This is a genomic window from Paenibacillus sp. J5 (assembly GCF_054955055.1).
The window spans coordinates 57672-173014 of the sequence record NZ_JBUEDD010000011.1 but is presented as its reverse complement, the minus strand read 5'-3'; the positions used below and the strand labels follow the sequence as shown (position 1 = coordinate 173014).

At 54.1% G+C, this 115343-nt stretch carries 77 protein-coding genes and 2 riboswitches (2 of these 79 cut by a window edge); of the genes, 39 read left to right on the top strand and 38 right to left on the bottom strand.

Annotated features, from left to right (window positions below; translation table 11 throughout):
• The 3 genes in view from ACY1JZ_RS19960 to ACY1JZ_RS19950 are tightly spaced (at most 28 nt apart) and all read left to right on the top strand, a layout consistent with a single transcriptional unit that may run on beyond the window.
• Positions 1-192 carry the 3' portion of an ABC transporter permease gene (locus tag ACY1JZ_RS19960; RefSeq protein WP_462630736.1) on the top strand. 693 nt of this gene lie to the left of the window's left edge, so only the last 192 of its 885 coding nucleotides appear in the window; its start codon lies off the left edge, out of view; the stop codon is at positions 190-192.
• Positions 193-207: 15 nt separating this feature from the next.
• A complete protein-coding gene (locus ACY1JZ_RS19955) occupies positions 208-1077 on the top strand; it encodes a carbohydrate ABC transporter permease (protein ID WP_270167238.1) in 870 nt (289 codons plus the stop codon).
• 28 nt (positions 1078-1105) lie between these two features.
• Positions 1106-2779 carry a type 2 periplasmic-binding domain-containing protein gene (locus tag ACY1JZ_RS19950; RefSeq protein ID WP_462630669.1) on the top strand — a complete coding sequence of 558 codons (1674 nt, stop codon included), beginning with the start codon at positions 1106-1108 and terminating at the stop codon, positions 2777-2779.
• A gap of 160 nt (positions 2780-2939) precedes the next feature.
• Here ACY1JZ_RS19950 and ACY1JZ_RS19945 read toward each other — a convergent pair whose 3' ends face one another.
• Both ACY1JZ_RS19945 and ACY1JZ_RS19940 read right to left on the bottom strand, forming a co-directional pair.
• Entirely contained in the window at positions 2940-5033 is a 2094-nt protein-coding gene (locus ACY1JZ_RS19945) for a WG repeat-containing protein (protein WP_462630668.1), read from the bottom strand.
• Between the two features lie 11 nt (positions 5034-5044).
• Positions 5045-7048, bottom strand: coding sequence for a WG repeat-containing protein (locus ACY1JZ_RS19940; RefSeq protein ID WP_462630667.1), 2004 nt, complete (start codon positions 7046-7048; stop codon positions 5045-5047).
• A gap of 360 nt (positions 7049-7408) precedes the next feature.
• On the opposite strand from ACY1JZ_RS19940, the gene ACY1JZ_RS19935 reads away from it, so the two are divergent.
• Entirely contained in the window at positions 7409-9157 is a 1749-nt protein-coding gene (locus ACY1JZ_RS19935) for a sensor histidine kinase (RefSeq protein ID WP_462630666.1), read from the top strand.
• Positions 9154-10479 carry an ABC transporter substrate-binding protein gene (locus ACY1JZ_RS19930; protein ID WP_462630665.1) on the top strand — a complete coding sequence of 442 codons (1326 nt, stop codon included), beginning with the start codon at positions 9154-9156 and terminating at the stop codon, positions 10477-10479. The genes ACY1JZ_RS19935 and ACY1JZ_RS19930 overlap by 4 nt, the downstream gene beginning before the upstream one ends.
• A gap of 299 nt (positions 10480-10778) precedes the next feature.
• Here ACY1JZ_RS19930 and ACY1JZ_RS19925 read toward each other — a convergent pair whose 3' ends face one another.
• Both ACY1JZ_RS19925 and ACY1JZ_RS19920 read right to left on the bottom strand, forming a co-directional pair.
• Complete coding sequence (locus tag ACY1JZ_RS19925) at positions 10779-15800, bottom strand: DUF4132 domain-containing protein (RefSeq protein WP_462630664.1); 5022 nt, start codon at positions 15798-15800, stop codon at positions 10779-10781.
• Between the two features lie 21 nt (positions 15801-15821).
• Positions 15822-16241: a hypothetical protein gene (locus ACY1JZ_RS19920; protein WP_462630663.1), complete on the bottom strand. Its 420-nt coding sequence runs from the start codon at positions 16239-16241 to the stop codon at positions 15822-15824.
• 404 nt (positions 16242-16645) lie between these two features.
• Between ACY1JZ_RS19920 and ACY1JZ_RS19915 the strand changes: the two genes are divergently transcribed.
• The 8 genes from ACY1JZ_RS19915 (at position 16646) to ACY1JZ_RS19880 (ending at position 32810) form a co-directional block, all read left to right on the top strand.
• Positions 16646-20194, top strand: a complete 3549-nt coding sequence (locus tag ACY1JZ_RS19915; RefSeq protein ID WP_462630662.1) for a glycosyl hydrolase — start codon at positions 16646-16648, stop codon at positions 20192-20194.
• A gap of 467 nt (positions 20195-20661) precedes the next feature.
• On the top strand, positions 20662-21645 hold the full coding sequence (locus ACY1JZ_RS19910) for an ABC transporter permease (RefSeq protein WP_270167255.1): 984 nt from the start codon (positions 20662-20664) through the stop codon (positions 21643-21645).
• A 279-nt stretch (positions 21646-21924) separates the two neighbouring features.
• On the top strand, positions 21925-22791 hold the full coding sequence (locus ACY1JZ_RS19905; RefSeq protein ID WP_270167256.1) for a carbohydrate ABC transporter permease: 867 nt from the start codon (positions 21925-21927) through the stop codon (positions 22789-22791).
• Between the two features lie 48 nt (positions 22792-22839).
• Complete coding sequence (locus ACY1JZ_RS19900) at positions 22840-24387, top strand: extracellular solute-binding protein (protein ID WP_270167257.1); 1548 nt, start codon at positions 22840-22842, stop codon at positions 24385-24387.
• A gap of 233 nt (positions 24388-24620) precedes the next feature.
• On the top strand, positions 24621-27086 hold the full coding sequence (locus tag ACY1JZ_RS19895) for a helix-turn-helix domain-containing protein (protein WP_270167258.1): 2466 nt from the start codon (positions 24621-24623) through the stop codon (positions 27084-27086).
• A gap of 180 nt (positions 27087-27266) precedes the next feature.
• Positions 27267-29555, top strand: a complete 2289-nt coding sequence (locus ACY1JZ_RS19890) for a glycoside hydrolase family 88/105 protein (RefSeq protein WP_462630661.1) — start codon at positions 27267-27269, stop codon at positions 29553-29555.
• Positions 29556-29900: 345 nt separating this feature from the next.
• A complete protein-coding gene (locus ACY1JZ_RS19885; RefSeq protein ID WP_462630660.1) occupies positions 29901-30803 on the top strand; it encodes an aldo/keto reductase in 903 nt (300 codons plus the stop codon).
• A gap of 33 nt (positions 30804-30836) precedes the next feature.
• The gene (locus ACY1JZ_RS19880) at positions 30837-32810 is read left to right on the top strand and encodes an AraC family transcriptional regulator (protein WP_462630659.1); all 1974 of its coding nucleotides are present in this window, start codon (positions 30837-30839) and stop codon (positions 32808-32810) included.
• 318 nt (positions 32811-33128) lie between these two features.
• Here the strand turns inward: ACY1JZ_RS19880 and ACY1JZ_RS19875 are convergent, their stop codons facing one another.
• The 4 genes from ACY1JZ_RS19875 to ACY1JZ_RS19860 form a co-directional block, all read right to left on the bottom strand.
• The gene (locus tag ACY1JZ_RS19875) at positions 33129-34868 is read right to left on the bottom strand and encodes a cellulase family glycosylhydrolase (protein WP_462630658.1); all 1740 of its coding nucleotides are present in this window, start codon (positions 34866-34868) and stop codon (positions 33129-33131) included.
• A gap of 379 nt (positions 34869-35247) precedes the next feature.
• Positions 35248-36525: a LysM peptidoglycan-binding domain-containing protein gene (locus ACY1JZ_RS19870; protein WP_270167264.1), complete on the bottom strand. Its 1278-nt coding sequence runs from the start codon at positions 36523-36525 to the stop codon at positions 35248-35250.
• Positions 36526-37074: 549 nt separating this feature from the next.
• Entirely contained in the window at positions 37075-41562 is a 4488-nt protein-coding gene (locus ACY1JZ_RS19865) for an S-layer homology domain-containing protein (RefSeq protein WP_462630657.1), read from the bottom strand.
• A 436-nt stretch (positions 41563-41998) separates the two neighbouring features.
• Positions 41999-42841 carry a sugar phosphate isomerase/epimerase family protein gene (locus tag ACY1JZ_RS19860; protein WP_270167266.1) on the bottom strand — a complete coding sequence of 281 codons (843 nt, stop codon included), beginning with the start codon at positions 42839-42841 and terminating at the stop codon, positions 41999-42001.
• A gap of 241 nt (positions 42842-43082) precedes the next feature.
• Here ACY1JZ_RS19860 and ACY1JZ_RS19855 point away from each other — a divergent pair, with 241 nt between their 5' ends.
• A complete protein-coding gene (locus tag ACY1JZ_RS19855; RefSeq protein ID WP_462630656.1) occupies positions 43083-43592 on the top strand; it encodes a DUF4241 domain-containing protein in 510 nt (169 codons plus the stop codon).
• Between the two features lie 79 nt (positions 43593-43671).
• Here the strand turns inward: ACY1JZ_RS19855 and ACY1JZ_RS19850 are convergent, their stop codons facing one another.
• Positions 43672-44268 (bottom strand): TetR/AcrR family transcriptional regulator, encoded by a 597-nt coding sequence (locus tag ACY1JZ_RS19850; protein ID WP_462630655.1) that lies wholly within the window; start codon positions 44266-44268, stop codon positions 43672-43674.
• Between the two features lie 84 nt (positions 44269-44352).
• Between ACY1JZ_RS19850 and ACY1JZ_RS19845 the strand changes: the two genes are divergently transcribed.
• Entirely contained in the window at positions 44353-44907 is a 555-nt protein-coding gene (locus ACY1JZ_RS19845; RefSeq protein ID WP_462630654.1) for a hypothetical protein, read from the top strand.
• Here the strand turns inward: ACY1JZ_RS19845 and ACY1JZ_RS19840 are convergent.
• Complete coding sequence (locus tag ACY1JZ_RS19840; RefSeq protein ID WP_462630653.1) at positions 44904-47162, bottom strand: AraC family transcriptional regulator; 2259 nt, start codon at positions 47160-47162, stop codon at positions 44904-44906. The two genes, ACY1JZ_RS19845 and ACY1JZ_RS19840, sit on opposite strands and share 4 nt — an antisense overlap.
• A gap of 524 nt (positions 47163-47686) precedes the next feature.
• Between ACY1JZ_RS19840 and ACY1JZ_RS19835 the strand changes: the two genes are divergently transcribed.
• The 8 genes from ACY1JZ_RS19835 (at position 47687) to ACY1JZ_RS19800 (ending at position 58690) form a co-directional block, all read left to right on the top strand.
• On the top strand, positions 47687-48610 hold the full coding sequence (locus ACY1JZ_RS19835) for an ABC transporter permease (protein WP_270167274.1): 924 nt from the start codon (positions 47687-47689) through the stop codon (positions 48608-48610).
• Between the two features lie 29 nt (positions 48611-48639).
• Positions 48640-49533: a carbohydrate ABC transporter permease gene (locus ACY1JZ_RS19830; protein ID WP_462630652.1), complete on the top strand. Its 894-nt coding sequence runs from the start codon at positions 48640-48642 to the stop codon at positions 49531-49533.
• A 77-nt stretch (positions 49534-49610) separates the two neighbouring features.
• The gene (locus ACY1JZ_RS19825) at positions 49611-51215 is read left to right on the top strand and encodes an extracellular solute-binding protein (RefSeq protein WP_270167276.1); all 1605 of its coding nucleotides are present in this window, start codon (positions 49611-49613) and stop codon (positions 51213-51215) included.
• A gap of 247 nt (positions 51216-51462) precedes the next feature.
• Entirely contained in the window at positions 51463-53736 is a 2274-nt protein-coding gene (locus ACY1JZ_RS19820) for a helix-turn-helix domain-containing protein (protein ID WP_462630651.1), read from the top strand.
• 284 nt (positions 53737-54020) lie between these two features.
• A complete protein-coding gene (locus ACY1JZ_RS19815; RefSeq protein ID WP_462630650.1) occupies positions 54021-55649 on the top strand; it encodes an extracellular solute-binding protein in 1629 nt (542 codons plus the stop codon).
• Between the two features lie 43 nt (positions 55650-55692).
• Positions 55693-56589 (top strand): ABC transporter permease, encoded by an 897-nt coding sequence (locus tag ACY1JZ_RS19810; RefSeq protein WP_462630649.1) that lies wholly within the window; start codon positions 55693-55695, stop codon positions 56587-56589.
• A 99-nt stretch (positions 56590-56688) separates the two neighbouring features.
• Complete coding sequence (locus ACY1JZ_RS19805; RefSeq protein WP_462630648.1) at positions 56689-57561, top strand: carbohydrate ABC transporter permease; 873 nt, start codon at positions 56689-56691, stop codon at positions 57559-57561.
• A gap of 841 nt (positions 57562-58402) precedes the next feature.
• On the top strand, positions 58403-58690 hold the full coding sequence (locus ACY1JZ_RS19800) for a hypothetical protein (RefSeq protein WP_462630647.1): 288 nt from the start codon (positions 58403-58405) through the stop codon (positions 58688-58690).
• A gap of 77 nt (positions 58691-58767) precedes the next feature.
• Here ACY1JZ_RS19800 and ACY1JZ_RS19795 read toward each other — a convergent pair whose 3' ends face one another.
• From ACY1JZ_RS19795 to ACY1JZ_RS19770, 6 genes are all read right to left on the bottom strand, one after another.
• Entirely contained in the window at positions 58768-59559 is a 792-nt protein-coding gene (locus ACY1JZ_RS19795) for a response regulator transcription factor (protein ID WP_462630646.1), read from the bottom strand.
• Positions 59537-61252 (bottom strand): cache domain-containing sensor histidine kinase, encoded by a 1716-nt coding sequence (locus tag ACY1JZ_RS19790; protein ID WP_462630645.1) that lies wholly within the window; start codon positions 61250-61252, stop codon positions 59537-59539. Before ACY1JZ_RS19790 ends, ACY1JZ_RS19795 begins: the two co-directional genes overlap by 23 nt.
• Before the next feature lie 161 nt (positions 61253-61413).
• Positions 61414-62178: an inositol monophosphatase family protein gene (locus ACY1JZ_RS19785; protein ID WP_462630644.1), complete on the bottom strand. Its 765-nt coding sequence runs from the start codon at positions 62176-62178 to the stop codon at positions 61414-61416.
• Between the two features lie 24 nt (positions 62179-62202).
• Positions 62203-63897, bottom strand: a complete 1695-nt coding sequence (locus tag ACY1JZ_RS19780; protein ID WP_462630643.1) for an ABC transporter permease — start codon at positions 63895-63897, stop codon at positions 62203-62205.
• Entirely contained in the window at positions 63894-64976 is a 1083-nt protein-coding gene (locus ACY1JZ_RS19775) for an ABC transporter ATP-binding protein (RefSeq protein WP_462630642.1), read from the bottom strand. Before ACY1JZ_RS19775 ends, ACY1JZ_RS19780 begins: the two co-directional genes overlap by 4 nt.
• 226 nt (positions 64977-65202) lie before the next feature.
• Entirely contained in the window at positions 65203-66225 is a 1023-nt protein-coding gene (locus ACY1JZ_RS19770) for an ABC transporter substrate-binding protein (RefSeq protein ID WP_462630641.1), read from the bottom strand.
• 348 nt (positions 66226-66573) lie between these two features.
• Between ACY1JZ_RS19770 and ACY1JZ_RS19765 the strand changes: the two genes are divergently transcribed.
• The 5 genes from ACY1JZ_RS19765 to ACY1JZ_RS19745 all read left to right on the top strand — a co-directional run bounded on the left by ACY1JZ_RS19765 (position 66574) and on the right by ACY1JZ_RS19745 (position 73761).
• The gene (locus ACY1JZ_RS19765) at positions 66574-68139 is read left to right on the top strand and encodes a response regulator transcription factor (protein ID WP_462630640.1); all 1566 of its coding nucleotides are present in this window, start codon (positions 66574-66576) and stop codon (positions 68137-68139) included.
• A 14-nt stretch (positions 68140-68153) separates the two neighbouring features.
• Positions 68154-69938 (top strand): sensor histidine kinase, encoded by a 1785-nt coding sequence (locus tag ACY1JZ_RS19760; RefSeq protein ID WP_462630639.1) that lies wholly within the window; start codon positions 68154-68156, stop codon positions 69936-69938.
• Positions 69939-70039: 101 nt separating this feature from the next.
• Positions 70040-71758, top strand: a complete 1719-nt coding sequence (locus ACY1JZ_RS19755; protein WP_462630638.1) for a type 2 periplasmic-binding domain-containing protein — start codon at positions 70040-70042, stop codon at positions 71756-71758.
• Between the two features lie 90 nt (positions 71759-71848).
• Positions 71849-72823, top strand: a complete 975-nt coding sequence (locus ACY1JZ_RS19750) for an ABC transporter permease (RefSeq protein ID WP_462630637.1) — start codon at positions 71849-71851, stop codon at positions 72821-72823.
• Between the two features lie 17 nt (positions 72824-72840).
• Positions 72841-73761 carry a carbohydrate ABC transporter permease gene (locus tag ACY1JZ_RS19745; protein WP_270167308.1) on the top strand — a complete coding sequence of 307 codons (921 nt, stop codon included), beginning with the start codon at positions 72841-72843 and terminating at the stop codon, positions 73759-73761.
• A 78-nt stretch (positions 73762-73839) separates the two neighbouring features.
• On the opposite strand, the gene ACY1JZ_RS19740 is transcribed toward ACY1JZ_RS19745, so the two are convergent.
• Complete coding sequence (locus ACY1JZ_RS19740; protein ID WP_462630636.1) at positions 73840-74613, bottom strand: exodeoxyribonuclease III; 774 nt, start codon at positions 74611-74613, stop codon at positions 73840-73842.
• Between the two features lie 259 nt (positions 74614-74872).
• Between ACY1JZ_RS19740 and ACY1JZ_RS19735 the strand changes: the two genes are divergently transcribed.
• The 6 genes from ACY1JZ_RS19735 to bglB all read left to right on the top strand — a co-directional run bounded on the left by ACY1JZ_RS19735 (position 74873) and on the right by bglB (position 82601).
• On the top strand, positions 74873-75736 hold the full coding sequence (locus tag ACY1JZ_RS19735; protein ID WP_462630635.1) for an AraC family transcriptional regulator: 864 nt from the start codon (positions 74873-74875) through the stop codon (positions 75734-75736).
• Between the two features lie 27 nt (positions 75737-75763).
• Positions 75764-77062 carry an ABC transporter substrate-binding protein gene (locus ACY1JZ_RS19730; RefSeq protein ID WP_462630634.1) on the top strand — a complete coding sequence of 433 codons (1299 nt, stop codon included), beginning with the start codon at positions 75764-75766 and terminating at the stop codon, positions 77060-77062.
• A gap of 186 nt (positions 77063-77248) precedes the next feature.
• Positions 77249-78124, top strand: coding sequence for a carbohydrate ABC transporter permease (locus ACY1JZ_RS19725; protein WP_462630735.1), 876 nt, complete (start codon positions 77249-77251; stop codon positions 78122-78124).
• The gene (locus tag ACY1JZ_RS19720) at positions 78121-78936 is read left to right on the top strand and encodes a carbohydrate ABC transporter permease (protein WP_462630633.1); all 816 of its coding nucleotides are present in this window, start codon (positions 78121-78123) and stop codon (positions 78934-78936) included. Before ACY1JZ_RS19725 ends, ACY1JZ_RS19720 begins: the two co-directional genes overlap by 4 nt.
• 8 nt (positions 78937-78944) lie before the next feature.
• Positions 78945-81491: a hypothetical protein gene (locus ACY1JZ_RS19715; RefSeq protein ID WP_462630632.1), complete on the top strand. Its 2547-nt coding sequence runs from the start codon at positions 78945-78947 to the stop codon at positions 81489-81491.
• Between the two features lie 30 nt (positions 81492-81521).
• Positions 81522-82601: a beta-galactosidase BglB gene (bglB, locus tag ACY1JZ_RS19710; RefSeq protein WP_462630734.1), complete on the top strand. Its 1080-nt coding sequence runs from the start codon at positions 81522-81524 to the stop codon at positions 82599-82601.
• A 174-nt stretch (positions 82602-82775) separates the two neighbouring features.
• Here the strand turns inward: bglB and ACY1JZ_RS19705 are convergent, their stop codons facing one another.
• From ACY1JZ_RS19705 to ACY1JZ_RS19695, 3 genes are all read right to left on the bottom strand, one after another.
• Complete coding sequence (locus tag ACY1JZ_RS19705) at positions 82776-83378, bottom strand: hypothetical protein (protein ID WP_462630631.1); 603 nt, start codon at positions 83376-83378, stop codon at positions 82776-82778.
• Positions 83379-83543: 165 nt separating this feature from the next.
• Complete coding sequence (locus ACY1JZ_RS19700) at positions 83544-83978, bottom strand: hypothetical protein (RefSeq protein ID WP_462630630.1); 435 nt, start codon at positions 83976-83978, stop codon at positions 83544-83546.
• A gap of 107 nt (positions 83979-84085) precedes the next feature.
• Positions 84086-84553 carry a hypothetical protein gene (locus tag ACY1JZ_RS19695; RefSeq protein ID WP_462630629.1) on the bottom strand — a complete coding sequence of 156 codons (468 nt, stop codon included), beginning with the start codon at positions 84551-84553 and terminating at the stop codon, positions 84086-84088.
• Positions 84554-85110: 557 nt separating this feature from the next.
• On the opposite strand from ACY1JZ_RS19695, the gene ACY1JZ_RS19690 reads away from it, so the two are divergent.
• Positions 85111-85497, top strand: coding sequence for a hypothetical protein (locus tag ACY1JZ_RS19690; protein ID WP_270167325.1), 387 nt, complete (start codon positions 85111-85113; stop codon positions 85495-85497).
• A 128-nt stretch (positions 85498-85625) separates the two neighbouring features.
• Positions 85626-89234: an S-layer homology domain-containing protein gene (locus ACY1JZ_RS19685; RefSeq protein ID WP_462630628.1), complete on the top strand. Its 3609-nt coding sequence runs from the start codon at positions 85626-85628 to the stop codon at positions 89232-89234.
• A 447-nt stretch (positions 89235-89681) separates the two neighbouring features.
• Here the strand turns inward: ACY1JZ_RS19685 and ACY1JZ_RS19680 are convergent, their stop codons facing one another.
• The 4 genes from ACY1JZ_RS19680 to ACY1JZ_RS19665 form a co-directional block, all read right to left on the bottom strand.
• A complete protein-coding gene (locus tag ACY1JZ_RS19680; RefSeq protein WP_270167327.1) occupies positions 89682-90233 on the bottom strand; it encodes a DoxX family membrane protein in 552 nt (183 codons plus the stop codon).
• 237 nt (positions 90234-90470) lie between these two features.
• Positions 90471-91847 carry an NADP-specific glutamate dehydrogenase gene (gene gdhA, locus ACY1JZ_RS19675; protein ID WP_270167328.1) on the bottom strand — a complete coding sequence of 459 codons (1377 nt, stop codon included), beginning with the start codon at positions 91845-91847 and terminating at the stop codon, positions 90471-90473.
• A gap of 683 nt (positions 91848-92530) precedes the next feature.
• Positions 92531-94141: an alkaline phosphatase gene (locus ACY1JZ_RS19670; RefSeq protein ID WP_442954938.1), complete on the bottom strand. Its 1611-nt coding sequence runs from the start codon at positions 94139-94141 to the stop codon at positions 92531-92533.
• A 212-nt stretch (positions 94142-94353) separates the two neighbouring features.
• Positions 94354-95337 carry a diaminopimelate dehydrogenase gene (locus tag ACY1JZ_RS19665; protein WP_270167331.1) on the bottom strand — a complete coding sequence of 328 codons (984 nt, stop codon included), beginning with the start codon at positions 95335-95337 and terminating at the stop codon, positions 94354-94356.
• Positions 95338-95651: 314 nt separating this feature from the next.
• Here ACY1JZ_RS19665 and ACY1JZ_RS19660 point away from each other — a divergent pair, with 314 nt between their 5' ends.
• The 3 genes from ACY1JZ_RS19660 (at position 95652) to ACY1JZ_RS19650 (ending at position 98523) form a co-directional block, all read left to right on the top strand.
• Positions 95652-96689 carry an ABC transporter substrate-binding protein gene (locus ACY1JZ_RS19660; protein ID WP_270167333.1) on the top strand — a complete coding sequence of 346 codons (1038 nt, stop codon included), beginning with the start codon at positions 95652-95654 and terminating at the stop codon, positions 96687-96689.
• 125 nt (positions 96690-96814) lie between these two features.
• Entirely contained in the window at positions 96815-97729 is a 915-nt protein-coding gene (locus tag ACY1JZ_RS19655) for an ABC transporter permease (protein ID WP_462630627.1), read from the top strand.
• A complete protein-coding gene (locus tag ACY1JZ_RS19650) occupies positions 97729-98523 on the top strand; it encodes an ABC transporter ATP-binding protein (protein ID WP_462630626.1) in 795 nt (264 codons plus the stop codon). Before ACY1JZ_RS19655 ends, ACY1JZ_RS19650 begins: the two co-directional genes overlap by 1 nt.
• Before the next feature lie 156 nt (positions 98524-98679).
• Here the strand turns inward: ACY1JZ_RS19650 and ACY1JZ_RS19645 are convergent, their stop codons facing one another.
• The 14 genes from ACY1JZ_RS19645 to ACY1JZ_RS19580 form a co-directional block, all read right to left on the bottom strand.
• A complete protein-coding gene (locus ACY1JZ_RS19645) occupies positions 98680-99504 on the bottom strand; it encodes a stalk domain-containing protein (RefSeq protein WP_462630625.1) in 825 nt (274 codons plus the stop codon).
• Positions 99505-99606: 102 nt separating this feature from the next.
• Entirely contained in the window at positions 99607-100695 is a 1089-nt protein-coding gene (locus tag ACY1JZ_RS19640; protein ID WP_462630624.1) for a VanZ family protein, read from the bottom strand.
• 340 nt (positions 100696-101035) lie between these two features.
• Positions 101036-102106, bottom strand: coding sequence for a PdaC/SigV domain-containing protein (locus tag ACY1JZ_RS19635; RefSeq protein ID WP_462630623.1), 1071 nt, complete (start codon positions 102104-102106; stop codon positions 101036-101038).
• Between the two features lie 325 nt (positions 102107-102431).
• The gene (locus ACY1JZ_RS19630) at positions 102432-102830 is read right to left on the bottom strand and encodes a hypothetical protein (protein WP_270167345.1); all 399 of its coding nucleotides are present in this window, start codon (positions 102828-102830) and stop codon (positions 102432-102434) included.
• A 270-nt stretch (positions 102831-103100) separates the two neighbouring features.
• Positions 103101-104750 carry an alpha/beta hydrolase family protein gene (locus tag ACY1JZ_RS19625; RefSeq protein WP_462630622.1) on the bottom strand — a complete coding sequence of 550 codons (1650 nt, stop codon included), beginning with the start codon at positions 104748-104750 and terminating at the stop codon, positions 103101-103103.
• A 71-nt stretch (positions 104751-104821) separates the two neighbouring features.
• A complete protein-coding gene (locus ACY1JZ_RS19620) occupies positions 104822-106606 on the bottom strand; it encodes a methyl-accepting chemotaxis protein (RefSeq protein WP_462630621.1) in 1785 nt (594 codons plus the stop codon).
• 87 nt (positions 106607-106693) lie between these two features.
• Positions 106694-106779, bottom strand: a riboswitch (cyclic di-GMP riboswitch).
• A 295-nt stretch (positions 106780-107074) separates the two neighbouring features.
• Positions 107075-108622, bottom strand: coding sequence for an FAD-dependent oxidoreductase (locus tag ACY1JZ_RS19615; RefSeq protein WP_462630620.1), 1548 nt, complete (start codon positions 108620-108622; stop codon positions 107075-107077).
• Positions 108623-108846: 224 nt separating this feature from the next.
• Positions 108847-110007 carry a hypothetical protein gene (locus ACY1JZ_RS19610; RefSeq protein WP_462630619.1) on the bottom strand — a complete coding sequence of 387 codons (1161 nt, stop codon included), beginning with the start codon at positions 110005-110007 and terminating at the stop codon, positions 108847-108849.
• Positions 110008-110080: 73 nt separating this feature from the next.
• Positions 110081-110647 carry an RNA polymerase sigma factor gene (locus ACY1JZ_RS19605; protein ID WP_270167350.1) on the bottom strand — a complete coding sequence of 189 codons (567 nt, stop codon included), beginning with the start codon at positions 110645-110647 and terminating at the stop codon, positions 110081-110083.
• Between the two features lie 172 nt (positions 110648-110819).
• A complete protein-coding gene (locus ACY1JZ_RS19600; RefSeq protein ID WP_462630618.1) occupies positions 110820-112181 on the bottom strand; it encodes a cryptochrome/photolyase family protein in 1362 nt (453 codons plus the stop codon).
• Between the two features lie 160 nt (positions 112182-112341).
• Positions 112342-112845: a C40 family peptidase gene (locus ACY1JZ_RS19595; protein WP_270167352.1), complete on the bottom strand. Its 504-nt coding sequence runs from the start codon at positions 112843-112845 to the stop codon at positions 112342-112344.
• Positions 112846-112850: 5 nt separating this feature from the next.
• Positions 112851-113017: riboswitch (cyclic di-AMP (ydaO/yuaA leader) on the bottom strand.
• A complete protein-coding gene (locus ACY1JZ_RS19590; RefSeq protein ID WP_462630616.1) occupies positions 112994-113146 on the bottom strand; it encodes a hypothetical protein in 153 nt (50 codons plus the stop codon). Its footprint overlaps the riboswitch before it by 24 nt.
• 253 nt (positions 113147-113399) lie before the next feature.
• Positions 113400-114221, bottom strand: coding sequence for a hypothetical protein (locus ACY1JZ_RS19585; protein ID WP_462630614.1), 822 nt, complete (start codon positions 114219-114221; stop codon positions 113400-113402).
• A 10-nt stretch (positions 114222-114231) separates the two neighbouring features.
• A protein-coding gene (locus ACY1JZ_RS19580; protein WP_462630612.1) for a M1 family metallopeptidase crosses the window boundary here: on the bottom strand, positions 114232-115343 show its 3' portion. The gene runs 964 nt beyond the window's last position; 1112 of the gene's 2076 nt are visible here — the last part of the coding sequence; its start codon lies off the right edge, out of view — the gene reads right to left on this strand; the stop codon is at positions 114232-114234.

Genomic DNA, 115343 nt, shown 5'->3' with positions numbered 1-115343 from the left:
TTGCTGATGCAGACCGCGCCAACCTATGAAACCTCTGATGTCATCTCGACCTTCGTCTATCGTTCGGGGATTTTGGAGGGCAACTACACGTATTCGACAGCGATCGGGCTGTTTAATGCGATTATCAATTTCTCGCTGCTGCTCATTGCCAACGGCATCAGCAGGCGTCTCAACTCAACGAGTCTATGGTAATGAGGGGGTGAAGCGGTGAGACGCACCGCAGGTGAACATCTATTTGACGCATTTAATACCGTGTTGCTCTGTCTTGTGATGATGATTTCATTCTACCCGATGCTCTATGTGCTCCATTCCTCGATCAGCGACCCCGATCAGATGCTGCGTTCCCGCTCGCTGATGCTGCTGCCTGAGGGCTTTCAACTGGAGGCCTACAAGTATGTATTCCGTAATCCGAAGATTTACTCGGGCTACATGAACACGCTGTTCTATGTGGCCGTGGGCACTGCGGTCAACCTGCTCATGACGTCGCTAGCGGCCTATGCGCTGTCGCGCATGGATCTGCTCGGACGGAAGACGCTGATGAAGCTCATTACGTTCACGATGTTCTTCGGCGGGGGGATGATTCCGACCTTCCTGCTCATTCAAAATCTGGGGATGGTGGATACGCGGCTGGCGATGATCATTCCCGGCGCCATCAGCACCTTTTATTTCCTCATTATGAAGACCAGCTTCGAGGGCATTCCGATCAGTCTGATCGAGTCCGCCAAGCTGGATGGGGCACATGATTTCCTGATTCTGTTCCGCATCGTGCTGCCGCTGTCCAAGTCCATATTGGCGGTGATGATGCTCTATTATGCTGTGGATCATTGGAATGATTATGTCGGCCCGATGCTGTATCTGCGGAGCCAGGAGCTGTATCCGATTCAGATAGTCATGCGCGACATCCTGATCAGCAGCAGCACAGAATCGATGGGGGCGGGTGTTGATACCGGCTTTGCGATTGGAGAGAACATCAAGTACGCCACGATCATCATCTCGACACTGCCGATTATGCTGGTCTACCCGTTCATTCAGCGTTATTTTGTCCAGGGCGCTCTCATCGGCGCTGTGAAACAATAATATCATCTAACGATGGAGGCGATGTTTGTTGAACAAGAAACTGGGGTCTATCTTACTGTCTTCGGCAATGCTGATGAGCTTGCTGGCGGCCTGCTCACAGGGTAATAATGCGCCTGCAACCACTTCTCCAAGCAACACATCAACCACGACCGGAGAGACGCCCGCTCCTGAGGCCGCGGCGCTAAGCGAGATTCCATTGCCGATAACCACCGAGCGCTTCACGATTAACTATTGGCGGGCCAATGATGCCAAGCTGACCGCTTCGCTAGATAATTTCGGCGATATGGCTGCCTATAAGAAGAAGGCGGAGCTGACAGGGATCGATGTCAAATTTACGCACCCGCCGCTCGGGCAGCAGCGGGATCAGTTCAACCTGCTGATCTCGACCAACGAGCTGCCCGATGTTATCTATTACAACTGGGCCGATGCAGTCGGCGGGCCGGAGAAGATGATCGAGGATGGACGAATCATTCGGCTGAATGAGCTGATCGACCAGTATGCGCCTAATCTCAAGAAGATTATCGCCTCCGACCCCGATGTCAAAAAGCAGATCGCACTCGATGACGGCACCATCTACATGTTCCCGCTGCTCAAGCTGGATGCGCTCAAGCTCAATGCCACCTCCGGCTTGATCATTCGCAAGGACTGGCTGGATAATCTGGGGCTGCAGACGCCGACAACGATCGATGAATGGTACACCGTGCTGAAGGCATTCAAGGAGAAGGACCCGAACGGCAATGGCAAGCCGGATGAGCTGCCGTTCACGGGCAACTGGGGGCCGGGCAATCTGACGAAGCTGCATGATTTTGCACCGGCCTTCGGGGTGATCGGCGGCTTCCAGATGAACGGAGATAAGGTAGAGTTCGGGCCGATCCAGCCGGGCTACCGTGATTTCCTGGAGACGATGGCTACATGGTATAAGGAAGGGCTGATCGACCCCGAGATTATGACCAATGACGGCAAGGCATTCGACTACAAGATCACCAATAATCTGGCTGGAGCTTACCAAGGCGGCGTGTTCAGCGGCATGGGCAAATATTTCAACCTGATGCGTGATACCGATCCGAACTTCAATGTTACGGGAGCACCATGGCCGGTATCCCCGGATGGCACCGCCTACGCGACATTCAACATGGAGAATAAGGTGCTGCCGTTCGGTGAAGCCATTACATCCTCGGCGGACAAGGACAAATTAAAATATATCGTACAGTGGATGGACTTCAACTATAGCCCGGAGGGCAGCGATCTGTTCAACTTCGGTATTGAGCATGAAAGCTATGTCAAGGACGGGAACGGCGTCAAATTTACAGACACGATCGTGAACAATCCGAACGGGTTGACCTATGATCAGGCGCTTGCCACCTATGCGCTGTCGATTATGGATGGGCCGATTAATCAGGATACGCGCTATCTAGATGCGCTGCTGTTCGATGATGGGCAGCGGGCGGCCAATGCGGAGTGGATGAAGGCGAGCTCGGCGCTTACGCTGCCGACGATTCGGATGACGACTGATGAAGCCAGTGCGAGCACCTCGATTATGAGTCAGGTGAATACGTATCTGAATGAGACGATGACAGCGATCATTAGCGGGCAGAAGCCGATCAGCGAATTCGACAAGATGGCAGAGACGATCAAGAGCATGGGCATCGATCAGGCGATAGCGATCCATCAGGCGGCTTACGACCGTTATAAGGCCAAATAAATTAGGTACGGCTTGCAAATGCCGACGCCCCCTGGAGAGTCATGGGGCGTCGGTAATCCATGAGCGTCCATTAGCCCCCGCCTATTGGCAGACCGGCATGCCAACAGACGCTGCACATAACTGCGCTAGCGTCTGTTGCCCGATTCACACTACCAATGCTTTAATTCGGCAGTACAATCCGGGACTGAGCCTTGTCCTTGTAGTATCCTGTTGGAACCGCGGGGTATTTTGCCTCATTCCACTTCCGTTGCCCCTCGGTTCTCATATGCTCATCCGATGTAAGCAAAAAGCGGTTTGGGCGAAGATTGTCGTCGTTCCAGGTGGTATCCACATGATAATATTTGCCGTTAATCTGCACCAGGTTCCAGGTATGCAGCTCCCAGCCCTCGCGATCGCTGCCGACAGAGCCGGTAATCTTTTTATTTTCTACTCCGGCCATATCCAGCAAAAGCTTGGTCGCAACGGTATAGCCTTGGCAAACAGCGATTCCTAATCCGAAAACGCCGTATTCGCTGTAAGAAGTATAGGGAACCTGGTCAACAAGCTTGCTGTAATTTTCATCATCGTACTCCGTTTGCTCGATGATATATTCATTAATGGCAAGCAGCTTGTCCAAATCGCTCATGTCTGGCTTGATTATGCGTCGAATGACAAGCTGTGCTTCTTTCTTCACGAGATCGTATTGTTCACGGGTCATCGAGGTGCCCTCGACAAAGTCCAAGGTAGTCGGCGGTACTTGATACGTGCCGTCCAGCTTTAAAATTCCGAATGAGTCCCATGATCCTTCCGGCTTTACGGCAGCCAAGCCATTGCTGAACGATTCGGCATGTATGAACCGCGGATTGCTCATCCAGGTGCCATCCTTCTTCAGATACCCGTATCGGATCGTTTTGTCCAGTAAAGATTCGTCTTCTTTCAAGCCGACAAGTGCAACGCCTTCATTGAAGTCTTCCCCTCGATGAAACGCTTGAGCGATAATCGGCTCCAACCGATCGTTATAGTACACTTGCCACTCTCTGCCGTTTTTTTGTATTGTCGCTCTACTGATGCCTTCAGCGAAGTTAATGCGTACTATCGGATACGAGCGACCGCCCTCTTCGTATGCGGTAACCAGCTTGCCTGTTGCAAAATGATAAAGACCGAAATGTGGAGACTTCGAATCGGATTGGATGGTGACCTGAGCCACATCGCCTTCCAGCATTTTTATTCCGGTAAAGGTCAGGTTATATTTGCGGTACTGCTGATCCAGTAAATAATAACTTAGATTGCCCTTGATCATTTCCTGCAAGTACGGTCTGCCATTAGCTTGCTGCACCATCTGATAAGATGCGGGATACGTTTGGAGTACTTTACCTTGTCGGTCAATCAACGCCAGCTTCAAATTATCCGACAACTGATGTGCCAGTGCTTTGCCACCCTGAAAGTTGGAACTAAGACCGAATTGAGTTGCAAAGGCAGGCTTGCCGTTTGTCGTAATGTATCCCCGATAGGTACCGTCTTCCAGCACAACATAAGCGAGTCCCTCGCTGAAGGGTTGCGCGGCGCTATAACGGGGCTGGATGATCCAGGCATTATGGCTGTCTGCATAACCGTATAAACCGGATTCGACGTCATAACGCAGCTTTGGTGAACTGTTTAGCTTGTTTGGGATGGCTCCATCAGCAAGCAGCTTGTCTTGCAAAGTTATCGTCTGCCCCTTCAGGCGAGCATCCAATGCCAGTCGGGATATACGCACCATATTTCCGCGAAGGAAGCCGCTCTGTGCAATCTTGGTTTCCTCCGCAGCATCGATCAGACCCAGCTCGTTTCCTTTGCGAATCGCTGCAGACCAGGTGAAATCTCCTTTGGTATCGTCATAACCCAGAGAACGTAACGCAAAGGTAGTATAGCTGTTTGCATCCAGTTGATCGTTGGCCCCGAACAAGGTTGGAGAGACGCCTTGTGTCAATCCGTGTTTGTACATGTAACCGATATGAGGAGAGGCCCAGTCTGGAACATCTGTAAAGGGATGGGCATACGAATGACGCTGCGCTTGCTTCTCCTGTCCCAGTAAGCGAACCAGCATGACGGCACCCATCACGCGAGTGGGCACGGCACCGAGATCATAGCCCTTATCCGTACCTTGCAAGAGTCCAATGGAATGCAGGTCATCGGCATATGCGTTGTAGTCTGTTTGCGCTTGGGCAACAGGCAACTGCAAGAGTCCAGAACCAAGCAGAGCTGTGCACAGCAAAAGTGAAACCAAACGTTTCATTCCTGTTCCTCCTATTTCCAGATGATCTTGCCTTCCGGCGTAATCTCAGCTTCCTTGTCGTCCAGCAAGTAGCCGTACTTATCGCCGCCGTAGGACACAATCATATCAAACTGCGGCTTGACCAACCATGTACCATCGCGCTTCAATACACCGTATAAATAACGGTTCTTATCCGGCACAAGAACCTGAGCCGGGGCAATTCCGTTGCTGAAAGCAAAGCCGCGCGGCATCTTCATGTCTTCACCAAGTACAGGCTGGCCATCATGATCAATATACGAGCCGAAGGTACCCTGGCTGACGAATGCGACACCGTCTCCATAGGAGCTGGCGGTTTTGTATTCCGGACTCACCTTTTTTCCGCTCGTATCAATAAAATAGTACTTCCCGTGCTCCTTGGCAACGAGCGCCTTGCCTTCGTTGAATGCTTCGGCGTAGACGTAGGAATCGGAATTGAGATAGGTGTTGTCCGCTGTGCGATAGCGATAGCTGTTGTTGATCTGCCCTACGGCAATACGGTCGCCCACATTCGGCGGAGAATCAAATGCCGGTGCAAATTCAGTGCCGTCCAAGAGAACCATGCCCCATTTCGTACCGTTTTTTATCGTGAAATAGGAGGATGCCTTACCGTCATGATCCGACAAATAGGCGCTGTCATAGATTGGTCTAACAATATAGGCGTAATGGGTATCCACATACCCGACCTTTCCGTTCTTTTCCACACGCGCAATACCATTCTCAAACGGACCTATCGTGTCAAAGTCGCCGAGTGCGCTGGAGCCTCCTGGGGTATACGGCTTGAAATTCATTTGGTAAAATTCGTCGCGACCGTCGCGATGCGCCCTAATCAACGGTGTGCCGTCTGCGGCTTGATCGTTGAAATTAATGTAATCGTATCGCGGCGGGAATATTTCCTTGCCGGTACGATCAATGAGGCCTTGTTTTCCAGCAAGAGTAACAATCGCCACGCCGTCTGCACTAAAATTATAAAAGTTATCGTATCGTGGCGTTATGAGGTAGCGGCCGTCTTGCTGCAGCAATCCCACCTTGCCGTTGGACTTCACAAGCAGCAGATGCCGCCAGTTGTAAGCGGATACGGAATCATATTGGTCGCGAATAAGCAGCGTCCCGTTGGTTTTATAAATCGACCATTTGCCATTCAATTCTGCTAGCAGGAAGTCGCCTTCTACGGGTTTAATCTTTGTGAACACAAATTCCAGCTTAGTATGACCTTGCATATCCCACATACCGAGCTTGCCATCCATCGTGCCGATCAATCCCACATAGCGAAGGGTAAAGGCAACCCCGTCTGCATCATAGGTACTCTCTGAGATCAGATCGACTGTTCCCTCTATAGGGAACATTTCTTTACCACTGGAGATAAAATAGAGACCCTGCTGTTGCCCTCGAGTAAATGTGACGAAATCCAGGTTGCGATTCAAGGGTTGATCGTATTCGGCCTCAAACAACTTATTGCCCTCCGGTACATAGAGGCCATGTTTGCCGTCGCGTTGCAGGCTAATAGCCACCTTCGAGGTGTCTTTATCGGTATAGATGGAAACCGCATCGTAAACAGGAGGCAGTATTTCCTTTCCGTTGCGATCAAGGAGTCCTTGCCGTGCCTGGGAAGCGCTTCCGATCCCAACAACAGCATACCCGCTTTCAAAGTCGCTCGCGGAAGTATAACGAATGGAGGTCAGCGATGTGCCGTCCTTCCGAATATACCCGTAGGTCATGGGTGATTTGTAATCCGTCCGAGTCCCTACTACAGCTAGCCCGTCATGGAAGGAGCCGGCATAATTCCATTGCGGATCGATCATCCATTTTCCAGTCTGATCGACATAACCGTAAGTCCACTCCTTATTCCAGACGCCTGCGACAAAATATCCTTCGCTGAATCCATGCATTCTCTCGATGAAACGTTGCTCTCTATCCGCTTGCGCAGATGCTGAGATGCTTGTCGACAGGACCAGAGCGGCAATCAGCACAACACCAAGCCGCTGCTTCCAGTTGCTCATTTGAACACTCCATTCCTAGTTCTTCATTCCTATCAGTCTACCTGATTTATAGAATAGGTGCAATAATGTCCAATAATCTCTGAATTTAGAAGTTTCCTATCGTTGCAGGTGGGTCTTTCAGCCTGTATGTCTTGATGGATAGCTGGTTCACGCATGCGCCGCTCATTTGAGGGATTCGATAGCACAAGCTGCATGGGAGCGGTATGATGAGTCGATTCCGGTAACACAGCTCCGGGTATGAAGGACTTGCCTATAAGGACAGGTGAAATGAATATGACACTTGCGAATGGAGAGCGTGGCGAGTCTCTTAAAATGTGGTATACAAGAGGTATTACACCAGGACAAAGGAGCGCTCTTGTCATGACAGCCTACCGCAAATTAAGCATTAAGATGAAGATGTTCCTCATGATTATGCTCATGATGGGCCTGGTCATCACCCTCGCGTTCAGTTCTCTCTACTACACCTATTCGATCTATGACAAGCAGTTGTATGACCAATCCTCCCGACTGCTCAACCTCTCCTCGACAACCGTAGATATGGAATTGAAGCGGCTGGAGGCCGTGTCGCTCAACATTCTGTCAGACTTCGAGATCCAGCAGAGCCTCAAGGCGCTGCTGCGGGATGACACGGAGTACTCCGATTACATCGCACGCAAAAAAATTACCGATCGGCTATGGGAGCATATTAGCGGCGCGGCACGGTATGTTCAGTCCGTCCATCTGGTCGATTCACAGGGGAGAGTGAGTAAATACGGGGAGGCGCTGTCCTTCTCCGAGGAGAAATATGCGCGTATGATCCGCGCCGCAGTCGAGGGTAAAGGGGCTGTGCAATGGCTGTACCCGGACGATAGCGACCCGATGCTCATTATGGTGCGGGAGGTGCGTGTCTACGAGCCGCTGACGCTGGAGCCGATCGGTATTCTGTTCCTGCGGATCAATATCGAGCGTCTCGTGGAGGAATATGGAGGAATCGTCAGCCAGAGCAGTGACATTGTGCTGAAGGCGGGGAGCGAGGTCGTCTACCCGTATCGCCAACTGTCCAAGGGGGTGGCGGATGAGCTTCAGCCGCTGCCGGGAGGCTTTGGCTATGAGATTCTTCAGATGGACGGCGGGGCGGTCTTCCTGTCGCAGAGGCAGTCTGCCTATACGGGCTGGGTGTACTACAATATGGCGTCCTATCATGAGATATTCGAGCGTATTGTGTGGCTGAAGAACTTGCTTATTGCTGTCTACCTGGTCGCGATCGTCATCGTATTGGCGCTGGGCATGGCCTTTGCCCGCAGCCTGACACGTCCGATTCGCCAACTGATCGGACAGATGAAGGAGGTGCAGTATGGCGATCTCGACAGTATGGATGCCAGCTTGGCTGTGCCCATCAAGCAGCATATGGACGAGGTTGGGCTGCTGCAACGCACCTATCGGATGATGATTATGCGGATTAATACGCTGATCAAGGAGAATTATGCCAACCAGCTCATCATTAAGGAGACGGAATTCAAGGCGTTGCAGGCGCAGATCAATCCGCATTTTCTGTACAATGCACTGGATTCGGTCCACTGGCTAGCTAAGAAAAATCAGCAGGAGCAGATCTCCAGCATGGTTGTCTCGCTCGGCTATCTGCTGCGCGCCTCGATCAGTCTCAAGCAGAATGTCATTGCGATGGCGGAGGAGCTGGAGATTGTGAAGCATTACATTACGATTCAGACCTATCGCTTCCGGCATCGGCTCGATTTCCATCTCGATGTGCCGGAGATGTATTACAGCGCTCGTATTCCGAAGCTGACCTTGCAGCCATTGCTCGAAAATGCGATTCAGTATGGGCTGGAGCCGCAGGTGGAGCCATGTCTGATTCGCATCTATGCGACGCCGCTAGAGGGCAAACTTGCGGTAGTTGTGGAGGATCACGGTCAAGGGATGGAGGAGGAGACGGTGCGCCGGGTGCTGAGCGGAGAGGTGAAGACACGAGGAACGGGCATCGGACTGCTCAATATCCGTGATCGGATCAGGCTGGCCTTTGGCGAGGAGTACGGGGTACGGCTGGAGAGCAAGGCAGGGAGCGGGACGAAGGTCACTGTGCTGCTGCCGCTGCCGCAGGAGGGCGAACGATGAGGAGGAAGCAGTGGATGTTCGGCAGACGATATAGACGATATATGGGTCTCTTCCTGACTCTTGTGTGGATGATCCCCTTGCTTGGCTGTGCTGCGAGGCTAGCTGACGGGGTAGATAAAGCTGCGGTGGAGCCGATTACGCTTCGTATCGCCTGGTGGGGCGGGGACTTCCGCAATAATGCGACGATCGCTGTAATCGATCGGTATGAACGCTTATATCCCCATGTGCGTATCGAATTCGAATATAGCAGCTTCTACGAATATTGGAAGCGGCTTGCGCCTTATGCTGCGGGCAATGCACTGCCTGATATTATCCAGATGGACATCTCCTATCTATCGCAGTACAGCTCGCTGGAGCTGTTGGAGGATCTGACCCCGTATATGGAGAGCGGGGCGATCGATGTCACGGACATTAGCCGCCAGCAGTTGGATGGGGGGCGGATCGGCGACGGCATCTATGGTCTCAGTCTGGGAACCAATGCGCTGCTGACGATGTATGACCCGCAGATATTGAAGGCACATGGCATACAGCCGCCCACTCCATCCTGGACGTGGGAGGATTTCGATCAGATGGGGGAGCAGCTTCTGGACAAGGGGGTTTACCTCGGCACCTCGTTCACCCCGGAGCAGTTCTTTGCTTACTATCTGAGGCAGCACGGCGCAGCATTGTATGCTGCTGATGGTGCGGGGCTTGGCTACAAGGATGACCAACTGTTCATCGACTATTTTGGCCGAATGCAGCGGCTGGCTCGCGACAAGCTCATCTTCGCGCCGGACATCTGGACCTCGGACATTGGCAAGGCGGATGCTGATCCGTTCTATACGGGAGACGCTTTGTTCAGTGTAGGGTATTCGAATCAGTTCATCAGCACGGTGCAGCGCTATGGCAAGCCGCTGGCGATTGCCCCGATGCCGGGGCCTGGCAGCAAGGCCGGATTATTCATGAAGCCGGGCATGTTCTTCTCGATTGCGGGCAATTCCAAGCATAAGGAGGAGGCGGCGAGATTTATCAGCTTCTTCGTGAACGACCTGGAGGCCAATGTGCTGCTCAAGGGCGAGCGGGGCGTGCCGGTATCCTCCCGGATCAAGGAGGAGATGATGCCGTATATCGAGCCAGAGCTGGCTCAAGTGTTCGACTACATGAACTGGGTGGAGCGCAACAGCAGCCCGATGGACCCGCCAGACCCGGTAGGCGCATCAGAGGCGGCAGCCGTGCTTCGCGATCTGTACGATCTGCTGCTGTTCGGCAGGATGACGCCGCAGGAGGCAGCGAAGCAGTTCCGGGAGCAAGCGGAGCAGATTCTGGCGCGTAATGCACGCTGAACATTCAAAAGCCCCCGGTGCAGCCGGGGCTATGCAGCTCAGAATTCAAGCTCCCATACCATAAGGATCATCGCAGCTATAGGGGTCAATGTTGCCAGCACGCCATATACATTCCACGCGCGGGATGCGCGCATTTACAAGCACAATTTTAGCGAGGGTCAGATGAGCTGTGAGGACATAGCTGGCGGAATTGAAAAACGACTTGACAGAGACATGTCACCACGCCTCCGCCAAGTCGGTCACTCATCTTTCGGGATAGTCCTGCAAGTCCGGGGGGCTTTCCAGCCGCCTTATGTTGTCTACGCCAACTGAGCGGCAATCTGCGGGTCCTTGATCTTATGATCCTCTGCCAGCAGCGTCACCTTGGACATAATCTCGGCTGTGCGCGGGTCTTCATCAAGGAACGGCAGCAGGATGCGCCCGCGGTGCTGGCTATGAACCGGCACGATATGCAGCGCCCCGGCGGCTTGCTTGAAGGCATTGCCGCTGCCCAGGTGCACCGCATACTCTCCCAGACTGCCAGTAATATGCGCATAGTTGCCGTCCAGCCGTACATTGTCCAGCTTGAGCAGACGCAGCGCCTCGCTTAGTATGACGCGGCGCATCTCCACCGTCGTCAGACTCGCTTCCGGATCGACGCCGCCGACATGGGCGATGCTGACCACCAGATCCATGTCACGCATCACTTCCGAGAAGAAGAGCGGCGGCACATCCTTCAAGGCAACCGGCTTATACGTCTTGCGGTCGTAGAACTGAATGGCCTCCAGCGTCGGTGCCTCTGTATCGGCCGGGGAGAACCAATCCGCCATCGCATAGAGACTGGCGATCAGATTATGCTCATAGCTTACCTTCTGCAAGCCTTCCTCGTAGCTTACCGTCCATTGGCGTTCCCGCAGCAGCGCGACCGTCTTTTTCGGTTGTACCTGATGACCCGCATAGCGCCGTGAGACGGTGCCGCTCTCCAGCTCATCCGCATTGGGCAAATATAGCTCGCGGAATAATTGCTTGAACGGCTGCTTGCTAGGCAGTGCCTGCTGTCCCTGCCCCTCCTGGAATTGAGCCTCCATAGCCTCACGCTGATACAGAAGCCAGTTGCCGCTCTCGTACAGATGCAGCGGGTGAGCGATCTGCAGTGTGTCGGTCTCCTTCAGCACGCGCTCCACCGTCGTGGCTCCCGCTTCACCCGGCTGCAGACAGCGCAGGCTGCGTTGCTCGGCATTCAGATAACCGAGCGCATCGCCGCAACGGAAGATGAGGGAGCGAAGCAGCGGCGCCAGCACTGGATTAGGTGTCAGTCGAATGATCTCTTCGGCGGTAAACGCCGTACCTGTCACCATACATCGCTCCAGCTCCTGACGAGCACGGCGATACTGCTCGGTCAGCTCGGTCTTCAGCTCCTTCAGCTTGACGACATGCTCATGCTTGTTCAGGCGTGATGGCAGCGATTTGAGCGGCTTGTCATTTTTGATGGCAACAATGCTGCTCTGGCCTTCCTGGTCAATCTCCAGCCGCACCTTCAGACCGCTCTCCAGCTCCATATCCTCCAGATAAGGAGCAAGCTCATCCAGCTTGTCGGCCTCCAGATTCCACATCATCCGCGTAATATCTGCATATCCGGCGTTGCGCGCCAGATTGCCGAGTGCAATCTGGGCGGCTACGCTCTCGCTCGCCCGGCGTTGTGCGCCATATTGCTTGCTCTGCAGCAGAAACTTCTGAATGAAGGCATACCGATCCCGCAGGTCGCGATCTGCATCGGCTGTCAACGGAATCAGGCCGTAGGTGAGCAGATGATCCTTGTTCCGCTTGGCTTCAACGGACTGGCGCAGCTCCTCCAGCTCCAGCTTGCCGAGTACGGCGTCTGCAAATAGCTGCGAACGGCGGTGGTTGGCTCCGCCGGATATATATTTGGCGCAGTCATAGAGCAGATGGAACCGCTCCTCGCCCACAGCTCGATATGCTTCCTCGAACCAGGCGATATCGAAGGCCCCATCGTTGAACTCCTGCGGCGAGATTGGGGAATAGTGCGCCACGATGGTCTCCTTCTCCGCCGAGAAGCTTTCATTGATATGAGCATGGAAATACCATGCTGCGCTGCGCAGCCCTGGCCAGCCCAGATGCTTCGCTACGATCTCCAGCCATTGCGGCGCATACATCGCCGCCTCCAGCAGCTTCTTCTCCGTTACGGGATAGTGCTCCAGCAATTGGCTGAGCAGTTGCTCATCCTCCCCGGGTGCCTGATGGCAGTTCTTGATCAAGTAGCTGAACGTCTCCTTGCGCGTCGTCTGCCCGCCATAGCTGTAGATATAGCCACGAACGAAGGTATCCTGATCCATGGCGGACACGAGATGAACCCAATGCTCCATGCCCTCGATCTGCTGCAGCTTCATCGCCAACGGGCTGACCTCAGTCGGCAGCTCGCCGCGTCCACGCTCGATCTCCACGATCCGGCTGGCAACCGTATTGCGAAGCTGAAGCAGCTCGGCATCCTCAGCAATGCCTTCCGTGCGCGGCGAGGTCAGATCGCGGAGCAGCATGAAGCGGTCTCTGCCCAGCATCACCTGGTAATAGATCTCCTGCGCATCGATCTGACGCAGCTTGTACGCACGCAGATAATCCTGCAATCTCAGCAGAGGCGAGTAATCCTCGTCCCGGAACAAAGCACTGTATTGATAGGCCGACTGAAAAAAACGCCTGAAGCTGTCGTCATCATGCACCCGGCTCTCCGCCATCGAGATCCATTGCTTCGCAAGGAGCTGCAGCAGCCCGGCATCGCTCTCCAGCCGCTCGGCAGGCATCGCAGCGACTACAGCACCCCATACGCGCTCGGCGATGGCAAAGGTGTCGGCCTTAGGCGTGTCCATATAGGCCGCAGTGAGCAGCTCCTGTACCTGATTGCTGTAGCGTAGCTGCTCGATCCGCTCCTTCAGCTCCCCGATATATTCCAGCGGGTAGAGCTGCGTGATGAATTGCTTGCGCCAGCCCTCCATCAGCGGCGTCTTGCGTAGCTGCTCGTAGTCATACTGCTGACGATACAGGCCGAAGAAATGATCAAGCGTCATGCTCAGATTCGGCAGTTGTATGATGAAGTGAAGCTGCAGCAGCTCCATGCTGTCCAGCCCGCTCTGCTGAAAGTACGCTTGCCATAGGTCATGCAGCGGATATTGCGCCAGCATCGGCATGTCATGACGCTGCGCGTAAGGAACGGTCTGGGCGAGCCGTGTGCCGATCAGCAGCGTATCCGAGTAGCCGCTGTAATACTCCACTTTGTATTCCACATCGCGATGCTCGTGTACCAGCGCATCCAGCTCGCTCAGGATGCGAGCCGCCTTGTCCAGCGGGAGCGTAAAGACATCCTGTGGCGCAAAGCCTGCCAGGTCGCGCTTCTCCGCAAGCAGGGGGCTGGTTCGGGATGGATCGAACAGGCCAAAGCCGTTGGCCCCTGTGTAGGCATGATCCACCTGCGTCAGCTTCTCCAGCAGCTGCCTCTCCTTGGCTGTCGGCGTTGCGATCCGTCCTGCCAGCGGCTTGAGCAGCGCATACTGCTCGCTGCGCTCCGGGTCGGAGGCGATCTCGGTCAGCAGCTCCAGCGCACCCAGCCGCTGCAGCTCGCTCTTGGCACGCAGCAGCTTCTCCAGCGATCCGCCCAGCAGCTCGGTTGGCTGGGTCAGCAGGACTTGAATGACCTTCTGTCTCAGCGAGCCGGTCTTCAGCTTCAGCAGTGACTCCAACTGCTCCAGCTCATCGCTTGTGAGCGTCAGCGCCGAAGCCTTGGTCAGCGCCAGCTCGCGCACCGGTATGCTCTTGTCGGACAGGCTGTCGAGGATGAACTGGCGTTGTGTGGGCTCGCTCGGCTGCTGCGCGAACTGGGCGAGCAGCTCTCCCCGCAGCTCGGAGCTGAGCCATTGCTTGAGCCCGATGATCTCAGCGATCCAGGCGGTATCCATGTCGTATGCGGCGAGATAGAGCATCTTCCGTACAATATCGTCGTGTCCGATCTGATAATGTACGAAGTCCAGCACTCGCGATGCGCCCCCGGCCCCGCCTGCAGGGATATGCTGCAGCATGTTGCGGAACAAGTCAAAATCACGCCGCCGCTCCGCCTTGTCCACAAGCTCTGTCAGCGGGATGACCTGTAGCTGCTTCTCATGCTCGCCGTCGACAAATGTCCAATTCCAACTGTAACTCGCGTCATAGTTCCGCACGATCCAGTGAAGCAGTTCCGCATCGGCTGCATCCAGATGGCCACGGGCGATATTCAGGCGCAGCGAGCTGTTCTGGCTGCTTGCCAGCACATATTGCGCTACAATCTGCTGATAGACTTCTCCTTCATTCATGATGCGTACTATTGGCTCTGCAATATGCTGTTCTTCCTCTACAGCCGTTGCCCACAGGCTCAGAAATAGCTTGTTCGCGTTGTCCTCCTGCAGCCAGGAGGCGCGAGCTTGCCGATTCGTCAGCGCCTCGTGAGCCTGCTCGATGAGCTGCGCGGTGACGCGCTGCTGCGCCGATTCAATCCCGAGCCCTGTCCATACAGCCAATCCCCTGACGACGGAGCTGAATCGGATCAGGTTGTGATCGATAATGACACGCAGCATATAGATGAAGGCCTCGATCGTTCCTTCATCCATACGCTCTACGATGCTCTGGCGCAGACCCTCCTGCAGCCTTGCTGCAACGAGCAGCTCGCCGATCATCTGATGAGCATCCTCGCGGTCGCTCATCAGCATCCCCTTAATCATCTCGTTTCCGAGCAGCGCGGTCTGGTTGTCACCATAGATAATCTCTCTCAATGCAGCCATCGTCTGCTCATCGCCGCTGTCCAGCGCATAGGCGATGCAATCGGGGATAACGCCGCGAATCTCGTACATATAATCACGGCCTGTCTCTCTGTCCTGCAGATAGTCGAGGAGGACGAACTGATGCAGCTCCATGCGGAACAGCTCCACCAGCTTGCGCACTACCCGCGGGATGTGCGGCTCCACTGCTGCGGTGCGGTAAGGCCTGCGAGCGTAAGAGACGCTGTGGGGGAAGCGTGCTGCCCGCTGGACGATGTAGCGGAAGCGGTCACCCAGCAGTTCACTGCCCAACTGCTCCGCAGCCTCCTGCAGCGGCTTGAAGTAGGCCGGGAAAGTCGCATTCTCCTGTGCTTGCTCGGATAGCAGACTCACGATGCCCTGGAAGGGCTTCTCCTGCTCGCCGAAATGCCGCAGCTCTAATAACTCGCTAATATATTGTGCAAGCAACTGCTGCTCTTGAGACAGCTCACTGCCCCTCTGGCGCAGCCGATCTGTATAGTGTTGAACCTTCTCTATAGAATTCATTAGATGTCCTCCTCCTGCGGTCTACCACATGCGTCCAGCCAGCATGGTGAACCGGATAAATACCAGCTCAGCCCCGTCATTCAGCGCCAGCGGCGCGTCCAATTCGCGAATGTCCTCGTCGTCGACAAATACCTTATATAGCCCGTCCTCATAGGCGGTCATAGCGGTCTCCAGCGCCCGTTCCAGATTGGGCAGCTCCTGATTATAGAGCGCTCCGAAGCTGACTCTGCCCGCCGCGGCCTGGGCATCCAGCTCCTCCGGCATCAGGCAGGCCAGCAGCTCCTGCTCGCCTTGCCGCTCCTCCAGCGATGTGAGCTGCGAAGCGACCATATATCTGATCAGCTCTCTAAGCGTGGCGGGCACATCGGGCAGTGCAACAGGGTGCTTGGCTAGCGACGGCTTGCGTTTGCCCAGGCTTTTGACGGTTACCCATACGTTCATAGCGTGGCCTCCTCCATTGCTTGCAGGGCATACGTAAAGAATCTAAAAGCTGCCCAGACTGGTTAACGTTAGACATAATACGTACATATGTGCCCATTAATTCTATCTTAAACGATATGCTACTTGTAAACATGGGTCTTTTTACATGTTTTTTGCAGGTCGAAGCAGTCGTAGACGGTGGGAAGTCTCATAGAAACTAAGGGAAGAGCCGCTCGGAGCAAAAAAGTATAAGTCCTGCAAAAGAATCCAAGCCCCGCAGGCCGCGGCTAGAATGCCGAATGCCAGTCTGTGCAAGAAAGTCACATTGTCGGTAAAATGAATGCCCTCTACAATAGTTGCCAAGCAGTGGGTGTCTAAGCGGCATATAGACAAATCCAAATGAAGTGTAAGGGGTGTGAGGCAACATGGACAGGATCGACATGGGCAAATTCCAATCGCCAGCTATGCAATACCGTATCCATCCGTTCTGGTTCTGGAACGGTGAGATGGACGATGAGCAGATTCGCCATCAGATAGAGGAGATGAAGGATAAAGGGGTGGGCGGCTTCTTCCTATGCGCCCGTCAGGGGCTGACGATCCCGTATTTGTCACAAGCCTGGTTCGATAAGGTGCGGCTGGCGGTAGAGCATGCTGCTGCCAGGGAAATGCATGTCTGGCTATACGATGAGTACCCGTATCCGAGCGGCATCGCAGGCGGGGAGGTCATCCTGGAGCACCCGGATGCCAAGCATGTAACGCTGGAGCATCGTCTCGTGCGGGCGAGGGACGGGGAGCGTATCGATCTGGAGCTGCCCTGGGGACGAATTCTATACGCCAAGGCTGCTCCGGTGCGGGCGGATGGAACCATCGACTGGGAGCTTGCTTGCGATGTCAGGCACTGCATCGGCAACCATCAGGCCGATCCGTTATTCCAGAAGACCGGACTGACGACCTACACGCAAAAGCGCTTTTTCACCTATCGCACCGTATACCGGCTGCAATGGGAGGCGCCTGCCGGGGAGTGGGCGCTGCTGGTATTTCAGGAGCAAGAGCTGGACGACTTCAAATATTACGGCACCTTCGTTGACCCGTGCAACCGCGAGGCGATGAGTACATTCATTCGGCTGACGCATGACAAATATGTGCCCGCCGTCGGAGATTATTTTGGAGTAACGGTGAAAGGGATGTTCACGGATGAGATTGCGCTGCTTGGGCGCATGCCGTGGTCGCGGCACATCGCAGCCTTCTTCCGCGAACGCTGCGGCTATCCGCTCACTGATCGGCTGCATGCGCTTGTCGACCGTACAGCGGCGGATGCGGCCAAGGTTCGTTACGACTACTATCAGACTATTCATCTGCTGCTGCGCAGCTCGTATCATCAGCAGGTTCATGACTGGTGCGAGGGTCAGGGACTGGAGTATGTGGCAGAGGTACCCGTTGTGCGCATGGCTACCCAAACCTATAGCCATGTGCCGGGAGGCGACTCGGCACATGAGAAGCTGGGACGGTCGCTGGACTGGAGCCTGCGCCGCTATTTCACCTCGATGCGGGAGAATCCGAAGATGATCAGCTCGCTATCCCGGCAGCTTGGACGCGAGCGTAATCTGGTGGAGTGCTTCCATAGTGTAGGCTGGTCGATGACGCTGCAGGACGCACGCTGGATGGTCGATCGGCTCGCTGCGCTGGGGACGAATTTTTATAATTTTCACGCCTTCTATTATACGATGGACGCGCTCGCCAAGCATGATGCCCCGCCGTCGCAGTTTATTCAGAATCCATACTGGGCGCACTTCCGCACACTGGCCGACTATACGGGACGACTGAGCTATATCATGTCGCAGGGGCGCGCCCACATTCGCATCGCCTATCTTGATCCGACGACCACGCTCTGGAGCTTCATGGCGAACCCGTTCCAGGGATTCCGGTTCGGCGGGGCCGATGGGCCGGACGAGCAGAGGCTGCAGCAGCTTCGTGATGACTGGATGAATATCGGCATACAGTTGCTGCGCAGTCGCCTGGATTACGACCACCTTGACCCGGAGCTGTTGGCGGATGCTCATCCGCAGGATGGGCTGCTTCGCATCGGGCAAGCTGAGTATTCTGTTATCGTGCTTCCGCCGCTAACGAATCTGGAGGGGGCGGCATGGCGGATGCTCCAGCGCTTCAAGGCATGCGGCGGCACCATCATCGCTCTTGGCCTACTCCCCCATGAATCGTTGGGGAACGGCAGCCCGTGCGGTGAGGAGGCGCTCCAGTTGTTCGGCGCGCCATCGTCTGCACAGCTAGACTACTGGAGCGGGCAAGGCAACGCGGCAGCACCCGTCGGGGCGGCTGACGCGGTGGTGGAGCAGCCGCTCTATCAGAGCGGCTGCGCATACTATCTGCCGTATGCGGCCGGGGATACTGCGAGGGTATGGCCGCATCTGGAGCGGCTGCTGGAACGGGTGTCGCCGCCTGCGGTACGACTGCGGTTGGCAGATGATCCGCAGTCGCTGCTGATGCAGACACGTGTGCTGCATGCCAGTGAAGCGGCTGTGTTTGTGACGAATCAAGAGGGCGGGGCGCAGGACGGGCTGTTGGAGCTGGAGCTGGCGCAGCTTCTGAACATCAGCGAAGCTGCTGCGGCGCAGGCACAGGTGCTGGAGCTGTGCCTGGAGACGGGCAGCGCATGGCTGCTGCCCGAGGCGGCGCAGGTCGCTGGCTCAGCGTGCTGGCGCGTGCCGCTGCGGCTGGAGCCTTACGCGGCGCGGCTGCTGCTGGTGCGGCTGCCCGCGGCGCAGCCAGAGGGCGCAGCGCCGCCGCCCGGGGGCTCGCGCGCCATCGCCGCTGGCGGCGACACGCCCGCGGCACAGGCTTCGCCCGCGGCACCCGCTTCGCCTGCGGCACCCGTAGCTGCCGCCCCGCACAGCTTCGCCCGCGGCAGCTCGCCCGCTCCGCAGTCGCTCGCGAGCACAGCCGCGACTCAGCCCGCGGCACCCGCTCAGCCGCTCGCGCTTGCGGCTACTGCGCCCGCCACTGCGCTGTCCCGCTCCGCAGGCGCGGCATTGCCGCTTGCCGCGCCCGCGGCTGAGCGGCTGCGCTTGTCGGCGCAGGGCAACTGGGCGCTTGCCCCGCGGCAGGGCAATATCCTGCGGCTCGGCGAGTTCGAGCTGCAATGGCGCACGCCGCAGGGTCTCGCCGGCCCATGGAGGGTGCCAGCGAAGACCTTCATCGACCAGTGCTCCGACCTGGAGGCGCAGTTCCCTGCGGTCTTCAGCCAAACCTTCGGCACACCGATGAAGATGGGGCTGCGTTACCCGCTTGAGTGCATCTATACCGTGTCCTTCGAGATCACGCAGCTACCTGAAGCGTGTACGCTCGTTATGGATCGGCAGGCGATCGCCGGGGAGGGCGTCATCTACATTAATGGTCACGCCATACCTGACGAGCTGCAGCCGCACCGTGTCTATGACCACCGCAACATGGGGTGTCCGATCGGCCCTTATCTGGTGCAAGGCAGCAATGAACTGCGGGTGGAGATGACGATCCGTCAGGACTTCGAAGGGGTCATTGACCCGCTCTATCTGCAAGGCGAGTTCGGTGTGGAGCTACCTCCGGGGGGAAGCCCCAGACTGACGGCCGCGCCCCGTACTGCCGATGGCCTGCGCGGTGGAGTAGTGGCGGGCTACCCGTACTACGCGGGGAGTCTCTCTTATAGCCGCGGCCTCCATCTGGAGCGTCTGCCCGAGACGGCAAGGTTCGAGCTGGAGTTCAGCGACTGGGATGCTCACTACCATGATTGCTGCGAGGTGATCATCAATGGACACTCGCTTGGCGTTAGGCCATGGACGCCATACCGTTGGCAAGGCGAGACAGCATGGCTCCGTGCAGGAGACAATGAGCTGGAGGTGATCGTCACCGGTACGTTGGCTGCTATGCTTGACGGCAATGTGTTCGATTATGCCAGCCATAGCGTGCAGTCTGTCCAAGGCTAGGTGCACAAGCGATTTCACCGCAGGATAAACCCTGCAACAAAGTGCAAGCCGCCTTCGCACAGCCCAGAGAAGCCAGTGCTTCCGGGGCTGTCGCCTGATCTTCCAGGCAATTGCTGCCCCTGTGCAAAAATGTCTAATTGCCGGGAAACCGGGCGTCCTCTAAGGTGAATAGCAAGAGCTGCTGCTGGCGAAGGTCAGGGCGCAACGATGACAGGCGACAGCGAGTGTTGCTCGCAGGAGGGCAAGAAGGGACGCGCGGAGCCTCTTGCCGCAGGCATCGTTGCAGGCTGGCGAGGGTGCACAATCGTCCAGCCAAGAGCCAGAGGCTCACGCCTTGCTACGACAGCTAGCATCCCCATTCATACTATGTGAGAATGTTGCCTTCACCATCTGCTCCTGTCGGAGCTGGCATACACATCCTAGTGAGAGGGCTGCAGCATGCTCATGCTGAGAAAGGAGAGCTGCGCATGGCACAAGCCGACCAATCTTCCCATCGGCTGCCCGTCCCGGACAATGTGGGCGCAGGGCGGACGCGATCAGGCAGCCGCTCTGCCCTCCGGGCTGAGCTAAGCCGCAACAAGTATCTGTATCTGCTCGCTTTGCCCGGCCTGATCTTTTTTATCCTGTTCAAATATGTTCCAATGTGGGGCGTCATCATCGCGTTTCAGAACTTCTCGCCGTACATGGGGGTCTTCAACAGTGAATGGGTCGGCTTCGAGCACTTTGCCGCCTTCTTCGCTCACCCGGACTTTTGGCTGCTGTTTCGCAATACGATGGCGATCAATCTGATGAGTCTGGTGTTGTTCTTCCCCCTTCCTATTGTGCTGTCGCTCATGCTCAATGAGGTACGCATTCAGTCCTATAAGCGTATCGTGCAGTCCATTGTGTATATGCCGCACTTCTTGTCATGGGTCGTAATTGCAGGCCTAACCTTCCTGCTGTTCGCTACAGGGGAGGGGCTGTTCAACAAGATGCTCGCCGCGGTCGGACTGGAGCGGATCGACTTTCTGACCAATCCGAACGGGTTCTGGCTGATGCTGACGGCCCAATCGATCTGGAAGGAGGCGGGCTGGGGAACGATCCTGTTCCTGGCGGCCATTGCAGGCATCGATCCGCAGCAGTATGAGGCGGCGCGGATGGACGGCGCGAGTCGGCTGCGCCAGATGTGGCATGTCACGCTACCGGGCATTCGCAATGTGGTGCTTATCCTGCTCATTTTGCGATTGGGGCAAATGATGGATGTCGGGTTCGAGCAGGTGTTTCTGATGTATAACGGCGCCGTATCCCATGTGGCTGAGGTATTTGATACTTATGTCTATCGTGTCGGCATCCAGCAGGGACAGTTCAGCTTCAGCACAGCCGTCGGCTTGTTCAAATCCGTTGTCGGTCTGACGCTCGTCGTGCTCTCCAACAAGCTGGCGAAAAGATTCGGCGAGGACGGCATCTACTAAAATGGGCTAACCGTGCATCAACGCGCAACGCTGTTCGTCCACACGCAAATCAAGGTGCGTCAACGCGCAACGCTGTTCGTCAACACGCACATGTCGGAGCGTGAACGCGCAACGTTGTTCGTCCACACGCACATCAAGGTGCGTGAACGCGTAACGCTGTTCGTCAACACGCACATCAAGGTGCGTGAACGCGCAACACCATTCGTAATCATTTCGCATCACCGTACACTACCGTGCATTGCAAAGAACAGGTATCCATTACGCTGGGGAGGGGAGAGCATGATTGAATCGTTCGGCGACCGGTTGTTCAACAAGTTGAATTATGTTGTGCTCGGCCTGGTCGCTATCGCTACATTTTTTCCGATCTATTATGTGCTTGTTGTATCCTTGACGGACTCTACTGAATATTTGACCAAGGATTTTGTGCTATTTCCAGAGAGCTTCTCCTTTACCGCCTATCAGTATCTGCTATCGACCACCGCCTTTGTCCGCTCGCTGGGCAATAGCGTCTTCCTGACGGTCGTCGGCACGGCGTGCAGTCTTGTGATTACCGCTTCACTGGCTTATGCCCTGTCCCGCAAGCGGATGCGTGGACGTCGTGTCATCCTGCTGATGATCCTGTTCACGATCCTGTTCAGTCCGGGCATTATTCCCAATTACCTGCTCGTGCGGGAGCTGGGATTGATGAACAGCATCTGGTCGCTGATTTTCCCTGCACTGGCCAGCGGCTGGAATGTTATTCTGATGAAGGGCTTTTTCGACAGTCTGCCCGCTGAGCTGGAGGAGTCCGCAGCGATCGACGGGTGTAATGACCTGATGATCTGGCTACGTATTATTTTGCCGCTGTCGCTGCCATCAATTGCCGCTTTCGGGCTGTTCTATGCGGTAGGGTACTGGAATCAGTTCTTCAATGCGCTGCTGTATCTCAATGATTCGGCCAAATGGCCGATTCAGGTGCTGCTCCAGAATTTGCTGATCTCGTCCTCCAACAGCGAGCTGACCTCCTCCTCCTATGTGGAGACGCCGCCGACGGAGATGCTGAAGATGGCGGCTGTCGTCATCTCTACGCTGCCGATCCTATGTGTCTATCCGTTCCTGCAAAAGTATTTTGCCAAGGGTGCGATGGTGGGCTCTATCAAAGGGTAAGGAGTAGGCTAACTTATCATTCCAATCGTGAAAAGAGAGGGGTATACTATGAAAAACAGAAAAACGTGGCTCGGTCTTGTTCTTGCGCTTACGCTCGTGTTAAGCGCCTGCGGTCAGAGCGGAGGAAATAGCAGTGGTGCAGCGGAGGGCGGCGCCGCCCAGCCTGCTGGCGGGGAGCCGCCGGTTGAATTTACCGTCATGACGAATTTTTTCAGCCAGCAGCCGATGTCGGATGACAATCTGGTGAAGGCAGCCGTCGAGACGGCGACGAACTCGAAGATGAAGGTGCAGTGGATCTCGTCCAACAACTACACTGACAAGCTGAATGTGACGCTCGCTTCGGGAGATATTCCTGATCTGATCTACATTAATGATCCCTTCTCGACCATGTTCCGCACGATGACCGCGCAGGGCGCCTTCTGGGAGCTGGGGCCGTATATTGCCGACTATCCGAATCTGGCAGCCGGTATCAGCGAGACGGCGTGGAACCTGACCAAGATGGCCGATGGCAAAAACTATGCCATACCGCGCCCACGCCCATCTGAGGCCGACAGCTTCTTCCTGCTGCGCAAGGATTGGCTCGATAAGACAGGACTTCCGGTACCAACGACGACCGATGAGCTGTATCAGGTTATGAAAGCGTTTGTAACGCAGGATCCTGATGGCAATGGCAAGCCCGATACAGCGGGCTATGGCGCCTACATCGAGCCGGCGCGCGCGGATATGCCGTATGGCTCGCTCAGTTATATCGAGCATAGCTTTACAGGCGTTAATGGCAACTGGAAATGGGACGGCAGCCGGATGACGCATAGCTCTCAGTTGCCTGAGGTGCGCGACGCGCTGGAATTTATTAAGCAGGCCTATGATGAGAAGCTGATCCCGGCTGATTTTGCTTCCTTGAAGGGTACGCAGATCAAGGATATGTTCCGCGCGGGCAAGCTCGGGCTGATCGTCGAGAAGGCGGGCACCCAGCGCGACTATCTGGATGAGCTGAAGAAGATCGTACCAGAGGTGCAGGCTACCGATTTCTATCCGGTCACCTCAATTAACGGCTACAATCCCAAGGGAGCAGGCTTCTCGGGCGTAATGGCTATTCCGAAGTCTGTGCCAGAGGACAAGATGAAGCGCATCCTCAAGGTGCTGGACACCTGGATGAATCCCGATGTGTTCAAGCTGAACACCTATGGCATCGAGGGCGTGCATCATACGCTGGAGAACGGCGAGCCCGTCGTCAATACCGAGAAGATGCTGGCGGATAGCGTGGCTGATCTGAACCAGATTCTGTATGTGGCTGATCCGTATGCGAGCTCGATGAAGCCGTTCTTCTCCGAGGAGTCCAATGCGTTATACAAGTCGATACAGGATGAGCGCGCGAAGACGAGCGTGGCTGATATATCGATCGGTCTCTACTCGCCGACGGCGCAGAAGGCGCTGCCCGAGCTGGAGAAGAAGATCGTTGATCTGAAGACGAAAATTATACTCGGTCGCGAGCCTCTTGAGGCTTGGGACGAGCTGGTCGCCAAGCTGGCAGCCGATGCCGACATGGTGAAGATGAGCGAGGAGATGACCGAGGCTTACAAGAAGCGCACCGAATAGCCTGATGCAGCCCAGTGCTCCAGCCGCTGGCCTGTATTGTGATATACCGTTGGGGCAACTTCATGGCTGGCTCTGCAACATAGGTGTGAGGCGTCGCAGCATAGTCGTGGGGCGCTGCAGCATAGTCGTGGGGCGCTGCAGCATAGGTGTGAGGTGCTGCAACATAGATGTGAGCCGCTGACGCTGGGAATAAGACATGGACGATTATGTGTAGAGAAGGGCAGGAATGGGGAATGGGTGACATCAAGAGAACGGGGCTAAGGGGATGGACGGCCAGGCGAAGGCAATCACGGCGGTTTTTCTGGAAGAGCCTCGTGCTGCTCTTGATGGTGACCTCCATTCCGGGACTGGTGACCGGAACGGTCATCTACTGGTCGTCTACGAAGCAGATTGAGTCCGAGCTGCAACGGCTGCACGCCAATCAGCTACAGCAGCGGGCGGACAATATTGATGACCAATTCTCTTACCTGGAGATGCTCTTTTCTCAATGGTCGTTCGACTCGCAGTTTGACAACAAGCTCAAGCGGCTCGATTTTGTCTACAACTACGAGCAGATTCATGACATTTACCGGACGTTGCTCATTATGGAGGGCTCTCATCCACTCGTGTCGAGCGTGGAGCTGTACCTGGAGCAGCCGCGTCCGCTCGTATTTCGCAAGGAGGTCTATCTCGATCTGGCCGCACGAGCAGAGCGGACGAATGAGCTGAGGGATTCGCGGGAGCCGGAGGAGCCAGAGGGATCGAAGGGATCAACGGAGCAGGGAGGCAACAAGTACGCCAGATGGCTGGATCATGCCCGCATCGAATATTGGACCGATCAGTTTCAATCGTTCACGGGCAAGGAATGGCGATCGCCGGGCATGACGCTCATTACGAAGGTTCCGGGCGGCGGGGCGGAGTCCTTCGGTTATATTGCCGCTGTTATCGACTATGAGTGGCTAAGCCGACTAATGAATACGTTGACGCCCTATGAGGGCGGCACGACCTTTCTGCTGAGCGGGGAGGACGGACATTTCCTGAGTGCAGGCACAGCAGGCGAGCTGGAGCAGGCGATACGCGCGGCCTATCTGGAGCAGAGGGCGAAGACGCCAGATGAGTCCGCATCCGATCCGCCCCGCGGCTCCAGCTCCTTCCTCTACGAGTACAAAGGCGCGGTCTATTCTGTGTTCACCGGATCATTCTCACGGCTGGGGGAAGCATGGACGTATGTGTCGGCCGCTCCGCTGTCAGCCATTACGGCGCCGCTGTTGTTCGTCTCGCGGCTCATGCTGTGGGTCAGCGGCTGCGGCCTGCTATTGGCACTGCTGCTATCCTGGGGCGCATCGCTTCGCCTGTATTCACCCATCAGCCGGCTGATGGGCATGCTGGCCAAGGAGGGAGAGCAGCGCAGCACGGCGGACAACCGCGATGAGTTCGACCTGATCGAGCGCCAGTGGAAGCATCTGACGAGCGAGCGGCAGGAGCTGATGGGCAAGCTGGCCGCTCATGTGCCGCAGATGCGCGAGGGCTTGCTCCTGCAGGTGGTGCAGGGCTATCTGTTCTCGCAGACAGAGCGCGAGCTGCGGGAGCGGCTGCGCCAGTATGGCTGGGAGGTGGAGGGTCGGCAGCTAGTGGTGGTGCATATTCAACTGGCAGGCTTCTCCCGCCTGGAGGGTCGCTTCCTGCCAGGTGATGAAGACTTGGTGACCTTCGCCGCCGTCAATATCATCGCCGAGCTGCTGGAGCCGCAGCAACTGCCGTTCCAGGTGCTGAACTTCCACGATCTGTCGCTCGGACTGCTGCTTGCCTTCCCGGAGGAGCTGCCGGATAAGGAGCTGCGCTCCGAGCTGGCGGAGCTTGCCGAGGAATGGATCGAGGCGGCCGAGCGTGCGCTCAAGCTGGAGATGACCGTGACAATGAGCAAGTCATCCACGCAGGTTAGGCATTTGCCGTTGCTGTTTGAAGAGGCGCGCCATGCGCAAAATTATGTCGATGTGCGCGGCGGCAGCCAAATTATCGATGTGGATGGGCTGGAGAAGCGCGCAACGGCTGCCGGGGATTTCAGCTATCCGTTCTCGCTGGAGAAGGAGATCATTCATGCGGTTCGCATCGGCTCCGAGGAGGAGGCCGCAGAGCTGATCGAGAGCTTCCTGGGCGAGCTGGCAGAGGGTGGAGCGCCCAAGCTGGTCGTACAGCAAGGGATGCTCCAATTACTGGGCAGCCTGCAATATGCCATGCTGCATTCCGGTACCAATCCGATCCGGCTGTTCGGGGGCAGCAATCTGTTCGAGCAACTTGCTGCCTGCAACAGCCCGGAGGAGATGCTGGACTGGTTCCGCCACAAGGTTGTGGGGCCGTATGTGCGCGAGCTGATCAGTAAGCAGGATCATCACTTGAAGCAGATGGTAGAGAAGACGATGCTGCTGATCGGTGATCATTATATGAGCTTTGAGCTGTCGCTCGATTGGTGCGCCGAGCAATTCGGTACGAGCGCTTATACGCTAAGCCGTGCGTTCAAGCAAGTGTCTGGCACGACCTTCATCGACTATCTGACCCATCTGCGACTGGAAAAGGCGAAGACGGCGCTGCGCGAGACGGATCGCAAAATTCATGATATTGCGACAGGAGTAGGCTATCAGCATACCTACTTTAACCGCATCTTCAAGAAATATGAAGGCATCACCCCAAGCCAGTACCGTGAATTGAATCGCAGCTACTAGCCGCCAGGCGGCGCAGCCGGGACGGGGCTTCCGGCTGTGTCTACGTGGCGCTTGTTGGGGGAGAGCAGGTTGATGGCGTTGATTCGCCCTTGGCAAGGGAGGTATCCCCGCACGGGGTTAAGCAGGGGTTAATTAGAGAAGCAGCTATCGGAAGCTGCAGCAGTACAGGAGGGATGGAGTATGGCCTATATAGAGGCGCAAGAGAGTGTATTCGCCAAGACGGGCGGCCGTGTGAGCGAGGTGCTGGAGACGGTGGCGGGACGATATATCGGCAACCACCCGCCGCATCCGATGACATATCGCGCTTACAGCAAACGCGGTATTCGAAGGCAGGAGGATTATCGCTATGTGTTCGATCTGGCAGACCGGTTGGAGGATGCTTGCATCGGCCAGTATATCTATGCATGGTCCAAGCTGTGGTGCGAGGCAGAGACAGAGCTGCGATTTGCACTGGAGACGGACAGTCCGGCAAGGCTGTATGTGAATGGAGAGCTGTTCTATAGGACGACGCTGATGGACGAGAATATCCCGGACTATCGGGCAACGCTGGTCATCCCGATGCGCAAGGGCTGGAACCATCTGGTGCTGCGCTTTATCTATACATCGACAGGCTGTGGAGGCACCTTCGGCACCGCAACCTACAAGAGCATGCCGCTGCATCTGCTCATGCCCTCGCAGGAGCGCGAAGGACAGGAGGGGTGGATCTACTCTGAGCCGCTCACCAAGGAGCTGGCCTTCATTCCCGCTGCGGGGCTGTCGGAGGCCGAGACGGGTGTCCGCTGGTATCCAGATACGAGCTGGAGCGCGCAGCAAGCGGCCGGGCAAGGGGCAATCATGCGCCTATACGGCACTGCGGCGGACGAACTGAAAGGAGCAGATCGGGAGGGTACAACAGATGGCGATGGCGGTATGGCGGCTGTTGGTGACGGTATAATCGCCTACGGCTGGACGCAACTGCGCGGGCTAGGGAACCAGCCGGCTGGCGTTCGGCTGGCGGGCATCGCTTATGGGCCGTTGACGGTATATGTAGATGGGCAGGCGCAGGCTGAGGTGGAGGAGCCGGGGCCGTTCACGGTGGAGGTGAAGCCGCGGGCCAGCCGTACCGACCTGCTGCTACGCTGCGTCAGCGGGCCAGCGGGCTGGGGCTTTGAGCTGGAGCCGCTTCCATCCGGGGTGGAGCAGACGACGCCGGTGCCGGTGCATGGCGCCGCAGATGGCTGGCTCTATCTGGGGCCGCTGCCGCTGGAGGAACGCGGGCCGGAGCATGACTCGCCTGCCGATCGTCTGTGCACCGTGTATCCGGGGCTAGCTGGCGGGGAGGTGTTCTGGCGGCTGGATGCGCCGGATACTTGGGTTCGCATCTATGCCGAGAATCCATTGTTCGGCAAGTGGAATTACCCGCTGGGCGTGACGCTGTACGGGCTGCTGGAGACGGGGGCGGAGCTTGGCCGGGCGGAATATATGCAGTATGCCAAGCGACATATTGAGCTGTGCACGAGCCATTACCGCTACGCGCTATGGGATAAGGAGCAATTTGGCGCCTCGGCGGTGATGCATACGATGGCGACGCTGGACAGTCTCGATGATTGCGGCTCGTTCGGCGCGGTCATGCTGCTTGCGGATCAGCGTGTCGGCATCGCTCATTGCGATGAACTGGCCGAGCGGATCGCCGCATATATCAGCAGCGAGCAGGCGCGCAGACCAGATGGAATGCTGTACCGTACCCCTGATCCACAGCGCCTTAATGTCGGCACTGCCTGGTGCGATGATCTGTACATGAGCGTACCTTATTTATGTCGCTATTACCGCGTGAGCGGCGACATTGGCTATTTGCACGATGCGGCCAGACAGTTCAGACTATATAAGGAGACGCTATATATTGCGCAGCAGCAGCTCATGTCGCATGTGATCGATTACCGCCGTGGGAAGGCGACCGAGATCGCCTGGGGGCGGGGCAACGGCTGGGTGCTGTTCTCGCTGTCGGAGCTGCTTGCCGAGCTGCCGCAGGAGGATTCGGAGCGCGGATGGCTGCTCGCATTTTTCGTGGAGCTGTGCGAGGGATACCTTCGGCTCCAAGGGGAGCATGGGCTATGGCATCAGGTGCTGGATGATTCGCAGTCGTATGAGGAGGCGTCTTGTACCTCGATGTTCGTCTATTCCTTTGCCCGCGCGGTGAGGCTCGGCTGGATTGACGGGACGGTGAGAGAGGCTTGCATTCAGGCGGTCGAGCGCGGCTGGGAAGGGCTATGTCGCCGCGCGATTGACCGGACAGGCAACGTGTACGGCGTATGCCGCGGCTCTGGCTACTCCTATACGGCGGCCTATTACAGAGATGATCTGCCATGGCTGTTGAACGATACGCATGGGATCGGCATCGTGATGCTCGCCGGGATGGAGAAGGAACGGCTTGATCGCCATCTGGCTGCATGCCGACAAGGAGGGGCGGAGCAGTCGGTTGTCGTCCGATAAGGCTTCTGCACGTCCTAGTAGACTTGAGCGGATAGTGGGGGTGGAGTGGCTGGCGCTGCTCGCCCCTGATGATTGTAAATTAAAGGTATACCACATCCTTCGCTCCTAATATCCACAGAAATTGAGCGTGAATTCTGTCATTTTCATTACTTATCCACATTTTATCCCCGTTATCCCGTATTTTATCCACATGGCATTTTAGATTGTCCACCATATTCTTAAACTTATCCACATGACATCCCGTGATTCTTCGTGTTCCACTGCTGAGCTCCGGCAAGGTTATGCTATAATGACAGACAGAGCAATGTCGTTCGGAGCATGAAATATGAAGAAGGGGAGATCAGATTGAAGCAGAATCGATTGGGCAATTCGGATGTGCTGGTCGGCGAGATCGGCCTGGGATGCATGTCGCTGGGCACGGAGGTGCAAGCGGCTGTAGCGATCATCCATGAGGCGTTGGAGCTGGGGGTCAACCTGCTGGATACCGCTGATCTGTATGACAGCGGACGCAATGAGGAGCTGGTGGGCAAGTCCATCCAGGGCAGGAGGCATCAGGTGGTGCTGGCGACCAAGGTCGGCAACCGCAGAATCCCTGGACAGGAGGGATGGAGCTGGGACCCTTCCAAGGCGTATATCCTGTCGGCTGTCAAGGACAGTCTGAGAAGATTAAATACGGACTATATTGATCTATATCAGTTGCATGGCGGTACGATCGACGATCCGATCGATGAGACGATCGAAGCCTTCGAGCAATTGAAGCAGGAGGGCTGGATCAGAGCCTACGGCATCTCCTCGATTCGTCCCAATGTCATTCGGGAATATGCTAGTCGTTCAGATGTGGCCAGTGTGATGAATTCGTACAGCATCATTGACCGTCGTGCAGAGGAGAGTGTGCTGAACCTGCTGCAGGACAGGCAGATTAGCGTCATTGCCCGCGGGCCGCTCGCAAGCGGGGCGCTGGCTGCCAGGCGGGAGCCTGTCAAGGGCGTGGCAGGCTACGAGCTTGACGAGCTGCGCCAGCTTCGCGAGCAGCTTGCCGAGCTGGAGCGGCCAGGCCGAAGCCTGACGCAGCTTGCGCTGCGCTATTCGCTGCATCATCCTGCCGTAGCGGCTGTCGTTCCGGGAGCCAGCTCGTGTGAGCAGCTTCGTGACAATGTCGCGGCTGCGGCTACTGCTCCCCTGTCCGCAGAGGAGGTAGAGCTGATCCGGCGGATCAGCAAGGCCGCTGTGTATGAGCAGCATCGATAGTGGCTGCTTCGGGCTACTGCGGAGAATATCAGGATGGGGCGCAGGGAGGGCAGTGAGAGCCAGATGATGACATGGAAGGAGATTGCGGCAGCATGGAGCAGTCAAACGGTGCGGCTGCTCGATATACGCCACGCCAGCCTGCAGCCGGGTGAGCGCGTGGCCTACCGTCTACCGGCATTTGCGTTCGTGCTTGTGACTGACGGAGAAGCCAGAGTGTCTCTAGGCAAGGCGGAGCAATGGGGGACGGCTCCTGTTGTACTCCATGGGGGCAAGGGAGCCACGCTGCATATTGAAGGAGTGCGAGGCTCTTTTGACTATGAGCTCATATTGTATAAGCCGCTGGATGAGCAGCAGCGAGTTGGTCGTGACATGGAGATGGTTTCAGGGCAAGTAGGGCTCGATAGTTCCATACACGAATATAGCTTTCAGCCCAGTTACCCGCTTTCCTTGCAGGCATTAGCAGAGCGGCTGCGTCGCTGCTGGCAATCGGGCGAGGAGCTGGAGAGAGTGCAGGCAATGGGACTGTTCTACCAATTTGTCTATGAGCTGCTCCAGCAGCTCAGGCAAGCCGGAGCACAGGCCGAGCCGCCAGATCTCGCCTCGCAGATCGCCAGACATCTGCATGAGGTATATGACCAGCCTCTAGGGATGGATATGCTGGCTGAGCGCTTTCATTACAGTACCCGCTATCTGGCGCGGGTGTTCAAACGCAAGTACGGACGCAGCCCGCTCGATTACGTCATGCAACTGCGGATGGAGCAGGCCAAGTCGCTGCTCGCCCGCTCGGATGCGCCGGTGTCACATATTGCCCGCAGCGTCGGCTACACAGATATGTATTATTTCAGCAGACTCTTTAAGAAAAATACCGGGGTTACGCCCGCACAATTCAAGCTGCGGAGCCTTCATACAGGTTCAATCTGTACTAAAAATACATCCGAATTGTTAATTGCTCCCCAGGCAAGCAAAGGCTATATTAATAAAGAGAATCATTATCAACAAACCATAGCCTGGAGAGTGGATGAGATGAATACCCGTTATAATCGCATATTGACCGCTGTGCTGCTGCTCAGCCTTACGATGCTTGTTGCCGCATGCGGAGGAGGCGGAGCCAAGACAGAGACGGCAGGAAGCGGCAGCCCAAGCGGCCAGACGCCTGCTCAGCAGGAGGAGACGACAACTGCACAGACTCGTACATACACGGACGCTCGGGGTCGTGCAGTGGAGATTCCGACACGGCCTGAGCGGGTCGTCGCGCTGACGTATGGCGGTTATCTGCTGCCGCTTGGCATGAAGCCAGTCGGATCGGATCAGATGGTGCTGGATGTATACCCTAAGGAGATGGCGGATGTGCCTAGCATCGGAGATGGGCTGGGCAATGTGGAGACCATAACCGCACTCGACCCTGATCTGATCTTGCTGCCGGAATATCATGAGCCGAGTGTCTATGACAGCCTGCAGCAGATTGCCCCTACGGTAGCGATCTCCTGGGGCGGTGATGCGGATGTTGTGCCGACCCTGCGCGCGATCGGGGATGTGCTGAATCGCAAGGAACAGGCGGAGGCCTGGATTACGAAGTTCGAGGACAAGCTCAAGACGCTGCGCGAGCAGGCGGTCATCCACGTTCCAGCGGGGACAACGGCTGTATCCTTTATTCTGTACAAAGGCGAGGTGCTGTTGGGAGGAGAGGGCGGCACGCTAGGCAAGCTGATCTATGGCGACCTTGGCTTTGCGCTGCCAGAGCAATTCAAATCGATGGCGGATGGAGGCGGGGTTATCTCGCTGGAGACGCTGGTTCATCCGGGAGCAGATTATTTCTTCACCCAGATGAATGAGGAGGAGCTCGCGCAGATGGAGGCGGAGTTCCAGCAGCCGATCTATCAGACGGTTCCTGCCATCACGGAGGGACGCGTCATCAATGTAGCGCGGAACAAATGGAATTTTGGGCCGTATCTGGCCGAGCAGGCAGTTGATGAGTTGTTCGAGAAGCTGAACGCCTCCTTCAAGTAGGCAGCAATCCATCTGTAAGACTGTGCGTGCTCACGCAAGCACTGTTCAGCAGTCCTGTTGTTCTAAGCGGTCTAACCCATGAGTAAGAGGCCTTGACCCGCCTGTGAGCCGTGTCCTGCAAGGGAACACGGCTCACTGCTTCAATGGGCCTTCAGGCGTCTTCTTTGCAAGATGTAGCGTGGTGATGCAGGGCCACAAGGGTATTATGCCGTTACGCCGCCGCATGTGATCCGCAATCTGCCGCCACAGAGTGGCGCAAGGGCTGTGGCCGTGGTCTCCCGGCTATTGCTTGCAGGGCAGGAGGATGGGAAGCGCTCGTTAAGGCGTACCGCTCACCCAGTTCCCACTCTTGTTCAAGGTATACTGGATGACGGCTCCGCTCCAGAAATGGAATTTGAGAATGACGGTGCCGTTGTTTACATCATTGAAGAAGTTCTGCTTCAGCACAATCTGGTTGCTGCCATAGGATGGCTCGAAGGTATAAGCAAACTCCTTGAAGGAGGTCCAGTTCTGCGGTCCGGCGTTGCTGCCATTCGGGTAGACGGCTTCCATCGTCGCCAATTGATCTCCATTGAAGGAGGTCGGGATCGCGAAGCTGCTCGTCTGGCCGGACGCGGCAGACAGGGAAGGCGTGTTATACACGATGACGTTGAAGAGCCAGCTCGCTCCCTTGCTGAAGGAGGCTTTGATGACGGTCTTATGTCCGAGCGGCTTGCCGGCTGTCAGATTGTTCAACAGTCCGGCCTTGAAGGTTAGTACGCCGGAGTTCAAGGTATAGTCGGTGCCCGGATTCAGGCTGGCTCCATTAACGGATAGCCCCAGGAACTGATTGCCTGGCTCGTTCAGAGCCAGCGTAACAGGGGTGTCGGCGGCAGATTGTCCTTGCTTGATGAAGATCAGATCGGTGCTGGCTGTTGCTGAGCGGCCAGTCCAGCTTGCCTTCATCATGTCGAACAGTTGCTGATCCTTCCACTGGAACGTCAAGCGATTGAAGTGCTGCCCATTGTCCCATAGCATATGCGTGAGCTTCTTGAGTTGAGCGTAGTAGATCATATACTCAAAAAATTTCAGCTTCTCTCCCTGCTCAATCGTACCCGTATGCTGATCAAAGCCCAGCAAGCCGAACTCCCCCACGACCACCGGAATGCCACGGGCAGTGAAGGTATTGTGCACCCGGTCGAAGGAGGAGATGATGTCGGCTCGGGTCTGCTCATCAAAGCGAGTGACCCCTGCAATATTGACACTGAATGGCCAGAAGCCATAGTAGTGCACCGTAGCGATCAGATTAGGATCATTAAGCGAGATGATGGAATTGTACAAGGCATCCAGATGCTGCTGCTCGGATGAGGTATGCATCGTAGGAAGTACAAGCGGCCGTGTGGCGTTCTCCCCGCCAGAGGCACGAACGATGCTGTGAAAGGAGCTGTTGAGCGTGTCCAGCATCTCTTGCTGGCCATACCAGCCCCAACTGCTGAATTGTGGCTCATTAATGCTCTCGAACATCAGCTTGTTGGAATGGTTCTTGAAGCGATCCGCAACCTGCTCCCAGATTTTATTGAACTGGTTCAATACTTGGGTGCGCTGATTGCCCATATTGTTCACCCAGCTCCATGAATCATGATGAATATTAATCATGACATATAGTCCTTCATTCAGCGACCAGTTCACGACCTGCTCAATCCGGTTCAGGTAGGCAGGCTGAATCGTGTAGCTCGGTGCTGTCCCCAGCTTGTGCTCCCAGGTGATCGGGATGCGGATGCTCTTGTAGCCCTGATTAGCAATCTGCTGGATCTGTTGCTGGGTGACGATCGGATTGCCCCATGCCGTCTCGTCCTCGCCGGACGGATTGGAGGTGCCGCCCAGCCCCACGGAATCGAAGCTGTTGCCTAGATTCCAGCCGGGCTGCATCGCATCCACATAGTTCTGCATCGGACTTGTACTGAGAGCTTGCACTGGGCTGCTTCCTGCTTGTGGCGCTGCGCTGGCCAGCCCGGATGCAAGCAGTGACAGAAGCAACAGTGTCATGAGCAGCATGAGTCCTTTTCCTTGGCGTTTCATTACGTAAACCCCCCTCGAAATGTGAAATATACTAAAAAATGAAAGCGTTACCATAATAATATACTATGAAGGACAGTGGATTTCTACCTCAGAAATTAGTGCTAATTTCATGTAATAATTGGATGGAAAAGTAAAGTGATAAGCGACTCCATACGAAATGAACGTTGCCCATGTCAGATTATACACAGCTAGCAGCCCCGCCGAATCGGCGGGGCTGCTGGCTACAGGCATTATTACTCAGACTCATGCTGCTCATGATCGCTCAGAGCCTATTGTGCAGGTGAGGGGGCACCTCTGATCGTGTGAACGACTTGTGTGCCTTGCACATCAATGAAGCACTCATTTCACCGGTGGGTGTCGGTCACAGGCTCTGCTCTGCTTACTTGAGCTTCGGAATTTTAAGCACGGTACCGATCTTCACATTATCCATATCGACAACATGGTTGTAATCGGCAAGAAAGCTTGCATATTCATTGGAGCCATAATATGTTCTGGAGATGCTATACAGCGTCTCGCCCTTGGCGACTGTATGATCGGACGTCTCATATTCATCAGCGCTGTCCTTCTCGAGCTTGTCCACAACGGCTCCGCTGCCTGTGGATGTGCCAGTGCTGGACGAATTGCCTGTGGAGTCGTTCGACTTGCTAGACCCACTTGCACTAGCTCCTTCAGTTGTTGCGGCGCTGTCCAGAGCCGGGATCGTCAAGTGACTGCCCGCTTTCAGTCCAGTATTGACATCCAGGTTATTCTCCTTGGCGAGCAGCTCGACATGGCTCTTCGATTTGTAGAATTGCTGCGAGATGCTCGATAGCGTGTCGCCCGCCTGAATAAGATAGGTCGCAGGCAGCGTCACCTTGGAGTAGTCTGGCTTGGATGATGAAGAGCTGCTCTTGCCGCTGCCAGCCGGCAATGCCGGGATATTCAGCGTATCGCCCACCTTCATGTCATTGATGAACAATATGTTGTTATGCTCTGCGATGACAGAGAAATATTCCTTGGAATGATAGAACTTCTCGGAAATAATGCTCAGCGTATCCCCCTTCTGAACAACGTAAGTGGTAGGCAGCTTCACCTGCTGCTTGCTCCCGCTCGAGGAGGTGGCAGGCTGATCGTCTACTTTTGTGCCTCCTTGGGTATCGACTGCGGAAGGGTCAGCCGTTGTATCTTTTGCTGGAACAGTGGAGGTCTCTTTGGGTGCAGCTACACGGACGACAGCCTTCGAGCCGGCAGCTCCGCCTGTGGACGGTAAGCTGGTGCTGGATGTCTTAGCTGGCGTCTTCTCTTCCACCTTGACGGGTGTAGCCGGCTCGCTGGCTGGCGTATCTGGAGTCACCGGCGTAGTTGCAGGGTCACCGCCCTTAGGTGCCGAGGCATCGTCAGCGACGATGGGTGAATCGCCGGAGGTCGACTCGTCCGATCCGTTCAGGCTGTTATCTGGGCTGGCTGTTCCCGTTATGGAGTCGCTTCCGTTATTCTTGCCTGCAGCAGCTACATGACTCAGGTTGGAATCCACCTGATTCAGGTACTTGTTGTATAATACTCCGCAAATAATGACAAGAGTGACCATGGTTACGGCATACAAGGAGACAAGGATCTTCTTCTTGAGCGAGCCCTTGCCTCGAGAGCGTTTGGTTCTGGTTACATTTTCCTCATTCAAGGCTTAATCTTCTCCCTTATCTCGTCATTCATTCCTATTCTATCAATTGGTCGAAGCATGTGGAATGGGCCCATTCAGCCATTTCACTGCTGACTTCTGGCCTTCTTGCTCGACCTGTATTCCTTCATTTCGACAAATTGATGGAGAACCGGAATGTTGAACTGCCGTGTCTGTCATAATCTTCAACCAGACATCAATGCAGTATTCTATATGACAATTGTACTATATTGTTCTAAACAAAAACTAGACAAGTAGGTAAAGGGAACCAGTTATTTGACATAAGATTGGATTTCTTGGGGAATGAAGGTCGAAAATCATCAAAAAGCACCCCCCAGAATGCTGTTTGATCAGCAATTCCGGGGTGTGCTGGTAAAGTGTGCTTATTACATACAAAGGGCAGCTCGCGGCCCTATGGATATAGAGGACTTGCTGTTCATTGCTCTCGTGCTATTGGCACTTGTAGTCGGCTGTGACCACCCGCACAGCGGATAGGCGGACGACCAGCGGAACAGCCGACGTACAGACATCATTCACGCTTACTTCACGGCTCTAGTTGCTTGCACCATCCCCATAGACAGCCTGGGTTAAGCGATAGATCATTGCGGCTACCTCGGCGCGGATGGCAACACCTTGCGGATTCAGCTTGCCTCCGCTGCCATTAACGATGCCGCTATGAATCAGCGCAGCAGTGCCCTCGCTGGCGTAGCTGGAGATGGCGGATGCGTCGGAGAAGCCGCCCAACTGATCCGCTGCTCCAACTACCGGCTTGCCGGCTGCGGCAAGCGCACGGTAGGTCATCACGAACATATCCTCACGGGTAATCTCTCCGCTCGGATCGAAGCGATTGCCGCCCTTGCCGTCAGCTATGCCCAGCTCACGCGCTGTCATGATGGCGTCGTGCCAATAATCGGTAGCCGCTACATCTGCAAATGCGGTGCCGCTCTTCCCTGCACGCAGGTCAAGTGCGCGCGTCAGCATGAGAAGGAAATCACCACGTGTCACCTGGGCAGCAGGGCTGAAGTCTGTAGCGGACACGCCGTTGATGATGCCTCTGGCAGCGAGAGCATCAACAGCCATGCTAGCCCAACCATAGTTGCTCATATCGTTGAAGTTGCGGTTATTATAGATGACGCTGTAGCTTCCTGGACCATCCGCGAGGAAGGTCAGTGTGCCTGTCTTGGCATCGTAGCGGGAGGACACGAGCGGCGTAGCCTCGCCTGCGTCATTCAGTTGTCCGGCAACGAGCGGTGCGGCTTGCTCGCCTGCGGCAAGCTTGTAGGGCAGTGTCACCGTGAGCTGACCAGTCGTTTGACCCGGCTCCACTGGCTTGCCATCCATCTGGAGCTTCAGCTCGAACGTTGGTTTGTCTGTGGCATCCGTACCGGCCACTGGCGCGATCTGCAGATCGACATATTCAGCGGAAGAGTTGGCCATGCCAGCCAGCCAGCCCGCAGGCAATGTCACTACGCCGAGATCGGTCTTAATCTGCAACTGCTTGCCGTCAGCCGGCTTGCCCAGCGTAGCAACAGGCAGCTTCACGATCCAGGAGCTGGCCTGATCTTGCCCGCTACGGTCAAGGACAGCCGTGCTGCTGCTCTCCCACGCTTTCTCTACCGCCTTGGCCGTCAGCGTGACGGTAGCAGTATGATCGCTTATGGAAGGGGCATCGATGACGATGGCACCCGCTTGATTGCCCGGTGTAGTGCCTTCTGTGCCTGTACCAGCGTTGCCGGGGCCATCTGTACCTGTGCCTGGGGTCGAGCCGCTAGTGCCAGTCGAAGGATAATATGGCGCTTGCTTGGATGGCACGACAACCTTGCGTGTGACCGTGCCTGTCGAATTGTCCAATTGCCGTGTAACGACAAGTGTCAGTTCAACCTCTGTATTGCGGCTTGGCTGTGTGATCTTGCCGTCCACCGAGATGACCTTCGGTTGGCTTGTGCCCGTAATTGCCAGCGAGTAGCCTGCTGGCATCTCCGGCAGTGTGAGCTCCGTTGCGCCCAGTGCTGGGGCCGCAATAACCAGTCCGTCTGCCAGCTCCTGCGCGGATTTTTCGCGGGATACCATAATCCAGCTAATCTGCGGGTCGGAGCTGGATGCTCCGGCAAGAGGCGAACGACGAACCGTAACATCCAGCTTGCCGCCTTCTACAGTAAGGTTGCGGAAGTCGAGCACATCCTTGGCGCTGGTGAAGGTGTACGTCTCATGCACCTTTTGCTCGTTAATGATAATATCGGCCTTGCGCTTACCGTTGGACCATTGAGACCATGGATCGTACAGGCCGACGTAGACGGAATAGACCCCATCTTCGACATCGAAGCTGTAGGACAGGTCGTCGCCCGCGTTGCTGGTCAGGTAGCGCAGATTCGCGAATATATCATCCGATGCGCTGCCTGAAGTGTTCGTTGCATCACCAACGTAGCCCCAGGTTTGGCCAGCAGCAGGATTGTACTGCTGGTCAGGCGTGCCGGCATTCAGAACCGAGTCGCCCATCAGCTTGAGCCATGCTGCGTACTCAGTAGCCGAGCCATCATCTGTAGTCGGCGCGCCGCCAGAGTCAACGAAGTAGACCGTGTTATATGGCACGACGTCCATAGCAATCGAGATTTCCTTATTCGCCATCTCAGGCAGTACGCCACGCACGGTGACGCGTCCCGGCTTGTTGAAGCTTGCCGCGTCGAGCGTCCAGTTCACCGCGGTCAATTGCTCGCTACCGCCCTGACCCTTTTTGATTCGAATCTGTGCTGGCAGCACTGGAGGCTTGCCGACCTGTACGGATGCAGGCAGCGTGCTCACAATCTCGATGCTGCCCATCGAGTCCAGCAGCGGCAACTGCCATTCATCATACCATTTCAGCATCAACTGATTGTTCGGGCCGAACTCCAGCGGTAGCCAGATATAGCGGGAGTCTCCTAAGTCAGATACCTTCCATCGGTCTCCCATATAGACGAATTTGCCGTTGGCCGGGTCGATCGGAATAACATAGGTGCTCTGCGAGCCATGGGTGGTCGAAGCCAGCGGTCCGATCGATGGGTCGCGCATCGGCTGCCACGTCCCGAATAAACTGTCGGCTACGGTGTAGCGTGCTGGGTTCGGATCCCAGCCTGTGGCGCCGGAGGTGATCATATAATATTTGCCGTTGTACTTGAACACGGCTGGCGCTTCACGCTGTGCTCCGGGGAACACACGCACGTAGTCCTCGCCATATACCGCCTTGTACTCCGCATCGCGCTCTTCCTTGCCGTCCTTGTGCCAGCCGGTCACATCCGTATAGGCATCGTTCAGCTTGGAGATGTACATGGTCATGTTTTCCTCGCTGGAGTAGATGATATAGGCAGTGCCGTCGTCATCCTTGTACAAGGTCATATCGCGTGCCATGCCTGGCTGATTGGGTTGTCCGTTATATTCGGCGTCGGCCGGTGCACGGTCGAGCCGCTCGCTCTTGCCATATACGAATGGCCCTGTCGGGGAATCGCTCAGTGCATAGCCCGCTTCGGCCTTGGCATAGTTCGCGTTCGAGGTTGTGCTCGGGCCATCAGTGTGAAGCCACATGACATATTTCTTCGTCTTGTCATTATAGATGACCTTCGGACGCTCCAGAACACGCGTCGACCCGATGTCGTTATAGATGTCGTCCTTGTCAGCACGCCCATCATATAGCTTGGAGATGAGCGGATCAGACTCGAACTCTTCCATCGATTTGATTGCAGTCAGCGCAATCCCTTCATCCTTCCAGTTATACAGATCCTTCGAGCTGTAGACATGCACACCTAATGTCGGGGAATACCCGGTGGTTTTATCCTCACCATACCAATAGTAGGTTTGCGTGTTCTCATCATACAGAATACCGCCGCCGTGTGCCTGAATCGGCGCGCCGTTCGTATCCTTCCATACCTCACCTGGACGGAAGGAGCTATAGACCGGCGCCGCCTCGAGCGCGCCCTGCGCCTTCAGGATGCTGCTGCGCCAGGTATACAGCTCGTTCTGTACCGTCAGCACATCGGTGTTATTCTGCTGAGCAGTATCCAGAAATTGCTGAGCATCTGCGAGTACCTTCTTCAGCGCTTGGACGGAATAGACGGAATAGTCGGGATTGTTCGCCAGCGCTCCAGCCGAAGTGATCAAGGCTTGCAGTTGGCTGTACTCCATCACATTGTGCTTGCGGATAATGATATAGTTGATGAGTGGGTCGTTCCATTGATTCGGAGTCCCGGTTGCGGGTCCCTGCACGGCCACATTCAGCGTTCCGTCCGTCACGGACAGGCCACGGTAGACGAATTCGCGCAGCACCTTGCTGCCGATGGCGTAGTCGCCGCTTAAGTTTTGCCCTTCGGCAATCAGATTGACACTCCGATCGCTCCATGGGTTGAAGAAGCCGAAGGTCACATCATATTTACCCTCAGGCAGCTCAAAATCATATTGGATGGCTTTATCTCTTGTCTGTGGGCCATTATAGTAGCGCAGCGTCCCGGTCTTGCTGGAGGCGTCCGAGGTAGACGTGGAGGTCGTCGTTGTCCGCAGCCCCCACTGCTTGCCCGTAACGCTATCTGCACCGAAAGACTGCTCGGTCGAGCTGGCGAACAGGCCGAGCTTATCGCCGCTCTCTGCTGTAGCCGGAGTCGTATCCCCTGCATTGACAAAGTACAAGATATAATCGTTGGCTTCCAGCTCCGCTTCCGTAGGGCCGTCAGCGACAAGCGCCTTCAGTTGCAGCGGCTCTGCTTCACTGGCCTCCTGCTCCTCCACAGGCAATTCTTCCGTTGCCTGACCTTCCTGACCTTCTTGATCTAGCTCTTCGCCAGCTTGAACTTGCTCTGGCTGCTCCTCCAAGTCCGGGGCTTGAGCCTCCTCCTGCGAGGCTGCATTTGTCTGATCTGTGCTGGTTGCTTCCTCTTGCGCCTGTTGTGTCTGAGCAGCAGGCTCCGCGGCTGTAATCGCCGGAAGAGGCAGGCTGAGCACCATAGTGATGGACAGCAACAGGGCTACCCATTTTTTACGTGTACGCGGCGATGATGATTTAGATTGATGTTGTTCCATGACAGTTCACTGGACCTCCTTCATCGTTCGTCTCCGAAGCTTCAACCATCCGTTGCCGCCCTCGGTGCCGTCATCCCGTCAAGGAAATGCGGTTCCGTATGTAAGCGTTGTCAATAACATTTAATTTTCATTACTTTGCGGGGGCTTGAGGGCTAATCGAGTGATACAGCAGGCTGAAGCGCCCGGAGAGACGCTAACAATTTTCTCTCTAAACATAACCAAAGCGCTCTACAACAGACAATTGAACATTTCTGATATTCATGAACTATTGCAACGGGAAGGAGTTGAACATATGTTGAGGCAGTGAAGATTTGCTGGAGAAGGCCATAACGGGGGGGAAACATCGCATTTTAGACACATATCCGCGATGTTTGTATGACAGCAGCGGCTGCTTATATTGCCGCTGCTGTCAACAGAATCGGGTAGGAATGGAATGCTATAGATGCGAACTGGCCGAATACCGCGCGCGAATCGAATCGATATACTGCTTTGAAGCCGTCATCTCAGATCGGGATGCCGCTTCCATAATAATGTGGACATGCGGCTTATATTGCTGCAGCCGTTCCATGTACAGCTCATAGTTCATCTGCCCCTGACCCGGCGCAACTGTGACGAGCGTGCCTTCCGGCGTCATCAGCTTGTCCTTCGCATGACATGCGATAATGCGATTGCCCAGCAGCTCGAAGGCCTGCTCGATCACTTCATCCTGCCGGGAGAAATTATCCTCGTTCAGCAGATTGCCCGGATCAAGGACGACGCCAATGTTAGACGAGGGGACCTCCTCAAGCAGTCTGTTAAGCGATTCGGCAGTGCCGATCAGATGGCGGTCAGCGGCCTCCATGCCGACGAATACGCCCCATCGCTCCGCCTCGGCTGCCAGCTCCTCCAGCGTCTCCCGCATCGCGCGCCAGTCCTCCTCGGTGTAGTCCCCACCCGGATTAACACCGCTTTCAGCGGCAACGATCGGACAGCCCATCCAACTGGCGTAACGGAGCAGCTCCTTGAAGCGTGCCACATTCTCTCGGCGCTTCTCCACATTTCTGTCGAACAGGTGCACATAGCAGCCGAGCACGGATATGGATACGCCCTGCCGGGCGAAGGATTGCCCCAGCTCCTGTGCAAGGCCTGGGCTTAGCATACCGGACTTGCTAAAATCAACATCGCTGACCGCCTTCCACAGCGCAAGCTGCACATGGGAGAAGCCGGCTGCTGCCACCTCCTCCGCAAGCCTGCGGTACGGCAGGCTGCCAAACAGATGGGCAAGCACTCCTACTGACATGATGACTTCATCTCCTTCGGATCGGATTCATATGCGCTCTCTGCGCATCAGCATCTGTCTATCATTCTATGCTGTCCTTACGATTGTACACTAAAAATCGGGAGTCTGACGCGCAAATGTCGATTCTAGTGAAATGAGCAGAATTCGCAGAGGATGGATCGGGAAGGTGTGGTAAGATAGAGCCAACGTCTTGCCCGCCATCTCGCGCGGGTTACATGGAGCCATGCAGGAGGTATACAAAATGAGGATAGCATTAGGACAATTCATCGTGAGCTCGGGAGAGCTTGTTGTGGCTGATCCATGCCATGAGCTGAACAGGGAGAGTACCATTATGGGTGTCGCATCACCCGTCAGAAACGGCACATGGCAGGCGGTGTCCGAGTGGATGGAGCTGGAAAATTGGGGCGAGGCTTGTGCTTCTCTGATAGCCTTTCATACGGAGCACGGTACAGAGGATGGAGACTGGGTGAAGTGTCCCTTCATTGTAGGTGCTGTCAGCGGACAGGCTGGTATCTTTGATCGGGCATCCTATCGCGTTTCTGGGACAGAGTCAGACCATGAAGCGGCAGACAGCCAGTGGTACACGGACTGTTGTCATCTGATAGAGGCACGGGATTCAGGGGTGATTCCTGGTGGAACGGTATCGCGCACCGGGATGGGAGCCGGGACGTATGGAGCGTATTACAGGGTGGATGCGCAGCAGCAGGTGGTTGGCGTGAAGATCATTTTCCTGAGACAGCCGGACAGATAGAGCTGGCCGCTCGGGTGGTGGGGGCCAGCTTACGTCTCTCGGCGCAGTCACAAGGATGAAGAGTAGCGTCGCAGTCAATCTAGCGAGCGAATAGATGATCCAGATGACGCGATACGATGTCCTTTATCTGCTCGGGAGTGATGAGCTCCGGTCGTGTGATCGCATGGACAACCAACCCATCCACCAGCGCATGCAGCCGTGCCGCTTCAAAATCAGCATCAAGCTCTCCGTAGGCAGCATGTCCCTGCTCAACCAGCAGACGGATGAACTTCTCCAGCCCCTCACGAATCTGCTGGTGAACTGATAAGCTAATCGCAGCTACGGACTCATCCGAGGAGGCTCGTCCCGCAAAGGCGAGCCAAATCTCGGCTTCGCCCCGCCTCACCTCATCCAGTGGCATCATTTCCCAGATAACTCTCTCCATGTCCTGTCGAATATCTCCAGTGTAGGGAGAGTTGAGGATGCGTTCGTTGACTCGGCGAGAGACCAGCTCCATAGAGAAGGTGAGCAATTCATCCTGCGAATGAAAATAATGTCTTACCGACCCAAGCGACATCCCGATCTCGCTCGCGACCCGCCGCACGGACACACTGTCCAGCCCCTCGCGGCGGATGATGCGCCAGGCAGCTTCGGCAAGCTGTTCCTTGCGTTGATGATGATCGACTATTTTTGGCATAGCTATAGTATATCTCCATTGTTTTTTTTCATAAATAGGCTATAATAAAAAACGGGTTATATAATACATGTGTATTAAAAAGGGGTGATCGACTTGCTTGTATTTATTATTGCCTGTGAAGTGTTATTCTGGGTGTTTGTGCTCTCTGGGCTAGTCTGTCGTTACATGCTGCGCCTTCCTCGCACTGGAGCAGCGCTGTTGATCTGTACGCCATTGATTGATCTGGCATTATTGGCAGCCGCAGTCCTTCACCTGCGCAGTGGCGCAGAGGCCAGTCTGGTGCATGGTCTTGCCGCCATCTACATCGGCGTCTCGGTCGCCTTCGGCCATTCCATGATTCGTTGGGCAGATGTACGCTTCGCTCAGCGCTTTGCCGGCGGGCCTGCGCCGACAAAGCAGCCAAGGTGGGGCAAGGAGCATGCCAAGCGTGAGCGAAGCGGCTGGTATCGACATCTCGCCGCCTGGGCGATCGGCTGCGGTGTCCTCTATATATTAATCAAGCTCGTCGGGGAGCCGGAGCGAACCTCGGATCTCCTTCAGATCATTCAATGGTGGTCCATCGTGCTCGGCATCGATTTTCTTATCAGCTTCAGCTATACACTATGGCCCAAGGAGGAGAAGAAGGGAGTATCCCATTAAGTGGTCTCCCGTTCTGCCTGTTTTAATCTCCGGTAATCCGAAGGCGTGACGCCAAAGTTCTTCTTGAACATGCGATGGAAGTAAGAGCTGCTCATGTACCCGCTCTTCTGGGCAATATCGGCAACAGACAGGGTACTGTTCTCCAGGTAATCCATCGATTTCTCCAGTCTGACCGTATTGATGATGTCGACGATGGCATTCATCGTCTGTTGCTTGTACATCCGGCTCAGATAGACAGAGGACATATCCAGCTTGTCGGCGATCCAGTTCAGCGACAGCTCCGCATTGTCAAAGTTCTCATGAATCAGATCATTGACTCTGCGTACCAGCTCGCTCTGCTTGGTGGTGCGCTTGCTGGACAGCTTGAGCTGAATATCATCGAACAGGGCAAAGAATACCTCGCATAGCTCCTCCAACGTCTCGAATCTGTCATAGGACGGAATCTGGATGCTGGCACTCGCCTCTGCATCGAGATTATTGTTCTTGTATAGCGTGTGCAGCACGTTATTAATCGTCATCGTCAAGTGGGAGATGGCGAGCTGCATCACATGAATCGGATAGTTGGCCGTCTCGCGAACAATCTCCTCAAATAGCTTCTTGGCCTCCTCTGTCTTGGAGGTCATGAGCGCGTCGGTCATCTTGCGCTCCTTATCCCCAGGGAATACGTATTCCCTGGTCTCTAATGCGGTGATCGCCTGCGCATCTATCATACTTCCCCAGCCGTAGAACAGTCGATGCCTGGAGGCATCCTTCACCTGTCGATACAGTACACGCAGTTGGCTAGGATCGGCTGCTTCCGGGCTGTACGTGATGGATAGTCCGAGCTTCAGATACTCCTGCACGGCCTGCTGCACTTGTCCAAGCAATGCACGAAGCAGTGCATCGTCAGGCTCGTTCGTGTCATCCACTCTGTTGATTAGCATAATGACGCTGTCCTCATCACTATCGATGGTCTCTGTGCGGTAGTGCTGCATGCACGTCTCTCCACTAATATTCATGATGGCAAATTTGTACACACTGATGTCATCTCCGCGTGTCTCCTTCAAGTTGTCGAACTGATCAATTTTCAGCATGACGACGCGGTAAGGAGCCTCCAGATTCAGTGTAATCCCGCTCTCCACGAGCCGTTGCATAAGAGAAGCTGTATTCATCGATTGCTTGCCCAGAATCAGGTTGCGCAGCATGGTCTGTTTGATCGTATAGGAGCTGTTGCGGCGCTCATTCTCCAACGATTGGACCTTGTCGACGATCTGATGAATCGGACGGTACAGAACGCGCGAGAGCAGCCAGGAGAACAGCAGACCCGCCAGCAATATGATGACAGCAATGAGCAAGGTATTATTGCGAATTGTATAGACGGCGTTCGTTACCGTACTGTATGGAGTCACCCGGACATATTGCCAGTCCAGCGAATCGGGAGCAGTGAAGGAGATGAGCGACTTCTCCCCGTCAAAGTTGGCGACAATATAATTCGAAGACTGATCCCTCACCTTGCTCTGAAGCAATTCCTGATCCTGAGCAGACAGCTCCTTCGGAAGCAGCGTGTCGGCCAACAGCAGCTTCGACTGATTGTCGAGAATGTAGGACATTCCCGCTGCTCCATTACGAGTTGCGCTGATTCCTTTATTCATCCACTCTGCCGAAATGTTCACAATAACGGCTGAATTAATGGTCTGCGAGCGTCCGATGGCATCATAGCCGAGATAGGTGTAGGCGGCAACCTTGTTCTCCCCGACAAGTGTAGGGACGCCATACGTTCGCGGAATGGGGGAGAAGGGACGGTATTGCTGGAAGTTGTCCAGAATATCCAGGATACCCTGATCCGCAAGCTCGGACTTGCTGAACGTCCCCCCCTCTGCAGCCCGTCTAGCTGTATAGAAGAGTCCATTCTTGGAATTGTACACATAGATGGACTCGATGAACGGAATGGAACTAATATAGTTGTTCAATTCGCTCATAGCTGCCGTCTCATCATAAATATTCGGCTGTGTATAGAACATGAGCTTGGAGATCGTGAAGGTACGGTAAATCTGAAAGGAAAGGGCCTGAGCGCTCTCCGTCATACTGATCACTTCGCGGCTCGTCTGTTGCAGGTTGCTCAGATCGCTCTCGTAGGCCTTCTTCAGATCAATTCGGGTGTAGGTAACAAAATAAAATAGAGAAGACACCAGCAAAGTAACGACAATGCAAAGCGTAATGCTGAGCAGCAGTCGAGTATATAATTTCCTGTTGTGTGTAACGTGCAGTACTGCCATGCTCATAACCCCCTTTGCTTTGTACAAAACATACAATACGGTAGCCGTATATAGAAAGAATTCTACAGAATTGCTGGCCGATGTTGTACAGATGAAAAGATAGCGCTTACTACGATGATCCCCTCGTTCACAAGATGAACGGATGCGTATGTTTTATTATTATAATCATCAATCAAAAACCTGCGCAATGAAAAGAGCATACCTCAACTGAACGAACCAGGCCGACAGGGTGTGAACAATCTGTACATCAGTGAAGTAAGTTGCTGTTCACCCTCTAAAATCCTTTAGGGACAAGGGTTTTACTCTATCGTTCAAGAATTCTCGGAGGCGGGTGCGGAGTTCTGGGTGGTTGTCATATCGGTGCAATTTGTTCACTGAACAATTCTCCATTTCGTTCACATTTCTTGAATAGTTGCTCTATTCGGGGGGTGAACATCTGTCGTACACTAAGTGCACAAGGCCAACGGGCCACACACGACAACCACGACGAGTGAAGCTGTGAAGGAGAAGGGAGAAGCATCCTCATGCTAAAAAAGAATGGATTCATTAAGGAGCTTGTGACGAATCGCTTGTTGTTTCTCATGCTGCTGCCGACAATATTATTTTTCCTGCTTAATTCGTACACGCCGATGTTGGGCATCTATTATGCCTTTACCCGGTTCGAGTTCAACACCAGCCTGTTCGATATGCAATTCGTCGGATGGGATAATTTCAAGTTTCTGGCCCAATCCGGCATCCTCATGAAGCTTACTATTAATACGATCGGTTACAATCTGGCCTTCATCCTGCTTGGCAATGTGCTGGCGATTGTACTTGCGATTCTGGTAAGCGAGCTGAGAATGCAATGGTTCAAGAAGCTGTCCCAATCCATTCTGTTCCTGCCTTATTTTGTATCCTTCGTTATTTTGAGCGTTATCGTCTATAACATGTTCAATTATGAGAACGGATTCCTGAACTCCACACTGGAGCGTTTTGGAGCTGAACCGGTGGATGTGTATAATACGCCATGGGTGTGGATCTTCCTCATCATTATCTTCTACCTGTGGAAAAACCTTGGATATAGCATGGTCATCTACCTTGCCTCCATCACAGGGATTAGTGAAGAGTACTACGAAGCGGCCAAAATTGACGGGGCAAACATATTCCAGCGCATCTGGTATATCACCGTTCCGATGCTGAAGAATACGTTTGTGATGCTGCTCCTGTTCGCGCTTGGAAGCATTATGAAGGGCCAGTTCGACTTGTTCTATCAACTCGTAGGCAACAATGGCATGCTGTATGATACGACAGACATACTCGATACCTATGTGTACCGTTCACTCAAGGTAACCTTCGATATTGGGATGTCCACTGCAGCGGGATTGTACCAATCGCTGTTCGGATTCGTCCTGATTATGACGGTAAACTATATTATCCGGAAAATTAATGACGAGTATGCGCTGTTCTAAGTGATTATTCATACAGGAGGCTTTATGCGATGAAAATAAAAGACGACCAATATATGATCTGGTTCCGGCTGATTGCTTACGTGGTCATAATCATTACCTCGGTCGCGTGCCTGTTCCCGTTCTTGCTGATCATCTCGGCGTCATTTACACAAAATGAGGCCATAATACGAGATGGCTACAACCTGATCCCGACCGTGTTCTCGCTGGAGGGCTACACGACGATCTTCAAGTTCCCGAAGCAGGTATTGCAAGCCTATGGTGTGACGATTACGACGACTGTTGTCGGAACAACGCTTGGTCTGTTCCTCATGACAATGGCAGGCTATGTGCTCCAGCGCAAAGACTTTAAGTACCGCAACTTCTTCTCATTCTTTATCTACTTTACAACGCTGTTTGGCGGCGGATTGGTTCCTTGGTATATCCTGATTACCAAATATCTGCAATTGACGGATACGCTGACTGTGCTCATCTATCCAGGGCTTATGACACCGTTCCTGATTATTCTAATGAAGAACTTTATTCGTTCCGCTGTACCCGATGAAATCGTTGAATCCGCCAAAATTGACGGCGCCAATGATTTCACAATCTATAGTCGCATTGTGCTCCAACTGTCGCTGCCAGGCATTGCAACCGTAGGCCTGTTCCTGGCTCTGAACTACTGGAATGACTGGTTTTCTTCGTCCCTGTTCATTAATGATACGTCGAAGTACCAGTTGCAATACTATCTGTACAATGTTATCAACGCGATGAGCTTCCTTGCCCAGATGGGTGCAGGCACTGGCGTATCGCTCGGCAGCGACATGCCGACCGAGTCGATGAAGATGGCGATGTCGCTGATCGTTACCGGCCCGATTCTGTTCTTGTATCCTTTCGTGCAACGTTACTTCGTGAAGGGATTAACGATCGGGGCTGTCAAAGGTTAGGTTAGAACCGGGCGGGGGCGCTGCCCCCGTACTGGCTAACATAGATGAAAGAACCACCAAAAAAAGGGAGGATTCATATGAGAAAGACAACGATGCGCGCAGTAAACGTAATGCTCACTCTTATGCTTCTCATTTCCGTGCTGGCAGCCTGCTCAGGCGGCAACAGCGGAAGCACAGGCAGCACGAATACACCGAAGGAAAATAACACCCCTGCTAATTCAGGAAGCGCTTCCGAGGGCAACTCGGCAACGGGTATCGACACATCCAAGAAGGTGGAGCTGCAATTCTACATGCTGGGCGATGCGCCGAAGGACCTGGCTATCATTCAGGACGAGATCAACAAGATGGCGCTGCAGGATCTGAACGCAACGGTCAAATTCAACTACACCTCATGGACAGATTGGGATCAAAAATACAAGCTGTTGCTCGGCTCCGGTCAACAGGTGGACTTGATCTTCACTGCCGAGTGGACGCAGTACCAATCCTATGCGAAGAAGGGTGCCTTCCAGCCACTGGATGAACTGCTGCCTAAAGCAGCTCCAACGCTGTATTCCTTCGTGCCGGAAAATATGTGGGAAGCGGTTAAAATCGACGGCAAAATCTTCACCGTCCCAGCAACTTATAAGGAGTACGTAACAGATGGCTTCGTATGGCGCGAGGATCTGCGTGAGAAGTACAACCTGCCGAAGCCGGTAGACCTGGAAACGTTCGAGCAATACCTGGATGGCATCAAAAAGAACGAACCAACGATGACTCCGCTGTCCATGAACTCGGATGTGAAAACAAACCTGATGGATCGCTTCAGAGGCATCGCTCATGATCCGATCGGCGCGCTGCCTTACGGACTGGGCGTTCGTTATGAGACACCTAAGGAAGTATACAGCTACTGGGGCTCGGATGAGCAGAAGCAGGACCTCGTAACGCTCAAGCGTTGGCAGGATAATGGCTATATGGTGAAAAACGTGCTGGCTGTGAAGGATACACTGCAAGATCAGATCACGAGCGGCAAGGCATCCGCTATTCTGGGTGACAATCCGAACCGCTTCAATGACATGGTGATCAAAATCCAGACAACACATCCAGATTGGAAGCTGGCTTATCATCCATTCCCGCTGACGAATGGACTGGCGACTCCAGTTCACCCGATTCATAACGGATTTGCGATTCCGACAAGCAGCAAAAATGCAGAGCGCGCTCTGGCGTTCTACGAGAAGATGGTAACCGACAAACGCTACAATCAATTGACGCAATACGGTATTGAAGGCAAGAACTATGAAGTTAAGGACGGCTACTATTCCATGCTTGGCGATGCTAACTCCAATGGCTTCGCGCGCGAGGGCATGAATGGTTGGGCATGGCGTAACCCAGAGTACATGCTGTTCGACAAAAACTATGACGGCGTGAAGGCCATCTTCGACGAGCTGGACAAAATTCAAGTACCGGACAAATTCACTGGTTTTGCTGAGGACTACACATCCTACCAGGCAGAGCGCGCAGCGCTGGAGCAGGTCGAGAAGCAATATCTGTTCCCGCTTAATGCCGGTCTGGTCAAAAATATCGATGAAGGCTTGAATACCTTCATGGAGAAGGCGAAGCAAGCCGGACTTGACAAGATTCAGGAAGAGTACAAAAAGCAATGGCTGCAATACGTGCAGGATCAAGGAATTAAGGACGGCAAATAAGCAGATTAGCTCTAGCTCTCTAAAGGAGCTGGCTAATGAATGGCAAGCTCTCCACTGGCGATGTACGCTGGTGGAGGGCTTGTTTGGCGTGGAGGGGGAATCGATGAATATCAGGGTTGGTCATTGAATAAAGCCAGCATTTCTCTTACAATAAAGGAAAGCGCTTTCCTATAATATTAAAGGTCCGTTTCATGCGGTAGCTTAACAAGATAGGAAGTTGAATTCTGCAGGAAAGAGGAGTGGAACTGTGAGGAAGCCCAACTGGTATTATCGCATGCTGCTATCCTATTTTCCGATTTTTTTATTCACGGTTACGATTCTCGTCTTCCTGTCCTTCACCATACTCAATGAAATCTCGCATCAGGAGACGGTGAAGGCAGACCGGATCTCTACGGAATATGTAGTCGATGCGGTCGATCGGTCGTTGCGCGGCATGGAGCTGGGCATTCTGGAGGACATGGAGAAGAATGAGCTGTTCCGCCGTTTCCTGCAAGGCTCCGCGGGAGAAGATGCGACGCAGGGTGTCTTCGAGGCGGCGTCCAGATTGCGCCAGTTGACTGTCAATGACAGTCTGATCCACTCGGTCTATCTGTATCGTCGGGCTGATCAACGTGTGCTGACGCGTAGCGGGCTTGAGGACCTAAAGCACTTCGCAGACCGGGATTTTGTTGCGGAGGCGGAGCGGCTCGGCCATTACAGCCGCTGGTCTACGATTCGGGACTTTAAGGAGTTCAGTAACGAACTGCCTAAAGAAGTGATCACAATGTATAAGCCGGAGCCCTTGCCATTTGGTACGGATGGGTTGCTGTTTATTAATGCGGACGTATATGCCATCGGACAATTGATCCGTTCCATGAACAATCAGGAGCTGTCCTTCCTGAACATTCGAGATGACCAAGGTAAGCTGCTGTTCTCCACACGGGCGGTGGAGGGGGGCGAGATTCGCTCTGGAGAAAGTGTGCTGAATGTCGTGCAATCTGAATTGACGGGCTGGCACTTCGAGAGTGGTATTGTCGGAGGTCAGTTGTTCATGTGGGTGTCCGTCATCTCTTATGTGTGGATTGCGATCGGCATCGGAACCGTGTTGTTCGCCGGCTTCTACATTATCTATATTACGCGCCGCAACTATAAGCCGATCCGGGTCATGATGAACCGGATTGAGTCGATTCAGCTAAGGCATGATAGCTTCGGGATGAGGCTGGACGAGCTAAGCCAGATCGATCGGACGCTAGAGGGGCTCATCCAGCAGACGGTGGACTACGAGAAGCAGCAGCGGGAGAACCTGCTCGTCACGAGGCGGCAGTTGTTTGTTGATCTGACCGAGGGGATTGCCAAGGGCGATCTGCTGCAACAGTTCGCTCATCTCAAGCTGTATCCAACACATGGGGCGGCGGCCTTGGATAAGTGGGCTTATGTAGCTGTGGAGTTAAATGAGTATACCGCATTCACGCAGGACTTCACGGACCGCGACCAGGCGGCACTCAAGTTCGCGATCGTCAATGTGCTGCAGGAGCTGGCGCGCGGCGAGCAGATGGAGGGCTGGGTGGAATGGACGGGAGACCGCCGTATCGGCATTATGATCGGTCATCGGGGCACAGGGGGAGCGGCAGCGGTGAAGGCGGATATCGGCAGATTTGCGTCGGCGGGTGCCGACTGGATCCGGGAATATCTGCGAATGGGACTACTGTTCGGCATCGGGCCGCTCGTACCGCTTCAGGAGATGAACGCCTCATGCAAGGAGGCGACGCAGGTCATGAGGCATAAGCTGGCGCTTGGACGGGAAACGGTCGTGATGAGCGATGATCTGCCACGCCATATTGAGGGCAGTTGGTATCGTCATCTGCAGTTGGCGTCAAGCATCGTCCGTGAATTCCGGTTGTCGACAGGGGAGTGGCGCGAGCAGTTGGAGCAATTGATGCAACGGGTCAGGGAAGAGCGTCTGAAGGATGAGGAGATTCGTCTGCTGCTGCACACGCTGCTGGAGATGCTGGGGACAGAGCTGGGACACCTGTCGGAAGAGCTGAGAACGTATATCCAGGGGGAGAAGGCCGAGCTGTGGAAGCGAGCACTTGAGGAAGTCGGTACACTCGATCAACTTTCAACCGTATGTCAGGATTATATGACAGAGCTGTACAGAACGTATGTGGCGATGTGTGAGACGAAAAACCATCGTGCGATGGTAACGGAGATGCGCGGCTATATCGAGGAGCATTTTCAGAACCCGGACTTGTCCCTGAATCATCTGAGCGACCGATTCCAGATCTCGCCCAAGTATGCGTCTTATCTGTTCAAAGAAGAATTCAATATGAAATTTGTAGATTTTCTAATTCGTCTGCGTATCATGCATGCGGAGCAGCTACTGGCATCGACGGCGCGGCCCGTGCAGGAGATCGCGACAGAGGTAGGGTATGCGAATGCCATTACATTTGGCCGAGTGTTTAAGCGGGTGGTAGGTGTTACCCCTGGTGAGTTTCGCAAGCTAGGAATGACCCCGTCTGAGCCTTATGCGAAAAAGGTGTAGTGCACGAAACCGGTTTATCCCGCCCGTCCGATCAGCAGCGTAAAGCCAAGAGCAAAAAGGTTTAGCGCGTGGAAACATGTTTATTGCCCGTTGTTCGCCAGCCATGTCATACTGTGGTCATTCCAGGCAGGGCTGGCTGCTTAGCGTTGAAAGCGCATACTATCCTAGTGTGTTCCAGAAATGGAGGCGGTAAGCGGATAGCTCACTTACGCTTCCGGCACAATACGGATCATAGGCAAGAGCGCTGCCGGGGATAAATTCGGATAGATAAAGGGGCTGGGACAATGAAGGACGTCCATCAACACAACACCGCGACACCATCACGGAAGACCAAAGCCATGCCGGCAATCGCCATTGCACTAATCTGCTCACTGCTGCTGGCAGCGTGCTCCTCCAAGCCGGAAACGCAAGGGGGCGGCAGTAATGCAGGGGAGAAGGAACGGGTAACCTTGAAGGTGGAAATATTCGACAGGGGGAATTCACCCAAGGGCTACACGATTACCGACAACTACTGGTCGCGTTGGGTTCAGGAGAACTTCGGAGCTCCACGCGGCATCGACGTGCAGTATGTGCCGGTGCCTCGTTCCGAGGAGGTCGAAAAGCTGAATGTGCTGATGGCCAGCGGCGGCGGCGTTCCAGATATTGTATTCACCTATGACACCAATACGTTCAATCGCTATGCGAAGCAGGATGGATTGACCGACTTGAAGGAGCTGCTGGACCAGCATGGGCCGAACCTGAAGAAGCTGCTGGGTGACGATGTGCTGGACTATGGGAAATACGATAACAAGCAGTTCGCCATTCCAGCGAGACGCTCGAATACTGGCAAGTATGCCTCCTTCATCCGCAAGGACTGGCTCGAGAAGTTGAACCTGCCCATCCCGCAAAATGCTGACGAGCTGTACGAGACGCTCAAGGCGTTCAAGGAGAAGGACCCAGGCGCTACCGGGGGCCAGGTCATCCCGATGGGAATGACGATAGCATCTGCTCAGTACGAGCCGTTGCTGTGGAGCTTCATCAAGCCTCTCACGGAGGAGGAGCGCTACACGCTGACCCAGCAGCTAGGCTCGAACGAGTACCCTGTGCTGCTGCCAGGGTTTAAGGATGGACTGCGATTCATGAACAAGCTCTATAACGAGGGGCTGATGAGCCGTGATTTTGGGCTGGACAAGGACAAGAAGAAGCTGGGCGAGGATATAGCGACAGGCAAGCTAGGATTTTTCAGCGAGGATGACATCAATATTTTCTATGAGAATGGTTCCTATGATTCGCTCCAGAACAATGTGCCGGGTGCAGTCATCGAACCGATCGATGTATATAAAAATGAGGAAGGAATCTACGCCAAGCCGCAATATGCACCAAACGGGATGTATATTATGATACCAAAATCAAGTGAACGCGCGGTGGAGGCGATCCAATATCTCGACTGGATGGCTCAGGAGGATGTACTGTTCACGATTCAGAACGGGGTAGAGGGCGAGAACTACGATCTTGTTGATGGCATCCCGGTGACAAAGAACGATCAGACAGAGGAAGCGATTAACCGGATGTTCAATGTCGGCGATCTGGCCATCGTATCCAACGGCAAGCAGTTCGGCAGTCTGGAGAAAAACCTGCAGGCTCGTGCGTATCAATTCCCGCAGAAGTTTCTGGAGCAGGTCACGAAGGCGCAGCAGATTGCCAATACGGATACGATCCCGCTCGTGCCGATGCCGCGACCGATCGAGGCGCAGACCAAATTCGGAACGGCCCTGCTGGATAAGTTCAATGAGATCATCGTGAAGACAACGATGGCCAAGCCGGATCAGTTCGACAGTATCTATGAGTCCATGCTGGAGGATTACATGCGCAATGGCGGCCAGGCGATACTGGATGAGCGCAAGGCGGTCTATGAGGAGATGAAATCGAAGTAGGCTCGCGGCACTGCCTGCGTGGTCAGGAAGGAGGAGAAGGCCGATGGGCACCTATATGCGGAGATATTGGCAGCTATATGCGCTGCTAATGCTGCCAATTGCTTATTTTCTAATCTTTAGATATGGCCCGATGTACGGGATTCAGATTGCATTCAAGGATTTCAACTTTTTTCAAGGGATTACAGGCAGCGAGTGGATCGGCCTGGATGCCTTCAGGGAAGTATTCGCGATGCGGGATTTCCATCTCGCATTGCGCAATACGCTGATGCTCAATTTTCTCGATCTGCTCGTCTCATTCCCGGCGCCGCTCATTCTGGCTGTCCTGCTGTTCGAGATGAGGCACCAGTGGTTCAAGCGGCTGTCGCAGACAATTCTGTATATCCCGCACTTTATCTCCTGGGTCATCATTGGCGGTATCGTATACCAGGTGTTCGGCACCCAGTCCGGGATGATCAACAATATGCTGAAGGCGCTCGGATTAGAGGCGATCCCTTTTCTGACGGAGAAGTCGAGCTGGCTGCTTACGTACCTGTTCGTCGGTGTATGGCAGAGCGCGGGCTGGGGCACGATCATATACTTGGCGGCGCTGACGGCGATCAACAAGGAGCTGTTCGAGGCTGCGCAGATCGATGGCGCGGGCAGACTGAAGCGAATCTGGCACGTGACGCTGCCGGGCATTAAGCCGACGATTGTCGTACTCCTCATCATCAATCTGGGGCATATGATTACGATAGGCTTTGAACGTCCGTATGTTATCGGCAATCTGGCCGTCCGCGAGTACGCGGATGTGCTCAGCACCTTCGTCTACCGTATCGGCCTGCAATCCGGTCAATATACGCTCGCTACGGTCGTCGGGCTGTTCCAGGCTGTTGTCGGACTGGTGTTCGTGCTAAGCGCGAACTACCTGTCCAAGAAGCTGACTGATGAGAGCATTCTGTAGCACAGACCTGCAAGCGCGCAGCCCGGGCGCTGCCGCACCACAGGTTCGGCGGCGCCCGCGGCAGGCTGTGCTGCTGTAGAAGAAAGGAGTGGAGTGCCGATGAAAGAGCATACGGCCAATAAGATTTTTGATGGCGTCAATTTCGTGGTGCTGCTTGTATGCACACTGCTGTGTCTGGCCCCGTTCGTTCATATTGTTGCCATCTCCTTCAGCTCTGCGCCAGCGATCTTGTCCGGCAGTGTGAATCTGCTGCCGGTAGAGTTCGAGCTGGATGCTTATCTGAAGGTGTTCACAGATCAGTCGATGATCCGCGCGCTTGGCTTCACAATTATGCTAACCGCCATCTTCACCGCGCTGTGCATGATGATGACGATTGCGATCGGCTACCCGTTGTCCAAGCGCAATCTGAAGGGACGTCAGGTGTTCATGTTTATCGTTATGATCACGATGTTTTTCTCGGGCGGCATCATTCCCGAGTACATTCTGATTCGCAACTTGAATCTGCTTGATTCGATCTGGGCACTGGTGCTGCCGGGGCTGATCAACCCGTTCTACCTGATCATTATGATCTCCTTCTTCAAGGGCATCCCTGAAAGCTTGGAGGAATCGGCGGAGATTGACGGCAGCAGTCATTTTCGCACCCTGCTTCACCTAATCATTCCGCTGTCGCTGCCCGTCATTGCGACACTGAGTCTGTTCTATGCGGTTGGACGGTGGAATGGCTTTACGGATACGCTGCTCTACATTAACAGTCCTGAGCTGTACCCGATCCAGCTCAAGCTGTATCAGATGATTCAGAACAACATGGTCACCGATCTGATGAAGCTGGAGGGTGCTCAGATGGGCAAGATGGTGCCGGAGAGTCTGAAGGCGGCCAGCGTCGTGTTCGCAACGGTGCCCATTCTCATCGTGTACCCATGGCTGCAGCGTTATTTTGTAAATGGGGTAATGCTAGGCGCGGTGAAGGGGTAGTGGGACGGTTGTGGTGAGGCTGCATAAACATTTTTGTACAGATCAGTGCGGTTAATTTACTTAATATAGAAAATACAATATAGTGTTGATATCCTTTTCAATGGATTTAAGGACAGGTTTACCTTTCTAATCCATTGTAAAGGATTTTTTTATTTTCCAAAGCTTAAATAAACAGAATATTATGAATGTTAAAGTGATAACAATGGGACGCTAGTGAAATTGAACAATAAAATAGAAATTAAAGTCAGCTAAACAGCTAGTCAATAATGACATGGGGTTGTGATCTCATTTATAAAATGCCTCAATTGCAGACGTATTCCGAAAACGGTCCGAATAGAACATATTGATGATTATCCTAGACTTGAGACATTTCTAGAGTCCTTCCGTGATAACGAATTAGGTCAGGCCAGATTTACTTAATTGAACAAGATAAATTACAGGCTTCTTTGGTTTGGTTTGTCCCTATTGGTGTAATTATAGGTGAATGGCTGCTTTCGCATTTGCTAGCTGCGGCATTAGCAGTTATGATTGGTGGTGTAGCATATGTGGTTTCTTCTGAAATTGCAGCGTCGTTAAGAAACGATAGTCGATATGATCATTACATGGCCAAGATCATGCAGGGGAAACTTTGGATTGGAAATTCAGTAACATTATCACAGGCGACTGCAAGGCTTGTTAATCCCATATTGGTAAATGGAGAGGATGTTTGGTCCAGAAATTACTCCCTAGCAGCAGAAGTAGCGAGAGTAGCTGGTGGGTATGTAACTCCAGTTGGCCCTGAGTTAACATGTAATCTGATAGTACAATTCTTTCAACTTTGTTTAATGATGACGAACGAAGAATGCATGCTGAAGTAAGGCAACGCAATGCTATGGAGCCTACATCATCACAATCTGAGATCAGAGCATCTGAGCTTTTTTGGAGAGATATTCAAGAGGGGCATTTCCTGCAACTTGTACTCGAAAGTGAAGATGGGGAGTATATTTCTTCGTTTACTTTACAAGGTTTAAGTGAAAAGATGTTACATCAACTGATCATATTTAAGGGAATCTCACCCGAAGAAGGTTACATAGGGAATCCCGCGTATGAATTTATATTAGGTATTCTGCACAACAATGAATTAATTTAGTTTTTTCCTTGCCTATATTAACAAAAAGCATCGTAAGAATCCTTCATGAAGATTCTGGAACGATGCTTTTTGGCGTTTCACGCTTCCTGCATGTAATAGCTGCGAAACTCGGTCGGGGTGAGGCCGGTCCATTTCTTGAATAGTGTGCTGAAATAGCGTGAGTCGGGATAGCCGACCCGCTCGGCGACCTCGTATACTTTGATGGCGGGGTCAGTGAGCAGGTCGGCTGCTTTTTTGAGCCGATGATGCGTGCAATATTCCAAGAAGGTGTAGGAGGTCTTGCTCTTGAACAGCTTGCTCAGGTAGCTCTCGCTAATGTACAGATGATCAGCAATATCCTTGAGCGAGAAATTGCGCTCGATATGGCAGTTGATATAGTCGATGGCCGCTTGCAGGTAACGGTCATTGGGTCGTCCATTCTCATAGGAAGCCAGCCTTCCGTAGAGCTCGGGAATGCCGGACGCTTGTGTCGCCATCGCCAGATCGTAACGCTTCTTGCGGCGCACAGCGTCCGACGCCTTGAGCAGGATCGCCTCCAGCTCCTCATCATCGATCGGCTTGAGGATGAAGCCTTGCGCACCCAGGTCGATGGCGGCCTTGGCATACTTGAAGTCGCTGTAGCCCGTAATGAAGATGAATTCCGTATCCACCACTGTCCGCACCTCCTGCATCATCTCGATGCCAGTCAAGCCTGGCATACGAATGTCGGTGACGACAATGTCTGGCTGCAGCTTGCGAATCAGCTCCGCTCCCTCCCTTCCATCTGCGCACTCCCCAACGACCTCACAGCCGAAGGTATCCCAGGGCGTCGTCCATACCAGCCCCTTGCGCAATGTCAGCTCATCTTCAATGACCATCACCTTGAGCACTAGCTTCACTCCTCTCGTCGAATCTCCGGTAGGGCGCGCGGAAGCTGATGCGTGTCCCTTGCCCTGGCGCGCTCTCGATGCTCAGCCCGCAGGCTTCGCCATAGTAGAGCTGAATACGCTTGTGAACGTTGCTGATGCCAATCCCATCCTGATGCTGTTCGCTGCGGATGCGCTCCAGCAGCTCCGGCGGGATGCCAGCGCCGTTATCCGCAATCTCGAACTCAATCTCCTGATCTGCCGCGACTGCGGAGATGCTGAGATAGACGTTGCCGCTCTGATTCTCGAAGCCGTGAACAATAGCGTTCTCGACGAGCGGATGGAGCAGCAGCCGCGGGATGCGAGCGTCGCGGATGCCGGGATCGACACGAATGTCCAGAAATAGCCGGTCCTCGAAGCGAATTCGCTGAATGTACAGGTAGTTCTCGATCAAGTCCATCTCCGAGCCGAGCGTCGTCTCCTCCTCATCCACATGAATCATGCCGCGAAGCAGCTTGGCCAACTGGACGACGATAAGATTGACTTCTTTGGTCTTATTCAGCTTCGCATTCCACTTGATCAGATCGAGTGTATTGTAGATAAAATGCGGGTTCAACTGTGCCTGCAGCGCCTTCATCTCCGCGATCCTCAGCCGCTGCTGCTCCTCCTTGGCGCTGGCGATCAGGTCGATAATCTGTGAGACCATCGAATTAAAGCCGCTGCCGACGATGCCGAATTCATCCTTGCGGTTCGACTCGATCCGCGTGGACAGATCGCCCATCGTAATGCGCTTCATCGCATAGGCCAGCTCGTTCACCGGCTTGAAGACGTACTTCGATATTCTGTAGGCGCAATAGACGCATATGAGCAGACTGATCAGCCCGGCGATGACGAAGAGCAGTTGAATGTAGCCGATGCTCTGTCTCACCAGCGTATCCGGGGAAAAGGCAACCGTGCGCAGCGTAAGTCCGGTGGACAGGGCGCTCTGCGACAGCCAGTTGCTGCCCGGCTCATCAGCGGCGCGGCGCAGCGTGCCCTCCCGCTCGGGGTAGCGGGTATCGACTAGCGTGAACCCGTGCTCGTCGATGACGATAAAGTCCATCGCGTAGGGGGTATCATCTGCACTGATCAGATCAAGCAGATGGCTGCGCGTGACATCGACGATCATATAGCCCAGCACCGCCCCCGAGCTGCTATGCACCGTCTGCACCAGACTGAGGACGACCCTTCCGCGCCCTGGCGCCTCATACGTCTGGGGGTAGACCTGCATCTCCCCTTCCTGGCGATGAGCCGTGCGGAAGATTCCCCAGCCGCGATGCTTCTGCGGATAATACATGGCGGGCAGGGGGCTGGTGGAGAAGTGCAGGCTGCCATCTGCGCGGATGATATAGAGCGCGGGCTTATGCTTCTTGCCCGCGAGCAGCAGATGCATGCGCTGCTCGATGTTTTTGCGCTGGTGGTCATCGCCGCTGATCAGCGCTTGCCTAGCCTCCGGCAGATCGCTGAGTGTGCCCAGGATGGTGCGGTACTCTTCAGCCAACAGGTCGAACCGCTCCGAGATGGCGGCCACCTTCTGCTGAGTCTGCATGCTATATTGCTCTTGAAAGAAGCGCTTGGAGAAGCCATAGGTGATCGCGCCGATAATGACCAGCGGAATGACACTGACCAGCAGGAAGAAGAGGAGCAGCTTGGAGTAGAAGCTGATGGGTCGGTTCATGCGCGCGGCCTCCTTATGCGGCGGAAGACGCCTCAGAGCCGCAGTCCGGTGCGGCCTGCCATCAAGCGGTCAGGCCGCCGCCGAACGCGGCGGCGCTTCTAGGATGGGAGCTTATGAATGATATAGCCCTGCCTGGGGCCTCCATTAGCAATCGCGATGGTTCAGAGCCGCTGCAGCAGCTCCTGCTGAATCGCCCCATTGCTGGCGGCGAGATCAGTGATGGCCAGATTGGCATCCAGCTTGTTCCCTTGCCAGTCGCTGGCTTGCCCGCCCGCCTCCTCCAGCAGCACCAGGCCGGCAGCGATGTCCCAGATCTTCAGATCCTGCTCGAAGTAGCCGTCCAGCCGCCCGGCGGCGACATAGACCAGATCGAGCGAGGCGGGCCCCTTGCGCTTCATGTCCTGGCAAGCGGCATAGACCTTGCCGACCGCGGCGAGCATCGGCGCGCTCTTGGCGCGGTCATAGGGCAGGCCGAAGCCGATGATGCATTGCTCCAGCGCGGTATGCTCGGACACGTGCAGCGGCTGGCCGTTCAGGAAGGCGCCCTGCCCGCTAAGCGCAGTGAACAGCTCGCCGTTGAACGGGTTATAGATGATGCCGAAGCGTTGCCCCAGGCTGTAGTGGGCGACCGAGATGGCAACATGCGGGTAGCCGTGAATGAGATTGGTCGTGCCGTCGATCGGGTCGACAATCCAGCGCGAGCCGATCGCTCCGTAATCGTTGTCTGCATTTTCCTCGGAGATGAATGCGCTTTCGGGAGACAGAGCGGACAGCCCTTCCTCCAGTTGATGCTGGACGCTCATATCGATGTTGGTCACGTAGTTGGCAAAGCCCTTCTCCTCAATCTTCAGATGCTTGCAAGCATTGCGGACATATTCGCCACATTGAAGGACGAGAGAGACGGTTTCTATCATCATAGCATGCATTGGCGTTCTCCTCACTGTCATATTTTACATCAGCACGCTGCGGCCGCCGGAGAACTTGTTGAACAGCAGCAGGGAAACGACAGTCGCTGCCGACAAGATGGAGGCCAGCGCGGCGGCCGTGCCGAAGCTATCCTTGAAGATTTCAGTAAAGATCGCGACCGAGATGGTGCCTGTCTGCCCGGAGAACAGAATAATCGTCGAGCTCAGCTCATTAATCGTCTGTACCCAGCTCAGGATGGCACCGGCGAACAGGCCGGGCAGCATGAGGAATGCGGTCGTCTTGAAAAATGTGCGCATCGGCGGCACCCCCAGACTAATCGAGGCCTCCTCAATGCTCGGATCGATCTGATACAGAATCGCCGTGCTGGAGCGCAGGATGAACGGCAGCTTGCGGATGACATAGGCGATGATGATGATCGCTGCCGTGCCCGTCAGCATCAGCGGGCCTTTGTTGAAGGCCATGACCAGCCCGATGCCCAGCACGGAGCCAGGGATGACATACGGGAACATGGCCAGGGAATCGAGCAGAGACGTCACCCATGTTTTGCGCCGCACAACCACGTAGGAGAGCAGAAGTCCGACAATAATCATGATCAGGATGGCGATGCTGGCGAAATAGAACGTGTTGCCGATATTACGCGCCAGCTTGAAGCCAATCGTCCTGTAGCTATCAAGACTGAAGCCGCTGACGAACAAGGGCCCGCGCGTCTTGATGAAGGAGGTGATGAAGACCACGATCTGCGGCGTAACCGCGAACAATGAGATCAGGAACGCGGCGGCTGTCAGCAGCGTGCGCCCAAGCGGCTGCAGCTTCTGCACAGCAGGCGGGCGCAGCGCGCTCATGCGATAGTTCTTGCGCGAGATGGCATACTTCTGCACGAACAGCACCAGCAGCGCACACAGGACAATCACCGTACTGAGCGTGCTCGCCAGATAGACATTGCCGCCGATGTCGCTCATATACTCCTCGTAGACCACGACCGGCAGTACCTTATAGCCCTCGGCGATCAGCAGGGGCGTCCCGAAGTCGGCCAGTGAGGTCATGAAGACCACCAGCGCACCAGCGCTGATCGTAGGCATAATGACCGGGAAGGTAAGCGTCAGCAGCTTGCGCATGCGGGACATGCCCAGATTCTCAGCCGCCTCCTCTAGTGAGCTGTCCATATTGCTAAGCGCCCCGGCAACGTACAGATAGACGAAGGGGAACAGCTTGAGCGTGAAGACAAGAATCATGCCATAGAAGCCGTAGATGGTCGGCAGTGTAATGCCGATCTGCTCGAACATCCGGGTGACGAAGCCATTGCGCCCGAGCAGCAATATCCAGGAATAGGCGCCAATGAAGGGCGGCGAGAGCAGCGACAGAATAATCATAATGTTGATTGCCGCCTTGCCCCATACGTTGAAGCGTGTCATCACATAGGCGAGCGGCACTCCGATCAAGGTAGCCAGTAACGTCGTGACAGCCGATACGGTCAGGCTGTGCTTCAAGGTATCCAAATAATATTTGGTCTGAAAAAATTCCTGAAAGTGAATGAGCGACAGCTTGCCCGTCTCCGGGTGGTACAGACTCTTGAGGAAGAGCGAGGAGAACGGGTAGACCAGAAACAGAATCATCAGCGCCAGCAAAATAATAATGACGAGAAGCCAGAAGGAGGGCAGTCTCAGCTTCAGACCGGAGCGCACGGAGCGTTCCGGCGGAGAGATGACGGGCTTGCTCATCGCAGCGCCTCCTTCGTGTCACAGTCGAACAGATGCAGGCGCGCGGGGTTGAAGGCCAGACTGACCTTATCGCCCATGCTGCGCAGATGATCTGTATCCTTGGCGTATTCATTCACCTCAACGACCGTGCCGCTGTTCAGCATGACCTCATAGCTGATATAGTCGCCAAGGAAGGTCACCATGCTAATCACACCCCGCAGCTCGCCATCCACACGCTCTGTCATGTACAGATCCTCGGGACGGATCGCAGCATCAACCGGGCCGCGGCGTTCCTTGGCAATCGGCACATTGAGCGAGGACATGCCTTCAATGACCACCGTACAGGTGCCGTCTCCAAGCGGGAGCATCTCGGCCTTCATGAAGTTGGATGTGCCGATGAAGCCTGCGACGAAGGAGGTGGCCGGCTTCGAGTAGATCTCTTGCGGTGTGCCGATCTGCTCGACGATGCCGGCGTTCATGACCGCTACCCGATCAGACATCGCGAGCGCCTCCTCCTGATCATGCGTCACATAGATCGTCGTAATATTCATGTCCTTCTGAATCTTCTTGATGGCGATCCGCATCTGAATCCGCAGCTTGGCATCCAGGTTGCTCAGGGGCTCATCCATCAGCAGGATAACGGGGTGAATCACGAGCGCCCTTGCTAGCGCAACCCGCTGCTGCTGTCCGCCGCTAAGCTGAGACGGGTCGCGATCCTTATACTGGCGGATATGCATCAGCTCCAGCATCTCGTCCACGCGCTCGGCGATGATCTTCTTGGAGAGTCGGCGGGCCTTGAGGCCGTAAGCCACATTATTTTGAATCGTCATATGGGGAAAGATGGCGTAGTTCTGGAACACCATCCCGATATTTCGCTTGTAGGCTGGAATATCATTGATGACCTGATCATCGAAGTAGATCTCGCCGCTCTCGATGGAATTGAAGCCCGCGATCATGCGCAGCAGGGTCGTTTTGCCGCAGCCGGATGGGCCGAGAATCGTGAAAAATTCGCCTTCCTTAATGGAGAAATCAATGCCGTTAACTGCAATATGGTCGCCATACTTCTTGGTTACCTTGCGAATCGTAACACGGTGGCTCATCTATACCTTCACCTCTTATCTGGTTGGGGAGGCGGCTTCCGGCGATGCAGGAGCCGGGATGCCGCGGCAGACTGTGGCAGACCGCGACACCTGCTTGCCGAATATTCGCACCTCCCGTTATTATGAGCTTGAAGCGATCTGCAAGCAGGGCAAGACGGATTGGCGGGCAGCCAGCCTGTACTCGCCGCATTCCGTTAGGCTTGATGCCCACAGCCTGCTGAACATGTTATTGCCCGACGACAAATTCCTTCCACTTCTTCGTGATCATCTCTTTGTTGGCAATCACCCATTCCATGTCATACGGAATCTTGTTGAGCTGATCGAGCGGTGCCATGCCCTCCGGCTCCGATACATCTGTCCGCACTGTGCGACGGTAGATCCCGCCAATCTGTGACTGCGTCTCCTTGCTGAGCAGGAAATCAACGAATTTTTGCGCGTTCTCCATGTTTTTGGCATTCTTGACGATAGCAAGGCCAGAGGTCAGCAAGGTGTTGCCGTCGCTCGGATAGACGATCTTGAGGTCAGCCCCGGATTCGAGATATTTCAGCGCGCCTTGCTCGTAGGTAACACCGACACTGTACTCGCCATCCGATACACCCTTGAAGGTGCCGGAGGAGCTGCTGATCAGCTTGCCGTCGAGGTTATCCACGAACCGCTTGATCAATTCCATCCCGTCCTCGCGAGTCGGCTTGGACAGGATCATATTAACGACCGCCGTGAAGGAGGAGCCGGACTTCACCGGATCGGCATGGGCGATCTTCCCCTTCCACTTGGAATCCGTCAGATCCTCCCAGGATCGAGGCGCATCCTCATCCTTGACGAGCTTCGGATTGTAGACGATGACCATCGGCTCCAGGTTGAACCCGTACCAGGTATGGTTCGGACTCTTCGCCTCCGGGATCAGACTAGCCAGCTCTGTGCTCTCGTAAGGCTCCAGCAGATCGTCTACGACGGCATAGCCATCTACGAAGCCGCCCCACAGCACATCTCCTAGCGGGTTCGCCTGTTCAGCCCGAATGCGGGCGACCAGCTCTCCCGTGCCTGCACCAACCAGATTAACGGTAATGCCGGTCTTCTCCTGAAATTCCTTGACGATCGGGTCAGACCAGTCGGCTGCGTGTGAGTAATACAGGGTGAGCGAGCCGGAGCCCTCCGTACCGGCGGAATCGCCGTTGGAGCTGCCGCAGGCGGCCGTCAGCATACTGATTACAAGCAGCAAGGCGAGCAGGGTTGCCATTCTTCTTTTCATAGGGGTGCCTCCTCTGTTTTAACTTCTCCAGCATGCTGTATCCTTCGCTTCCTCGTGCGGTAGTTTGGCTGCTGCCACTAGCGTAGGGAGCATGCTGATCTGCGCGACGCCGACGCCGTGTTTCCCGAGCCGCTGCTGTGGTTAAGAACGACGGTGACCGTTTGCGCTTGATGTTTACGCTTACATTTTTAGTGTATGATGTTCTTGATGGTCTTTCAATGAGGCGATCTGTCACTTTTGTTTGTAAAAACGGAAGGTTCCGGTAAAGGAATCGGACACTATAGCTGTCGAATACCTCATTCTAGAAAGAATTGCATTCCGATACAAATTTAGAAAGAGGGGTGTCGCATGAACACAGTGGTCATTGTGGACGATGAGCAATTTGTGCGTAAGGGATTAGTCAAGATGATGGATTGGGAGGCTCTGGGCTTCCATGTCATTGGTGAAGCGGACAATGGGGAGGATGCCTTCGCGATCATTCGGGCGAACAAGCCGGATCTGGTCGTCACAGACATCCGAATGCCAGCGATGGATGGGCTGGAACTCATCCAAGCGGTAGCGGAGGACGGGCTGGATACCGAATTCATCATCATTAGCGGATACAATGATTTTCGCTATGCACAGCGGGCGATCCGCTTCGGTGTAATGGATTATGTGCTCAAGCCTGTGGATAAAGAGGATATGACTGAGATACTGAATAAGCTGCGCGGCAAGCTGGAGGAGAAGCGGAGAGAGCAGGAGCGACAACGGAATGAGCTGGGCCAGCGGCAGATCGAAGCGCTGCTGCGCGGGGAGCTGCGCGGCGAAGAGCTTGCCAGGTGGAGCGCACCTTGGGTAGAGGCGGGGGCCGAGCAATATGTGTATGTGCTGGTCGAGCTGAGCAGTGACCAACCATGGGAGCAGGAGACAGCGAGCGATACGAGTCAGATTCGCAGCAGGCTTCAGGAGGTATTCCGACACACGGCTCGCTCGCCGCTCGCTCCGATCATCTATGAGCATCGCAGAGCCTACGGGCTGATCATCCCCGATCTGTACTGGCGAGCAGCACATCATCAGTTGGCTGGCTATCTGCAGGAGGTGCTTCACCAGCTCAACCAGGAGCCGGGCTGGCAATACCGGGCGTATACGGGAGAAACCATCCATTCCCTGGAGCAGTTGCGGCATTCCTACCGTAGCGCCAAGGAGGCGGTAGCGTATCGCTTCGTTCTGCATCAGCAGCTATTACTGCAGCCGGCGGATATCGAAGGCATCTCGCTCGTGTATAAGCCTCTGCAGGAGCATACACATCGACAGTTGATCGAAGCCGTGGAGGAGAATAAGCCGGAGCATATTATGCAGTCTGTCCAGCGTATCTTCGCCGAGTGTGTGGAGGAGCGCTTCTCACCGGAAGCGATCAAGACAGCGATCGTTCAATGCGTGGCATCGGTTATCAAGTCGATCCGGGAGTTCGAGGGTGATGACCAGGAGCTTCGGCATATAGAGGCGATCATTGGCTGGCATGATCATAATATTACCTGGACAGGGCTCAGGCGGTTGTTTGAGCAATTCATGTGTGAGGCTGCGGAGATGATCAGCGGCTTGTACCGGACGGCTGGTCAGCGGGGGATCTATAAGGTGAAGTCCTATGTCGATCATCATTTCCACAAGAACATTAATCTGAAAAGTATTGCCGCCCAATTTTATATGAACTCTGCTTATCTTGGACAGCTCTTCAAGAAAAGCTACGGCGTATACTTCAATGAATATTTGCTGCAGTTGCGGATTGACGAGGCTAAGAAGCTGCTGAAGCAGGGCGATCTGAGAATCTATGAGATTGCTGATCGGGTAGGGTTTAATTCGGCGGATTATTTCGTCATCCAGTTCGAGAAGCTGGAGAAGATGACGCCGACAGAGTATCGGAATCGCTGGAAGTGACAGGAGGAGCAAGAATGAAATTGCTGAATAATGTCAAGCTGCGCAACAAGATGCTGGCTGTCTATTTTCTATGTGTATTCGCGCCTATTCTGCTGACGAACCTGATCTTCTACAATGTCATTGCCGACAATGTAAGGGATCAACGAATTCAGGATATTGACCGAGCCATTGCACAGATTGGCAATGAATTCAGTCAATTGCTGGACGATGCGGTCGGGCTGTCCTCTTATTTTTACACGGATTTTCGAATCAATGAGATTCTGGAACGGGATTTTGTCTATGCAGAAGATTATGTCGAGGCCTATGACGGCTATCTGCGACGTGTCATGAACAGCTATAACCCCGGCGCGGTCTCCTATCAGAACATGTTGATTTATGTGGATAATACGACACTGCTGCATTCAGGCAATATCGGTTATCTGTCAGAGCAGATTCGTGCAACGGACTGGTACCGGGCGGCGGGGGTCAGTGCCGGCTTGCAGCCTGTATTTGTACGGACGGAGGGGGGTGGCGGTCGGTTCGCGACCTTCTCCCTGCTGCGCAAGCTGGACTATTTCCCTGAGAGGATGCATAAGGAGAAGCTGCTCAAGATTGATTTCAGAACAATTGATCTGGAGGAATTGTTCACCAATCTTAACATTCAAGGTGATATGTATCTTATTAATCCGAGCGGCTATATTGAATATACGACCAATCGCGAGCTGGACTGGCGAGCCAGCAGCAAGCAGCGGTATGCTCAACCTGAATCGCCGTCCACGATCGAGTTCGCTCTCGATTACAGCGACATCAGCTATTTGCAGGGCTGGCGTATTATCGGGACGGTGAACTCAGATGAGGTGTCCAAGGAGGTGTGGAAAACCCGCGACTTTATCCTCTGGTCGGCTTGTCTGATGGTGACGCTCCCTACACTGATCATTACGATTACGACCCGTTCCATTACGCGAAGAATCGTTAAAATATTGAGGCATATGAAGAAGGTCAAGAGTCAAAACTTCGAGATTATACAGGAAGCGGATGCCCGCGACGAGATCGGCCAATTAACGCTGGAATTCAATCGGATGACCCAGCAGATCAAATCATTGATTCAGGATGTATATCTGGCAGACATTCAGAAGAAATCGTCAGAGCTGGAGCGGCGCAAGGCGCAGTTGAATGCGCTGCAGAGCCAGGTGAACCCGCATTTTCTGTTCAATGCGCTGGAGACGATCCGCATGCGCAGCCTGCTCAAGAACGAGGAGGAGACGGCCAATATTATCCATAGCATGGCGAAGATTCTCCGCAGCTCTCTGACCTGGAGCAAGGACCGAATTACAGTCCAGGAGGAGCTGCAGTTCATTCGCTGCTTTCTCGACATTCAAAAATACCGGTTCGAGGACAAGCTGGACTATCATATCCAGGTTGACCCGGATGCTTACCTGTGTACGATACCAAAAATGATGTTCCTGCCGTTTGTTGAAAATGCGTGCATTCATGGCATTGAGGCATTAAAGCACGGAGGCGTGCTGGAGATTCAAATTGAAGTTATCGGGCAGGAGCTGGTATTCGCCATCCGGGATAACGGGGTTGGCATGACGATGGAGAAGGCAGAGGAGCTGCGGCGATATGTACAGACGGATGAGGTGATGGGCGAGCGCATCGGCATCCAGAATGTCATCTACCGCAGCAAGCTGATCTATGGCGATCAGTTCCGATTCGAGCTGCATAGCGCGCCAGGCAACGGGACGCATGTTCGATTATCGATTCCCAAGGGAGATGGTTCCCGCAGAGAAAGTATATCCAGTCATGGAGAGATCATATAATTTGTAAAACATAAACCATAATTTAACCGGTAATCAAACCATAAGTTACTCTCTATACTAAGAGTAAGCAAGAAATAGATACAGAGAGGGGAATGAACACATTGAGTAAAAGCAAGATTATGCTGCTAAGTCTGGCGGCCGTCATGCTGTTATCTGTTGTGACAGCTTGTAGCGGAACCCCAGGGAAAGACAACAGTACAGCGACCAAAGCAGGGTCATCGTCGACGGGCTCCGAATCGAAGGGTAACAATTCGGCAACCTCAGAGGATAAGGTCACCTATACGATCTATAATGGTGTGGCGAACACGAAGGACATCAATACGAACGAAACGACGATCGGCAAGATTCTTGAGGATCAGACCGGCGTCAACTTCAAGCTTGAATTTCTTGTAGGCGACTTGAATACGAAGATCGGCACGATGATCGCATCAGGCAAGTACCCTGAGGTACTGATCCCGGATGCGGCGATTGAAGAGGTTCTCAATGCAGGCGCTTTCATTCCGCTCGACGAGCTGATCGAGGAGCATGCTCCTAATATCAAGCGGGTATACGGGCCATATATGGAGCAGATGAAGGGCAAGGACGGCAAAATCTATTTCTTGCCGATCGCTGTTCAGGTAGGCGACTATGTGCCTGACCCTGAGCCAGCGGCAGCCTTCTGGGTGCAGCGCCGTGTGCTGGAGGAAGCCGGGTATCCGAAGATCACCACCCTTGATCAGTATATGGAATTAATCGAGAATTATGTGGCGAAGCACAAGGATGAGAACCTGACAGGGATGGTTTCACTGACGCATGACTGGAGATTCTTCGCCACCTCCAATCCGCCGATGCATCTGATGGGTTATCCGAATGAAGGTAATGTCACGGTCGACCTGAATTCACTGGAGGCCAAAACCTATGCAGGCACCGAGGCAACCTACAAATGGATGAAAGCGCTCAACGAGCTGAATGCTAAAGGCCTGTTCGATAAGGCATCATTCGTGGATAACTATGATCAATATATTGCGAAGCTGACCTCGCATAAGGTACTGGGCTTCTTCGACTACAGATGGCAGGTGCAAAATGCGCTGAACCTGCTGAAGGATGCGGCGCGCAAAGACCCATCCCTGAGCCAATATAATTACTTCCCGCTGCCGGTAACCTTCGATGAGAATACGAAGGATGCTTACATTGACCCGCAAGGCGGGTTGGTCAACAACCGCGGCATCGGCATTACCGTTAGCGCGAAGGACCCGGTTCGGATCATCAAATACTTCGACAACATGCTCAAGGAAGAGAATCAGATTCTGACGAGCTGGGGAATCAAAGGCGAGACGTATGAAGTGAACGAGGAAGGCCGCTTCTATCGCACGCTGGAGCAGATCAACATGATTGACGAGTCGTTCAATGAGAAATTCGGCTTCAAGCAGTATGGCTGGAACTGGCCGAGCTACAATGCGAATTCGTCGTTGTCCGATGGCAACGCCAAGAACGTATTGTTCCAGCCGGAAGTATTCCAGATGAGCCTGATCGACAAGGACAAGGAAATTCTGGACAAATACGGCGTGCAAACGTACAGCCAGATGTTCGCTGCACCTGTGTACCGTCCATGGTTCCCGGCATGGGGCTTTGCGAAGGAGCAGAACTCGCCAGAGCAGATGTGGGAAACGAGCAAGGATGAGCTGACGAAGAAGTATTTCCCGAAAATGGTACTGGCGACGCCTGACAAGTTCGAGGCGGCATGGGAGGAATATACGAAGGAATTCGCTAAGCTGGATACGGCTGGCTACGAGAAGTGGACGACCGATGAGGTCAAGAAGAGAGCAGCAGCGGCAAAATAATGCAGCATAGCGGCAGGCCGGGTCCAAGGGTTCACCGGAGCAACCGGCCTGCCGCTTACCCTTAAGTGGAGCAGCGGAAGGAGAAGATTTATGGAGACCAATACTGCGCCTACACCATCCAGTGCTGCGGCGGCCAAGAAGACAAGCCGAATCGGCGTCTTCTTCTCCAAGCTGATGCGGCAGCGGGCTCTGATGCTGATGTCCGTACCGTTTGTCATTTGGTTGCTGATATTCAAGTACGTCCCGATCTGGGGTTGGACGACAGCATTTCAGGATTATAAGTCCCATCTGAGCATATGGGAGCAGACGTGGGTCGGCTTCAAGCATTTTGAGTTCTTGTTCGGCGATGATCGCTTTCTGCGCGTCCTGCGCAACACGCTTGCGATGAGCAGCATTAACCTTGTATTCGGATTTGTGACCGCCATTACGCTGGCGCTGCTGTTGAATGAGCTTCGTCATATGGCCTTTAAGCGGATCGTGCAGACGGTTAGTTATCTACCACACTTTATCTCTTGGGTAGTTGCGGCGAGCATTATCCAGACCACCCTGGCGCCGGAAGGCATATTGAACCAGATTCTTCTCTGGATAGGTGTGATCGACAGAGGAAATGAGATCTTATTTCTAGGCATTCCCCACCACTTCTGGACGATCTTCGGAGCAGGCTCGATCTGGAAGGATGTCGGCTGGAACACCATTGTATATTTGGCTGCGATGACGACGATTGACCCCGCTCAGTATGAGGCGGCAGAGATGGATGGCGCAGGCAGAATCAAGAAGATGATGTACATTACCTTACCTGGCATCAAGCCAGTCATTATCGTATTGCTGATTATGAATATCGGTTACTTGATGGAATCGGGCTTTGAGCCACAGTATTTGCTGGGCAATGGGATGAATATCGATTACTCTGAAAACATTGACATTTTTGTCTTGAAATACGGGATTGCGCAAAGCAACTTTTCTCTTGCGACCGCAGCGGGGATATTTAAGACGGTCGTCAGCTTCATTCTTCTGTTTTCAGCGAATCATCTTGCCAAGCGGATGGGCGAAGCCAGACTATTCTAGAAATGGAGGTGCAGCGCATGGCTGCGAAGGGTGCACGAAATACCATTAAAATGCCGCTCGGCGACAGAATATTTGATCTGTGCAACTACGGGTTCATGATTATACTGATGTTTGTTACGCTGTATCCGTTTCTTAATGTTCTGGCGGTATCACTCAATCAGGCGCAGGATTCCATCAAGGGCGGCATCTATCTGTGGCCCCGGATATGGACGCTGGATAATTACGCCTATGTTCTGAAGGAAGCGACGATCTTCCATGCCACGATGATCTCGGTGCTGCGTACTGTAGTGGGTACGGTATTAACCGTATTTTGCTCGGCGATGGTCGCTTATACGCTGACGAAACAGGAATATGTATTGCGTAAATTTATTACGATTGCCTTTATCCTGACCATGTACTTTAACGGTGGACTGATTCCTACCTTCTTGCTGATGCGTGACCTGGATCTGCTGGGCAGCTTCTGGGTGTATATCTGGCCGGGTCTGATCGGCGTGTTCAATCTGATCATTATCCGCTCCTTCATTGAAGGCTTGCCAGAGAGCATCCTGGAGTCGGGGAAGATCGACGGCGCCGGCGAGTTCCGAACCTTCTTCAGTATCGTACTGCCATTGACGACGCCAGTGCTGGCAACGGTAGCCTTGTTCTCGGGTGTCTACCAATGGAATTCATGGTTCGACGTGTTCTTGTACAATTCCTCAGACATTGATTTGAGCACGCTGCAATATGAGCTGCAGAAGATCCTGCAGAACTCCAATACGACAACCAGCTCCACGAGCGGGATGGTATCGGGGATGACTGGAGGGTCGCAGAATATGGTGACACCGCTGTCCGCACGAGCCACGATGACGATTGTCGCCTCCGTGCCGATCATTATGGTCTATCCGTTCCTGCAGAAATACTTTGTTAAGGGTATGATGGTCGGTGGGGTGAAGGGCTGAGCTGGGGTAACGTTGTAAGCAACAAAATAGGGCATCCGGGAATCAGTGTGAGCTGATAACCGGATGCCTTTGTTGTGCCTAGACCCCCCTTAGAACTTCATCTGCCAGCTCCAGCGTAATCGGACAATGGTCGCTCCCCATAATATGCGCGTCGATGCCTGCCGATTGCAAGAACGGAGCGAGGCGCTCAGATAGTAGAAAATAATCGATCCGCCAGCCAATATTCCTCTCCCGTACCTTCGGCATGAAGGACCACCAGGTATAGGCGTCTGCCTGCTCCGGGTGCAGATAGCGGAATGTGTCGATAAATCCGGCATTCAGCAGCTCGGTCATCTTGCCCCGCTCCTCTGTGGTGAAGCCGGAGTTGCCATGATTGGACTTGGCATTGCGAATATCGATCTCCTGATGCGCGACATTCAAGTCGCCGCAGAGTATAACGGGCTTCCGTTCATCCAACTGCTTCACATAGCTGCGGAAGCGCTCCTCCCATTCCAGCCGCAGCTCCAGCCGCGACAGATCCCGCCGAGCGTTCGGCGTATAGACGTTCACCATATAGAAGTGCTCGAATTCGAGCGTAATGATCCTTCCCTCCTCCTCGCTGTCTTGCTCCAGCCCGTACCAGACAGATAACGGCTTGATTCGCGTGAAGATCGCTGTGCCGGAATACCCCTTCTTGACTGCATAATTCCAGTACATCTCGTATTCTGCAGCCAGCTCCATACAGATCTGTCCCTCTTGAAGCTTGGATTCCTGGATGCAGAACAGATCGGCGTCCACCGACTGGAAGTAATCGTAGAATCCTTTATTCACGCAGGCGCGCAGGCCGTTGACATTCCATGATGCAAGCTTCATATGTTCGCTCTCCCTAGTTCATTTATCCTATTATTATATACCGAAATTGCAAGTGAAACCTATTCAATCTTGCTCGTTCTTATCCATTATTGCGGTATTATAGAAATTTTGCAGAGAACACGGACAGCAAGATATGTTAAACATAAGACAATTTTCATGCTTTTATTCTACGAAATCTATGCTATTATCGTAATAAAGCGTTTACATTAATAGATCAAAAGCTTGTGACAAAAATCATGTGATTTGGGAGGAGGCGCACATGTCGTATAATGCTCATTATCCTACCAATAGGGCATTAAAGCAGGAACGAATCTACATTCGTTATCAAGTATCTGAATGGCAGAACAGTTGGCCACTCCATACACATGATGGTTATGAGATTTATTTTTTTCTGCAGGGCAACGCCAACTTTGTGATTGGCAATGAAATCTACGTGTTGCAGCCGGGGGATATGCTGTTGTTCAGCGGCGATGTGCTCCATCGTCCTAATCCGGCGAAGGATCAGCCGTATATACGAAGCTATGTCAATTTTACAGCAGACTATATTCAGGAAATGGCGGGGGATGATCTTCATGTGAAGCTGTTGAATTTGTTTGCGCACCCCAACGGACTACTTCTGCGGTGGGATGAGCATAGTAAGGAGGAATTGGACAGTCATTTTGCCACCATGTATAGCGAACGGGAAAAGGGGGCAGCCGGACATGAATTCATGCTGCAAAGCCTGATGGTTCAACTGCTGCTCAAAATATACCGCAAGTCCAAGGATGTCTACTCGCTGCTTACGGCTCCGGCACAATCACAGAAGGAATCCAATGTAAGCCGTATCCTGATGTATCTCAATCAGAACTACAGGAGCACGATTTCGCTGGAAGAGCTGTCCGCAGCGATGCATCTGAACAAATATTATATGTGTCACTGCTTCAAGGAAGTAACAGGCATATCGATCAACAACTATGTTACCCGCAAACGGATCGATGAAGCGAAGAAGCTGCTCAAGCTCTCCGATAAGTCCGTTGGGATGATGTCCGAACAGCTCGGATTCAGCAACCCGGTTCACTTCAGTCGGATGTTCAAGCAATATGCCGGCGTATCTCCTCAGATGTATCGCAAGACGCATCGGTAATTCTAATGTTGAAGGAGCATGATCTCAATGAGAAAAATTATTCCAACCCCAGTGCTTGCAGCAGTTCTCATCCTCTTGATGGTTTTCGTAACCGCTTGCGGCTCCAGTCCTGCCAAGCAGGAGTCAGCCTCAGGCTCGAAGGAGTCAGGCAAACAGGTTACGCTTGATTTTCTGTGGTTCTCCGACGGTGTGGAAGGCGATGTCATCAAGAAGCTGATCAAGGAATATGAAGGCGCCACACCGAATGTGAAAATCAATCTGATCGAGGTTGCATTCAAGGACCTCAACACGAAGCTGAAAACGATGATCAGCGGTGGCAGCCCGCCAGCTCTAGCCAGAATGACCGACACAGGCGGCTTCGCCAAGCAAGCGCTTGATCTGACGCCTTATGTGGGCTCGGCGGAGGAATTCACAGGGCAGTTCATGGATTCGATCCAGCCCTATTATGTAACGGACGGCAAGATTATTGCAGCACCGATGGATGTGACAGCCAATGGGCTGCTCTATAACAAGACCTTGTTCGACAAGGCAGGCGTATCCGTGCCGACAGACCCGAACAATGTATGGACATGGGACGAATTCGAGGCATCGCTGCGTCAGGTAATGGATAAGGGCGGCGCTAAGTACGGTCTTGTATGGGATGTAACCCCTCACCGCTGGTCGACGCTGCTCTATCAGTTCGGCGGCAGCATGATTAGTGCAGACGGAACGAAGGCGGCAATCAACAGTGCGGAAGGCGTGCAAGCGCTCGATTACTTCAACAAGCTTCACAAGGACGGGATTATGCCAGCATCGGTGTGGCTGGGCAGCGAGAACCCGAACAATCTGTTCCGTTCCGGTACAGTAGCGGCTCACCTGGCAGGCAACTGGATGCTGAGCAATTACAAGGACATTACGGCTTTTGAGTGGGGCGTTGCTTATATGCCGAAGGGCAAGATTCGTTCCTCCGTTCCTGGCGGGAAGTATCTGATGGCGTTCCAGGGAAGCAAGGTGGAGAAGGAAGCGGCTGAATTTATTAAGTGGGCGACATCCAAGGACATTAATGGCCGTTACAATCAGGAATCGCTCTTTATTAGCCCGCGCAAGGACAATGATAAGCTCGATTATGCGTTCGGCAAGGAGATGTTCGAGGTGTTCGCTAATGAACTGGCCAATACCCCGCCACTTGCTGCTAACGACTGGTCGCGTCAGACGGTTATCCCTAAGTTCTCAACTGACCTGAAGGACAATATCGTAAGCGTGCTGTTCGATAAGAAGACCTCGCAGGAAGCGCTGGATGAGACCGCAAAGCTGATCGACAAAGCGCTTGCCGATGCCGAGAAATAAGCGTCCATCTGGGACGTTAACAATGAAGAAGGGCAAGAGGATTGAATGAGGCAGGTAGCGGGAGAGGGGTGCCAGGCAAGCTGGCGTCCCGCTCCCTGCCACCTGGCCACTAGCCCATAGCAACAGAAAGGAGAGGAAAGGGTGTCTCAGACTATAACCAGCTCCAAGAGCAATCCACGTTCCTCGATGGGCAGGGACAGACTTAGACGCATGCTGGCGCCATATCTGTTTCTTTTGCCTAATCTTGTCATCTTCACGACCTTTATTGCCATCCCGGCAGTTGTCGGGTTCATCTACTCATTTTATGAGTATGACGGACTCAATGAGATGGAGTTTCTAGGCTTACAGAATTACATGGATGTGCTCAGCAATAGCGAGTTCTGGGCGGCTCTTGGCCGTTCCGGCCTGTATGCAGCTCTTGTCGTACCTGGAATCTACGTATTGGCGCTTGGCATTGCAATGCTTCTGATTCGCGAAGTCAGGCTGAAGGGGCTCTTCCGGGCCAGTATTTATTGGCCGACCATGATTTCTTATATTATCGTAGGTTTAACCTGGAAATGGATCTTCGGCGACACCTTCGGCATCTTGAATTATATGCTGACGTCGATCGGCCTGGAGCCGGTAGCATGGCTAACCGATCCATTCTATGCGAACCTGTCGGTTATCATTGCGACCTTATGGTCGAGGGTCGGGTTCTTCATGGTTATTTTCATTGCGGGTCTGCAATCGATCCCGGTTGATCTATACGAAGCGTCCAATCTGGACGGCGCATCGAAATGGCGGACCTTCTGGAGCATTACATTGCCGATGCTGAAGCCGACCAGTGTGCTGGTGCTGATGGTATCATTGATCGATGCTGTCAAGGCCTACCCGCTGATGTATGCGTTGACTGGGGGCGGCCCGGGCAAGGAAACCACGTATGTAGTGCAATACATTTATGAGATCGGCTTTACGAAGCAAGAGCTGGGCATGGCCAGCGCCATGTCCGTCATCCTGTTCGTCATTATCGGGGTGTTCTCGGCCTTGCAATTCCGTCTTGCCAAGGGAGGAGGCTCCGAATGAGCAAAGCAAAGCTAGGTACTTATGCATTACTGGTGTTGCTGTCGCTGGTATGGTTATTTCCAGTGCTATGGACGGTGCTGTCCTCCTTCAAGAATAATACGGAGCTGTACAGCTTTCCGCCGGCCTTTCTGCCCGAAGTATTCTCGCTGGAGCATTTCGTGACGGCCTTTGAGAAGGGCAACTTCGGCACCTACTTCATGAACAGCACGATCGTAACGGTCGTATCCACGCTGTTGCTGGTGCTGATCAATACGATGGCCGGGTTTGCTCTGGCGAAATACCGCTTCAAGGGGGATACGCTATTTCTGATCGGCTTTATCTCCACGCTGATGATTCCGCTTGAAGTCATTATGATTCCGATCTTCAAGGTCATCTCCTCGCTCGGTCTGTACAACAGCCTGCTGGGCATCATCATTCCGCCGGCTGCCACGCCAACCGGAGTGTTCCTGGTACGCCAGTATCTGCTGTCTGTACCGGATGACCTGCTCGAGGCGGCACGGATCGACGGAGCGGGCGAATGGAAAATCTTCTGGCGTGTCGTGTTGCCGATTGCGAAGCCGATCATTGCCGTATTGGCCATCTTCTCCTTCATGTGGCGTTGGGACGACTTCCTGTGGCCGCTCATTGTCATCAGTGATCCGTCCAAATATACGCTTCAACTGGCGCTGTCCAACTTTATTGGTGAATACAATGTCGACTGGGGCAGCTTGCTGGCGATGTCCACCATTACGATGATTCCTGTGCTCGTGGTCTTCCTTATCTTCCAACGCCACTTCGTACAAGGTATCGCAACATCAGGGATGAAGGGATGATAACTACAATGACGACGAGAGCCAACAAAGGCAACTGTCTTGTCTATACACCGTTGCAGCTGCGGCACCAGGTCATTAACCGCTGGCTGATCAGCGATATTCTGACCCGCAGCGTGCGCTTCGAGCCGATGACGATGGAAGGGGATATTAACGATTGGCTGATCAAGGGCTTCTCGATTCATGAGAACCCATGCCGCAAGGAGTTTGTGGCGGACAGGCGGGCTGCTGCTCCCGAGCTGCCCGCTAACACCCGGCCATTGCCAGGAGAACGGATTGCGCGCTGGGAGAGCGAAGCGTCCTGGGACGTCTACTTTCCGTGGGGCAACTCGCGCGTGGAGAAATCCGGCTTCTATTATGTTCCGACCCACATGCTCCGGTATGCGTCCACGGTGGTCACAAGCCCTGTAGCGCATACAGCGGTATTCCATCTGAAGACCTGTGGCAGCGTGGCGCTGTGGGTGAATGGTCGCCTGGTGAGTGATTTCACTCCGTTCACTCGCAACATCGAACAGCAGACACAGATTGAGATCGAGCTTGCAGCGGGTGATAATCATTTCTTCGTCTGTCACGAGGACCTGGCAGAGCGAGATACGCTGTACCACTATACGCTCGAATATACTGGCTCGGAGCAGCTAGAGATCTGCCTGCCGCTTGCTGATCAGGCGACGGCAGATGAGGTGCTGGCTATGGAGCGCGCGTTGGAGGGGGCTTGCTTCCCTCAGGACAGTGTAACGGACGAGCAGGTTGTGCTGCATTTTGCCGAGCCGTTCAGCAGCCGTATGGCGTTCGATGTGGTGTACAGCAGCTTTTTTGACGGACAGTACACACTGAATCGTGAGCTGGAGGCGGGGCAGCGCGAGCTGGTGCTTGGACATACCGATCATTTCGGCGTCGATTACAAATACTTTGACCTGACCGTTCGTGCGGGCGATGTTACTGTCGGCAAACGGTTCGGCATCGAGGTGCATAACAGCCGCTTCCAGCCTGCCGATAGTGCGGCGTTGACGGTAGCGGAGCGCAAGCAGATCGCACTGCAATGTGTAGCCGAGCTGGGCATCCCGAACATTCATACGGCGATTGCCAAGCTGAAGACAGGCGGCTCGCCGGCAGTGTCGCAGCAGATGATTCGGGATGGTCTTGTGGGCATCCGCGAGCGCAGAGATTGCGCGGACTTTTACCTTATTACTCTATTCCGACTATGGCGTGATTACCGCGATAGCGGGCTGCTGGATGAAGCCTTCTGGGCGGAGGTTAAGGAGACGATCCTTGGCTTCCGGTACTGGATTGACGAGCCAGGCGATGATGTTATGTGGTTCTTCAGCGAGAATCATGCGCTGTTGTTCCATAGCTGCCAGTTGCTGGCGGGACAACTGTTCCCGGGCGACGTGTTCACGAACAGTGGCGAGACGGGGGCTCAGAGACAGGAGAAGGCTGAGCGTCAACTGATCGATTGGTTTGAGCGCTTCCTCGCAGAGGGCTTGGCCGAATGGAATTCCAATGCGTATATCCCGATTGACTTCCTGGGGCTCATCCAGCTCTATGACTTGGCAGAGCTGCCTGTGCTGCGCCAGCGGGCGAAGGAAGCCATGGACCTGCTGTATGCCTATATGACGGCTGAAGCGCATGAGGGCTATCTGACCTCGACGTTTGGCCGCAGCTATGAGAAGGAGCTGATCGGCAATCAGGCTGCCGGGACGACCTCGCTGCTGTGGGCCGGCTATGGGGTAGGCAATGTCAATAGCACCAGCTTCAATGTCTCCGTCTACCTGTCGGAGTATGCGCCGCCAGCGGAATATGGCGAACACACCAAGCTTCGTCCAGAGGAGGAGCTGGAGTTCCGGCTGGAGCAGGGCAAGGACGGATATGCCAAGCTTATGCATTACCGGACGAGCACCTATGCGATGTCCAGCATCGCTGATTTCCGTCCTGGCCTGAAGGGGTATCAGGAGCATGTGCTTCATCTGGCCTTTTCTCCAGTAGCGCAAGTGTGGGTCAATCATCCGGGTGAGTTATTCGCCCATGGAGCGGGGCGTCCGTGCTTCTGGGCAGGCAACGGCTATCTCCCGAAGGTCGGGCAATATAAGGGGCTGGGTGTTCTGTTATTCCAGGTGGATGAGCAGCATGATGCGGATTACACCCATGCGTACTTCCCGGCCTATGCCTTCGAGCGTGTAGAGCGCAAGGACTCCTGGGTATTCGCAGAACGCGATGGCGGCTATGTCGCTCTCTATGCGGCGAACGGGCTGACGTTCACAGAGGAAGGCGTGAACAAGGGGCGTGAGCTGGTATCAGCGGGAAGACAGAATGTATGGCTGATCCGGGCGGCTGACCGCCACGAGTTCAGCTCATTGGAGCAATATATGGACAGTATGCTCGGCATGGCGTGCGACATCTCATCTGAGTCCTTGCAGGTACGGGTGGACGACCCGCTGCTAGGAGAGGTACGCTTCGGCTGGGAGGAGCCTCTGACGGTGAACGGGGAGCTGGTTCAGATCAAGGATTGCGGAGTAGAGGGCAGCCTGGTGCGTCAGGTGAGACAGGGCAGCCAGGTATAGGTAGGGGAAGGAAAGGAGGATGGCTTGAAATTGAAAGCAGACACGATAACAGAGGCGATAGAGCGTGTATCCCATGCGATGAAATCGATGAAAAACGAGGGGATGGATGAGATCTATCCGGTTGGACTGATTGATATTCATCTATGGGAGTGGCCGCAGGGCGTTGGCTTGTATGGGATGTACCAGTATTACCAGGAGACGAAGGATGAGGGAACGCTGCAATTTTTGCAGGAATGGTTCGATGCGAGGATTAGCGAAGGGCTGCCGGAGAAGAATGTCAATACATGCTCTCCGCTGCTGACGCTCATCTCGCTAAGCGAGTTGACCGGCAATCCCGAGTATATCCGCATCTGCGACGAGTGGAGCCGCTGGATTATGGACCCGGAGAACGGACTGATTCGCACTGGGGATCATGCGTTCCAGCATATGATTACAGGCGATCCGAATGACGGGCAGATTCTGATTGATACATTGTTTATGACGGTGCTGTTCCTGGCACGGGCGGGCGTCTACTTCGGTCGGCCGGACTATGTCGAAGAAGCGAAAAAGCAATTCTTGATTCATATTAAATATTTATATGACCGCCCTACAGGCTTGTTCTTCCATGGCTGGGACTTCAACGGAAGGCATAATTACGGCATGGTGCGCTGGGGACGCGGCAACGGCTGGTATACATGCGGCATCGTCGATTTTCTGGATATGGTAGAGCTGGAGAGGGGCATCAAGGACTATCTGCTCGACACGATGCGGAGCCAGGTTCAGGCATTGGCTGAGCTGCAGGCAGAGGATGGCATGTGGCACACGGTGCTGGATGACCCGACCTCTTATGTGGAGACCTCCTGTGCTGCTGCCTTCGGCTATGGCATCCTGAAGGCGGTACGCAGAGGCTATCTGGACCCGGCCTATCTGACAGTCGGCCAGAAGGCGCTGCAGGCCGTGCTGGAGCAGATCGATGTGAATGGTGTGGTGCAGCAGGTATCCTATGGAACGCCTGTGGGGCAGGATGCACAATTCTACAAGGACATTCCGATCTCCCCGATGACCTATGGACAGGCGCTGACATTGCTGATATTAATTGAAGGGCTTCGTCATGCCCGGCAGCCCGTCTAGGACGGGGGGATGACGGCGGGGGCTGGCCAGAAAGCCCCTTTCCCAAGTGTTTTAACCCAAGCTAAACCCCCAAGAATGTTGAATGTACAGCAATCTAGGGGGTTAGCTTTATTGTTTATCAGGCTTAACCCTGACTTTTCGGATAGCTCCCTGTTGTTTCGGGTGTATATTGAACTATGGGATTGAATGATAGATTTTGATGGTGGTTACTTTCCCGTCTTGCACCTCAAATGTCATGGTATTAAATTGATCTGGGTTGGTTCTCTCATAATTGGCCTGATTCGGGTCTTCATCGTTGACTCTTAAATCGGAATAGGCTTCTTGCAATTTCTGTACGGAGTCGCCTACTTCAATTCCATCTGGAGTTGCGAACCCGCTCTTAGACGCAATCATCGTCATGATCCAGAACGATTGCTTGTTTCCTTTTGGGGAGAACAGCTCCAATTCAAGTCCATCGTAGGTCAGCTTTTTGAGTAAGCTTCCGGTGTGGGTGTCAAATTTCATTTCTTCGACACTTTCGCTTAGAGGAGTGCCCAGAATACGGGTCAGATCAACTTGATCGTCCCAATCATGTAGGGCAATTTGTTGATCGCCAATCTTAAAGGCGAATTCGCCAGGGGGATTCTGGTCGTCTGGCGTTTCGGTGATTTCAGTTTGAGCTTGCTCAGTAACATTGACATTATTGTTCGTGGTGACGGGCTGTCCTGTGGGCTGATTATTGCAGCCCAGAATGATGAGGAGACAGATGAAAGCAGGAATACGCCATAGTAGCCTCAAAACAACTCACTCCTATTCATTACCAAGGAAGGTGACCGATCCGGGCAGTTCGAGGACAAGCAATCAAGGAGTAACGGTGTCAGGAAATCGATGGGGCTGACTAATCACGTCGATTTGACTTGTCATCAGCCACTCCCCCTCAATTCCTTGCCGCCATCGTTCGAATTAATCAAATTTCTTGCGCAATTGCTCGAACCCGGCCTTGGACAAGCCATCCTCCGCATCACTGCGGAAGGCCATGCCGAACTTGCTGTCTACGTTGATCACGATCATCTCCACATCGGCATCTCCCTTGAGCAGTACGGCGTCCATCTTGTCGCCTTTCTCTTCATAGTTGATGCTCTTGACTACCTTTGGATTCGGAAATGTATTCGTTGCTTCGTCACCATTCGCCTCGGATGCTTTCAGTCCGAGCTCGAACAACGGTTTCATTTCCTCATGCACATTGTTCTCCACGAATTTCTTGCGTGCTTCCTGATCGCTGCCGTTCACAAATACATGGACATAATCGAGAGCGAGCTGCTCGCTTGCGCTTGTCTTGCCGCCACAACCTGTCAGAACGAGGACAACCATCAGCATAATCATGATGCTCTTCTTCAAGATAACTCCCCCAAATGGATTATATATGGTCATCAGGCCATTCCAACATTATCTCCTAAAATCCACATTTTGTCTACGCAACCAAAAGTCCTGAGTTACTCCTTGTATTATTCAAATTCCCGCTTGAGGGGCTCAAAGCCTGCGATGGACAGCATCGAGCCGCTATAATTATCAAAGCCGAGCGCCGTCTTGCCCTCGATGATCAGCACGATAACCTCCTTGCCACTGTCTCCCTTGAGCCATACCGCTACACCGTTTGCCTCACTCTGCACATCGGTAATGCTCTTATATACCTGAGGGTTGGACAGCGGCAAAGCCTTAATCGGCCCATCTGGCATCTGAGTTTCGGCAGTATAGAGTGGTTGATATTCCTCGTGAACCTGCTCCTTGACATAGGTCATGCGCGCTTCCTCCGATGGCTCGTTCAAAAATTGCTGTACATAATTCATAGCGAGCTGCTCGTTGCTGCCTAGCGAATTGCCTTCTGTATCGTCTGCGCCTGCAGGGCTATTACTGCAAGCCGCCAGCAACAGCAGGAGCATAAGCAGGGTAGGTACCAACATCAATGTTCTCATCTCGGGTCTCCTCTTCGTATCCTGTTCGATATAGACATGATGACACTAAATACCCCACTATTATGTCGAATAAACAGGCTGCTGTCCAATCTGCGCTGGGATAGAAGGAGAATCGGTCGAGACGAGGGGGGAATGCTGCAACGGGGCAATCCATTTATTGCTTTTTCCTATGAATGCTATGCAGTTCCATCAATAAACAAATATATGTATAAAAATACATAAATGGTTGACATGATATAAGGCAGTCTGTAATATATAGGTAGTGATGGCGATGTACACGCTATCCAGTTTCTGAGAGATGGGGAGTTATGTATACCGGTGCATAATGACCAGAACCACAGAAATTTTTTTTGCAACTATATTGATAATGATTATCATTATCTTGATGTCTGTGGGTTGTCCTCTCTATGATGCTAGCCTGAAGGGAGTGAAGGAGCGCAGCGGTTCATGAATCAACGAGAATAGGTAGTAGGCATGCGTTGTATCCACGGTTGAAATTCGCTATGCGATTCAGATGTAAACTACGAAATGATATTCAATAAGGGAGTGTATCTAAAATGACAAGAACATTTAAAAAATCGTTTACGATGTTGATGCTGGTGCTCGTGCTGGCGCTGGCTATGGCTGTGCCTGCGTTTGCTGCTTCGCAATCCTATACGTTCCTGCAACCTGATGGTTCGCCATCCCACGCCTCCGAGTATATTGTAGGTGCCGCAGAAGTCAATGGCGATCAGATCCAAATCACGCTGAGTGGCAACTACTACCCGCAGCTTGTTGTATCCGATAGTGGACAGGTTGCTACGAGATCCGTTGTAGGCGGCAATACCGTATTCACCTTCACTGGCGATGCTAGCGGAGACAATGAGCTGGAGCTTTCCATTCAAATCGTTACACCAGTGTTCACGCACAATGAAGTTCGCACTGTCGTTTTACATTGGCTCTAAGCCAATGGCTTCGTGAGGTGCAGCAGCACCAAAAGAAAAGCGGCCACCCAAGCCGCTTTTCTTTTGGTGCTGCTCATATGAGGTGTCGTGGCTGCAAGATGACTATGATCGCAAGAGGAGTGTGCTCGTTGAAGAAGCATAGAAAACCATCGCTCGCTTTGTTGCTGGCTGTTGTGCTGGCGTTATCATCCGTTGTAGTGCCGCCTGAGCCTGCAGCATCCGCTGCAAAGGTGATCGTGCCGGGAATTTATAACGTCGATTACCAGATTCTAGAGAACAACTCGAGTAAGGAATCGACCGCTCACGGCTTTATGTATGTTAAAGACAGTGGACGACTCATCGTGGAGCAGGACCATGTACGGTTCGAGCATGAGGTTCGCAATAGCAATTATAAGCATTTTGAATATTTGGGGTATCGTCTGCCGGGCAGTCCCAAAGCGCAAATTAACGGGGATGCCAACAACGGCTATACGATTATCGGTCTGAACGGTTATGAGCAGGTTGCTGTTCGTCCCTCCGAGACGAATACGGATCATTCCATTGTGACTTGGGAGCTTGAAGATCCGTTCAACAGGCAGGATATACTCATGCATATCAATTGGAAAGACCCGGGAATGGAATATAACCACTGGTACCATGCGCAGTTGGCGCTGGATACGGCAGGCTTGCCTGTAGTGGAGACGGAGGAGCCTGGAGTCCCGAGCGACGACGCGCTGAAGCAACTGACGGCACAACTGGACGAGGCCCATGCGCTGTATGACGGCACGGTAGCGGGAAGCGGCTTGGGCGAGTACCCGGAGGCGGAGAGAGGGGCGTTCGCCGAAGCGATCGAGCAAGCCAAGGCTGTTATGGCCGCACCAGGCTCCACTGACCGTGTGCTTGAAGCACTGGACCGTCTCAAGGCGGCCATGGAGAGGTATAAGGCTTCCGTCCACTCTGCCGACAAAAGCGCACTGATCGCCCTGTATAATGAGGCGAAGGCATGGCATGAGGCTGCCTCTGCGAAGGTGATTGGAACAGCCGAAGGCCGGGCCAGCTCGCCTTATTCTGTTGCTGCCTCGGGTGAGTATAATATGAATGCCCTTAGCGGGGTCATGACGCAACTGAATGTGGCCAAAACGCTGATCGATAATGTCAAGGCGACTCAGGAAACGGTAGATAAACGAGTGAATACGTTCAAGAATGTATTTTCCCGCTGGAAGGATGCCTACTATGTGGAGACGGAGGCGATCCCAATCTACATCCTGGACTCGTTGGATACGCCAGGGCTGTCGCGTTATGCCGCTGACTTCCGTCCTCAGGCGACGTATATGGAGCTGCACAACAAGACGACGTATCCCATTGCAGACACGCTGCGTGCGAATGTAACCTTCACGACCAAATCTGCACCGCAGGAGGTGGTTAAGTCCTATGCCGAGCTGGATGGTGGATTTACGACAGAGGGGCTGTCCTACGCGCACGAGAGAGATCAGGGGCTTTATGTTGCCCGCAAATCCACGGATCAGGAGCAGGTGTATCAGCTACATGTAGCTGGCACGGGAGTAAACCTCGACACGGAATGGGTCGGCCTCAGCTATGTGAGCTATAAAGTTGGAGAGGAGCAGCGCGAGGTCTATATCAGCTATAATGCGAGTCAACTGGAGGCGCTACAGGAACGATCCGGCCAATTAGCGCATCGTGCTGCTACGGCAAGGGCGCTTCAGGGCAAGGAGCAGGAGCATGCGGCAGCCAAGGAAGCACTGCTGGAGGCGACGCGCGCTGCACAGGAGACGACAGCCAATCTGGCTGCAACCCGTCAGGAGCTGAATGCTGCGGCTGCGGAGCTGCAGGCGGCATGGACGGCGTTCGAGGCGGTGACACAGCCGCAGGTGTACTACTCTGTCGCACATGCATCTGCTGCGGCCTTCTCCACCATGGATCGTTATTTGTTGAAGCCGGCGGAGATCGAGATGCAGGCCGATGGGAATGCGCGAGTGACACTGACGATTGGATCCAGCTCTGTCGTGACTGCATTCAAGATCAAGCAAGGCGAGGGCAAAGAGTACACCGATGCGGAGATCGTTAGTACAAATGAGGCGGACAACACCAGGGTCGTATCCTTTGTAGCAGACGTGAGCCAACTGGTTGCAGCCAAGGTTCGTGTGGTGACGCCTGATCAAAGCGAGGGTCGCGAGTATGACATTCGGTTAAACGTTAATGGTGTGGACAATGAGTCGCTCTCCGCAGCCGTTGCAACTGCTACGATCGAGCTGCGCGATGCCAAACCAGGCGATGAGCTGGGACAGTATTCGGCAGAGGCTGTGGAGGCGTATAGAGCGGTAATCTCCGAAGCGCAGGAAGAGGCCGTCCGTCTGGATGGCTCCGGCGAGCGAAGTGCTGCTCTGCTGCGCAAGCTGCAGGACGCAGGCATCACATTCGCAGCTTCTGTGAACAAGGACTACACGAAGCTTCATGCAGCGATTGCTGCCGCCAAGTCGGCTGTGGCGACGGCAGTAGAAGGAACGAGTGTCGGGCAGTACAGAGAGGGCTCGAGGTCGAGGCTGCAAGCTGCGATTGAGGCGGCTGAGGCCATAGTGGGAGAACACTCGGCAGCGCAAAGCGATGTGGATCAGGCTGCCTTAGAGCTTCAGAAGGCATGGATTACATTCCAGGCATCCAAGCAATTGCGATCGGGCAGCTACACAGCCCAGATGGTCTCTTCTGTGGAGGCCCTGGCTGATTATGTCAAGCCAGCAATCGAGATTGCTGTGGGAACAGAGGGCTACCGTGTTACAATGACGCCACAGCCGGGAGTGACGCTCAAGGAGCTGCGACGTGCAGCTACTGCCAAGACGGATGGATGGGCAAGCATACGGCAGAATGAAGCATCGTCCGTATCGCTGCCGATGTCATTCCAGATTAGTGATTTGAGTGGCGAGTATGAGCTGGTGATGGAGCAGCAGCGTGATGGGAAGACCGTTGAGTGGGTCTATCCGGTACAGTTTGCTTCGATCACCCCCAAGTCCAGCGTATATTATCCAAGCCCTTCTACAGGCGTAATTCATGCTGATGGAGTCGACTCGCCGAGCCCGGACAGCAAGCCGGCAGTGGACAAGGACACAGAGGTGTCCGATAGCGACGTGAAGAGCGGTTCTGTGGAGCCGGGAGAGGGAGGGGTGCAGCCTGAGTCCCCAGGAAGCTCTGTGGGGGCAGGCGCGGCCTTTAGCGACACGGTTGGTCACTGGGCGGAGCCGGAGCTGATGAAGGCGATCGCTCTTGGCATTACGAGCGGTTATGCGGATGGCAGCCTCCGGCCGAACGGGCCGGTGACGCGCGCGGAGTTTGTCACCATGCTGAGCCGAGCATTGCGGCTTGAAGGCGAGCCTGCAGCGGTTCGCTTCGCAGATGCATCCGTCATCCCGGCCTGGGCGCAAGGCCATATCGCCAAGGCTACCGCAGCGGGTCTGGTCAGCGGTTATAGCGATCAGACCTTCAGACCGGACAGTCAGATCAGCCGTGCGGAGCTGGCGGTGCTCATTGCCAGGGCAGCGAAGCTGGAGCTAGGAGGGCTTGCCCTGCCAGGCTTCGCGGATGCGGAGGAGCTGCCGTCATGGGCGCAAGCCGAGATTGCCGCAGTTGCACAGGCGGGACTAATGCAGGGCAAGGGGAAGCAGCGATTCGATGCCCTGACTCCTGCGACCCGCGCCGAAGCGCTGACGATTATTATCAAGTTATTGACGATGCAGACTGGAGAATAGAGCGTCCTTGCGTGTTCAGGCTCAGCATACGCTGAGCCTGAACAGCAATTGGAGAAGCAGGGCAGTGGCATGGAATTTCGTTAGGTCGGTGCCATTGACAATATGCTCTGGATGGTGTAATATAAGATCATCAAGTGATAATGATTATCATAATCAAGAAGAAGGAACCGGCTAGCCGCGCTGCGCTAAGGTATCCTTCCTTGGATTAGATATTCAGAGACTGAGGCCAGCGTTAAGCCCCCCTTACGCTGGCCTCAGTCTCTGAGAGGCGAGGGACAGTCTCCTAGCATGGCATAGGAGCTGTCCCTTGTTGCATGATCGCGCATGCTGTAGTGCAGCGCCACATGGAAAAGCCCTGCCTGTAGCAAGCTGCGTCAGCGCGCAGCCTGCTACGGCAGGGCTTATTCCTTATCATGAAGAGCGAGCTAAAACCTGCTCACTGGCAACTCAGGAGGAATGGGTGGTTGGCTTATCCTTGCTCCATGGTGTGCCAAGAAGCGGCAGCGCCCAGCGGTCAAGACCATACCAACCGGCATTTTTCCAAGCCAGCACGAGCCAGGTCGCCAGAATGAACAGCAGCGGGTTCGTGCTTACAGTACCTGCGAACAGAAAGCTTACATTCATCAGTCCGCCGAAGAAGGCGGCGATGCCGGTCAGCAGTCCCAGGATCAGCCCCAAACCAACCAGTACCTCGCCGAAGGCCACCATATACGAGAAGACCTTGGCATTGGGGATAACAACATTCTCCAGGAAGCTCGCGTACCAGCCGGCAACATCCTTGCCTTCCTCTGCTTTGGCGAGTGCGCCTTTCATAAATCCTTCAATAGCTGTACCTGCATTCTTGCCCGTCCAGGCATCGCTATTGACCTTTTTCCAGCCTGCAGTAATCCACGAGTAGCCCAGATAGAGTCTAACCAGCAGCCAGATCCACCCGGCTTGTGTACTGCTAAAGAGAAACCGCGAGACGGGGTTCTCTGGAATATATACATTCTTCGACATGATGTACAACCTCCCGATATTTATTATGCTCTAAGCTTACCGAAATCATTTTCCACCGACCATGACAAAAGTCATAGCCAGATCGCCCTTTTCCAACATATGGCGCTATGTATTCAATCATGCCTGCATGGAACAGAATTTCACAGCGGTACGCCCGCCCATGGCAGCAACGCCGTCTGCAACAAAGACACCCCCAAACACGCCGCAGGGCGAGTGGGGGTGTCTGTAGGGAGAGAATTAAACGACGCCTTGAGCTACCATTGCGTCAGCAACTTTGATGAAGCCAGCGATGTTGGCGCCGACGACCAGGTTTCCTGGGTAGCCGTATTGCTCAGCAGCCGACACCGAGCCTTGGTAGATGTTCTTCATGATGCTGTGCAGCTTGGCATCGACTTCCTCGAAGGTCCAGGACAGTCTCATGCTGTTTTGCGACATCTCCAGTGCAGAGACGGCTACACCGCCTGCATTGGCTGCTTTCGCAGGCCCGAACAGTACGCCATTGTTCAGGAACACGTCAATTGCGGACAGAGTGGAAGGCATATTCGCTCCTTCACCAATCGCTTTCACGCCATTGGCAACGAGCTTGGAAGCATCCTGCTCATCGATTTCATTTTGTGTAGCGCAAGGCAGCGCAATATCACAAGGGATGGACCAGATATTCTCGCAGCCCTCAGTATAGGTTGCCTCTGGATGCAGCACGACATACTCGCTTATGCGTTTGCGCTCTACTTCCTTCAGTTGCTTCACGGTTTGAAGATTGATGCCGTTCGGGTCGTAGATGTATCCGTTGGAATCGCTGCATGCAACGACTTTAGCGCCGAGCTGCTGCGCTTTTTCAATTGCATAGATAGATACGTTGCCAGAGCCGGAGACCACGACGGTGCTGTCCTGGAAGCTCAGACCTTTGGATTCAAGCATCTCGTTCACGAAGTAGACGCAGCCATAGCCGGTTGCTTCGGTACGGGTCAAGCTGCCGCCATATACGATGCCCTTGCCGGTCAGAACGCCTGCTTCATTCGCGCCGCGGATACGTTTGTACTGGCCGAACATATAGCCGATCTCTCTGGCGCCAACACCGATGTCGCCTGCAGGAACGTCAATATCTTGACCGATGTATTTGCTGAGCTCTGTCATGAAGCTTTGGGTAAAGCGCATAATTTCATTGTCGGATTTGCCCTTAGGATCGAAGTCGGAGCCGCCTTTGCCGCCGCCGATCGGCTGTCCAGTCAGGGAGTTTTTGAAGATTTGCTCAAAGCCGAGGAACTTGATGATGCTGGCGTTAACAGACGGATGGAAGCGGAGGCCGCCCTTGTAAGGTCCGATGGCGCTGTTGAACTGAACACGGAAACCACGGTTGACTTGCACTTTCCCTTTGTCATCTACCCACGGCACGCGGAATGTAATGATGCGCTCCGGCTCTACGATGCGCTCCAGAATGCCATGCTCCATGTATTTCGGATGTTGCTCAAATACGGGCACAAGGGAGTCGAGAATTTCTTTGACTGCTTGATGGAATTCGCTCTCGAATGGATTGCGTTTGATGACCGTGTCGTATACCGATTGTACATATTGTTGTGCAGCAGTTTTGTTTTGCTCAGAAATAACGGTTGTCACTTATCCAACACTCCTTATGGCAGATTATCTCAATGGAATAAGCAGCTTTGCATTAATCGCATGATAATTTGCATTTGTATACACGAATTCTAAACAAAGTTCGTCAGATTCGCCAATAAAAATATTTTTAAGCCCCGATTAAATAAGTCTATCTCAAATAATGGAATGAAATGAACAAATTAGCTCACATGAAACCCGATTCTTCGTGAATTTACCCAAAATATCCAAAGAAATCGACGATTTTAAACATTGTTCATCCATAAAAATCGAGAAAATTGACAGAATATTTTAATTATATGTTAATATTAATTACTCGAAATAATATATAAGTGTACATAATTAGTCATAAAACCTTATAATTATGAGTCAATTTGTTTTCGTATTACAAGTTATATAAACTGACATGCTGCCTGATTCCTCTTCTTTTCTTCCTAAAATTTAAGGTGTTTTAAGTGTTTGGGTATTTTATATGACATATTTGGCTGATAATCTAATCTGCTGGTTGGTTTGAATCAGGGTAATGACAATGAACCTGGGACAACGTATAAAAGCAGTGGAAGAATCCACTGCTTTTACCCAAATTATAATGTCTGATTGAGGCTTTAGGTCATGCTGGTGCTGCACTAGAGGTTAACAGATGTAACATCTGTAGTAGCTAATATTGCTATCAGTCTCCTGAATAATTAAGGAATTAAGTCAATGGCTTGCTGCGGAACGAAGGATTTCTCGCCATTATACACGATGACGCCTTCGAGCTCGAGCTGCTTTCCGTTCAATTCTGCGATGCTGGTATAGACCGGAAGCCGTAGCTTCGTGTCGCCTTTTGTAACAACAATGACCGGATTTTTCGGATCGCTATTGTCCCACTTGATCTCTGCTCCCTTCGCAGCAAAGCCTTCTCTTGCCGGGACGAACAGGCGCTTCGTGACGGCATCCAGGTCAAGGGAGAGCGCATGAGCCATATAGCGGGCGATCTCGGTATTTTCTCTGACACCTGTCCAGCGCTCATCGCCTGGAAGGTAGGTATATAAGGTAACATCCCCGCCCGTATGTCCGCCGGATGTCCAGCCGATTCGTGCGCGGTTGCTAATCATCGGACCGATGACATAGTTCAGGCGTCCAGCGCTTGCCTCCCGAATCGCTTGCACTTCTTCCTGTGTCAGATCAGAGATGCCATAATATTTGGACATGACTTCTTTTACATTCGAACGATCCTCATTCAGCATCGATTCGACACCCTCGCCGGTCAGCTTGGCACGCTTGAGCGGGGCGATGAAGGTAGATAACGGCTCCGTGTCATAGGTTTTCGTCGTATCGCGGTTGCCAATTGTAATACCGCCATTGCCATGATCCGTTGTAGCGATTACGATCGTGTTTTGATCCTTTTTGGCGAAGTCGAGGGCAGTCTTCACCGCATCGTCGAAGGCCAGCACATCACTGATAATGCCGACGGGATCATTGGCATGAGCCGCCCAGTCGACCTTGCTGCCCTCGACCATCAGGAAGAATCCCTGCTCGTTCTTGGACAGCACCTCGATCGCCTTGCTGGTCATCTCGGCCAGACTTGGCTGCTTGGAAGCGTCGCGGTCCATATCGTAGGTCAGGGCTCCGGTGGCGAACAGTCCCCATAGCTTGCCGGAATCGGAGGCCTTCATCTCCGCGGGTGTCGTGACATAATCGTAGCCGGACTGCTCAATCACCTTGAGCAGGTTTTGCTGGTCCTTGCGTCCTTCGGGCATGAAATATTTGCTGCCGCCGCCCAGTACGACATCCAGGCCGTTATACACCTGCTGTTTACTCAAGGCGTCATAATTGCTGCGATCCGGGTAATGGGCGCTGAAGTCGGCAGGGGTGGCATGCATGACCTCCGAGGTGGAGATAATGCCGGTGGATTTCCCTGCAAGTCTTGCCGCTTCTACAATATTAGCCACAGGCTTCTTCTCGTCCCCAGGCTTGATGGGGGCAAGGCCTGGCATATCATTGTTATCGGGCAGCACGCCTACATAGCCTGTGTGCGATTTGTGTCCTGTGGCGAAGGCTGTGCCTGCCGGTGCGGAATCTGCGATGGCTGCATCGGCGGAGTATGTCCGAACCAGACCGCTCGCCATCTCATCGAGCGCGAGTGGCGATCCGCCCTTGTACCAACGGGCAAGTGTCGTTCCATCCTGGCTCATGCCGTCCGGGATCAGCAGGATCACATTCTTGACTGCTGGTGCTGTTGTAGCTGCGAGCGCAGGCCCAGACACGGTGGTCGAGGAGGCCAGCGCGCCGGAGGCGATGGCAAGAGACAGCATTATTTTAACGGTTCTGGTATGGCGTTTCTTCATTGCTTGTAAACCCTCCCATATCATTTGGAATCTTGCTCCCCTATGCTAGCAATCTTCTATTACAGGAGTATCAAGCGAGTGTTATTCGGAAGTAAAGGAGCCGGACAGGGACCAAAATAAAACAAGTCCGCGGCATATAGCCGGGACTTGTTGCCCATCATTTCTATAGAAGAACGGAATTACAGCAGTTCCTTGCGGAGCTGCTCTGGCGATTTGGGAGAGAGATGACCAAAAGGAATGTCGAATACCGTCTTCGCTCCGCGCTGCCCTTCATTGCTCAGACGATATGCGGCGCGTGCATAAGCGACGAGGACACTGGCCGTGAATTCAGGATTGCTCTCCAGCTTCAGACCGAACTCGATAATCTGTTTCGTGCTTTCACCTGTGATGCCGCTGCGAATTACAAAGCCGCCATGCGGCATTGTGCCATGCTCTGCCCGGAGCTGCTCCTCGGATATAAACGTTACTGTCGTGTCATAGTCAGCGAAGTAGTTCGGCATGGAGACGATCGTTTGGCGAATCTCCTCCTCATTGGCTCCCTCTTCAGCGACGACGAAGCAGTTTCTGTGGTGCTTCTCACGTGTTGTCAGCTCAGGCGTCTCGCCGGAGCGGATGCGGTCGATTACCTCTTGTACAGGAACCGTGTATTGGACGCCAGCCTTCACGCCTGGCACGCGGCGGATCGCATCAGAGTGGCCCTGGCTGATGCCTGTGCCCCAGAACGTATAGTCCTTGCCTTGCGGCAGGATGGCTTCAGAGAGCAGGCGGTTGAGAGAGAACAGGCCCGGGTCCCAGCCAGTGGAGATGACGCTCAGCGTGCCGGCCTTCTGAGCTACGGCGTTAACCGCGTCGAAGAACTCAGGGATTTTGGCATGGGTATCGAAGCTGTCTACTGTATTGAACAGAGCGGCTAGCGCAGGTGTCTGTTCAGGCAGGTCCGTAGCCGAGCCGCCGCACAGAATCATAACATCAATCTGTCCTTTGTACTTTTCCGCATGGGCAATATGCTCGAAGCGTGCTTCGCCCCCCTCGGAGACCATGCTTTCAGGCTGACGCCGCGTAAAGATTGCGACCAGCTCGATGTCATCATTTTGGGCGATTGCTTTCTGGACACCCTTGCCCAGATTTCCATAACCGACAATACCGACTCTAATCTTTGACATTGAGATTTCCTCCTAATGTTGTACAAGTCTTTCACCATTATAATGGGAATAACACATCACATCAAATGTAAACTAATGCGAATGCAAAAATAAGGCCTGCCAAGCAGACTAAAAGGGAGCTTGAGGCGCAGCCTCCGCTTCGTTCTGCGACAGCAGCAGGTGCTTGCCGCGGCACTCATTGTGCCAGGGAATGCGCTCGCTAGGACTTGTTGTAAACATTTTCATCTGACACTATAGGTTGAAAACATTGACGCATGTGAACAAGCCCTATAATATTAATCATATGATATGGAAAAGAGAGGGGCTTAATGGTAATGAAGAAAAGAGTTTGGTTCGCGCTCATGTTGTCTGCTGTGCTGGTACTGGCAGGCTGTGGAGCCAAGAATGAAGGCACGACCCCATCGAATGCGAGCACAGGAGGCGGCAGCGGCGCTGCCGATAGCAAAGTATATAAGGTAGCCATCTCACAGATTGTAGAGCACTCCGCGTTGGATGCGACACGTGAGGGCTTCCTTGCTGCTCTGAAGGATGCAGGCATCGAGGGCGATAGCTTAAAGCTGGATTACAATAATGCACAGGGTGACCAGACGAACAACCTGTCGATCGCGCAGAAGGTGGCGAGCGGCTATGATCTGGTGCTCGCGATCGCGACGCCGTCGGCTCAGGCCGTGGTGCAGCATGTGAAGGAGACACCTGTACTGTTCGCCGCAGTAACGGATCCGGTGGATGCCCAGTTGGTATCGAATCTGGATGCACCGGGCGGGAATGTATCGGGCGCTTCCGACACTAATCCTGAGGCGATCAAGCAATTAATGAAGTTCATTGGCGACCAATTCAAGAATGTGAAGAAGGTCGGCATTGTGATTAACCCGGGCGAATCGAATGCTGTCGTCATGGCTGACATTGCCGAGGCAGCTCTGAAGGAGCAAGGCATCGAGCTGGTGCGGGCGGCAGTAACGAACACCTCCGAGGTGCAGCAGGCTGCACAATCGCTCGTTGGCCGTGTCGATGCGCTGTATGTCACGTTGGACAACACAGTCGTTAACGGGATCAGCACGGTAGTTAAGGTTGCCAATGATAACGATCTGCCATTCTTCGCAAGCGATCGTGATACTGTAGAGAATGGAGCCTTCGCTACGGTCGGCTTCAAATATTATGACCATGGCTACCAAGTGGGACAGATGGCTGTCGACATTCTGAAGAATGGCAAAAACCCGGGCGAGATGAAGGTTGAGCTGCCGAACAAGCTGGATCTGATCCTGAGCATGAAGTCAGCTAAGGAGCAGGGAATTGAAGTAACCGACGCCATCAAGGCGCTGGTCAAGGACCCTGCCAACAACATTATAGAATAAGCGAATGTATTAATGATGTACAATGTGGAGTGTTCTTTATATTGAAGCAGGATGCTCCTACTGCATCATGGCTGCCTCGTGACGGGGCAGCCATTTGAGCTTATAGTGACAAAGGAGACAATGGAATGGGACTGATGACTGCAGTTAGCAAGTCTGTCGAGCTTGGCCTCCTCTATGCGTTGATGGCGCTGGGAGTATATATAACCTTCCGGATATTGGACTTCCCTGATCTGACAGTAGACGGCAGCTTTACAACGGGCGGCGCGATCGCTGCGCTCATGATCTCGGGAGGCTCCTCGCCTTGGCTGGCTACACTGTGTGCATTTGCCGGGGGCTTGGCGGCCGGAGCATGCACCGGGCTGCTGCATACGAAGGGCAAAATTAACGGCTTGCTCTCGGGTATTCTGATGATGATTGCACTCTATTCAATTAATATCCGCATTATGGGCAAGCCCAATATTGCAATCCTGAATGCAGAGACAGTATTCACTGGTGTCAATCTGATGGTCATGATGATTGTGGTGGTGGTTGCTGTCAAGCTGCTGCTTGATTTGTTCATGCGTACTGATCTGGGGATGGCGCTGCGCGCTACCGGCGATAATGAGCGGATGATCCGCAGCTTTGGAGCCAACACCGATACCACCAAGGTGATCGGCATCAGCTTGTCCAACGGTCTAGTGGCGCTGTCGGGGGCATTTATCGTGCAGCAGGCAGGCTTCGGTGATGTCAATATGGGCGTGGGGATGATCGTGGTCGGCTTGGCCTCCGTCATTATAGGCGAGGCGATCTTCGGCGCGAGGACGGTGTTCCGCGCTACGCTGGCGGTGCTGCTGGGCTCGATCGTCTATCGTATCGTTATTGCATTAGCACTGCGTGTGGAGTGGCTGGATGCAAGTGATGTGAAGCTCATTACAGCATTGATCGTTATTGTGGCGCTGGTGTTGCCTACCGTGCAGCGATCGGTCAAGCAGAAATCAGTGGCGCGGAGACGCTCGGCAGAGCTGCTCTCCAACTCGCAGCAGAAGGGAGGAAGCCGCTAATGTTGCAGGTGAATAACGTGTCCAAGCTATTTAATCCTGGTACACCGGACGAGAAGATTGCGCTGGTGGGCATTGAGCTGAATCTGAAGCCTGCGGATTTCGTTACAGTGATCGGGAGCAATGGGGCTGGCAAATCGACGCTGATGAATATTATATCTGGCGTGATGAAGCCGGATGCCGGCTCGCTGCACATTGAGGGCAATCCGGTCGCACATCTTCCCGAATACCAGCGGAGCAAGTGGATTGGCCGCGTGTTTCAGGACCCGATGGCGGGTACGGCGCCTCGTATGACCATTGAGGAAAATCTGGCGATGGCTTATTGCCGCGGCCGCTCGCGCGGGCTCAGCCTTGGCATTAACGCGCGCAAGCGCAAGCTGTTCCGCGAGCAGGTGGCCAAGCTAGGAATTGGGCTGGAGAACCGCTTCGGTGCTATGGTGGGTACGCTGTCTGGCGGAGAACGTCAAGCTTTGAGCCTGCTGATGTCCACCTTCACACAGCCGAAGATTCTGCTGCTCGATGAGCATACGGCTGCCCTTGACCCGGCTCGTGCGGAGCTGATTACACGGCTGACAGAATCGATCGTGCGCGAGATGAAGCTGACGACGCTGATGGTCACGCATAACATGGAACAGGCCATTCGCCTCGGCAATCGCCTGATTATGATGGACAAGGGGCGCATCATCCTCGACATCGACGAGAACCGCAAGAAGGATCTTACTGTTGAACGTCTCCTTGGCGAGTTCGAGCAGATCAGCGGCAAGAAGCTCGCGGATGACCGCATCGTGCTCGGTTGAGAAGGTGCGTTGAAAGCCAGTCTGTCTGGTAGTACACCACAAAAGAAGCAAGTCGCATACGGGAGTGTCACCCGAAACTGCGCTTGCTTCTTTGGCTTGGATTATCATAGCTCGGCAGATGCGATATGACTAGGGCATCCGATTGTGCCGAGGCGATTATGGCTGAACGACGATCAGCTCGACGGTAGCTTGCGGCGGCATGCTCCTGGTGGTTGCGGGACCGTAATAAGCCTTCACTTGGGTCCCTTCCTTCAACTCTTCAGGCTTGACCTGCTCGCCATCAGCTCGGACAATCATCGTCTGCTCGTTCAGATTCATCACTAGAACGTTATGCAGTTCCTCTAGCGATCCAAGGTGAACCTGCCAACCATACTCGCTCTTCTTCACTTGGCTGATCGTATCCTCCTTGATCAGACGCTGCTGGCCGACGACCACCTTAACCGCTGCGGAGCCGCCAGGATAGCTCATGGTTGAGATCGGGCCATAGAGCGTGTCCACATGTGTCCCAACGGCGATGTCCTTCGCGGTCTTCGTGACCCCGGATTCATCGACGATCTCGGTATCCTTCGTAAGGCTCAGCACCATCCAGTCCGAGCCGCCATTGCCGCGAATCTCCAGCTTCACTGTCCCGTCAACCTCAGTCTTCCCGACTACAACACCACTGAGCTCGATTGGACGCATCGCTTCATCCTCTCCTGGCTGCTCCTCCTGTGATGCAGCAGATGTCAACTGAATCTGCTTGCCGCTGGCCTGAACCTCATAGCCGAGCAGGCCCGCCGTATCCCGGATCGGGACGTAAGCTTTGCCGTCTATATATACCGGCTGCAGCGTGGATGGCTCCCCGTTCACCGTAATTTTAATATCGGAACGGAGCAGTCCGCTCACCTTTTCCGTCAGCCCGGCCGCTCCCGCTGCTGCAGTTGCCCCCAGCATGCCGATAGCGGTCAGAATAATGAATGTTTTTTTTGCCTTCATCTTCATCGTTATGTCTCCCTTCGAAGTAAGTCCATGAGTGCCACTCGCTTATCTTGACGGAAGGGACACTCAGAAGGTTGCAGGTCACCAACGAGTCAGCCCTGATCTCTATTGAATCTTGTGCGTGGTTTGGCTGAGCTGCTCATAGAACAGCGGCTTGCTGCGGTTGAATAGCCGGATGAGCAGATGAATGGCGAACCAGGCATCCAGCAGAAATACAGCGAGAGCCAGCAGCACATAGAGCAGTCCGCTGACGGCGGACCCTTCGAAGCTGCTGAACAGCAACCCTACGTTGGCCCCGCCCAGGAAGAGGTAGAGCAGTCCGCCTCGAATCGCCAGTTGGCGCAGCGTTGCAGGCTGTTCGAGCCCGCTGATTCGTATGCGCACGACCAGCTTCCCAAGCGTCATTCCATTCATGAGGGAGGGAAGTACGATAAAATAGAGCGCCGTCAACACAAAATAAGCGCCTGGAAGCTCCACAATGATCACCACGATAAGCAGCGGAAACAACAGCATCCAATCCAGCATGAACGCGATGCCGCGCCTTGTATAGCTGACGCGCTTCTGGGAAAGATCAACTGCATGGTCAAGCTGGTCGATACGCGGCAGCAGGGCAGACAACCATGATGCGAGCACGAAGCCGAGCATTCCCCCGAGCGTATTCATCATCAGGTCGTCGACATCGAACAGTCGATAAGGGTAATCGAAATAGCCATACAGCGCGGTCACTTGCGTCACCTCAAAAAACAGCGAGAGGCCGAAGGAGGCGAGCAGACAAGCGAGCCAGCCGGTGCGGAAGTAATAGCGCAGGAACATGCCGAACGGCATGACGAGCAGCACGTTCAGCATCACTTGCCAGAAGGCGCGCTCCTGCAGCAGCCGCAAATAGGTGGCGGGCTGATCCGGTTCGAGCCGCGTCTCCTTAATAATATCCTGTATAAAGTGAAACGGAATCCACTGCATATAGGACGCCACATCCGGCGGGGCGTTATGGCGGGTAGTGGGCAGCGGCAGAATCACGAGATATAAGGCATTCATGAGATAGAGCAGCAATAGGTACAGCATCGTCGCCCGCAGCTTATGGATATAGCCGTGCCGCCTGTATTGCACGATCAGGAAGGGCAGCGTGAACAGCAGCGCTGCAATGGGAAAGGTCAGAAAAGCATAGGAAATCGGGTATAAATAGAACTTGAACATAGTACCGCCTCTTTAGTTAACTGTGAGCTTCACGGACCTTGGCGCGGAGAAAGAGCACCATCTCCCCAAGTGGTTGGGCTCATGGATTTATGTAGAGCTGCAAGGCTGCGTTAGTAGAGCCGCCTTGTGCTGCGGTCGCAGCAAAGTTATGTCTATCATAGACCCACCCTTTAAATATTGTCAAACAAACCAGCCATTCATACCGTTGATCTGACAACTATAATAGGGCTCAATCTCCAACCACAATAGGGCTCAATCTCCAACCACGCGAGATTGAGCCCAACCAGCTCATGGCTATTATAATTGAAATCTGCTCCCTTAGGAGTTATGAAGACACACGCTAGCGGAACAGCTCCAGAGGGATGGAGAACTCAGGCATCCCCTCTGAATAAGGAGTGTACTCATACAGGGAGAAAAAGACGATAATTTTGTCGCCGCGCAGGTAGAAGCCCTGGTCGTCGCTGATCGTCTCGAACGGCTCCAGCATGTCGTAGCCGCGTTTTGTCAGCTCCTGCTTGATCTGAGTATTGATGATCTGCTTGTATCGGCTGTTATTAAGCGCAGCCTCTTGCAGTGTCAGCACCTTGCCGCTGTTCAGGTCGAAGGTGAACCCTTGCTTGCCGTAATTGCCATGAGCGCCACCTGTAAATTCATAATGATCAAAGACGATGCTCAGCTTGCCATCCTGATTGTACGTAATGGTGTAGTTAACATCATAGTACAACTGCGTGCCTTCGATCAGATCGATACTGCTGCTCTGTGCGAACAGCTCCTTGCCTGCTTGCTCAAATTCCTTGGCTTGCTTCTCCAGGAAGCTGTTGATCTTGCCCTGTGCCTCCGGCTCGCTCATGCCGCTTAGCTGCGGGTATTGAATGGCAAAATGGCGGTCAGATGTCGAATGATCGATGTCCTTGTTGCTAAGGATGAGTGAGTTTTCCACAATCGGATTGATGGTGATCAACTGCTCCTTATGATTGTACACGATCTCATAGCCCATCTGCTCCAGAAGGAAGCGGAGCGGAAGGTAAGCGGAGCCGTTCTTGACGATGACCGGTTTGCCGCTTATCCTGTGTCCGTTCACTTTGAATTCGGTGCTCTGATCCTGCATTGTTATGGTCTTGGTCGGACTGCTGGTCGTAATAATCTTCGTCTTGCTATCCCAGGTTGTGGTCAGCCCGAGTTCATCAGCCAAGAACCGCAAGCCAATATAAGTGTCGCCTTCCGCAGATACTCCTCCGGGCACCTGCAGCGTCTTTCCGTCTACCTTGATCATAAGTATTTTGCTTGTCCAGGCAGCAGCAGTCGAGGCGGCATAGGTCGGACTAGCTGCAAGCGGCAAGGTGGCGGCGCCAAGCAGAAGCGCTGCGGCAAGCGGCGCAGCGATCCATGTCCATGGTTTGCTTCGTTTCACAGTTCTTCCTTGCACTGTCGGTCACGCTCCTTGTTGTCTTGAATATTGGGGGGTGGAGACGGTATTGATCTCTACATGAAAAGAGACGTAGCTGCGGCGCACAAGGTTCATAGGGTGGGTTCTTCATGGGAAGCCGCGGGCGTCCTGTTGATCTGTCTCCATCATAGCTAATGTCGGCGCTCAGAGCAATCTTGCCGCACGTATCTCTTGCGCCAATGCCATGCGGACAGTGCAAAGAGCCAAGGGGCGGGGACGATGCCCTTCCCTTGGCTCTGCTTGATGCTTGCAACGTGTTCTCTCGATAAGCTGCCGCCGCTGGCGCAGGCTAAGCGTATACGGAGGCGGAGATGGTGATTGGGCCGTTGGCTGTGGCCAGTGCAACTGTCGAACGGCCAAAGAGCTGGATGACATGATGGCCTACCGGGACATTGGTCAGGATCGTCTGGAAGGCTGTCGTATCGCTCTGGGTAGCGGTGGTGACACTCTGGAAGGCGGAGCCCGAAGGGATGCCATCGACCGTTACGGTGTAGACGAGAGAAGTAGGAGCAGCATTAATGGAACCGATGGTTGATAGGATCTCCAGGAAATTAGTCGGCTGAGCCACATAGATGCCCAGTGTGACCAGCAGCGTATCTACGCCTACTGGAAGATTAACTGCCGGTGGGACAGGAAGGCCTGCCTGGTTCCCGACAAGACCACGGTTATAGTTAATCAAGGTTGGCATGGGTAATCTCTCCTTTCGTTGGGGGATGCTATATTCTATGAGAGATTAGTAGGGGCGGTATGGATGAATAGCTGTACAAGCCTTAATTCCCACGCTTGTCCCTGCGATTGTGCGCTTACAGCTTCGGCACCTAGCGGCCGGGGCGATGCCGGTGGCCTCGTAAGATTAGTGAGAACGCCAGACAGACCTGATCGGAGTGATCAGGTCTGTTACGACAATTCGTTAGCGGTTGCTATGGCGGGTCAAGCCTTCTGTAGCAGGGTGTGCGGGCTATTTTGAGGCATCCGACGAGTTATTAATAAATGCGGCCATGTCTTGAATGAGCTGGAAGGACACATTGGCTGGCTCGTAATATTCGCTGCCGACGGATAAGCCCTTATATTCTGCAAGCAGATGGTTCACATTCGGATAGGACTTGAAGGTGACATCGGTGCGATCCTTCAACGCATCCTTCCAGGCAGTGAGCTCCTTCAACGGCACTTGCCAGTCGTTCTCACCTTGCAGCACGAGCAGCCGACCCTTCTGGCTGGCAGCCGTCTCCGCTGCCTTATAGTCACGCAGCGCGTACCACCAGTAGGCAGGCTGCAGCGGGAACTGAGCGGGTAGCTTATCGGTGGAATATTGGCGGTCGTTGATCACGTCGACAGCAGATTGCCAGAACTGCAACGCCTGCTCCTGAGCAGCGATCGTCTCTGCTGGCAGCTTAAGCTCCTTGAGGCGTGCCAGCAGCTCCTGCTGCTGCTCTGCGAGCAGGTCCTGGAACCGTCCAGCCGGAGCCGCTAGCATGATGGAGCCAGCGATGCTGTCGCTTCGGTCTGCCTCGACAATAAGTGGGACAGCGAAGCCGCCCTGGCTGTGACCGGCGACATAGATGCGGCTGCTATCAATCCCTGGCGTGTTAGCAAGCAACTGGACAGCAGCAAGCGCATCCTGAACGGTCTCCTCCTGAATGGTGATCTTCTGGTTGGACGACATCTTGACGGTATGCTCATACGTGACCTTGTCATACTGGAGTACCGCGATCTGCTGGCTGGCGAGTCCTACAGCCAGGTCGCGGAATACTTTGGCGCTTCCGATCGAGGAATCACGGTCATGCGGCCCTGAGCCGTGCACAAGCACAACGGCCGGGAATGGACCAGTTCCCTTCGGCAGCGTCAGCGTGCCCGGCAAGGCCATGGAGCCATCGCCAAGCTTGATCTCCTGTTGGGTATAATTGCCCTTATCATAATCGGGCTTCTGATACTTGCTTGGCACCGATGGCACGAGATTGAAATCATCCACCAGCCCGTCCTTACTGACACGGATCGTGAAGACAAAGGCTGTCTTGGCCGACTTGTACGTAATGGCCGTATTGGTGTGCACGCTATTGCTGGTAGTCTCGCGCCCAAGCTCCTGCTCCGGCTTGCCCAGATATTGCTCGAAGCCGCTCCACATGACGCCGAGCTGCTGGGCCGAGCCGATGGCTTGCTTCATCGCAGGACTTAAAACGGCATAGGCTGAGTCGGCATCGCCTGCCAGCAGCGCGGCAGCCAGCCGGGACGCGGCGTCCTGCTGCCCGGCCTCGTTAAAGGCGCGGGCGAGCAGATCGGCCGGAATATGGGTCTGATGCTTCACAACGTGCAAGGGCTGCCCAATCTCGAAGGGCTGTCCATTCAGTTGGGCTCTGCCCTCGGCGACGAATAGCACTAGCTTGCTGTCTCCCAGTGTGACTGTTGCGGTACGCGTAGCTTCATCCCAGGTGACCGTTGCTCCGATCTGCGCGGCTGCAGGTCGCAGTGGAATGCCCTGAGCTGCAGATGAAGCCGCAGCCGCAGTGTTCAAGATGGGAGCAGCGCCGAAGGCGGGGGCGGATGCAGTCAGCAGAGCTACAGCGAGCGACAATGCTGCGGTCTTGCGCAGCATGCGGGAATAGTTGTTCATTATGGAACTCCTCTCCAAATTAACTTATACGTAGTACGTTTGAACGAGCATAAAGTTCCACATTAAAAAGCCTAAACTTTAAATAACGAAGTCTGCTCCTGCAGGAGCGAGGAGCTCTGCTTCAAATTCTGAGACAGCTCGCTCAGCTCATTGGATGCGTGCAATTGTCGGCTGGCGAGCTCACTCATGGTGTTCATCTTCCCATTCACATCTGTAGAAGTCGATACCAGATTATCTACGGATTGGACGATCAGGTTCATGCCGCGGCTAATCTCTCCGATGGCAGCAGAGATGTCTGTCATCTGTTCGGACAGAATCCCCGACTGCGCCTCTAACTGCTCAAAGGTTGAGCTAGCGTGCTCGCCAGCCTCCCTCGTCTGCAAAATGACTGCGTTGAAGGCGGACATCCGCTGGGCGCTTTGCTCCAAATCCTGCCGGGTCAGATGCAGCTCGGCGGATATATTGCGAGCAATCTCGTCCGTCTGGGTAGACAGCTTGCGAATCTCCTCGGCGACGACTGCAAAGCCGCGCCCGTGCTCGCCAGCTCGCGCCGACTCAATCGAAGCGTTGAGCGAGAGGAGATTGGTTTGCTGGTTAATATCCTGTATGCCGGTCAGGAAGCTGCTAATTTGCCCATACCGTTCCTGTGTCGTGCGGAAGGAGGCGATCAGAGAGGCAAACTGCTCGATCGTCTCATGTACCTGTGTCATCACCGTATTCATCCGCTGCAGGCCGGTCTGCGCCGATTGGCGCATCTGCTGCATATCCTCGTTAATCTGTTGGCTGGAGGCGTCGATCTGCTGAGAGCTTGCGGACACCTGCTCCGTAATGGAGGAGATGGAGGCTGTCTCGTCATGCTGGGATTGAAGCAGCGTCTGGCTGTGGTCGACCCCGTCCTTGACCTCCTCGGACATATTCTTGTTCTGCTTCGATTGCCCATCCATCGCTTCCGAGATACGCAGCACCTCCTGACTGACATGATGAGTAGACCGGACCGTCTGGCGCAGATTATTCCCCATCTCCTGCAGCATCTGGTCGATGGCGCCAAATTCATTGTTCCGGGAATAGCTGTCGGCATAGGTGAAGTCGTTGTCCTTGTAAGCATTGATTCGCCGCGTGATGCTGCGCAGGCCGCGCCGGATGTTCATAGCCACCCGGTATGACATCAGGAAAGGCAGGATGGCAAGGACAATAATGTTGACAATGATGACGACAGTCGTCATGTCCACCCGGTCGGACAGCGCCTGCTTCGTAACGGCTATATCATTCGTGAAGCGCTCGTCCAGCTTTTCTGTAGAATACTGCAGCATCACGGTATAGGTTTGCAGCAGACTCTGCAGCAGATCACGCTTATCGAATTCACTCATATTGGTGTCGATCTTCTCATGAATGCTGACCAGATTATTGTAAGCCATCTGAATGACGTTGATCTGCCCAGAGTATTTATGCATCCCGTCTTCAGCGATGAACTGCTCGTCCAGCGCCTGGAAGTCCTGCGCTAGATTATCCAGCTTCTTGGGAATCGCCTCAAGCGTCTGTTGTATGTAGGCTTCGCGGGAGTTGTCCGATTCGGGGCCGGAACCGGTGCCGTGAATCAGAGACACCATATACAGCATCGTCTGGAGCATGCTGTTGCTAATCTCGCGATAGCCGCCCTCCCGCTCCGCCAGCAGGTTGGTTACCTCAATATCGTCTGAAACCACCCGATTGAGCGTAGTGATGGTGATGCCGGATGCGATGTTGACCACGGTGATGATGCTCACGACGACAATCAATTGCTTGACGATGCCGCCACTGAACATGAGGGAAACGCGGGGAAGCTTGAACTTGCTGAATGTTGCGGTGTTAACTTTCATTTTCTCCACTCCTTCGATGAACCCCGAGGAAAGGACAGACATGCAAAAAAGCCACCCGGAAAAGGATAGCTATGCGTCAATCTCGCACTCGGCAGCCTGGCGACCGTAGCAGCATTCCCCTTAGGCCCATGGCTTTGCGTACATGCCTTTCGACATGCTTGCCCTTTTCAGTTCAAGATATGTTCTCTATATGCCCAACGGTACGTCGACCTGAGCCTGTCCGCTCCTGTCTCTGCTGACCCCGTCTCCTTGCCGTTCTGGCTGAATGTCTGGTTCTTGCGAACGATCCAGGTAGGCACCTAGTCAGCAATACATAGATTATACGAGAGTGTGCAAATTTTGTAAATAGATGTCGGATCATGGCAGGTTTTCGCGCTCGCCTGACGGCTAGGGCTCAGGGGAGAGCCAGCCTCTCAGACCTTGCCTAGTGAACCCTAGCTGAGGCTCCCCTGTAGCATCACGCAGCAGCTAGTACCCCGAATTCTCTCCCATCAGGCTATCCAGCATATCATGATGCACGCGCTGCAGCGGCTTCTCGGCAGGGCCTTCAATGACCTCCCCCGTATACGAAAATCTGGAGCCGTGGCAGGGACAATCCCACGTGCGGTCACCGGCATTCCAGTTCACCTCGCAACCGACATGAGTACAGGTCGTGTCGACGATGTGGAGCTGGCCTTGCGGGTCTCTGTATGCCCCTTTGCGTTCACCATTCAGGGTGATAACAGCGCCTTGATCGTTGGACAGGGCGCCAATGCTCGTATCCGGCATCTCCAGCTTGCCTTTGACCAGATGCTTGAGCACATTGAAATTCTCGACGAAAAACCGCTTCAGACTGGGATCTGCATAGAAGCGGGACGGCGAATACATCGCGATATACGGATTATCCTTGCCGAGGACGATGTCCTTCAGCACATGCGCGGCGGCTGTGCCATTGGTCATTCCCCATTTTCGGTATCCTGTTGCAATCAGAATGTCGGGACGGGAGGCGGTAATCGCTCCCACATAAGGCATCTTGTCCAATGTAATCAAGTCCTGGGTCGACCATTGATACTCGATGCGATCCAGTCCCAGCACTTCCTCGCCGAACGCCTCTAGCGCCTTGTAATGCTCACGGGTATCCTTGCCTTGTCCCGCCTTGTGGTCGTCTCCGCCAATAAGCACGAGGCTTTCCCCATCTGCCGAGACCGACCGCAATGACCGACTGGGCTGATCTACGCATAGGTACATTCCCCCTGGGAATTGCGTTGTGGTCTTGCAGGCAAGCACATAGGAACGGCTAGCGTACATGCGGGCAGAATACAAGCCCATCCCCTCGTAAAAAGGAAAATGCGAGCAGGCGATTACACGTTTTGCGGTTATTTTATGCCCATCCCGTGTCAGCACTGCCGTCTCGCCTCCGTCCTCCTGGACGTTGACGGCAACCGTATGCTCATAGATGTGCGCCCCCGCCTTCCGCAGAGCATCAACCAGGTGAGCCAGATATTTCAATGGATGGAATTGCGCTTGCCCTGTCATGCGGAGTGCGCTGGTGATGCCGATCGGGAATGGAATGCGATCCACCAGCTCACCGGCGATGCTCAGGGTGGTATACGCTCGATATTCCTTCTCCATCTTGCGGGCCGACTGTTCTGTCGTTGCATACAGATAGGCATCCTGCTCGCTGTAATCGCACTCGATCCGGTGCTTCCCGATCATATCACGTATATGCCCCATCGCTTCAGCATTCGCTTCATAGTAGAGTCTAGCCGTCGTCTGTCCAAAGTGCTGGATGAATTCATCGTAAATGAGGTGATGCTGGGCGGTTATTTTGGCTGTCGTATGTCCTGTCGTGCCATTCAACAACCGGTCGGCTTCGATTAAGGCGACCTTCAACCCTTCCTGAACGAGCAGGTAAGCCGTTGTGATTCCAGTGATGCCCCCGCCGACGATGACGACATCCGCCTTCTCATCCTTCCGCAGCGCTTCGAATGCGGGCAGACTCTCCGTCTCCCGCCAGTACGGCTCCAACAATGACATGCAGATCCCTCCATTAATCGTTTCATTCTTACTATAATTTACAATTAACGGAGTATTAAACAGATTGGACAATAAATAATGTGGCACGGCGGCATCATCCTGGAGCTTCACCGATGCAGCTTGAAGCGTCATCAGCGGCCAACATGAAAAAACAGACGGAGCCGGATGGTTTCCGGCACCAGTCTGTTCTTCGGTTATTTCGGGAGGCGGCATCCTCGCGCAGCTTATGGGGAAGCGGACAGTAGCTGGCCCGCTTCGTTCTTCCAGCGCTCAACATAGCTGCCGGTGGCCCACTGCATCATGATGATCGATTCGTTATCCTTGAGCTTCAGGGTAAGCGCCGGCTTATCGGCAAGCGCCCAGCCATTGAGATAGAAGGCGACCGCATCGTTGGTTACGACAGCCACGGTCTCACCTGCGGGGGAGGAATAAGCATCGGTAGCCTTGGGCACACGTTCCCAGATTTCCTCCCACGGGGCGCTCAGCCGGTCGAAGGATGCGACCTTCTCTGGCGGAGCGGCAGATAGCTCCCGCAGTTGCATTTCATTCGTTCCCTCGACTAGCGCTTGTGCTGTCCAGCGTCCCGGCTTCCGCACCAGCGTCCACTGGCGGGGGCTGAGACCTATGATCCGGTCCGCGGAGAAGAAGTCGGTCAGCGGAATATTCAGCTCGGAGGCTGCGGCGAAGGCCAGCGTGCGGTTTACTGCGAGCTGTTCGATATTTTTGATCCAGACGTAGGAGCGCGCGCCAGCTCCTCCAGATCGGCTCTCCACCTGCTGTTCTACAGCCACATACCGGTTGCCCGCAAATGAGAGTCTCTCCATCGTGAGCGTGTCCAGTTGAGCGATATTGGAGGTCAGCTTGCTCTTGACATCGCCTGGACTCTGCTCCAGGCGCTTCGACTCTGAGGACTGCTTACCTGCCGGGGCAGCGGATAGAATCTGAACCTCCTTGCCGCCATGCGACTTCTTCTCGGTGTCAATCTCCCAGAAGCCCATCTTGTACGGCATCAATATTCCCTCACTGCTGGAGATTTCCTTCAGCTCCCCGTTGTCAGGCGCAACGAGTACGGTGCGGTACTCGCTATACGGGTAATGATCGCTATCTCCAGTGTGGTCAGACCGCAGGCCGATCAGCAGCGCTGACTTGAAGACCGGCTGCTGGTCAGGCACGCTGCCATCAGGGGTGACTCGCGCAGCGTTCCCCAGCTTCGGCTGCTCCGCCAGGGGGGAGCCCGGTTGGCCAGACCCAGCGTCAGGCAGCCCATTCGTCAGCACCAGGAGCAACACGAGCGCCACAGCGGCCACTCCGCCCAGAAGCGGTGCGCGCAGCCAGGTGCGCGAGCGCCGCGGCTGCTGCTCCTCCAGTTCGCTGACGCGTCGCAATATGGTTTCCTGTAGAGCTTTATCAAAACCACGATGCTTCAAAGGAGGGGCTTCAAGCGGTTTAAGCTTATCTTTATCGCTCGGATGCATGATGGTGTCGCTCCTTTATTTGGGATAGTTTCGTGCGTGCATGATGTAATCTGGACTTGACCGTGCCCTCGCTGACCTGAAGCACCTCGGCAATCTCCTTGAGAGACAGTTGGTTGTGCGCATACAGGATCATGGCCTCGCGGTTTTTGGGCGGAAGCTGCAGCACCATATCCCACATCTCGCTGGTGGCCTCGGTCTGCAGCGCTTCCTGCTCGGCGGACAATCCGGTCTTCGAATCGCTTGCGAAGTAATCCACGAGCGTAATTCTGCGGAAGTAGGCAGAGCGCTTATAGTCCAGCACCGTATTGCGGGTAATCGTAAGCAGCCATGTTTTGATGGAGGCCTCGCTGCGGAAGGTGAAGAGGTTTTTGAATACCTTGATAAATACCTCCTGTGTAATATCGTCGGCAACCTCCCATTTGCGGGTCATGCTGTAGGCGTAGTTCCAGACATCCTTGCCGTAGGCGGTCATCAGCTCGTTAAGAATCTCGGTCTTGTCTTCACTATCGTTCAGCGCTTTTAAGTAATCAAATTGGGTATCGGAACTCAACACGGCCACCTCTATCTATAGACGATGTATTCGTCTTCTCGGTTCAATTATGAAGAATGAAATGGAGCGTACCTCTGGCAATGCCGCTTGCCCCTGTACTGATTATAGGCTAACAGGCAGCAAATTCAAAATAAGGAAGGAGGCGTTCCATCCATCTTCGAGAGGCGCCAAGCTACTGAAGCATGAAGCGGTATACCTCCATGGCGCGCGCCCGAGATGCCTTCAAGTCAACGATTGCATCGGGCCTGGGAAGATGAATCTCACGGTCAGACAAGTGGCCAAGCTCGGGCAGCCAGCGGCGGATGTAGTGGCCATGCGGGTCATGGGCGGCAGATTGAGAGCTTGGGTTCATAATGCGGAAGTAGGGAGCCGCATCGTAGCCAAGGGAGGAGCTCCACAGCCAGCCCCCGCGGTTGAGGATATGGTCGTAATCCGACAACTGCAAGCGGAAATACTGTTCCCCAAGTGTAAAGGGACAGAGCAGGTTCTTCGTCAGAAACATCGCCGTCACCATGCGGAGACGATTAGGCATCTCGCCCGTCTGATTTAGCTGCGCCATAGCGGCATCGATGATCGGGATGCCTGTCCTGCCTTGCGACCAGGCAGCAAAGTGCGTCTCCTGCAGTGCGGAGAAGTCATACTGCTGCTCTATTGTGAAAAATCGCTCATTATGAATCGCCTGATACAGATAAAAATCACGCCATGCCAATTGGCGAATCCACGCTTCTCCGCCAGGCTGCAGAGACGCTGCCTCATAGGCCTCGCGGACGGAGAGAGCCCCGCTGTTCACATAGCGGGAGATGCCGCTAGTGCCTGGCTCGGCGAAGGCATCCCGGCTCTGGTCATAGCGATGCAGCCGCTCGTGGATGAAGCTCTGCAGAGCCTGTGCTCCGCTGCATACTGTCCGGCCGCCTGCCATGACGCGCTGCCTGGCTGCAGAGCAGGCAGCCTGAATGGGAGCGGGCAAGCCGAAGGCCTCCAGCACACTGGCCTCCAGCTCAGCAACCGTATGCAACTGCTTCACCGTGATGCGCGCTCGCCCCGGATAATGCTGCTGCATGAAGCTGCTCCACTTGCGGTAAAAGGGAGTGAACACCTTGTATGGCTCGCTGCGTCCCGCATAGTCCTGCAACTGAGACAGTGGCGCAAGCGGCAGGTCATCCAGAAAAACAGCGGGAATCGAACGGATGGTTGCCGCCTGCGTCAGGGCGGCATCCCGTTGCCTGGCGTAGGGTGTATAGTCAGCATGTGCGACGAGGCCTTGAACAGGGTAAGCATCCATTACGGCAGCGGCGACTGCGCTTGGCTGTCCCCAGAGTAGGTGCAGTGTCTGTCCCGCCTGGGCATAGGCATGCTCCAGCAGGACGGCGTGCTCCAGAAACTGCTGCCCACTATGTGCCACCAGCCGCTCGGCGGTGAGCAATTGCGGGTCGAGGATGAGCAGATGAATGCCGGGAAGTCCGCGGCGATGAAGAGCGTCGAAGGCGCGCAGATCGTAGGTTCGCAGATCCTTGCGGTGGATAAATACATACATGAGCGTTGCTCCTCCTGGTTAAGATGGTGCCTGATGGCTGCAGGCGCGGTGAGAGCGGGCAGCCGCGATATAGCTAACCGCCTATAGGGTGCGTTCGCACACAAAAAGAAAACCGCAAAGCCTGAGGCTGCTGCGGTTTCAATATAAACAATGCAAAGAATTAGTCCGTATCTCCGCTGGTGTCAAGCACTTCATCCGAAGGCTCGTCAGCATATTTTTCAAACGTATCAGTGTCCATCACGCGGCGCGCGGTCACGTAACGCTTGACATAGTAGGATTCGCTCAGCTTGCTGATGGTTACACCTTTGCTGGACGAGGAGTGGGCGAACTTGCCGTCTCCTACATAAATTCCTACATGGGAAATGCCTTTTCCGCTTGTGTTGAAGAATACGAGGTCGCCAGCTCTCAGATCATCCTTGTCCACTTTCTTCCCGATCTGAGCTTGGGAGGACGAGGAACGTGGCAGATCAAGCTTGAACTGTTTGAACACATACGAAGTAAAGCCGGAGCAGTCGAACCCTTTGGTTGTCGTGCCGCCGTACTTGTAAGGTGTACCGATCAGTTCGTCAATCGCATCATCCATCTTGGAGTTTGCAAATGCGGAGCCTGCCGAGAAGGACATAAGGACGAGCAGAGCTAGCAGGGACAGAACGGCTTTCTTCAAAACAAAAAAACTCCTTCCGATGCCTGCGAGGTTAGCTGTGGGGTTCGGTCGAAGGCTCCCTATGATACCCTCAGGCCAGCGCTCTATCTTCTCTTGCTGGTCGGGATCAATTCACCCAGAGTGGTTCCCCCGCTCCCTGACCGGTTCATCAGGGATTCGGCAATGTGTTAGTCGGCGGGGCGGGCTGCAAGGCAACATTGCGCTGCGGCTCGCCCACGCCAGGCGTGCAGAGGTACAGATGACTGATGTGAATGAAGAACGGACCATCTGCACTTATGTACTCGCTATGTATTCGCTTCAATCGCCACTTTTCCTGCTTTGTTCACACAATGTTCACATTTTTCCTGCAACTTATTGCGGCTATTTGACGTATTATGCCGCCAGCAATCAGTGATTTGGCATCATCGTGGTTGATTCGCCCGCCGCGCGAAATTTGTCGAATCGCGCTGCTCTGTCACCCTCCGGGAGAATGCAAAAAAGTTGGATGAAAAACGATCGTTTTTCATCCAACTTATTCATTTGCGATCGGTTAGACATCCGTCCTTCTTAACGTGTTACTCGCTGTGCTGACGGCTCTGCCACGCCTGATATTGGGAAGCCATCGTCCACACCTTGAGCAGCGACCGAATCAGATAGAAGGCCTGGTGAAGGATTAAGGCGAGCAGGCCCGCCCAGATCATCGATACAGCGGAGGCAACCAGCGACAGCAGCAGGCTTACTCCCAGCAGAGCAAGCGAGATAGCTGCCAGTGGCAGCAGCGACTGCAGGGCGGAGGTTATCGATGCGCTCCAGCCTCTGCGGGCGACGATGCCGAACTGCGCGGCGCGGAACAGCAGATGGAGCAACCCGCCCCACAAGAGCCAGCCGCATAGATAGGGCAGAGCGTTCAGCAGCAGTTGTTCGCCAGAGCCGCTCGTATGCAGCAGTCGGGAGGCGACCGGCAGCAGCCACCATACCGGGGCAAGCAGCAACGCCATCTCCGCGGCATAGAGCGCCATCATGGGCTTCCAGACTCGGCGGATGCCCCGAAGAAAGTGCGTGCCCCGGTCATCGCATGTATGGTGCAGCGAGTAGGCGAGCCCGGCCTGAATGAATGGTGTGAGCAGCATACGCGCGGCCAGCAGCCCGACCAGCATCCATAGATAGGGCTCGATGATCTCGGTCTTGGTTAGTTGGAACTGCGCCTCCAGCAGAAACAGACGGACGGAGCTGTTGTCCGACATCGAGTCCGGGTACCGCTTGAGCAGGGGGATGACTACAGATTGTACAGCGCGGTAGAGGAAGAAGCCCCACAGCAACTGATACAGGAACAGCATAATAATGACAGGGAAATGCTTCAGCGACAGTCTCCAGCCTTGCAGCAAATGCTGTTTCATCTCTCTCACCTCACCAGCTCAAGGAGCCTAGCAGCCCCTCGATCACTTTGACGATGCCCAGATTCCAGCGGGTGCTCGAAGACTCCAGCACCTCGGACTTCAGGAAATTATTGATACGCTTATTGTCCAAGACCATCGTGTGCTGCGGGTCAACGACAGCGAAGGCGAGCGGCGCGGTATGCAGCAGCTTGAATTGAATGTGGCTACTTGCGCCATCCCAGGCCTTCGAGAGCGCCGTCCCGTCCTTGAACTGGAATAGAATAGGGATTTCTCCGTAATCGCCGCCGTTTTTGCGAATGACGACGATGGATTCATACATGTCAGTGCGCTGCTGCTCGGCAGGCCGTACCTCGATCGATTCCACCGAGAAATCTGCGGTCAGGCTGCCATAGACGTATTGGCGGAAATAATCATCCCATTTCTTGCGTGTAACCTGTTCAAGGGTTTTCTGAAAGTCGGCTGTAGACGGGTGCTTGAATTTGTATTTTTGAAAATAGGTTCGCATTATTTTGCGCATCGTCTTCTCGCCAACCTGCTTCTCTATATCGACCAGCACCAGCTTGGCTCGCATGTATACATTTTCCGCATAATGCTCATGATCGCGGTAGGACCATGAGAGCAGCTTGAGCGGGGCCGGATGGGTCAGGTAGCTGGCCTCGACCAAATGCTGTGGGGCAACGCCATATTCACTCTCCATGACCTTATCCTCGGAGTAGGAGGTCAAGCCTTCATCCAGCCATGCCTCTTCGAATTCATTGGTGGCCACCATCCCATACCAGTACTGATGGCCGATCTCATGAACAATCACCCGCTCCAGCTCATAGCCGGGGTTGTCGGTGTCGGCCTCAAAGGCGGTGACGAGCGTCGGATACTCCATACCGCCAGCGCCGTTGCCTCCCTTGGGGGGGACGACGATCGACAGGGTGGAGTACGGGTATTCGCCATACCACTGGGCATACTTGGCCAGCGCCGACTTGGCGGCATGCAGGTAGCGGTCCTTGAGATTCTCGTGCAGCGGGTCGAGATAGAGCTTGATTCGGACGCCAGGTACGCCCGGAGCAGAATACGGCTCCTCGGCATAGATGAAGTCCGGCGAGGCCGCCCAGGCAAAGTCATGCACAT

Bases quoted from the DNA above. Each gene is read 5' to 3' on its own strand.
- ACY1JZ_RS19680 (WP_270167327.1), bottom strand. From the start codon at position 90,233: ATGTCGAAGAATGTATATATTCCAGAGAACCCCGTCTCGCGGTTTCTC.
- ACY1JZ_RS19645 (WP_462630625.1), bottom strand. From the start codon at position 99,504: ATGAAGATGAAGGCAAAAAAAACATTCATTATTCTGACCGCTATCGGC.
- ACY1JZ_RS19785 (WP_462630644.1), bottom strand. From the start codon at position 62,178: ATGCATGCTATGATGATAGAAACCGTCTCTCTCGTCCTTCAATGTGGC.
- ACY1JZ_RS19665 (WP_270167331.1), bottom strand. From the start codon at position 95,337: ATGTCAAAGATTAGAGTCGGTATTGTCGGTTATGGAAATCTGGGCAAG.
- ACY1JZ_RS19775 (WP_462630642.1), bottom strand. From the start codon at position 64,976: ATGAGCCACCGTGTTACGATTCGCAAGGTAACCAAGAAGTATGGCGAC.
- ACY1JZ_RS19760 (WP_462630639.1), top strand. From the start codon at position 68,154: ATGAAATTGCTGAATAATGTCAAGCTGCGCAACAAGATGCTGGCTGTC.
- ACY1JZ_RS19625 (WP_462630622.1), bottom strand. From the start codon at position 104,750: ATGAACAACTATTCCCGCATGCTGCGCAAGACCGCAGCATTGTCGCTC.
- ACY1JZ_RS19720 (WP_462630633.1), top strand. From the start codon at position 78,121: ATGAGCAAAGCAAAGCTAGGTACTTATGCATTACTGGTGTTGCTGTCG.
- ACY1JZ_RS19840 (WP_462630653.1), bottom strand. From the start codon at position 47,162: ATGGCAGTACTGCACGTTACACACAACAGGAAATTATATACTCGACTG.
- ACY1JZ_RS19935 (WP_462630666.1), top strand. From the start codon at position 7,409: ATGACAGCCTACCGCAAATTAAGCATTAAGATGAAGATGTTCCTCATG.
- ACY1JZ_RS19780 (WP_462630643.1), bottom strand. From the start codon at position 63,897: ATGAGCAAGCCCGTCATCTCTCCGCCGGAACGCTCCGTGCGCTCCGGT.
- ACY1JZ_RS19640 (WP_462630624.1), bottom strand. From the start codon at position 100,695: ATGTTCAAGTTCTATTTATACCCGATTTCCTATGCTTTTCTGACCTTT.
- ACY1JZ_RS19750 (WP_462630637.1), top strand. From the start codon at position 71,849: ATGGAGACCAATACTGCGCCTACACCATCCAGTGCTGCGGCGGCCAAG.
- ACY1JZ_RS19585 (WP_462630614.1), bottom strand. From the start codon at position 114,221: ATGAAACAGCATTTGCTGCAAGGCTGGAGACTGTCGCTGAAGCATTTC.
- ACY1JZ_RS19910 (WP_270167255.1), top strand. From the start codon at position 20,662: ATGGCACAAGCCGACCAATCTTCCCATCGGCTGCCCGTCCCGGACAAT.
- ACY1JZ_RS19830 (WP_462630652.1), top strand. From the start codon at position 48,640: ATGAAAATAAAAGACGACCAATATATGATCTGGTTCCGGCTGATTGCT.
- ACY1JZ_RS19825 (WP_270167276.1), top strand. From the start codon at position 49,611: ATGAGAAAGACAACGATGCGCGCAGTAAACGTAATGCTCACTCTTATG.
- ACY1JZ_RS19900 (WP_270167257.1), top strand. From the start codon at position 22,840: ATGAAAAACAGAAAAACGTGGCTCGGTCTTGTTCTTGCGCTTACGCTC.
- ACY1JZ_RS19865 (WP_462630657.1), bottom strand. From the start codon at position 41,562: ATGGAACAACATCAATCTAAATCATCATCGCCGCGTACACGTAAAAAA.
- ACY1JZ_RS19920 (WP_462630663.1), bottom strand. From the start codon at position 16,241: ATGAACGTATGGGTAACCGTCAAAAGCCTGGGCAAACGCAAGCCGTCG.
- ACY1JZ_RS19880 (WP_462630659.1), top strand. From the start codon at position 30,837: ATGGGGCGCAGGGAGGGCAGTGAGAGCCAGATGATGACATGGAAGGAG.
- ACY1JZ_RS19660 (WP_270167333.1), top strand. From the start codon at position 95,652: ATGAAGAAAAGAGTTTGGTTCGCGCTCATGTTGTCTGCTGTGCTGGTA.
- ACY1JZ_RS19940 (WP_462630667.1), bottom strand. From the start codon at position 7,048: ATGAGCAACTGGAAGCAGCGGCTTGGTGTTGTGCTGATTGCCGCTCTG.
- ACY1JZ_RS19695 (WP_462630629.1), bottom strand. From the start codon at position 84,553: ATGAGAACATTGATGTTGGTACCTACCCTGCTTATGCTCCTGCTGTTG.
- ACY1JZ_RS19815 (WP_462630650.1), top strand. From the start codon at position 54,021: ATGAAGGACGTCCATCAACACAACACCGCGACACCATCACGGAAGACC.
- ACY1JZ_RS19600 (WP_462630618.1), bottom strand. From the start codon at position 112,181: ATGTATGTATTTATCCACCGCAAGGATCTGCGAACCTACGATCTGCGC.
- ACY1JZ_RS19800 (WP_462630647.1), top strand. From the start codon at position 58,403: ATGCATGCTGAAGTAAGGCAACGCAATGCTATGGAGCCTACATCATCA.
- ACY1JZ_RS19730 (WP_462630634.1), top strand. From the start codon at position 75,764: ATGAGAAAAATTATTCCAACCCCAGTGCTTGCAGCAGTTCTCATCCTC.
- ACY1JZ_RS19890 (WP_462630661.1), top strand. From the start codon at position 27,267: ATGGCCTATATAGAGGCGCAAGAGAGTGTATTCGCCAAGACGGGCGGC.
- ACY1JZ_RS19690 (WP_270167325.1), top strand. From the start codon at position 85,111: ATGACAAGAACATTTAAAAAATCGTTTACGATGTTGATGCTGGTGCTC.
- ACY1JZ_RS19745 (WP_270167308.1), top strand. From the start codon at position 72,841: ATGGCTGCGAAGGGTGCACGAAATACCATTAAAATGCCGCTCGGCGAC.
- ACY1JZ_RS19835 (WP_270167274.1), top strand. From the start codon at position 47,687: ATGCTAAAAAAGAATGGATTCATTAAGGAGCTTGTGACGAATCGCTTG.
- ACY1JZ_RS19620 (WP_462630621.1), bottom strand. From the start codon at position 106,606: ATGAAAGTTAACACCGCAACATTCAGCAAGTTCAAGCTTCCCCGCGTT.
- ACY1JZ_RS19905 (WP_270167256.1), top strand. From the start codon at position 21,925: ATGATTGAATCGTTCGGCGACCGGTTGTTCAACAAGTTGAATTATGTT.
- ACY1JZ_RS19855 (WP_462630656.1), top strand. From the start codon at position 43,083: ATGAGGATAGCATTAGGACAATTCATCGTGAGCTCGGGAGAGCTTGTT.
- ACY1JZ_RS19860 (WP_270167266.1), bottom strand. From the start codon at position 42,841: ATGTCAGTAGGAGTGCTTGCCCATCTGTTTGGCAGCCTGCCGTACCGC.
- ACY1JZ_RS19805 (WP_462630648.1), top strand. From the start codon at position 56,689: ATGAAAGAGCATACGGCCAATAAGATTTTTGATGGCGTCAATTTCGTG.
- ACY1JZ_RS19630 (WP_270167345.1), bottom strand. From the start codon at position 102,830: ATGCCAACCTTGATTAACTATAACCGTGGTCTTGTCGGGAACCAGGCA.
- ACY1JZ_RS19895 (WP_270167258.1), top strand. From the start codon at position 24,621: ATGGGTGACATCAAGAGAACGGGGCTAAGGGGATGGACGGCCAGGCGA.
- ACY1JZ_RS19930 (WP_462630665.1), top strand. From the start codon at position 9,154: ATGAGGAGGAAGCAGTGGATGTTCGGCAGACGATATAGACGATATATG.
- ACY1JZ_RS19740 (WP_462630636.1), bottom strand. From the start codon at position 74,613: ATGAAGCTTGCATCATGGAATGTCAACGGCCTGCGCGCCTGCGTGAAT.
- ACY1JZ_RS19765 (WP_462630640.1), top strand. From the start codon at position 66,574: ATGAACACAGTGGTCATTGTGGACGATGAGCAATTTGTGCGTAAGGGA.
- ACY1JZ_RS19925 (WP_462630664.1), bottom strand. From the start codon at position 15,800: ATGAATTCTATAGAGAAGGTTCAACACTATACAGATCGGCTGCGCCAG.
- ACY1JZ_RS19810 (WP_462630649.1), top strand. From the start codon at position 55,693: ATGGGCACCTATATGCGGAGATATTGGCAGCTATATGCGCTGCTAATG.
- ACY1JZ_RS19875 (WP_462630658.1), bottom strand. From the start codon at position 34,868: ATGAAACGCCAAGGAAAAGGACTCATGCTGCTCATGACACTGTTGCTT.
- ACY1JZ_RS19945 (WP_462630668.1), bottom strand. From the start codon at position 5,033: ATGAAACGTTTGGTTTCACTTTTGCTGTGCACAGCTCTGCTTGGTTCT.
- ACY1JZ_RS19790 (WP_462630645.1), bottom strand. From the start codon at position 61,252: ATGAACCGACCCATCAGCTTCTACTCCAAGCTGCTCCTCTTCTTCCTG.
- ACY1JZ_RS19770 (WP_462630641.1), bottom strand. From the start codon at position 66,225: ATGAAAAGAAGAATGGCAACCCTGCTCGCCTTGCTGCTTGTAATCAGT.
- ACY1JZ_RS19650 (WP_462630626.1), top strand. From the start codon at position 97,729: ATGTTGCAGGTGAATAACGTGTCCAAGCTATTTAATCCTGGTACACCG.
- ACY1JZ_RS19615 (WP_462630620.1), bottom strand. From the start codon at position 108,622: ATGTCATTGTTGGAGCCGTACTGGCGGGAGACGGAGAGTCTGCCCGCA.
- ACY1JZ_RS19715 (WP_462630632.1), top strand. From the start codon at position 78,945: ATGACGACGAGAGCCAACAAAGGCAACTGTCTTGTCTATACACCGTTG.
- ACY1JZ_RS19670 (WP_442954938.1), bottom strand. From the start codon at position 94,141: ATGCTGTCTCTTGCCATCGCCTCCGGCGCGCTGGCCTCCTCGACCACC.
- ACY1JZ_RS19850 (WP_462630655.1), bottom strand. From the start codon at position 44,268: ATGCCAAAAATAGTCGATCATCATCAACGCAAGGAACAGCTTGCCGAA.
- ACY1JZ_RS19735 (WP_462630635.1), top strand. From the start codon at position 74,873: ATGTCGTATAATGCTCATTATCCTACCAATAGGGCATTAAAGCAGGAA.
- ACY1JZ_RS19655 (WP_462630627.1), top strand. From the start codon at position 96,815: ATGGGACTGATGACTGCAGTTAGCAAGTCTGTCGAGCTTGGCCTCCTC.
- ACY1JZ_RS19725 (WP_462630735.1), top strand. From the start codon at position 77,249: ATGGGCAGGGACAGACTTAGACGCATGCTGGCGCCATATCTGTTTCTT.
- ACY1JZ_RS19915 (WP_462630662.1), top strand. From the start codon at position 16,646: ATGGACAGGATCGACATGGGCAAATTCCAATCGCCAGCTATGCAATAC.